This window comes from Corynebacterium sp. HMSC05H05, from assembly GCF_001807265.1.
Classification (GTDB): domain Bacteria; phylum Actinomycetota; class Actinomycetes; order Mycobacteriales; family Mycobacteriaceae; genus Corynebacterium.
Genome location: NZ_KV788422.1, coordinates 41,521 through 124,924, shown reverse-complemented (window position 1 = coordinate 124,924; position 83,404 = coordinate 41,521). Strand labels below are relative to the sequence as shown.

78 protein-coding genes are annotated in these 83,404 nt (G+C 66.9%); 35 read left to right on the top strand and 43 right to left on the bottom strand.

Translation table 11 applies throughout. The features are described 5' to 3' along the window. Nucleotides 1–509: 509 nt before the first annotated feature. Together HMPREF3151_RS11445 and HMPREF3151_RS11440 are read right to left on the bottom strand one after the other, a co-directional pair. Nucleotides 510–788 (bottom strand): hypothetical protein, encoded by a 279-nt coding sequence (locus HMPREF3151_RS11445; protein ID WP_070476184.1) that lies wholly within the window; start codon nt 786–788, stop codon nt 510–512. Further along, nucleotides 788–1,426, bottom strand: a complete 639-nt coding sequence (locus HMPREF3151_RS11440) for a sigma-70 family RNA polymerase sigma factor (RefSeq protein ID WP_070476181.1) — start codon at nt 1,424–1,426, stop codon at nt 788–790. Before HMPREF3151_RS11440 ends, HMPREF3151_RS11445 begins: the two co-directional genes overlap by 1 nt. Nucleotides 1,427–1,471: 45 nt before the next feature. On the opposite strand from HMPREF3151_RS11440, the gene ybaK reads away from it, so the two are divergent. Next, complete coding sequence (ybaK, locus tag HMPREF3151_RS11435) at nt 1,472–1,936, top strand: Cys-tRNA(Pro) deacylase (protein ID WP_070476177.1); 465 nt, start codon at nt 1,472–1,474, stop codon at nt 1,934–1,936. On the opposite strand, the gene HMPREF3151_RS11430 is transcribed toward ybaK, so the two are convergent. Beyond that, complete coding sequence (locus tag HMPREF3151_RS11430) at nt 1,923–2,594, bottom strand: SOS response-associated peptidase (protein WP_070476229.1); 672 nt, start codon at nt 2,592–2,594, stop codon at nt 1,923–1,925. The genes ybaK and HMPREF3151_RS11430 overlap by 14 nt on opposite strands. 22 nt (nt 2,595–2,616) lie before the next feature. Here HMPREF3151_RS11430 and aroA point away from each other — a divergent pair, with 22 nt between their 5' ends. Together aroA and rsgA are read left to right on the top strand one after the other, a co-directional pair. Then, nucleotides 2,617–3,888 carry a 3-phosphoshikimate 1-carboxyvinyltransferase gene (aroA, locus tag HMPREF3151_RS11425; protein WP_210383741.1) on the top strand — a complete coding sequence of 424 codons (1,272 nt, stop codon included), beginning with the start codon at nt 2,617–2,619 and terminating at the stop codon, nt 3,886–3,888. Then, the gene (rsgA, locus tag HMPREF3151_RS11420; RefSeq protein ID WP_070476174.1) at nt 3,888–4,913 is read left to right on the top strand and encodes a ribosome small subunit-dependent GTPase A; all 1,026 of its coding nucleotides are present in this window, start codon (nt 3,888–3,890) and stop codon (nt 4,911–4,913) included. The genes aroA and rsgA overlap by 1 nt, the downstream gene beginning before the upstream one ends. Here rsgA and HMPREF3151_RS11415 read toward each other — a convergent pair. After that, nucleotides 4,887–5,390 carry a DUF6912 family protein gene (locus HMPREF3151_RS11415; protein WP_070476171.1) on the bottom strand — a complete coding sequence of 168 codons (504 nt, stop codon included), beginning with the start codon at nt 5,388–5,390 and terminating at the stop codon, nt 4,887–4,889. The genes rsgA and HMPREF3151_RS11415 overlap by 27 nt on opposite strands. Further along, the gene (locus HMPREF3151_RS11410; RefSeq protein ID WP_070476168.1) at nt 5,390–5,803 is read right to left on the bottom strand and encodes an HAD family hydrolase; all 414 of its coding nucleotides are present in this window, start codon (nt 5,801–5,803) and stop codon (nt 5,390–5,392) included. The genes HMPREF3151_RS11415 and HMPREF3151_RS11410 overlap by 1 nt, the downstream gene beginning before the upstream one ends. A 155-nt stretch (nt 5,804–5,958) precedes the next feature. Between HMPREF3151_RS11410 and HMPREF3151_RS11405 the strand changes: the two genes are divergently transcribed. Continuing rightward, nucleotides 5,959–6,396 (top strand): hypothetical protein, encoded by a 438-nt coding sequence (locus HMPREF3151_RS11405; RefSeq protein ID WP_070476165.1) that lies wholly within the window; start codon nt 5,959–5,961, stop codon nt 6,394–6,396. A 27-nt stretch (nt 6,397–6,423) separates the two neighbouring features. Here HMPREF3151_RS11405 and secA read toward each other — a convergent pair whose 3' ends face one another. The 8 genes from secA to HMPREF3151_RS11365 all read right to left on the bottom strand — a co-directional run bounded on the left by secA (nt 6,424) and on the right by HMPREF3151_RS11365 (nt 15,778). Further along, nucleotides 6,424–8,982 (bottom strand): preprotein translocase subunit SecA, encoded by a 2,559-nt coding sequence (gene secA, locus HMPREF3151_RS11400; RefSeq protein WP_070476162.1) that lies wholly within the window; start codon nt 8,980–8,982, stop codon nt 6,424–6,426. A 180-nt stretch (nt 8,983–9,162) separates the two neighbouring features. Continuing rightward, nucleotides 9,163–9,855, bottom strand: coding sequence for a ribosome hibernation-promoting factor, HPF/YfiA family (gene hpf / locus HMPREF3151_RS11395; RefSeq protein WP_070476159.1), 693 nt, complete (start codon nt 9,853–9,855; stop codon nt 9,163–9,165). Between the two features lie 221 nt (nt 9,856–10,076). Further along, on the bottom strand, nt 10,077–10,703 hold the full coding sequence (locus HMPREF3151_RS11390; RefSeq protein ID WP_070476156.1) for a ComF family protein: 627 nt from the start codon (nt 10,701–10,703) through the stop codon (nt 10,077–10,079). A gap of 10 nt (nt 10,704–10,713) precedes the next feature. Then, nucleotides 10,714–12,417, bottom strand: a complete 1,704-nt coding sequence (gene lpqB, locus HMPREF3151_RS11385; protein ID WP_070476153.1) for an MtrAB system accessory lipoprotein LpqB — start codon at nt 12,415–12,417, stop codon at nt 10,714–10,716. Further along, nucleotides 12,410–14,062, bottom strand: coding sequence for an MtrAB system histidine kinase MtrB (gene mtrB, locus HMPREF3151_RS11380; RefSeq protein ID WP_210383740.1), 1,653 nt, complete (start codon nt 14,060–14,062; stop codon nt 12,410–12,412). The genes lpqB and mtrB overlap by 8 nt, the downstream gene beginning before the upstream one ends. 33 nt (nt 14,063–14,095) lie before the next feature. Beyond that, nucleotides 14,096–14,779 (bottom strand): MtrAB system response regulator MtrA, encoded by a 684-nt coding sequence (mtrA, locus tag HMPREF3151_RS11375; RefSeq protein WP_070476151.1) that lies wholly within the window; start codon nt 14,777–14,779, stop codon nt 14,096–14,098. Between the two features lie 35 nt (nt 14,780–14,814). Then, complete coding sequence (locus HMPREF3151_RS11370; protein ID WP_070476148.1) at nt 14,815–15,423, bottom strand: dTMP kinase; 609 nt, start codon at nt 15,421–15,423, stop codon at nt 14,815–14,817. 4 nt (nt 15,424–15,427) lie between these two features. Continuing rightward, a complete protein-coding gene (locus HMPREF3151_RS11365) occupies nt 15,428–15,778 on the bottom strand; it encodes a hypothetical protein (RefSeq protein ID WP_070476145.1) in 351 nt (116 codons plus the stop codon). A gap of 223 nt (nt 15,779–16,001) precedes the next feature. Between HMPREF3151_RS11365 and HMPREF3151_RS11360 the strand changes: the two genes are divergently transcribed. After that, nucleotides 16,002–17,081, top strand: coding sequence for a hypothetical protein (locus HMPREF3151_RS11360; RefSeq protein WP_141741413.1), 1,080 nt, complete (start codon nt 16,002–16,004; stop codon nt 17,079–17,081). Here HMPREF3151_RS11360 and manA read toward each other — a convergent pair. Genes manA through HMPREF3151_RS11340 form a run of 4 tightly spaced genes read right to left on the bottom strand, consistent with a single transcriptional unit; the run spans nt 17,078 to nt 21,187 of the window. Then, complete coding sequence (gene manA / locus HMPREF3151_RS11355; RefSeq protein ID WP_070476140.1) at nt 17,078–18,259, bottom strand: mannose-6-phosphate isomerase, class I; 1,182 nt, start codon at nt 18,257–18,259, stop codon at nt 17,078–17,080. The genes HMPREF3151_RS11360 and manA overlap by 4 nt on opposite strands. A 10-nt stretch (nt 18,260–18,269) precedes the next feature. After that, a complete protein-coding gene (locus tag HMPREF3151_RS11350; protein ID WP_070476135.1) occupies nt 18,270–19,271 on the bottom strand; it encodes a hypothetical protein in 1,002 nt (333 codons plus the stop codon). A 25-nt stretch (nt 19,272–19,296) separates the two neighbouring features. After that, nucleotides 19,297–20,667: a phosphomannomutase/phosphoglucomutase gene (locus HMPREF3151_RS11345; protein WP_070476133.1), complete on the bottom strand. Its 1,371-nt coding sequence runs from the start codon at nt 20,665–20,667 to the stop codon at nt 19,297–19,299. Between the two features lie 52 nt (nt 20,668–20,719). After that, nucleotides 20,720–21,187 carry a DUF3499 domain-containing protein gene (locus HMPREF3151_RS11340; protein WP_083290334.1) on the bottom strand — a complete coding sequence of 156 codons (468 nt, stop codon included), beginning with the start codon at nt 21,185–21,187 and terminating at the stop codon, nt 20,720–20,722. A gap of 93 nt (nt 21,188–21,280) precedes the next feature. Between HMPREF3151_RS11340 and HMPREF3151_RS11335 the strand changes: the two genes are divergently transcribed. After that, nucleotides 21,281–21,754: a metallopeptidase family protein gene (locus HMPREF3151_RS11335; RefSeq protein ID WP_070476127.1), complete on the top strand. Its 474-nt coding sequence runs from the start codon at nt 21,281–21,283 to the stop codon at nt 21,752–21,754. Between the two features lie 3 nt (nt 21,755–21,757). Here the strand turns inward: HMPREF3151_RS11335 and HMPREF3151_RS11330 are convergent, their stop codons facing one another. The 3 genes from HMPREF3151_RS11330 to HMPREF3151_RS11320 form a co-directional block, all read right to left on the bottom strand. Beyond that, nucleotides 21,758–22,006, bottom strand: a complete 249-nt coding sequence (locus HMPREF3151_RS11330) for a WhiB family transcriptional regulator (protein WP_171194374.1) — start codon at nt 22,004–22,006, stop codon at nt 21,758–21,760. A gap of 328 nt (nt 22,007–22,334) precedes the next feature. After that, the gene (locus HMPREF3151_RS11325; RefSeq protein WP_083290333.1) at nt 22,335–23,453 is read right to left on the bottom strand and encodes a mannose-1-phosphate guanylyltransferase; all 1,119 of its coding nucleotides are present in this window, start codon (nt 23,451–23,453) and stop codon (nt 22,335–22,337) included. A 36-nt stretch (nt 23,454–23,489) separates the two neighbouring features. After that, complete coding sequence (locus HMPREF3151_RS11320; RefSeq protein WP_246815275.1) at nt 23,490–24,422, bottom strand: glycosyltransferase family 2 protein; 933 nt, start codon at nt 24,420–24,422, stop codon at nt 23,490–23,492. Nucleotides 24,423–24,518: 96 nt separating this feature from the next. Here HMPREF3151_RS11320 and HMPREF3151_RS11315 point away from each other — a divergent pair, with 96 nt between their 5' ends. The 4 genes from HMPREF3151_RS11315 (at nt 24,519) to HMPREF3151_RS11300 (ending at nt 28,943) form a co-directional block, all read left to right on the top strand. Then, on the top strand, nt 24,519–26,120 hold the full coding sequence (locus HMPREF3151_RS11315; protein ID WP_070476119.1) for an LCP family protein: 1,602 nt from the start codon (nt 24,519–24,521) through the stop codon (nt 26,118–26,120). A gap of 90 nt (nt 26,121–26,210) precedes the next feature. Further along, nucleotides 26,211–27,842: an AbgT family transporter gene (locus HMPREF3151_RS11310; protein ID WP_083290331.1), complete on the top strand. Its 1,632-nt coding sequence runs from the start codon at nt 26,211–26,213 to the stop codon at nt 27,840–27,842. Nucleotides 27,843–27,869: 27 nt separating this feature from the next. Next, a complete protein-coding gene (locus tag HMPREF3151_RS11305) occupies nt 27,870–28,529 on the top strand; it encodes a TIGR03089 family protein (RefSeq protein ID WP_070476116.1) in 660 nt (219 codons plus the stop codon). A 102-nt stretch (nt 28,530–28,631) separates the two neighbouring features. Then, on the top strand, nt 28,632–28,943 hold the full coding sequence (locus tag HMPREF3151_RS11300) for a hypothetical protein (protein ID WP_070476114.1): 312 nt from the start codon (nt 28,632–28,634) through the stop codon (nt 28,941–28,943). Nucleotides 28,944–29,070: 127 nt separating this feature from the next. Here the strand turns inward: HMPREF3151_RS11300 and HMPREF3151_RS11295 are convergent, their stop codons facing one another. Genes HMPREF3151_RS11295 through HMPREF3151_RS11285 form a run of 3 tightly spaced genes read right to left on the bottom strand, consistent with a single transcriptional unit; the run spans nt 29,071 to nt 31,220 of the window. After that, nucleotides 29,071–29,538: a YdcF family protein gene (locus HMPREF3151_RS11295; RefSeq protein WP_083290330.1), complete on the bottom strand. Its 468-nt coding sequence runs from the start codon at nt 29,536–29,538 to the stop codon at nt 29,071–29,073. After that, nucleotides 29,531–30,034, bottom strand: a complete 504-nt coding sequence (gene purE, locus HMPREF3151_RS11290) for a 5-(carboxyamino)imidazole ribonucleotide mutase (protein ID WP_070476106.1) — start codon at nt 30,032–30,034, stop codon at nt 29,531–29,533. The genes HMPREF3151_RS11295 and purE overlap by 8 nt, the downstream gene beginning before the upstream one ends. Before the next feature lie 4 nt (nt 30,035–30,038). Then, complete coding sequence (locus HMPREF3151_RS11285) at nt 30,039–31,220, bottom strand: 5-(carboxyamino)imidazole ribonucleotide synthase (RefSeq protein WP_256365537.1); 1,182 nt, start codon at nt 31,218–31,220, stop codon at nt 30,039–30,041. Between the two features lie 40 nt (nt 31,221–31,260). On the opposite strand from HMPREF3151_RS11285, the gene budA reads away from it, so the two are divergent. Further along, nucleotides 31,261–31,995, top strand: a complete 735-nt coding sequence (gene budA / locus HMPREF3151_RS11280) for an acetolactate decarboxylase (RefSeq protein ID WP_070476104.1) — start codon at nt 31,261–31,263, stop codon at nt 31,993–31,995. A gap of 168 nt (nt 31,996–32,163) precedes the next feature. Here budA and HMPREF3151_RS11275 read toward each other — a convergent pair whose 3' ends face one another. Together HMPREF3151_RS11275 and HMPREF3151_RS11270 are read right to left on the bottom strand one after the other, a co-directional pair. Continuing rightward, complete coding sequence (locus tag HMPREF3151_RS11275; RefSeq protein WP_070476102.1) at nt 32,164–32,625, bottom strand: hypothetical protein; 462 nt, start codon at nt 32,623–32,625, stop codon at nt 32,164–32,166. A 22-nt stretch (nt 32,626–32,647) separates the two neighbouring features. Further along, the gene (locus tag HMPREF3151_RS11270) at nt 32,648–33,376 is read right to left on the bottom strand and encodes a biotin--[acetyl-CoA-carboxylase] ligase (protein WP_070476100.1); all 729 of its coding nucleotides are present in this window, start codon (nt 33,374–33,376) and stop codon (nt 32,648–32,650) included. 135 nt (nt 33,377–33,511) lie between these two features. Here HMPREF3151_RS11270 and HMPREF3151_RS11265 point away from each other — a divergent pair, with 135 nt between their 5' ends. The 4 genes from HMPREF3151_RS11265 to HMPREF3151_RS11250 all read left to right on the top strand — a co-directional run bounded on the left by HMPREF3151_RS11265 (nt 33,512) and on the right by HMPREF3151_RS11250 (nt 37,166). Continuing rightward, entirely contained in the window at nt 33,512–34,759 is a 1,248-nt protein-coding gene (locus tag HMPREF3151_RS11265) for an ATP-binding protein (RefSeq protein ID WP_070476098.1), read from the top strand. A gap of 94 nt (nt 34,760–34,853) precedes the next feature. Then, a complete protein-coding gene (locus tag HMPREF3151_RS11260) occupies nt 34,854–36,368 on the top strand; it encodes an acyl-CoA carboxylase subunit beta (protein WP_070476095.1) in 1,515 nt (504 codons plus the stop codon). Between the two features lie 10 nt (nt 36,369–36,378). Continuing rightward, nucleotides 36,379–36,564, top strand: a complete 186-nt coding sequence (locus tag HMPREF3151_RS11255) for an acyl-CoA carboxylase subunit epsilon (protein WP_070476088.1) — start codon at nt 36,379–36,381, stop codon at nt 36,562–36,564. Next, nucleotides 36,564–37,166, top strand: coding sequence for a Maf family protein (locus tag HMPREF3151_RS11250; protein WP_070476085.1), 603 nt, complete (start codon nt 36,564–36,566; stop codon nt 37,164–37,166). Before HMPREF3151_RS11255 ends, HMPREF3151_RS11250 begins: the two co-directional genes overlap by 1 nt. Before the next feature lie 100 nt (nt 37,167–37,266). Here HMPREF3151_RS11250 and HMPREF3151_RS11245 read toward each other — a convergent pair whose 3' ends face one another. Together HMPREF3151_RS11245 and HMPREF3151_RS11240 are read right to left on the bottom strand one after the other, a co-directional pair. Further along, nucleotides 37,267–37,791, bottom strand: coding sequence for a hypothetical protein (locus tag HMPREF3151_RS11245; protein ID WP_070476082.1), 525 nt, complete (start codon nt 37,789–37,791; stop codon nt 37,267–37,269). 8 nt (nt 37,792–37,799) lie between these two features. Continuing rightward, on the bottom strand, nt 37,800–38,321 hold the full coding sequence (locus HMPREF3151_RS11240) for a hypothetical protein (RefSeq protein ID WP_070476079.1): 522 nt from the start codon (nt 38,319–38,321) through the stop codon (nt 37,800–37,802). 106 nt (nt 38,322–38,427) lie between these two features. Here HMPREF3151_RS11240 and HMPREF3151_RS11235 point away from each other — a divergent pair, with 106 nt between their 5' ends. Both HMPREF3151_RS11235 and HMPREF3151_RS11230 read left to right on the top strand, forming a co-directional pair. Beyond that, nucleotides 38,428–38,826: a DUF3151 domain-containing protein gene (locus HMPREF3151_RS11235; protein ID WP_070476077.1), complete on the top strand. Its 399-nt coding sequence runs from the start codon at nt 38,428–38,430 to the stop codon at nt 38,824–38,826. Between the two features lie 6 nt (nt 38,827–38,832). After that, nucleotides 38,833–39,546 (top strand): hypothetical protein, encoded by a 714-nt coding sequence (locus HMPREF3151_RS11230; RefSeq protein ID WP_070476074.1) that lies wholly within the window; start codon nt 38,833–38,835, stop codon nt 39,544–39,546. Between the two features lie 153 nt (nt 39,547–39,699). On the opposite strand, the gene HMPREF3151_RS11225 is transcribed toward HMPREF3151_RS11230, so the two are convergent. Continuing rightward, nucleotides 39,700–40,761: a Cj0069 family protein gene (locus tag HMPREF3151_RS11225; RefSeq protein WP_070476071.1), complete on the bottom strand. Its 1,062-nt coding sequence runs from the start codon at nt 40,759–40,761 to the stop codon at nt 39,700–39,702. Nucleotides 40,762–41,047: 286 nt separating this feature from the next. Between HMPREF3151_RS11225 and HMPREF3151_RS11220 the strand changes: the two genes are divergently transcribed. Both HMPREF3151_RS11220 and HMPREF3151_RS11215 read left to right on the top strand, forming a co-directional pair. Beyond that, nucleotides 41,048–41,932 carry a sulfurtransferase gene (locus tag HMPREF3151_RS11220; protein WP_070476065.1) on the top strand — a complete coding sequence of 295 codons (885 nt, stop codon included), beginning with the start codon at nt 41,048–41,050 and terminating at the stop codon, nt 41,930–41,932. A 92-nt stretch (nt 41,933–42,024) separates the two neighbouring features. Continuing rightward, nucleotides 42,025–43,803, top strand: coding sequence for an acetyl/propionyl/methylcrotonyl-CoA carboxylase subunit alpha (locus HMPREF3151_RS11215; protein ID WP_305764329.1), 1,779 nt, complete (start codon nt 42,025–42,027; stop codon nt 43,801–43,803). Nucleotides 43,804–43,812: 9 nt separating this feature from the next. Here the strand turns inward: HMPREF3151_RS11215 and HMPREF3151_RS11210 are convergent, their stop codons facing one another. Continuing rightward, entirely contained in the window at nt 43,813–44,745 is a 933-nt protein-coding gene (locus tag HMPREF3151_RS11210) for a chymotrypsin family serine protease (protein WP_141741412.1), read from the bottom strand. A gap of 23 nt (nt 44,746–44,768) precedes the next feature. Between HMPREF3151_RS11210 and HMPREF3151_RS11205 the strand changes: the two genes are divergently transcribed. After that, complete coding sequence (locus tag HMPREF3151_RS11205) at nt 44,769–45,272, top strand: GNAT family N-acetyltransferase (protein WP_070476209.1); 504 nt, start codon at nt 44,769–44,771, stop codon at nt 45,270–45,272. 287 nt (nt 45,273–45,559) lie between these two features. On the opposite strand, the gene HMPREF3151_RS11200 is transcribed toward HMPREF3151_RS11205, so the two are convergent. The 4 genes from HMPREF3151_RS11200 to prpD form a co-directional block, all read right to left on the bottom strand. After that, a complete protein-coding gene (locus HMPREF3151_RS11200; protein ID WP_070476059.1) occupies nt 45,560–48,988 on the bottom strand; it encodes a pyruvate carboxylase in 3,429 nt (1,142 codons plus the stop codon). 155 nt (nt 48,989–49,143) lie between these two features. After that, the gene (locus HMPREF3151_RS11195) at nt 49,144–50,289 is read right to left on the bottom strand and encodes a bifunctional 2-methylcitrate synthase/citrate synthase (protein WP_070476056.1); all 1,146 of its coding nucleotides are present in this window, start codon (nt 50,287–50,289) and stop codon (nt 49,144–49,146) included. A 37-nt stretch (nt 50,290–50,326) separates the two neighbouring features. Next, the gene (prpB, locus tag HMPREF3151_RS11190; protein ID WP_070476053.1) at nt 50,327–51,250 is read right to left on the bottom strand and encodes a methylisocitrate lyase; all 924 of its coding nucleotides are present in this window, start codon (nt 51,248–51,250) and stop codon (nt 50,327–50,329) included. Continuing rightward, the gene (gene prpD / locus HMPREF3151_RS11185) at nt 51,250–52,761 is read right to left on the bottom strand and encodes a 2-methylcitrate dehydratase PrpD (protein ID WP_070476050.1); all 1,512 of its coding nucleotides are present in this window, start codon (nt 52,759–52,761) and stop codon (nt 51,250–51,252) included. Before prpD ends, prpB begins: the two co-directional genes overlap by 1 nt. 168 nt (nt 52,762–52,929) lie before the next feature. On the opposite strand from prpD, the gene HMPREF3151_RS11180 reads away from it, so the two are divergent. Beyond that, nucleotides 52,930–54,189 (top strand): helix-turn-helix domain-containing protein, encoded by a 1,260-nt coding sequence (locus HMPREF3151_RS11180; protein WP_070476047.1) that lies wholly within the window; start codon nt 52,930–52,932, stop codon nt 54,187–54,189. 7 nt (nt 54,190–54,196) lie between these two features. On the opposite strand, the gene HMPREF3151_RS11175 is transcribed toward HMPREF3151_RS11180, so the two are convergent. Both HMPREF3151_RS11175 and HMPREF3151_RS11170 read right to left on the bottom strand, forming a co-directional pair. After that, nucleotides 54,197–55,603, bottom strand: a complete 1,407-nt coding sequence (locus HMPREF3151_RS11175; RefSeq protein ID WP_070476044.1) for an NAD(P)H-quinone dehydrogenase — start codon at nt 55,601–55,603, stop codon at nt 54,197–54,199. 65 nt (nt 55,604–55,668) lie between these two features. Next, nucleotides 55,669–56,850, bottom strand: coding sequence for an amidohydrolase (locus HMPREF3151_RS11170; protein WP_070476042.1), 1,182 nt, complete (start codon nt 56,848–56,850; stop codon nt 55,669–55,671). A 110-nt stretch (nt 56,851–56,960) separates the two neighbouring features. On the opposite strand from HMPREF3151_RS11170, the gene HMPREF3151_RS11165 reads away from it, so the two are divergent. Beyond that, nucleotides 56,961–57,413, top strand: a complete 453-nt coding sequence (locus tag HMPREF3151_RS11165) for a hypothetical protein (RefSeq protein ID WP_070476039.1) — start codon at nt 56,961–56,963, stop codon at nt 57,411–57,413. 11 nt (nt 57,414–57,424) lie between these two features. Here the strand turns inward: HMPREF3151_RS11165 and HMPREF3151_RS11160 are convergent, their stop codons facing one another. Both HMPREF3151_RS11160 and upp read right to left on the bottom strand, forming a co-directional pair. Further along, nucleotides 57,425–57,844, bottom strand: a complete 420-nt coding sequence (locus HMPREF3151_RS11160; protein WP_070476036.1) for a helix-turn-helix transcriptional regulator — start codon at nt 57,842–57,844, stop codon at nt 57,425–57,427. 105 nt (nt 57,845–57,949) lie between these two features. Beyond that, on the bottom strand, nt 57,950–58,585 hold the full coding sequence (upp, locus tag HMPREF3151_RS11155) for a uracil phosphoribosyltransferase (protein WP_070476205.1): 636 nt from the start codon (nt 58,583–58,585) through the stop codon (nt 57,950–57,952). An 86-nt stretch (nt 58,586–58,671) separates the two neighbouring features. Between upp and HMPREF3151_RS11150 the strand changes: the two genes are divergently transcribed. Genes HMPREF3151_RS11150 through HMPREF3151_RS11135 form a run of 4 tightly spaced genes read left to right on the top strand, consistent with a single transcriptional unit; the run spans nt 58,672 to nt 61,838 of the window. Continuing rightward, nucleotides 58,672–58,953 carry a hypothetical protein gene (locus HMPREF3151_RS11150; RefSeq protein ID WP_141741411.1) on the top strand — a complete coding sequence of 94 codons (282 nt, stop codon included), beginning with the start codon at nt 58,672–58,674 and terminating at the stop codon, nt 58,951–58,953. After that, nucleotides 58,950–60,044 carry a C40 family peptidase gene (locus HMPREF3151_RS11690; RefSeq protein ID WP_246815274.1) on the top strand — a complete coding sequence of 365 codons (1,095 nt, stop codon included), beginning with the start codon at nt 58,950–58,952 and terminating at the stop codon, nt 60,042–60,044. The genes HMPREF3151_RS11150 and HMPREF3151_RS11690 overlap by 4 nt, the downstream gene beginning before the upstream one ends. A gap of 10 nt (nt 60,045–60,054) precedes the next feature. Further along, on the top strand, nt 60,055–61,293 hold the full coding sequence (locus HMPREF3151_RS11140) for a hypothetical protein (RefSeq protein WP_070476030.1): 1,239 nt from the start codon (nt 60,055–60,057) through the stop codon (nt 61,291–61,293). Between the two features lie 17 nt (nt 61,294–61,310). Next, on the top strand, nt 61,311–61,838 hold the full coding sequence (locus tag HMPREF3151_RS11135; protein WP_070476027.1) for a MarR family winged helix-turn-helix transcriptional regulator: 528 nt from the start codon (nt 61,311–61,313) through the stop codon (nt 61,836–61,838). On the opposite strand, the gene HMPREF3151_RS11130 is transcribed toward HMPREF3151_RS11135, so the two are convergent. Genes HMPREF3151_RS11130 through HMPREF3151_RS11120 form a run of 3 tightly spaced genes read right to left on the bottom strand, consistent with a single transcriptional unit; the run spans nt 61,835 to nt 64,874 of the window. Beyond that, a complete protein-coding gene (locus HMPREF3151_RS11130) occupies nt 61,835–63,655 on the bottom strand; it encodes a carbohydrate-binding domain-containing protein (RefSeq protein WP_210383738.1) in 1,821 nt (606 codons plus the stop codon). The two genes, HMPREF3151_RS11135 and HMPREF3151_RS11130, sit on opposite strands and share 4 nt — an antisense overlap. Next, a complete protein-coding gene (locus HMPREF3151_RS12140) occupies nt 63,648–64,364 on the bottom strand; it encodes a polyphosphate polymerase domain-containing protein (protein ID WP_070476024.1) in 717 nt (238 codons plus the stop codon). Before HMPREF3151_RS12140 ends, HMPREF3151_RS11130 begins: the two co-directional genes overlap by 8 nt. Next, nucleotides 64,365–64,874, bottom strand: coding sequence for a DUF4956 domain-containing protein (locus tag HMPREF3151_RS11120; RefSeq protein WP_246815273.1), 510 nt, complete (start codon nt 64,872–64,874; stop codon nt 64,365–64,367). It abuts the gene before it with no gap. A gap of 217 nt (nt 64,875–65,091) precedes the next feature. Here HMPREF3151_RS11120 and HMPREF3151_RS11115 point away from each other — a divergent pair, with 217 nt between their 5' ends. Continuing rightward, on the top strand, nt 65,092–66,231 hold the full coding sequence (locus HMPREF3151_RS11115) for a trimeric intracellular cation channel family protein (RefSeq protein WP_210383737.1): 1,140 nt from the start codon (nt 65,092–65,094) through the stop codon (nt 66,229–66,231). Next, on the top strand, nt 66,232–67,485 hold the full coding sequence (locus tag HMPREF3151_RS11110; protein ID WP_083290328.1) for a D-alanyl-D-alanine carboxypeptidase family protein: 1,254 nt from the start codon (nt 66,232–66,234) through the stop codon (nt 67,483–67,485). Here HMPREF3151_RS11110 and HMPREF3151_RS11105 read toward each other — a convergent pair. Further along, nucleotides 67,445–68,539: a YhjD/YihY/BrkB family envelope integrity protein gene (locus HMPREF3151_RS11105; RefSeq protein ID WP_070476021.1), complete on the bottom strand. Its 1,095-nt coding sequence runs from the start codon at nt 68,537–68,539 to the stop codon at nt 67,445–67,447. The genes HMPREF3151_RS11110 and HMPREF3151_RS11105 overlap by 41 nt on opposite strands. Nucleotides 68,540–68,780: 241 nt before the next feature. Then, nucleotides 68,781–69,791: a tryptophan--tRNA ligase gene (trpS, locus tag HMPREF3151_RS11100; RefSeq protein ID WP_070476018.1), complete on the bottom strand. Its 1,011-nt coding sequence runs from the start codon at nt 69,789–69,791 to the stop codon at nt 68,781–68,783. A gap of 83 nt (nt 69,792–69,874) precedes the next feature. Here trpS and HMPREF3151_RS11095 point away from each other — a divergent pair, with 83 nt between their 5' ends. The 3 genes from HMPREF3151_RS11095 to HMPREF3151_RS11090 all read left to right on the top strand — a co-directional run bounded on the left by HMPREF3151_RS11095 (nt 69,875) and on the right by HMPREF3151_RS11090 (nt 71,132). Beyond that, nucleotides 69,875–70,288, top strand: coding sequence for a hypothetical protein (locus HMPREF3151_RS11095; protein WP_141741410.1), 414 nt, complete (start codon nt 69,875–69,877; stop codon nt 70,286–70,288). Next, a complete protein-coding gene (locus HMPREF3151_RS11915; RefSeq protein WP_141741409.1) occupies nt 70,285–70,446 on the top strand; it encodes an RNA helicase in 162 nt (53 codons plus the stop codon). Before HMPREF3151_RS11095 ends, HMPREF3151_RS11915 begins: the two co-directional genes overlap by 4 nt. Before the next feature lie 83 nt (nt 70,447–70,529). Next, entirely contained in the window at nt 70,530–71,132 is a 603-nt protein-coding gene (locus tag HMPREF3151_RS11090) for a type 1 glutamine amidotransferase (RefSeq protein WP_168160633.1), read from the top strand. Nucleotides 71,133–71,358: 226 nt separating this feature from the next. Here HMPREF3151_RS11090 and HMPREF3151_RS11085 read toward each other — a convergent pair whose 3' ends face one another. Then, nucleotides 71,359–71,751 (bottom strand): holo-ACP synthase AcpS, encoded by a 393-nt coding sequence (locus tag HMPREF3151_RS11085; protein ID WP_070476009.1) that lies wholly within the window; start codon nt 71,749–71,751, stop codon nt 71,359–71,361. A 124-nt stretch (nt 71,752–71,875) separates the two neighbouring features. Between HMPREF3151_RS11085 and HMPREF3151_RS11080 the strand changes: the two genes are divergently transcribed. From HMPREF3151_RS11080 to HMPREF3151_RS12205, 4 genes are all read left to right on the top strand, one after another. Beyond that, a complete protein-coding gene (locus tag HMPREF3151_RS11080; protein ID WP_070476006.1) occupies nt 71,876–73,510 on the top strand; it encodes an acyl-CoA carboxylase subunit beta in 1,635 nt (544 codons plus the stop codon). Between the two features lie 22 nt (nt 73,511–73,532). Next, nucleotides 73,533–82,565 carry a type I polyketide synthase gene (locus tag HMPREF3151_RS11075; RefSeq protein WP_070476003.1) on the top strand — a complete coding sequence of 3,011 codons (9,033 nt, stop codon included), beginning with the start codon at nt 73,533–73,535 and terminating at the stop codon, nt 82,563–82,565. 25 nt (nt 82,566–82,590) lie between these two features. After that, the gene (locus tag HMPREF3151_RS11070; protein ID WP_070476000.1) at nt 82,591–82,779 is read left to right on the top strand and encodes a hypothetical protein; all 189 of its coding nucleotides are present in this window, start codon (nt 82,591–82,593) and stop codon (nt 82,777–82,779) included. Nucleotides 82,780–82,791: 12 nt separating this feature from the next. Beyond that, nucleotides 82,792–83,404, top strand: a 613-nt coding sequence (locus HMPREF3151_RS12205) for a biotin carboxylase N-terminal domain-containing protein (RefSeq protein WP_305764328.1), incomplete at its 3' end; no start/stop codon positions are given.

The following is an 83,404-nucleotide window of genomic DNA, read 5'->3' as shown; positions in this document are numbered from 1 at the left end:
GTTTATGCACCGAATATGCGCTGGTAAAACGCTTGCGGCGAGTCTGAAAAATCCCCTAAATCGTTGAACATTCTTTCCGGATTGTTCAACGTTTTCACCCGTTGTGGCCTGCGGATTGTTCATCAATCTGCGGGGGTGTTGCGCGGTTTCGTCAGCATTGTTCAACGATCAAATTGCCGCCGCCCGTAGATGGTTCAACAATCCGGCAGAACTGCATTTTATGCACTCTAAGGTGTTTCCACGCATAGTTTTTGCTGATTCCACATTTACCTGCGTGTTTGGGTTGCCTAGACAACTCATGGGCTCGCATTTTCCCTGGCTTTTCCCTCAGAAAACCCAAAAACCCCCTGGATTGTTCAAAGATCCGCGGATTGTTCAGCAATCCGGAAAACCCCACTACCCCCGTTTTTCACCCCCGATGCGGCGGCAGGTGGCCGTCGCAAAGCAAAAAGCTCCTCAAACAACGAAAAAGCCCGCAACCTCCGGGCTGCGGGCGAGAAGCAAAGGCCTTATCTATAGCGAACTTCGGTGTAGCTCACCGTGGTGATGGAGGCGATGATGCGCTGGCGCAACGGCTCCGGGGCCTTCGCGGGGCCGCAACACTCGCGCACCATGGCGCGCACGTCGCGCTCAGACTGTGCGATGGCCAGGCACTCGGGGCAAGCCGCCAGGTCTTTTTTGATCTCCTCGCGACGCTCGGGGGCGGTGTCTGCGTCGAACAGCTCGCACAGCAAGCGGTGGGTGGCCTCGCAGCCGTGAGCGTCGGTGTGGGTGTGTCCAGTGGACATTACTTCTCCTTCGCGTCCTGCTTACCGGCGGCATTTGCCATATCAGCATGGCCGAGACCGATACCGCGTTCCTTCGCCACGTCTTTCAACATCCCGCGAAGCTGTTTTCTTCCCCGGTGCAGCCGGCTCATCACGGTGCCGATGGGAATTTCCATCACTTCCGCGATCTCCTTGTACGCCATCCCCTCCACATCGGCGTAGTAGACCACCATGCGGTAGTCCTCGTTCAACGCGTTGAGCGCTTCAGAGATCCGGGAGTTCGGCATGGCTTTCAGCGCCTCCACTTCCGCGGACTCCAAGCCTGTGGAGTCGTGCGAGCTGGAGGTGTACAGCTGGTTGTCCGTCACGTCGTCCGCGGAAGTTTCCAGCGGGCGACGCTGCTTCTTGCGGTAGGAGTTGATGTACGTGTTCGTCATAATCCGGTACAACCACGCCTTGAGGTTGGTGCCGGGTGTGAAACTGCCGAAGTTCTTGTAGGCCTTTAAATAGGTCTCCTGCACCAGGTCCTCGGCGTCCTGCGGGTTGCGCGTCATGCGCAGCGCGCCGCCGTACAGCTGGTCCAAAAGCGGCATCGCTTCTTCGTTGAAGCGCGCCTTCAGGTCATCGCGTACGCCTGCGTCTGGCTCGGTTTCGGGCATGTGAGCCATTGTAGGGCCACTGTTTCCTCTCGCTACCCTGTGGCCATGGCCGAGAAAACGCACGCACTGACCGCACTGCAAGGCACCGAGCACAAGGTGCTGACCTACTCCCCCAGCCAGGACCATTTCGGCACCCACGCAGCCGAGGAGCTTGGGCTGGATCCGGCGTCGGTGCTGAAAACGATGGTGATCACGCACGAGCGCGAACTAGCCATCTGCTGCGTTCCCGTGGACGGGCACCTCTCGTTAAAAGCCGCGGCGAAGGCGCTCGGATGGAAGCGCGCGGAGATGGCGGATCCGGCCAAGGCGCAGCGCGCCACCGGGTACGTCGTCGGCGGCATCTCGCCGCTTGGCACGAAGCAAAAGCTGAAAACGCTTATCGACGCCTCCGTGGCCGACCTGCCCGCCGTCAACGTCTCCGCCGGCCAGCGCGGCCTGTCCGCGCAGCTGCACCCACGCGACTTGGCGGAGCTGACCGGGGCGACGTTCGCGCCGATCAGCGCGCCGTAGTGTTCTCCCCCATCAGCTCCCCGTAGTCGTTTCTGGTGTTGCCCACCTCCTGGGCCGCCTCGTTCCACACCAGGGTGCCCGCCACCCGGGAGGGGTGCACCAGTCCCAGTGCCTCTTCCGGGGTGCCGTCGACCCAGGTGCGGATCTCGTCCTCGCGCAGAAACAGCGGCAGGCGATGGTGCAGCCACGCCATGTTCTCCGTGGCCTCGGTGGTGACCATGGTCGTCGATAGGCGGTCTAGCCCCGTCTCCCACAGCGCGGCGGCGTACAGCATGCCTTCTTCCGGGCGCACAAAGTAGGGCTGCTTGCCGCTTTCCGTCGGTTTCCACTCGTAGTAGCCGTCCAGCACCATCAGCCCGCGGCGCGCCTTGAACGCGCTACGGAACGACGGCTTCTCGGCCACCGTCTCGCCCCGGGCGTTAAACAGCGGCGGGCCGGTTTCGTCCTTCTTCCAGGTGGGCAACAGGCCCCACCGCGCGGCGTCGATACGCGCTGTCGCCTCCGCGACCCTGATCAACGGCACCTGCTGGGTGGGCGCGATGTTGTAGCGCGGCGGCGGGGTGCCGTCCGGGGCCTCCACCTCCGCGATGCCGGGAAGGCCCGCCACCTCCTGAACAAGGTCGTCGCCTGACGTGAAAAGAACGAATCGTCCGCACATGCGCTCCATTATCATGACTTCCATGACAGAGATGTGGACTGCGCCGTTTCACCCCAGCCCGATCACCCACACACAAAAGGTGCCCGGGTCGAAATCCATGACCAACCGCGCCTACATCCTGTCGGCGCTCGCGTCCGGCCCGTCCACCATCGTCGGGGCGCTGCGCTCGCGCGACACGGACCTGATGGAAGATGCGCTGCGCGCCATGGGCACCGCCATCGAGCGCGACGGCGAGACTATCCGCGTGTCCCCGGGCAAGCTGCGCTCCACCGAGGTCGATTGCGGCCTAGCGGGCACCGTGATGCGGTTCGTGCCGCCCGTCGCGGCGTTCGCGGATGGGCCCGTGCTTTTCGACGGCGACGCCCACGCCCGCAAACGCCCCATGTCCACCATCCTGGACGCGCTGCGCACCCTGGGCGTCTCCGTGGCAGGCGATGCGCTGCCGTTTACAGTCCACGGCACCGGCCACGCCGAGGGCGGCCCGGTGGAGATCGACGCGTCCGGCTCCTCCCAGTTCGTCTCAGGCTTGCTGCTCGCCGCACCAAGGTTCGAGCGCGGCGTGCAGATCCGCCACACCGGCGGCACCTTGCCGTCGATGCCGCACATCGAGATGACGGTGGCCATGCTGGAAGACGCAGGCGTTGAGGTCAAGGCTACCGCCAACTCCTGGTCCGTGGAGCCGCAGGAAATCCGCGGTACCCACTGGGAAATCGAGCCGGACCTGTCCAACGCCGCACCGTTCTTGGCCGCCGCGGCAGTCACAGGCGGCGAGGTGCGCATCCCGCATTGGCCGGTGGCCACCACCCAGCCGGGCGCGACCATGTGCTCCATCCTGGAGCACATGGGCTGCGAAGTGGAGCTGGAGGCCGCCGGCGCCGGCCACACCCTGCGCGTGCGCGGCCCGGAGGCCGGCAACTTGCGCGGCATCCGCATCGACATGAGCGACATCGGCGAGCTCGCCCCCACCGTCGCCGCCATCGCCGCCTGCGCTACCACGCCGAGCGAGCTGACCGGCATCGCACACCTGCGCGGCCACGAAACCGACCGCCTGGCCGCGCTGTCACGCGAAATCAACGGGCTGGGCGGCAGCTGCGAGGAGCTCGTCGACGGGCTGCGCATCACCCCGACGCGGATGCGCGGCGGCGCCTGGCACACCTACGACGACCACCGCATGGCCACTGCCGGCGCCATCATCGGCCTGGTGGTCGACGGCGTCGAGGTGGAAAACATCGACACCACCTCCAAGACACTGCCCGGCTTCGCCGACATGTGGGCGGAGGTGGTGGCGCAGTAATGGGCCGCAGCTTCGCCGATTACGACGAGTCCGATGTGCGCGTGCGCCCCGGCAAGGGCTCGCGCCCACGCTCGAAGAACCGCCCCACGCACGACGACGCCGAGTTCGGCCTCGTGGTGGCCAAAGACCGCGGACGCTGGGGTGTGGTGCTCGATGAGGCCGGCACCCGCCTGCAGTGCACCCGCGCCCGCGAGCTCAAGCGCACCTCCATCGAGGTGGGCGACCGCGTCGGCGTGGTCGGCGACACCTCGGGGGCGAAAGACACTCTCGCCCGCATCGTCAAACGCGAAGAGCGCACCTCGGTGCTGCGCCGCACAGCGGACGACACGGACCCCTACGAGCGCATCATCGTGGCCAACGCGCAGCTGATGCTCATCGTGGTCGCGGCCGCCGACCCGCCGCCGCGCACCGGCTTTGTCGAGCGCGCGCTGATCGCCGCCTTCGTCGGCGGCGTGACCCCGGTGGTGTGCGTGACCAAAACCGATCTCGCGGACCCCTCAGACTTCGAGCGCGAGCTGGAGGCCATGGGGGTGGAGGTGTTGCGCACCGGCGTCGAGGACGGGGTGGAGCAGTTGCGCAAGCTTATCGACGGCCACGTCTCCGCCCTCATCGGCCACTCCGGCGTGGGCAAGTCCACCCTGGTCAACCGCATCGTGCCGGACGCGGACCGCGAAACCGGCGAGGTCTCCGGCGTGGGCAAGGGCCGGCACACCTCCACCCAGTCCGTGGCCCTCGAGGTCCCCGGCGGCGGCTGGATCATCGACACCCCCGGCATCCGCTCCTTCGGCCTGGCGCACGTCTCCCCCGAAGAAATCGTGGACGTCTTCCCGGACTTGGAAGAGGCGGCGCAGCGCTGCCCCCGCGGCTGCACGCACTTGGGTCCCCCGGCGGATCCGGAGTGCGCCTGGGACGAGCTGGACCCGGCCTCCCCCGTCGGCCGCCGGGCCGCGGCAGTGCGTGGCCTATTGGCTGCCCTGCACTCCAACAACGAGTGGGAGCTAAAGCAGCTCGACGAGCACCGGTAGCTCGCTCGGGTCGTAGAACGCCATGTAGTTGTCCTGGGCGTCGCCCACGGCAAGCTCCGCGTCCTCGTCGCCCAGGTCGGCGGCGTCGATGACCTCGATGGCCTTCGCGGTGGCCTCCTCGACCTCCGCGATGTCCACGTGGATCGCGGCGATGTCCTCGAGGTTCACCGGCGCGGACAGCTTCACCACGGACTCGCCCATTTCCGGATCCGGGGTGGCCTGAGAATCCGGCACGTCCGCGGAGACCACCACGCGGCGGTGCGGGTGGCGCTCCTCGTCGCCGATGGCCAAAAGGCGGATGGACGCCATCGCCGCGTCGTCGAACGCCACGGCCTCGATCTCCTCCTGGTCGCCGGAGGTGAAAAACTCGTGCAGCGCCTCGGTGGCGGCGAACGCCCAGCCGTTGCGGGCGTGGATCAGGCGGTTGTCCTCCAGCGCCGCGAGCATGCCGAAGGTCGCGGGGATGTAGACGCGCACTAGAACTCGCCCTCGACGTCGAACAGGGACTGGATCTCCACCGCGGTGCGGTCGATGGCGGTGTGCAGGATGCCGATCATGTTGTACTCGACCGCGGCGCGGACGTTCATGATGTCGTCGTCGATCATCACGCAATCGTTCAGGTCCACCCCGATCGCGTCGGCCGCGGCCTGGAACGCGGCGCGCTCCGGCTTTTCCGCCCCGATCTCGCCGGAGAGCACCACAGCGTCGACTACACCGCCGAACTCCCACTCGCGGATCTTTTCCGCCATCTCGCCGTCGCCTTCCTCGTTGGAGAGGATGCCCACGGCGATGTCCTTCGCCTTCACCGCCTGAATGAGGGTCTTCCAGCGCTGCTCGTCCTCTGCACCGGTGTCCAGCACTCCTGCGTAATCGATGATCAAGCCCTGCAAGGGTTCCCTCTTTCGTTGGTTGCGTCGCGGATGCCTACTGTAGTGAGCACACCCTTTACACGGGCGGCTGCGAACGTGGACAATACTACCTACCCCGAGCCACGCCCGTCCCCCTCCGCTACGCATTCCCGCTCAGTTGAGGGAGGACACCCGCCATGTACTACACCGCCCCAGGGCACCGGCACGTGCAAGTGCTCGTGCCGCAGCTGAACCGGAGCCCAGCCGTGCTCGGCCGGCTCATCCAAGCGCGCAACTCCGGGTCCGCGGCTCCGCCGCCGAACGCTGCCGCCGAGGTCGAACCGGTCGTGGCGGAAGCGCTCAACGCCGCGCTGAGCAAACACCGCGCCACGTCCATGATGGCCTGGCGCTTCGCGCCTGCGGTGCGCGCCCACATCCGCGCCCGCCAGCACGCGGCGGCGCTAACAAACGCACCGACAAGCACCGCCCCCGCGGCGGACAGGCTCCAGGTGGTTACCTGCCACGCCCGCGAGGGCGGTGAATTCTTCGGCACCGTCGAAACTCAAGACGGCACCAGGAGGGCCTACGCCGCGAAAATCTGCGACGGCAAGCTGGTCTCCTTCAAGGTGCTGTGAGGCGGCAGCTCGTCGATAAGCAAATTGCTAGACGACGGTCGAGCCGCCCGCCTCAGCCTGCTCGGTCTCCTGCGTCTCAAACTGCTTGCGCATGGTGAACAGCTGGCGCACGGTCTCCTCCTGGACAGCTTCGTTCATCGCGTTGAACATGTCGCCGCCCTCCTTCTGGTACTCCACCAGCGGGTCGCGCTGCGCCATCGCGCGCAGGCCGATGCCCTCCTTGAGGTAGTCCATCTCGTAGAGGTGCTCGCGCCACTTCGTGTCGATGATCGGCAGGATCACCATGCGCTCCAAGTTGCGCATCTGCTCCTCGCCGCCAATCGACGCCACGTTCTCCTCCAGCTTGTCGTACTGGGCGTTCGCGTCGTCGAGCAGCGCCTGGCGCAGCTGCTCCGAGGTGAGCTCGCCGGCGCGGCCGTACTCGTCGCCGTCGATGAGCTCCTGCGCGCTAACCGTCGGGCCGTACAGGGACTCCAGCGCGTTCCACAGGCCGTCGAGGTCCCAGTCCTCCACGTAGCCATCGGCGGTCGCGCCGTCGACGTACGCGCCGATGGTGGAATCGATCATGCGGCGCACCTGGCCGGCAATGTCCTTCGAGGCCAGGATCTCCTGGCGCTCGCGGTAGACCACCTTGCGCTGCTCGTTGAGCACCTCGTCGTACTTCAGCACGTTCTTGCGCATCTCGAAGTTCTGGTTCTCCACCTGGGACTGCGCGCCCTTAATCGCGTTGGAGACCATCTTCGCCTCAATCGGCACATCGTCCGGCACGTTGAGGCGGTTCATCATGTTCTCCATGGACTGGCCCACAAAGCGCACCATGAGCTCGTCGCGCATGGACAGGTAGAAACGGGACTCGCCCGGGTCGCCCTGGCGGCCGGAGCGGCCGCGCAGCTGGTTGTCAATGCGGCGCGACTCGTGGCGCTCGGTGCCGATGACGTACAGGCCGCCGGCCTCGCGCACCTCGTCGCCAAGCTGCTGCGAGCGCTCCTTGGCAGCCGGGAGCTGCTCGTCCCACGCCTCCTGGTAGCGCTCCGAATCCTCCAGCGGGTCCAGGCCCTGCGCCTGCAGCTTCGCGTCCAGGAGAATCTCCGGGTTGCCGCCGAGCACGATGTCGGTGCCGCGGCCAGCCATGTTGGTGGACACGGTCACCTTGCCCGGCAGGCCGGCCTCGGCGATGATGCGGCCCTCCTCCTCGTGGTACTTCGCGTTGAGCACGTTGTGCTGCACGCCCTTGCGGGTGAGCAGCTGCGACAGGTACTCGGAGCGCTCCACCGAGGTGGTGCCCACCAGCACCGGCTGGCCCTTGGCCGCGTGCTCCGCGATGTCCTCCGCCACGGCCGCGAACTTCGCTTCCTGGGTCTTGTAGATCAAGTCGTCGCGGTCCGTGCGCTGGTTCGGGCGGTTCGGCGGGATCTGGACAACGTCCATCTTGTAAATCTGGTGCAGCTCCGCCGCCTCAGTCTCGGCGGTACCGGTCATGCCGGACAGCTTCTCGTAGAGGCGGAAGTAGTTCTGCAGGGTCACCGTGGCCAGGGTCTGGTTCTCGTTTTTGATCTCCACCTGCTCCTTGGCCTCAATGGCCTGGTGCATGCCCTCGTTGTAGCGGCGGCCTGCCAGCACGCGGCCGGTGAAGCCGTCCACGATCATGACCTCACCCTGGCGGATGATGTAGTCCTTGTCGCGCTCGAACAGCTCCTTCGCCTTGATGGCGTTGTTGAGGTAGCTGACCAGCTGCGAGTGCTCCGGGGCATAGAGGTTGTCAATGCCCAGCTGGTCCTCGACGAACTCCACGCCCTCCTCGGAGATGCCCACGGTGCGCTTGCGCTGGTCCACCTCGTAGTGGATGCCCTCGCGCATGCGCGGCGCGAGCTGCGCGAACACGTTGTAGAACTGGCTGGAGCCGTCCACCGGGCCGGAGATGATCAGCGGGGTACGCGCCTCGTCGATGAGGATGGAGTCCACCTCATCCACGATGGCGTAGTTGTGGCCGCGCTGGACAATGTCGTCGACGGAGCGCGTCATGTTGTCGCGCAGGTAGTCGAAGCCGAGCTCGTTGTTGGTGCCGTAGGTGATGTCCGCCGCGTACGCCTTCTTACGCTCAGCCGGACGCATCTCGGAGAGGATCACGCCCACCTCCAGGCCCAGGAAGTGGTGCACACGGCCCATCATCTCGGCGTCGCGCTTAGCCAGGTAGTCGTTGACGGTGACCACGTGCACGCCCTTGCCGGAAAGGGCGTTGAGGTACGCCGGCAGCACCGACGTCAGGGTCTTGCCTTCACCGGTCTTCATCTCGGCGACGTTGCCGAAGTGCAGGGCGGCGCCGCCCATGATCTGCACCTTGAAGTGCTTCTGGCCGAGCACGCGCCAGGAGGCTTCGCGGGCGGTGGCGAACGCGTCGAGCAGGATGTCGTCCAGGCTCGCGCCGTCTGCGATCTTGTCCTTGAACTCGGCGGTCTTGGCCTTGAGCTCCTCGTCGGTCAGCGCGGCGTACTCGTCGTCGAGCGCCATGACCTGATCGGCGATCTTGGCAAGGCGCTTTACGGTGCGCCCCTCACCGGCACGGAGCAGCTTTGACAGTCCAAACACGTGTGCAAAGTCCTTTACTGATGGGTTGACAGGGCCAAGGTGATACAACCGGCCATTGTACGCACGCCTCCCGGGGTATAGACAACCCCATAGGCACAATTGCCTATCGACGAACCCCGCCCCAGCCCAGAACCATAGACAGAACTGAGCCGGGGCGCGGTTTAGTAGGTTGAGCTGCGGTTACTCGGCCTCCCCTTCCGGGGCGAGCTCGATCAAGCCGTAGTCGAACGCGTGGCGGCGGTAGACCACTGCCGGGCGGTTGGTTTCCTCGTTGATGAAGAGGTAGAAATCGTGGCCCACCAGCTCCATCTCACTCAGCGCGTCGTCCACGCTGCGCGGCGCGTTGGGGTGCACCTTGGAGCGCACGATCTGGCCCGGGACGATGTCCTCGACCTGGTCTGCGTACGGGTCCACGTCGTACTTGCCGGCCTCCTGGGCGGCGCGCTCCTGCTCGGCCTTCGCGTCCGCCTCCATCTCCGCGGCGATCACGCCGGTGCTCTTCGGCGCGCGGTGGCCGGACATCGCGATGTTGCGACGTGCCTTGACCTTGCGCAGCGAGCGTTCCAGCTTGTCCACGGCGACCTCGAGCGCAGCGTAGAAGTTCTCTTCCTTCGCCTCGGCGCGGGCCAGGTGGCCGGAGCCGGTGGCGGTGATCTGGATGCGCTCCGCCTCCGCCTCGCGGCGCGGGTTCTTCTCGTGCTGCAGCTCCACGTGGAACGACTTCAGCGTCGGGTCAAGCTTTTCAATCTTGGCCAGCTTGCCGTTCACTCGTTCCTGGAAATGCTCTGGGACCTCGACGTTTCGCCCGGTGATGGTGACCTGGGCGTCCGGGCTCAGCGTCTCTTGGATCGGGTTACGGTCTGCAGACGTCATCTGCGTCCTCCCTTGCGGTAGTAGGAACTGTGTCCACCACCACTATACAACTGGTTATGACCAATTCGGCCGGTTTTGACGAAAGCTCGCTACCCTGCCCGACACATCGCGGCGGAATCTGTCAGGCTGGCCCTTGAGGCCCAGGTCGGCGCAAACGGCCGCCGTCATCTGTCAGGAATCCGCCGCCAAGCCCCCGCCAAGCCCCCGCCGGGACCCCGCCGCTACGCCGCGCACAGCGCCACACACGCGGCGACGTCTGCCCCGCGCGAGAGCAAAAGAGTGGCACTGGCCTGCAGCGTCGCGCCGGTGGTGACTACGTCGTCGACAAGCACGACCCGGCCGGCGGGCACGCCGGAAATGCGCACGCGCCCCGAAAGGTTGGCCCGCCGCCCGGCTTCGTCCAGGCCGGACTGGTCCGCCGTCCGCGGGTCCAGCGTGAGCACCGGCGCCACCCGCCTGCCGGTGGCGCGGCAGACCTGTTCCACCGGGTCCCCGCCGCGCGCCCGTGCGGAGCGGGTGCGCGTGGGCGCCGGCACCAGCACCGCCCCGGCAGGGATCTCGCCGCGCGCCTCCAGGTACTCCAGCGCGGCCGCGAGCACCGCGCCGACATGGCGGCGCACAGCCAGGTGATTGCGCTCCTTCATGGCCAGGATCACCCCGCGGTGCGGGTCGGCGTACGGTCCGAGCGCGAACACCGGCGCGTGCGGGGTGGTGTTGGGAAATACCCGCTGCGGTGGCGTCGCCAGGCCTTCGCGGCACGCAGGGCACAGCAGCGGCCCCGGCGCGCGACAGCCCGCGCATTTCCGCGGCAACAGCAGCTCGCCGACTTGACCGAATATCTCCCCCATGCGGGAAAGGCTAGCGCGAAGTGATTGGCAGCGCGCGCACGCCTTCCAGTCCCGGCACCTCGCGCCAGATCGGGTTGTCCGCACCGGAGGCCGGCACCTGCAGCAGCGCGTTAGCGTCGGTGACGTATAGCGTGCTCGGCGACGCCGCCACCGCCACCACCGGCGCCGAGATGTTGCCGGCGGACATCGCGGTCATGGAGGAGCCGTCCTGCTCCACGCGCATCACCGGGGTGGTGGAGGTCGTGCCTACCAAGAGGGATCCGTCCGGGCGCCAGTCTGCGGAGATCACGCTGCCTGAGAGCTCATGGGCGTACTCGTAGACGTTGACGATGGAACGCTCGCCGGAGGGTTGCCGGCGCACGATGCCGGTGTAGAGGCGGCCGTCGATCACCATGACCACCCGGGTGCCGGTGCGCGACAGCCGCAGCACGGAAATGTTGCCGTCCACGCCGTCGGGCAGTTCCACCTTGACCTCGCCGGTGGTCAGGCTGCCGGTGGCGGCGGACTGCACCGTGCGCAGGATCCGCTTGCCGTCGGCCACCGTCCACACCGCCGCCGCGTCAGGTTCAAAGGCGGGGCGGGTGAACGTGCCCGCGCGCATGACCTCGGCCTCGGATCCGTCAAACTTGCCGACGCGGAAGATGTCGTCTTCGGCATCGCCGGGTTTGCCGAAGATGGCGGCCCACTCGCCGTCGCTGGCGATGTCGGCGAAGATGACGTCGTTGGCGGCGCCGAGAGTGCCATCCACCGGCTGTGTAGAGCGCTCGTCCACCCGGACGACCTTGCCGCCTGCGAGGGCGTACAGCTTGGTTTCGCCGACGGTTTCCACCAGCGGGCTCGCGGCGATGAAGTCGTCGGTGTCGAGGACGTCGGTGCCGTCGATAAGCGGTTGCCCGTCGGCCTTGAGCTCGTAGGGCCCGGTGACACCCGCGGTGGCGAGCGTCCACACCACCTGGGCCGCGAAGCGGGCGCGTTCGTCCTCGCTCACGCCGGCGAAACCGGTGAAGGTGTAGGCGCCGTCCTGCTCTCCCGTGTAGGACACGCTCGAGGGCAGCGATCCGGTGAGCGCGGGCCGCAGCCGCTCCGAGGGGCCTTCCATGAGCAGCCCGATCAGGTCGCTCGCCAGCGTTTCGCGGCGCGAGTGCACCCAGCGGCGGTCGGTGACCAGCTCCCGGTCGTCCTGGTCGAAGAAGTACAGGTTGTACGGCTGGTACTGGTTGCGCAGCTCCGTGCGCTCGAACACGACGCCTTCCGGCAGCGAGGAGATGCGCCATTGCCCGTCCACCATCTCCATGTCGATGGTGGCCTCATAGTCTCCGCGTTCCGGCGAGTATGAACCGCCGGAGCGCACCACTCCGACGACTTCGCCGTGCACCGAGTAGCTGCGCTGCCCCACTGAGGATCCCGGCAGGGTGGTCATGCCGATGCTGTCCACCACGAGTTTCTGCCCGCTCGGGTCCCACGCGGCGGAAGCGCCCTCGGTGAGGTAGGCGCGCGCCGCCTCGTAGTCGCTGTCGGGGGTGGCAGAGGCATGGTAGAAGTCGCGCAGCAGAAGGTCCGATTCCTGGCCGTCCTTCGGCCCCGCGGCCTGCGTTTCCGTCTCCTCGGGCGCGAAGGAGCGGATCACATGCGGCGCCGAGTTCGTGGGCAGCGAGGCGCAGCCGGCGGCCAGGGTCGTCAGCGCCACCGTGAGGCAGGCGAGTGTTTTACGCATCGGTGTCCTCCTGGAGCCTTCGCTTATCGACGTCCAAAGGTGCCCCTCCATCAGCTCCCCCGTCGCCGCCGGCTGCCGCGTCACCGGCGCCTTCGGTGTCCTCCGGGGCGTCGAGCGCTTCGGGGGCGATAGCGCGCGGCGCCTCGAGCGGAAGCGGCGATTCCGTGAAACCGGCCTCGATGTCGCGCGGCAGCACGAGGCGGAACTGCGAGCCCACCCCGTACTCGCCGATCGCATCTAGCACGCCGCCGTGCAGCTGCGCATCCTCGCGGGCGATGGCCAGGCCCAGCCCGGTGCCGCCGGAGTGGCGCTTGCGGGACTTGTCGGCGCGCCAGAAGCGGTTGAACACCAGGTCCTCTTCGCCTGTCTTCAGGCCCACGCCGCCGTCGGTGACGGTGATCGCCACCGCCTCGTCGTTGGAACGCATGCGCACGGTAACCGGGTTGCCTTCCGAGTGGTCGATGGCGTTGGCGATGAGGTTGCGCACCACGCGCTCGATGCGGCGGGCGTCGCCTTCCAGCGTCTGCGGCTCGTCCGGGATGTCGAAGATGACGTCCACGTCCAGCTCCTCGGCCAGGTGCTGGGTTTGCTGCCAGGCGGACTCCACCGGCTGGCGGGCGTCCACGTTCGCCGCGGAGAGCTCAGCCACGCCCGCGTCGTGGCGGGAGATCTCCAGCAGGTCGTTGAGCAGCGCTTCGAAGCGGTCTAACTCGCTGGTCATCAGCTCCGAGGCGCGCTTCGTCGCCGGTTCCAGCGAATCCTCGTTCGCCGCGATCAGATCCGCCGCCATGCGCACCGTGGTCAGCGGAGTGCGCAGCTCGTGGGAGACGTCGGAGGTGAACTGGCGCTGCAGCGAGCCGTACTCCTCCAGGTTGGCAATCTGCTTGCTCAAGGTGTCCGCCATGTCGTTGAAGGACATGGCCAGCACGGCCATCTCGTCCTCGCCGTCGACAGGCATGCGCTCCCGGAGGTGGCCTGATGCGAAGCGCTGCGCGGTGCGGGAGGCGGAGCGCACCGGCGCCACAATCTGCTGGGACGCCAGCCAGGAAATGCCCATCAGCAGCACCACGACGATCACCGCGGCGGACGCCAAGATGCCGCGCATCAGCGCGACGGTGGAGACTTCGCTTTCCATGTTCATCACCAGGTACAAGCGAAGGTTGGGGATGTCGGCGTTGGTCGGGGTGCCCACAATCAGCGCGTCGTAGGCCGAGCCGTCCGGGCGCTCCACGGTGGCGAACTGGTAGGCCACGTTGCCGTCCCTGACGTAGTCGCCCAGCCGCTTCGGAATTTGGTAGGCCTCCGGCGACGACGTCACAGCACCGTTCGGCGCCTCCACCACCAGCACAGGCTCGTAGAAGCTGGCGGAGTCGCCGCTTTCCTGCGCGCGCTGCGTCAACCCGGCGCGCGCCGAATTCAGGCGCGCCTGCAACGAGGCGGAGGAGCCGGAGTTGGCCAGCTGGTATTCCACGGTCGAACGCGCGCGCTCGATTTCCACAGTGGCGGTTTCGATCTTGGCTGCGGTGATGCGGTCGGTGACAACGGACGCCAGCGCGAAGCCAAGCATAGACATCACGACCGTGGACACGAGCAGCACCGTGCCCACGAAGCGGACCTGCAGCTTCGTGGACCAGGCGTGCCGCACCCGGTCGCCGACACGACGTATGGCGTCCAGGTGCTACACCTCCGACTTACCGGTCTTGTAGCCCACGCCGCGGACGGTGAGGATGATCTCCGGGTTTTCCGGGTCGTGCTCAATCTTGGAGCGCAGGCGCTGCACGTGCACGTTGACCAGGCGTGTGTCGGAGGCGTTGCGGTAGCCCCACACGGACTCCAGCAGCTCCTCGCGCGAGTGCACCTGGTTCGGCTTGCGTGCCATCTCCACCAGCAGGTCGAACTCCAGCGGGGTCAGCTGGATCTCCTCGTCGCCGCGGGTGACGGTGTGCTGCGGCACGTCCACGGTCAGGTCGCCGACCTCGAAGACGTCCGCCGGAGTCTCGTCCGTGCGGCGCAGGCGCGCGCGGATACGGGCGACAAGCTCCTTCGGCTTAAAGGGTTTGGTGATGTAGTCGTCCGCGCCGGACTCCAGACCCAGCACAACGTCCACCGTGTCCGTCTTGGCGGTGAGCATGACCACCGGCACCGCGGACTCCTTGCGGATCTCGCGGCAAATGTCGATGCCGTTCATCCCCGGCAGCATCAGATCCAGAAGGATCAAATCCGGGTCGAACGAGCGGAAGGCGGGCACCGCCTCGGCACCGTCCGTCACGGAGCTGGTCTGGAACCCCTCGGCCTCCAGCACGATTGTCAGCATCTCGTTGATCGCCGGGTCGTCGTCCACCACGAGGATCTTCGGTGCCATGCGTCCTCCTCTATCCTTTTCGCGCTGAGCTGGCCTTACTGCGCCAGCTCGCCCACTACCTGCATGATAACCGCCGGTTCCGACGTGCGAAGCCACCGGCTCGCCCAGTTGCGCTCCGCAAGCTCGGCGTACGCCTGAAACGTCGCCACCTGCAGCGCCACGTCGCGCTCGTAGCGGTCCCGGGTGCGCGTCGCGTCCTGTTCCTCGCGCGCCTCCGCGCGCTCGCGCGCAACGTCCGGGGTGGTGTCCACCAGCACCTGCAAGTCGGGCTTGGGCAGCCCCAACTTTCCAAACTCCAGGTCGTGGACCCACTTCACGGCGGCCGGATCGCCCGTGCGCGCGCTCGTGTACGCCGCGTTGGAGGCGACATAACGATCCAGGACGATGACGCTGTGCGGGTCGCCAGCGAAGCCGTCGAGAAGCTGCTTCGCCCCATGCCTGTCCAGGGCGAACAGGGTGGCCATACCGAACGCCGAATCCGTCAGGTCGCCCATGCGCCCATGCAAGGCGTCGTGCGCCAGCTGCGCATGCACGGACGTTTCATAGCGCGGAAACGCCAGCGTCTCAGCGCCGAAGCGCTCCTTCACCGCAGTGACTAGCGTGTTCTTGCCCGCGCCGTCGATGCCTTCAACTGCAACAATCATTCAGCTACGCCAGCGCCTCGAGGAACTGCTCCAAGTCCTCCTCAGTGTCCGCCTCCTCGAGCACGGAAGCGGCAGACTCCACCAACTGCTCGTCCATCTCGTCCGGGCGCAGGCGGATAAACGGGTACGTCTCCGCAATCTCGCCGGCGGAAAACGGCGCGCCCGCCCAGATCGCCGCGATGGTGGCTGCGGCCTGGCCGTTGAGCAGCTCTTCCTCAGAAGAATCCTGCTTCGCGGCGAGGAGCACCGCGTCACGCACCGCTTCAAAAACATCCTCGAAATCAAGATCGACTAGCTCGTCCAGGAAGTCCGTGTTGGCATCGACCGTGAAAATCTGCTCGTCCCAAGTACTCACTGCGGCGCTCCTTCCGTAGATGGTGCGCGAGCGGGCGCCCGCACAACGTGTCGCACCCATTTGTATACGGCAAAACGACGCTCCGGGGCACTCAAACGCAAAACAACTCGCCGCGCAGGGGTTCCCCATTTCACGATGACGTGCTATAAACAGTGCTACGAAGCCAAACGTTACCAAGTTGTAACCAATGCGCGGGCCGGAAACGCCCGCGGGAGGAGTCACCGTGGAAGGGACAGCACGCCGGGTAGCCGTGTTCATCGGCGCAGGTGCACTGCTTGCTGCCGTCGTCGGTTTCACGGTGTGGGCGACCTCCGCACCCGGCCAGAACAACCGCGCCGGGTTTACCGCGGAAGCCGCGGGCACCACTGGCAACAGCGCCGCTTCCACCACCTCGAGCCCGACAACGGAGACGGTGACGGAGAACCTCACGCACACCCGCACCGTGCGCAGCTCCACCAACTCCCCCGACAACGGCCCCGCCGCGCACCACGGCGCGGATGCGGGCGCGGCGGGAGCGACAGGCTCCGGCGCAGGGCGCGCAGGCGCTTCCATGCCCACCGGCTACAACGCGGCGCACGACCCCTACCTGCCGCCGCACGCGGTAGTCGCTCCGGCACAGGAGTCCACGCAGCCGTCGCGCGTGTACCGCCCGTCCAACATCGTGCCGTCTCCGGCCCGGCCCATGGCCGCCCCGCAGGGTGCCAACCCGGCGGCGGAGCCCACTCCGGCCTCCGCGGACAACCGCACCACCTCCCAGCAGACGCCGGGCAGCACCCCGCCGCGCGAGCCGGGCAACGGCGGCGCCGCGCAGACGAGCACCGCCGCCACCCCGACACCGGGTGGATCCGAGGTGCAGCCGTCGGAGGCCACCGAGCCGACGCACACCCCGGCAGCGGAACCGTCGAAGCGCCCGGATCAGCCGCAGACCACGCAGCAGCCGGAGCAGTCTGAGCCAACCGCGCAGCCGGGCCACGGCTCTGGTCCGTCGCACGTGCCGGACGGAATCCAAGAGGGCTCCCCGTCCGAGCCTGGATCCCCCGCCGCGCAGGAAGACCAACGCCCGGAGATGCGGATGCAGGGCGCAGGAGTCGCAGCGCAATCGGTCCCCGGCACCGAAAGCGCGGCAGACGCCGCACCGCAGGGCAGCGCTCAGCCGAGCGAGGCGCCACAGACCCCGGATGCCGCCACGGGAGGCAATAAGGCGCCGGCACCCGTCGCGGGCAAGGAAGACGTCGCAGGCTACCCGCGCGAGAAAGAAGGCGTGACGGCCCGCGACGTGATTGACAAGATCACCGGCCGCTAGACCGTCGCCACAAACACCTGAGTTTTGCCGGCTGCGGTGATTTCCGTCGCCGCCTCGCTCGCCGGGACCCAGGCGCCGTTGCCCTGCGTTAAGACGAACCCGTCGGCGCCGCGCACTTCGCCGGCGGTGCACAGCACGATCGCGGGGCCGTCTTCGTCGACGGCCAACGTGTCGCCGTCGTCAAGCGCATGCATGCGCACCGCGAAACTGTCCACAGGAAGCTGGAACTCCACGCCGCCGTGCGACGGGGCCGTTTCCGCCCGCGGGTTTTCCAGGGTGCTGAAGTCCAGCACCTTCACCAGCTCCGGCACATCCACGTGCTTGGTGGTCAACCCGCCGCGCAGCACGTTGTCGGAGTTGGCCATGACCTCCACGCCCAGACCGGACAGGTAGGCGTGGAGCTGGCCGGCGCGCAGAAACGCCGCCTCGCCCGGCGCAAGCGTGAGCACGTTGAGCAGCAGCGCCGCCAGCACGCCCACATCGCCCGGGTAGGTCTGGTTGAGCTCGAGGTAAACCTCGGCGGCCTCCACCATCCACGCAGGGGCTGTGCGCTTATCGACGAGCTCCGCCGCAGCACGCTTCACCGATTCGATCAGCTCCACCCGCGGCTGGTGCGGCAGGGAAATCAACGTGGTGAACAGCGCGCGCAGATCCCCTTCGCCATCCGTGGGCAGCAAGGTGGCGTAGCGGTCCAGCTCCGGACTGCTCAGCTCGGCGAAAAACGCCGCGGTGTCCTGCACCGGGCGGAACCCGGCCAGCGCGCGGAACTCGGTCAGCGCGACGATGAGCTCCGGTTTGTGGTTCGGGTCCTTGTAGTTGCGGTTCGGGCTGTTCAGCTCGATGCCCTCGGCGTTTTCGCGCGCGAAGCCTTCCTTGGCCTGCTCCAGCGAGGGGTGGGCCTGAATGCTCAAGGGCGCGGCCGCGGCGAGCAGCTTGACCAGAAACGGCAGCTGGTCGCCGTGCGCGTCCTGCACGCGCTTGCCCAACGCGGCGGCCGGGTCGGCGGCGATGGCGTCGTCCAGGCCCTGCCCGTTCACCGTCGCCGGGGCCGCCGGGTGGGCGCCGAACCAGAGTTCCGCCTGGGGCTGCGGGCTCGGCGAAGGCTCGCCGCGCAGCTGAGCGATCAACGTGTGGGAGCCCCAGGGGTAGGGGCGCAGAGCTCCTTCAAGGTGCTCCATGGTTCTCCTTCTACTCCTCCGAGGCGGCGGCATCGGCGGCGTCGGCTGCAAGCGCCGTCGCCGCGTACGCCCTGGCAACCAGGCGCGCCGCACGGGCCGCCGGATCATCCACGTCCGTCTCCACGGACTCGACCCGGCTGCCCGCCGAGACCACCGGGCTGGCGGTCCCGCACGACCAAACAACGGTTGTTAAACCTACCAGCTTCGCGGGGCCGTCGATGTAGGGGTCGTGGAACAAATCGTCCGCGCCAGCCGTGGAATTGCCCTCCTGAGCACGCTCGACGGCGAAGGGAAGTTCCTCCGCGCCCACGGCGGAAGCAGGGATGCCGTGCGTGGACCACAACGCGGCGGCCAGCTCCGCCACCGCGCTTCCAGCCCGCCCGAACCCGGTGTGCAGCACGCGCTTGCCGTCCGCTTGAGCGCGAAGTTTACGCGCGGCGTTGACCGCCACGTCGCGCCTTGGTGAGACAGACTCCAGCTCGGCGTCCACTTCCGCCGCCAGGAGCTCGAACCGCTCCGCCACCACTTCGGTTGGCTGGCGCAGCGCGGCAAGCACCGCCCCGACGACGGCACACGCGCGCAGCGGGGAGGCCCCAGCGGTGTCGGGCAGGGCGGGGATGACGGTGGTGGCCTGTGGTGCGTCGTCAAGCAAGGGCCCCTGCTTCGGCCCGGCGAGAATGGTTTCGGCGCCGCGGTTGGCCGCGGTGATCAACCCGCGCAGATCCTCCTCGCGGCCGGCATTGTCGCCGAGCACCACCACGACATCGAGCGCCCCAACGTACGCGGGCAGCTCGTCTGCGACCACCACCGGCACCTCGAGCGGGGCGGCGAACGCCGCCACCGCACGCGCCGCGGCCGCAGCGACCTGGTCCGTGGCAAGCACGACCACGCTGCGGGGCTCAAGCCCGCGCAGCCCCGCAAGCAGGTGCGCCGCCTGGCCCACGGCGCGCAGCTGGGCGCCCTCATGGGCGATGTCGAAAAACAGGGCGTCTTCCCTGGAAAAACCGCTCATACCCCGCGAGCGTACGCGGGGATGGTTACGCGCGGATGATGCCGAGGATTTCCTCCGTCAGCGCGTCGACTTCTTCGCGCGTCGGCGCCTCGGCATTCAGGCGCAGCAGCGGCTCGGTATTGGATGCGCGCACGTTGAACCACGCCTTGGAGTCCTTCAACTGCACGGTCACACCGTCGAGGGTGTCCACGGATTCCGCGCGGTCCGAAAACGCGTCCACCACGCGCTTCGTGGCAGCGTCCTGGTCGGCGACCTCGGAGTTGATCTCCCCGGAGGCGGTGTAGCGCTCGTAGGCGCCCATCAGCTCGCTCAGCGGCGCGTCCTGCTCCGCCAGCGCGGCCAGCACGTGCAGCGCGGCCACCAGACCGGAGTCGGCGTTGAAGAACTCGGAGAAGTAGTAATGCGCGGAGTGCTCGCCGCCGAACAGCGCGGAGTGCTCCGCCATCTGTGCCTTGATGTAGGAGTGGCCGACGCGGGTGCGCACCGCCTTGCCGCCGTGTTCTTCAATCAGCTCCGGCACGGCGCGCGAAGTAATCAGGTTGTGGATGATCGTCGCGCCCGGGTGCTGCTCAAGCGTACGGGTGGCAATCAGCGCGGTGATCGCGGACGGGGAGACGGCCTCGCCGCGCTCGTCCACCACGAAGCAGCGGTCCGCGTCGCCGTCGAAAGCCAGGCCGATGTCTGCGCCCTGCTCCACGGTGAACTTCTGCAGGTCCACCAGGTTCTTCGGGTCCAGCGGGTTCGCCTCGTGGTTGGGGAAGGTGCCGTCGAGCTCGAAGTACAGCGGGCGGATGTCCATGTCCCCCAGCACCGCCGGCACCGTCATGCCGGCCATGCCGTTGGCCGCGTCCACCGCGACAACAAGCTTGCGGCGCGTGGGCACCGGCACAAGTTCGCGCAGGTAGGAGGCGTACTCCTCCAGGGCGTCATGCTTATCGACGACTCCCGCTTCCCCCTCGTACCCCGGCACGCCCTCGAGGATCATGCGGCCAATCTCGCCCAGGCCGGTGTCCGTGGACACCGGGGTCGCGCCCGCGCGGCAGAGCTTGATGCCGTTGTACTGCGCCGGGTTGTGCGAGGCGGTGAACATCGCGCCGGCGCAGTGCTGGGTGCCGGCGACGAAGTAGAGCTCGTCGGTAGACGTCAGGCCCAGCAGGGTCACGTTGATCCCCTGGCTGGCGGCGCCTTGCGCGAAGGCGTCTGCAAGCGCCGGCGAAGACGGGCGCATGTCGTGGCCGACAGCGATGCGGGTCTCGCCTTCCCCGCGCAGGATGTGCGCGAACGCCGCACCTGCGGTGCGGACGAAGTCCTCGTCGATGGTCTCGCCGACGACGCCGCGGACGTCGTACGCCTTGATAACGCTCTTCAGCGTCTCTGCTGTGTGCTCAATAGCCATGCGCGGTATCTTATCGCGCGCCCCCGACACGGGCCTGCGCAGACCGCTGTTGCTACTGCTCTGCCTCCGGGTCCGGCACGATGCGCAAGTGCGAGCGACGCGCCGCCTTGGCAGCCGCGATCTGCTCCTCCACCCGCTTCGTGCGGTGCACCGGGTGGTTGGAGGTGTCCGGGTTGTTGAAGTCTTTCTCCGCCGAGTACTCGATCGGGTCCTGGCCGGTTTCCACCAGCCCGGTGGTCACCCTTCCTGCTTCGCGCACCGCCTCCGCGAGCGCGGTGATGTCGGTGTTCTCGTCGTCCAACTCGTCGTCGTCGAGCTCGACGTGCTCGACGCGGACCAGCTCCCACCCCACCGGGGCGGTGATGTGCGCGGAATGACGCTCGCACAGGTCCCACGCATGCGGGTCCGGGGCGGGCGCGAGCGGTCCGACCACTGCCGTCGAATCCGCGTACGCGTAGATCAGCGTGGCCACGGCGGGCCGGCCGCATCCGGGGCGGCAACAACGGCGGTAGATATTCACGGCGCCAAGTCTAAACCCCGCGTTGAGATTTCGACAGTGCAACGCGGCGCGCCCGCGCCACCTTCGCCGCGCGGCGCAATAGCATTGCCAGGTATGAGCTCCACCGGCCCCTCCCACGTGCAACCGGCCCGCAACCGCCACGGCCACGGCGTGCGCGGGCCCATCCTGCCGATCGGCGTGCCGCGCTACCGCACCCGCGCAGACAGCTTCGACCAGCTGGTCATCGACGCCTACGCGCCGCTGCACAACCAGTACTTCAACGAGCTGGCCGGCGTGGACCTTGCCGTGGACACCATTCCCCGGATGCGTCTCAGCCCCGACATGACGGTGTTTCCGGACGAGATCATCGCCGACGGCCCGGTGCCGCTCGGGCGCGTGCTGCAGGCCGGGGTGGACAAGCAGGGCAACCCCACCCGCGCACGCTTCGTGGTGTTCCGCATGCCCATCGAGCACCGGGCGGCGCAAACACAAGAGCGGTCAGAACTCATCACATGGGTTCTGACCGCTCTTGTGGCCAATTACCTCAACTTGGATCCGAGGACTATCTCCCCAGACTTCCCCTGGTAGGGCTTAGCCGATCTGCTTTTTCAGGCGGCGGCGCTCACGGTCGGAGAGCCCGCCCCAAATGCCAAAACGCTCGTCGTGCTCGAGCGCGTATTCCAAGCACTCGTCGCGCACTGCGCACGCTTTGCAGATCCGCTTCGCCTCGCGGGTGGAGCCGCCCTTCTCCGGGAAAAACGCCTCCGGGTCGGTCTGGGCGCACAGCGCCTGATCCTGCCACTCCTGCTCGACGGCGCCGAACAACTCGTCGAGGGTCATCCCTCCTGCGGCCGCGCCGCGGAGGGTGGCGTCTGCCTGGTTTTCCACGCCATTACCTTCCTTAGTTGCTTGTCGGTCGTATAAGAGTGGTGACCGCAGTTCCCGGCTGGCGGGTACTGCGGATAACACTGCTGTGATTACACACCGGGACACTAAATAGCCGCAACCAGAATTCTGCAGTTTCGGTCCCTCGCTCCCTATTTCCCACGTCGCTCGTCACACGAGTCACATTAGTCACACGCGCCAGGAGATGGGGGTGCGCATCGGGGGTACTACATATGGTAGCGGCGCCGATTTGAGCAACTATTTTTCAGTTTTGGCGTGTCGCTTACGCGTCCGGAGAGAAACGCACTCCCGAATCCGGGATTTCCACGCCCGGCCACACGCGCATGCCCGCCTGCAGCTCGCAACGCGCGCCAATAGTTGCGCCCTCGCCGATCACGCAGTCCGTGATCCGCGCGTTCGCGCCGATCCGCGCACCAGCGGCGATAATCGAGTTGCGCACCATTGCGCCAGGCTCGATGGTCACGCCGTCGAAAATCACCGAGTCGTCCACACGCGAGCCGGCCCCGATCTCGCAGCCGCGGCCCACAGCCGTGCCGCCGATGAGGATGACGCCGTGCGCGACGCCAGCGGAGTCGTCCACAAGCGACTCGCCCGTACGCCCCTCGAGCAACGGCGAGTACGCGATGCCGCGCACCACATCGGAAGACCCCTGGACGAAATCGTCCGGGCGGCCCATGTCGCGCCAGTAGGACGAATCCACGTGGCCGACCACCTTCGCGCCCGCCTCCAGCAGACCCGGGAACGTGTCGCGCTCCACCGACACCACGCGCCCGGCCGGGATCTGCTCGATCACGGAGCGCTTGAACACGTAGCAACCGGCATTGATCTGGTCGGTCGGCGGATCCTCCGTCTTCTCCAAAAACGCCAGCACGTTGCCGTCCTCATCCGTAGGCACCGAGCCGAACGCGCGCGGGTCCGGCACTCGCACCAGGTGCAACGTAACGTCGGCGTCCTTGTCCACGTGGGTCGAGGCGATTGCGGACAGGTCCGCGCCGGAGAGAACATCGCCGTTAAACACCATGGCGTTGTCGTAGCGCAGCCTGTCTAGCACGTTGCGGATGCCGCCACCGGTGCCGAGCGCCTCTTCCTCCACGACGTACTCGATTTCCAAGCCAAACTCGGAGCCGTCGCCGAAGTACTCCTCGAACACCTCGGCCTTATAGGACGTGCCCAGCACCACGTGGCGCATGCCGGCGGCCTTGATGCGGGCGAGAAGATGCGCCAAAAACGGGTAGCCGGCGGTGGGAAGCATCGGCTTCGGCGTCGACACCGTCAGCGGACGCAGACGCGTGCCACGTCCGCCCACCAAGATCACCGCGTCCATCTCTATGACCGCCCCGTCGGCCGCCTGCGCGGCGTCGATGTGCTCCGAAGTTGCCATTGCTTGTCCTTTTCTTCCTGTTTACTGAAGTTCTCGCTAAGTATTGGTGCGTCGCCGCGGTTTGCGCAGCCCGAGCTGGAACGCCCCGCGGACCTTCAGCCCGAGCCACAGCGCCCAGCGCAGCGGCGCCTGCCACCGGTGCGGGTGCCGGTCACGTTGGAAGCGGTAGGCCGAACCGTGGTGCGCGGGCACCGTCACCTTGCGAAACTTCCCCGCCACGTGGCCCTGGTCGTGCAAAATCACCGACGACGGGCAGTACAGGTTGTCCCACCCGGCGCGCGAGAGCCTGTCGCCGAAGTCGATGTCTTCCAGGTACATGAAGTAGCGCTCGTCAAAGCCGCCGATGGCGTCGAACGCGTCCCACCGCACCAGCAGACAGGCGCCTGAGAGCCACCCGGCGGTGCGCTGGACATGCATGTTCGCGTCCGCCTTGTAGGCGCGGGAGAACGGGTTGCGCGGCCAGACGTCGTAAAGCAATGCATGCCCGATGCCCGTTGCAAGGCCGGGAACCTCGCGCGCGCTGGGGTACGCGGAGCCGTCCGCCTCCTCAATGCGCGGGCCCGCTGCCCCGGCCTGCGGCACAGCGTCGATGCAACGGATGAGCTCGTCGATGCTGCCCGGGCCGAATTCCACGTCCGGATTGACGATGAGGAAATAGTCGCCCCGGATCGCATTCGCTTCTCGACGCTCCGCAAGCGCCGCGGCCGCGACATTAATCGCCGCCCCGTAGCCGATATTTCCGCCAGTGGGCAGAAACTCCACGTGCTCGTGCTCCGCGGCAGCCCGCTGCGGAGCACCGTCGGTGGAACCGTTGTCCGCGCAGACCAAGCGCACCTCACCGCTCGTCGCCGCGTCGAGCGATGCAATCAGGTGCGACAAATGCTCGCCCGGCGAGTACGTCACCGTAATCACAGCAAGCGGCAAATCGGATGCCGCCGCATGAGGCGTATGGAGAAAGTCTGCGTTCACAATGGCTGGAATCATACCCACCGGTGGGGCCGAAATCGGTGTACGGCACAGGTGCGGCCTCCGGTATTCAGACAGGGATGTCGTATACTTCCCCGCGTGACTGACCCCAACCGGCGTGCCCGCGATATTCAAGCGGCACCTTCGCGAACGCGAGACGTGTCTCAGTCCGGCCACCCTGTGGTCAAAGGCGTGCTGGCGGTGGTCTCAGCCCTGGCAATCACCTTGTCTGGCGTCGGCTACTTCGCCGTCGGCCGCTTGGGCGGGCAGCTTTCCGCCTCGGAGCTAGACGTCAGCTCCCAGAGCAAATCCAAGGGCAAGGGCAACAAGGAAGACGCTGCGCTCGACGGTGCCGTGGACATCCTCTTGGTCGGCTCCGACTCGCGCACGGACGCGCAGGGCAACCCGTTGAGCGAGGACGAACTCGCCCGCCTCAACGCCGGCGTCGCCGACGGTGAGATCAACACCGACACAATCATGGTTATCCGCATTCCGGAGGACGGCTCGAAAGCGACGGCCGTGTCCATTCCGCGCGACACGTACGTCCACGACAGCACCTACGGCAACCTGAAAATCAACGGTGTCTACGGCGCCTACGCCGCGGATAAGCGCGAAGAGTTGATCGAAGAAGACGGCATGCCCGAAGGACCCGAGCTGGAGCAGCGGGTCGCGCGCGCAGGACAGGAGGGCTTGATCGATGCGGTGGCCAACCTCACCGGCGTGGAGGTGGACCACTTCGCGCAGGTGGGACTGCTCGGCTTCGTCCTGCTCACGGACGCCGTGGGCGGTGTGACCGTGTGCCTCAACAACGCTGTGGACGAGCCGCTGTCCGGCGCACACTTCCCCGCCGGCGTGCAAACCCTCAACGGCACCCAGGCGCTGTCGTTCGTGCGCCAACGCCACGACCTGCCCCGCGGCGACCTCGACCGCATTGTCCGCCAGCAGACATTCATGGCGTCGCTTGTGCGCAACATGCTTTCCGCGGGCACCCTGACCAACCCGGCACGCCTGCGCGAGCTGGCCAACGCAGCGGAGCGCTCCGTCACGCTGGACAAGGGTTGGGATGTTGTCCGCTTCGCCCAGCAGCTTTCCGGCCTGGCGGGCGACAACGTCACGTTCACCACCATTCCGGTCACCTCCGTCAACGGCATCGGCGACTACGGCGAATCCATCATCACCGTCGACGTGGCCCAGGTGCACCGGTTCATGGAAGACGCGGTGGAGCCCGAGCAGGAAGAAGAGGACACCACCGAGACCTCCGACTCGCCCGACTCCACCGACTCTGCGTCGTCCTCGACGCTTGGCACCCAGGATGTCATCGTGCTCAACGCTGGCGCCGTGCCGGGCCAGGCGGGCCGCGTCGGCGAGGAGCTGGGCAAACAGGGCCTCCAGGTCTCCGAGGTGGCAAACGCCATGGAGGGCCTGTACTTCCAGAGCCAGGTGTTGGCCGCCGACGCCAACGACCCCGCGGCGCAAGAACTCGCCCGCATCCTCGGCGGTGTGCCTGTGGTGGCCAACGCAACCCTCGAGCCGGGCACGATGATCGCCGTCGTGGCCGAGGATTACGCCGGCCCGGGTGTCATGACTGCGGAGGAAGCACAGCAAGAGGCGCCGGTTGGCACCCCGGGCGAGGATTTCGGCGCGACCGAGATCGGCCCCGAGATCACCGCCGACGGCGACAGCCCGCGCTGCGTAAACTAACCCGCCCCATCCCACTGTTTGGGAATGTAATTCCAGGGTTTTTCCCAAACCGGGAAAAACCCTGCAGACGGTTTGGTAAAACCAGAGTGCATGACTCGTACACCACGGCCCGAGCCATCGCCAGAAACCACCACAACTGCCAACAGGGTTCACGCGCCCGAGAAACCGGGCGCAACAGACCGTGTCCTCAACACCATCGAGAAGGTGGGCAACAAACTCCCCGAGCCGTTCACCCTCTTTCTCCTGCTGTTCCTCATCACCGCCGTCATCTCCACGGTGATGGCCTGGTCCGGGGCCCAAGTCCAGGTCCCCGGCTCCGACGAGGTCCGCCCCATCCACGGGTTCTTCACCAAGGAAGGACTGGCCTGGTTCACCGTGAACCTGGGCGAAAACTACGTCGGTTTCCCGCCGCTGGTCTACGTGCTTCCCATCATCCTGGCCGTGGGCATCGCAGAGCGCTCCGGCATGCTCTCGGCGCTGATCCGCCGCTTGTTCGGCTCCGCCAACACAACCGTCCTGCCCTACGCGGTGGGCCTGATCGGCGTGTCCGCCTCGCTGATCGCGGACCCGGCTTTCATTGTCATCCCGCCGCTGGCTGCCATGGTGTTCAAGGCCGCCGGCCGCCACCCCGTCGCCGGCCTGCTGGGCGGCTTCGCTTCCGTGGGCGCCGGTTACGCCACGTCGATCCTGCCCGGCTCCCTGGACGCGCTGTTCGCCGGCATCACCAACTCCGTCATGGAGGCGCTGCCCAGCCTCGAGGCGAACGAGGTCACGGTGATGTCCAACTACTGGTTCAACATCGCCTCCGCCTCCATTCTGGGCTTCATCGCCGGCCTGATCATCGACAAGGTGCTGGAGCCGCGCCTAAACAAACTGGGCGTGCCCACCGAGGTCGCGCCCGGCGAGGACGCTCCGGACCTGGACCGCGACGGCAACGAGATCACCGCCGAGCTCACCGCAGCCGAAAAGCATGGCCTGACCGCCACGCTGTGGGCCACGCTCCTGCTCACCGTCGCAGGCACCGTCGCCGTGCTGGTGCCGGGCTCGCCGTGGCGCAACGAGGAAGGTACCTTCCTGCCGGATTCGCCGCTGATGCAGTCCACCGTGTTCATCGTGGTGCTCTACTTCGTGGTCATGGGCCTGGTCTACGGCAAGGCCGCCGGCACCGTGAAAAGCGTCACCGACGTCACGGACATGATGGGCTCGTCCATCAAGGAAATGACCGGCTTTCTGGTGCTGGCGTTCATCCTCGGCCAGTTCATCGCACTGTTCAACTGGACCGGCATCGGCACCTGGACTGCCGTCAAGGGCGCGCAAGCCCTCGAGTCCGCGGGCATCGGCGGTTTCGGCGCAATCCTCGCATTTGTCGTCCTCGCCTCCTGCCTGAATCTGCTGGTCATCTCCGGCTCCGCGCTGTGGACGCTCATGGCCGCAGTATTCGTGCCCATGTTCGCCCTGTTGGGTTTCGACCCGGCGTTTATCCAAGCCGCCTACCGCGTCGGAGATTCCGCAACGCAGATCATCACCCCGCTCAACCCGTACATCATCGTCATCCTCACCCAGCTGCGCCGCTACGAACCAAAGGCTGGCATCGGCACCCTGATGTCGCGCCTGATCGTGTTCACGGTGGTGTTCTGGATGTTCTGGCTGGTACTGCTGTTCATCTGGTACCAGTTCGACCTGCCGTTGGGGCCGGGCGCGGCGATCATGTTGGCGTCGTAAAGCAATTGCCCCTTACGATGGGCGGGCATGAGCATGCTCGCACCGCTAATGCAGACTGACCCGTCGACGCCGCGCCTGACCGTCTACGACGACTCGCGCGGCGTACGCATGGATTTTTCGGCGCAGACGCTGGACAACTGGGCCAGCAAGGTCGCCAACATGCTCGATGAGGAATTCGACGCCGGCGACGAGGTCGCCATCGACCTGCCGGTGTCGTGGCAAGCGGCGGTCATCGCCATCGGCGCATACAACTCCTCGCGCACCCCGCTTATCGACGCCTCCGGTGCCCCCGCCCCCGACCTCATCTTCACCACCCTGGATGGTGCCGCGCGGTGGAGTGAGGTGCCCGATTGCGTGGTGGTCTCCGACGACCCGTTCGGCCGCGGCGTGGTGGAAGCCGGCGGTGAACTGCCCGTAGGCACCGTGGACTTCGGCCCCACCGTGCGCTTCTACGGCGACGACTACTTTGGCGCCTCCCCCGCTTTGAGATCGTTCGCCGTGCCCGGCATTGAGGCGGAGCGCTACCTGGTGCAGGACTGGCACACCACTGAGGAGTTCGCCGCGAACGTGCTCGGCCCCATCGCCGCCGGCGGCTCCGTCGTAGTGGTCACCGGGCTGGTCTCCGCAGAGAGGCTGCAGGAGATCGCCGAGACGGAGAAGGTCACCCGCTTCATCGACGGGCAGTAGCTTCGGAGCGGGACCGGCGCTGGGCCTGTGGCGGGGCAATCAGGCGCGGTCGGTTATTCTGTGGCGGATACACCCGTGCTCACGCCCATGAAGGGACTGCTCATGCTCACCAGCTCTTTCTCCCGCCGCGCCATCGCCCCCGCGCTCGCCGCCGCCCTCGTCGCGGGCGCTGCCCCGGTGGCCACCGCCGCCCCGGCGACGGACTCCGCCGCAGCCACCGACACTGCTTCCGACCAGGGCAAGCAGTCCAGCGGCCCGGGCAGCTCCGAGTACACCCAGGACGAAATCGACAACGCCAAGCGCTTCGCTGGCCTGCTCGCCGGCATCCTCGCCATTGTGGCCACCATCGGCGCCGCCGGCCTGTACTTCGCCGGCCCGCACCTGGGCCTGAACCGGCCGGGCCTGCAGAAGTAACACTTCCGGCCGCGCGGACCCTCCCGTTGCACAAACCCTGAGGAAGCGCCCCTGAGCTTGGCCGTTTTTGGGCCATACTCCGGATCGCTTGCTCAGGGTTTAACTCTGTAGGGCGCCCCTGCGCCCCCTACCGCCCGAGCACCCGGCGCACGAAACGGCGCCACACGACCCGCGCCACAGAGTGCGGCAGCGCCACCACCTCCCGCGCGTAGTTTTTCACCCGCGACGTCTCCGGGGTCGGCGCCGCCACCAGCCGCACCGGGATGCCCAGGTGCCACGCCCACACGCGGGTGCGCAGAACGTGAAACCCGCTGGTCACCACGGTCAGGTAGGCGGCGTCCGGGAACAGCGCCCGGGAGCGCTCCAGGTTTTCGTTGGTGGAGCGCGCCTCCGGCTCCAGCACCACCTCCGACTCTGGCACCCCGTGCGCCACGAGCCACGCCGCCATCACCGGGGCCTCGTCAAACCCGGTAACCACCAGCGGCGCGGGGGCCGCACGCCACACCTCGAGCGCCCGGCGCAGCCGGAACTCGAGCATGCGCGAAGGGCGCCCGTCGACGATGCGGGCGCCCAGCACGACGATCGGGTTATTCACCCATCAGGCGCTTGCGCAGCGCCTCGTCTTTACGCTCCACCTCGGACGCCATGCGCGCCTGGTAGTCCACCATCTTGCGCTGCACGGACGGGTCCGCCGCTCCCAGGATGCGCGCGGCCAAAAGCCCTGCGTTCTTCGCCCCACCGATGGAGACGGTGGCAACCGGCACCCCGCCCGGCATCTGCACGATGGACAGCAGCGAGTCCAGCCCGTCCAGCGTGTCCAGGGCGCGAGGGATGCCGATGACCGGCAGCGGGGTTGCCGCGGCGACCATGCCCGGCAGGTGCGCCGCTCCCCCGGCGCAGGCGATGATCACCTGCAGGTCGCGCGTGTGCGCTTCCTTGGCGTACGCCAGCATTTTCTCCGGCGTGCGGTGCGCGGAGACCACGCCGACCTCAAACGGGATGCCGAATTCGGCAAGCACCTCGGCGGCCGGGGCGACGGTGTCCCAGTCCGAGTCGGAGCCCATGATGATGCCAACGACTGGCTGTGCCATGTGTCTAGTCCTTCCAGGTTGCGTGGATGATGTAGTGCGCGGCGTCTTCGGCCACGGCGAGCGCCTCTTCGACGCTGTCGGCGCACACGTTGACGTGGCCCATCTTGCGCCCGGGGCGGTGGTCCTTGCCGTAGAGGTGCACCTTGGCCTGCGGGTACTTGCGCATCACCGCAATGACACGCTCGGCCATCGGCACAGAGGGGTCCTCGTCGCCGCCGAGTGTGTTCACCATGACAGTTGCGGGCGAAAGCGTATCGACGGCACCTAACGGCCAATCCAGCACAGCCCGCACATGCTGCTCGAACTGGGAGGTCACGCACCCATCCTGGGTCCAGTGGCCGGTGTTGTGCGGGCGCATGGCCAGCTCGTTGACTGAGACCTCCGGGCCATGCTCGCCCTCGTACTCGAACAGCTCCACGGCCAACACGCCGGTCACGCCCAGGCCTTCGGCGACCTGCACGGAGAGCTCCTCGCAGCGCTTCGCCAGCTCTGCTGACATGTCCGGCGCGGGAGCGATAGCCACGCGGCAGATGCCGCCGTCCTGGCGCGACTCCACCACGGGCCAGGCGCGCACGTCGCCGGAGCGGTTGCGCGCCACCATGGCGGACAGCTCGCGGGTGAACGCGACTTTCTTCTCCGCCATCAGCGGCAGGTCGCGGCCCAGAAGCTCCTCTACCAGCTCGGCGCACTCTTCACGCGTTGACGGGAACCACACCCCGTGGCCGTCGTAGCCGCCGCGGGTGGCTTTCAAGCACACCTGACCGTCGGTGTCGTCCCAGAACGCCTCAGCGTCCGCCGCCGACTCGATCGCCGCAAACGCCGGCACCGGCAGGCCAGCCTCAGACAGGCGCGTGCGCTGTTCGAGTTTGTCCTGTGCGTAGATCAGGGCATCGGGGCGGGGTTCGACGGCCACGCCACCGTCGATAAGCAATTGCGCGTACTCGTTGGGCACATGCTCGTGGTCGAAGGTGACCGCATCCGCACCACTCACGACCGCGCGCAGGTCCTCAAGCTTGGTGTAGTCGCCGAGGCGCACGTCGCCGAACACCTGCGCGGCCGAGGCGTCCTTGCTTGCGGCCAGCACGCGGGTTTCCACGCCGAGCTCGATCGCTTCTGTCTGCATCATCCGTGCCAACTGGCCGTCGCCGATGACGGCGACGACGGGCATCCCATAGGCGTTACTCACCCTGCACACTGTAGTCGCCCCTCCGACTAGCATCGCAGCCATGTCTGAAACGATCGCCCGCCACACCATCTTCCAAAACTCGCTGATGACCGCGCTTCTCGACGGCATCTACGACGGCGAGCTGACCATCAGCGACATCCTGAGCAAAGGCAACTTCGGCCTAGGCACCTTCGACGCCCTCGACGGCGAGATGCTCATCCTCGACGGGGTGTGCCACCAGCTCACCTCCGACGGCAAGGCGCGCGTGGCCGAGTTGGACCAGCGCACACCGTTTACCGTGGTGACCAACTTCGTGCCACGGATGCGTTTCGACGCACCCGCCGGCATGGTCCGCTCCGAACTGGCCAAATTCATCGACGATGCCGAGCCCAGCCACAACTTCTTCACCGCCGTGAAGATCACCGGACGGTTCAAGAAGGTGGTGGTGCGCACGGTGACCAAGCAGGAAAAGCCCTACCCACCGATGTCCGAGGCGGTTTCCGACGACGCGGAGCACGTCTTCACCGACATCGAAGGCGTCATCGGCGGTTTCCGCACCCCCATGTACGCCAAAGGCATCGGCGTGCCGGGCTGCCACGTCCACTTCATCGACGACGAGCACTCGCGCGGCGGCCACGTGCTGGACTACACCGTGGACGAAGCCGTGATCGAGCTTTGCCCCGGCACCGACATGGAGCTGCACCTGCCGGTCACCGCCGAGTTTCTGGGCGGCAAGCTCTCCCCCGAGGACCTGGACGAGCAGCTGCACACCACCGAGATTAAGGGGTACAAGTAGCGCCCAGCGCCGGGCGGAAAGAGTGCGCCGGACGGGGTTCCTGACAAATTACGGCAGCCGTTTGTGCCGACCTGGGAATATAGGGGCGCACTGACAGATTCCGCCACGAAGTGTCGGAGATAGGGCCTCCCGAGGCGAGGCGCGCGGCGTCGGCCGCGCGCCTCAGGCCTACCGCGCGGCGCCGAGCGCGCGCTGCAGCGCCTTCTCCACCGCGCGGGTCTTGCCCACCCGCTCGAACACGATCGGCTGCGCGTAGCCGTACACCGCCACGTTGATGCCGCCGCGCTCGCGGCGCACGGAGTGGATCTGGCGTAGCGGGATGGAATCCACCGCCCCGCGCCGGCCGCGGGCCAGGATGCGCCTGTCGGTGACGATGAAGCGCCGGCGCCTGGACGCCACCAAGGGGCCGACGAACCTCCACAGCACGAGCAGCCCCCAGATCAGCACCACGATGTTGCGCAGGCCCGGGTCCACGTGCGGGGTCACGTCCATCCAGCCGACGGCCATCCACGCCACGCCGGTCACGGCCACCAGCTCCAGCAGCGGGATGGTCAGCGCGGAAAGCGGCGCGCACACGTCGGCGAGGACAACTTCGTCCCCGCCGACGCGAAACGGTGCTTTGCCAGCCATAAACAGGCAGGGTACTGCACGCCTAGGATGTCGGCCGCAGATGGTGGACGTCGCCGACGGAGAAAGCGGAGCCGTCGATAAGCACTTCGCCCTGGTCGTTGACCCCGGTGACAGTGCCGGTGACGGTCTCCTCGCCCTCGCGCATCTCCAGGCGCACCTGCTGGCCGATGGTGGCGCACACGGCGCGGTAGTCCTCGAGCAGCTGCGGGTCGCCCTCGCGCCACTGGGCGAGGCGCTTGCCCATGGCGCGCAGGATGTCGGCGGTGAAGTCGTCGAAATCCACGTCCAGGCCCTCCAGGTTGAGCGCGGTGGCGGTTTCCACCGGCAGGTCCTCGGTCCGCATGACCACGTTGATGCCGATGCCCACGATCACCCGCGGCAAGTCCAGCGCGGAGAGGATGCCGGCGATTTTCTTGCCGCCGATCTGCACGTCGTTGGGCCATTTCAGCCGCGCCTGTGGCACCACATCGGTCACGGCGACACCCGGCGCGATGGACAGCAGGCCGAACGGCGGCACCTTCTCGGGCACCTCCACCACCATGCTCATGGCCAGCTGCGAGCCCTTCGGCGAGACCCAGTGGCGGCCCAGCCGCCCTTTGCCGGCGGTCTGCTCGTCGGCGATGAGCACGGTGCCCGGCTCGCCTTCTTTGAGCAGGTCGGCGTTGGTGGATCCGGTGGTTTCCACCCACCGCACGTTCGGCCAGTACTCCGCCACCGCGTCCTGGATGGCCTGAATGTCGCGCACAGTCATAGCTAAAGAGCATATCGTTTCTGAAAATCGGGTAGTAGGAGTTCTGAAAATGCGGTAGTAGACCTTCTGAAACTCGGGTAGTAGGAGTCCTGAAAATGCGGTAGTAGGACACTTTCGTGCAGTACAATGCCCCATATGGCCTACCTCCGACGCACCCTCGACGACGAGCTCGACCTCCTCATGCCGCACCTGCCCGCCATTGCCATCGACGGGCCCAAAGGTGTCGGCAAGACTGACACCGCTAAACGCCGCGCCAACACCACGTGGTTTCTTGATGATCCGGATATGCGCAGCATTGCGGAGGCCGATTTTTCGCTCTCATCAGCGCCGTACGGCACGTTGCTCATCGACGAGTGGCAGCATCTCCCCCAGATTTGGGATTCGGTTCGCCGTCAGGTGGACCAGGGAACTGCCCCCGGGCGTTTTCTGCTCACCGGCTCGGCCACTCCCGTCGACGCGAAGGGTTCCCATTCGGGTGCCGGGCGGATCTACTCGTTAAGAATGCGCCCGATGGCCGTCCATGAACGCGGCGTATCTGACCCCACGTGCAGCTTCGCCAGGATCTTGGCCGGAGACAGCGAAGTATCCGGACACTCGGATTTCGAGGTCGGCGATTACGCCAAGCTCATCACCGGCAGTGGTTTTCCCGCTATCGCCGCGGCTGACCCCACGGTCCAAACGCTGATGCTCGACTCGTACATCGAGCGCATCATCGACCGCGACATCCCCGATGCAGGCTACGAAGTACGCCGGCCCGAAAGCCTCCGGAGCTGGCTGCGCGCCTACGCAGCGGCCACTTCCACGACCACCGCCTATTCAAGGCTGCTCGACGCCACGACGGGCGGCCAGGTGAAGCAGCCGAATCAGAAAACTACGCTCGCATACCGCGAACACCTAGCGAAGATTTGGCTGCTCGATCCCGTGCCTGGGTGGGTTCCGGAACTTAACGAGTTCAAGCGGCTGCAGCAGGGCCCCAAACACCACCTCGCCGACCCCGCTCTCGCGGCACGACTGCTCGGCATCGGCCCATCCAGCCTCCTCAGCAACCGCGCGGCCCACATGTTTGGGCCACTCTTCGAATCCCTGACTGCCCTCACACTTCGGGTACTGGCTCAAGCAGCCAGAGCGCGGGTGTACCACCTCCGATCAAACGCTGGAGAAAGGGAAGTCGACTTCATCGTCGAAGGGCTGGAACGAGAAGTCGTCGGTGTAGAGGTCAAACTCAAGCCGCGGGTTGAGGACGCCGACGTCCGGCACCTTCTGTGGCTGCGCGATCGCATTCCGGACCGGGTAACCAACCTGATGGTGGTAACCACAGGTAAACAGGCATACGTCCGCCCCGACGGAATCATCGTCATGCCCCTCGCCCTCCTCGGCGCGTAGGCGCCGCTCTACTGCCCGTCGGCGGAGGGTGAAACGCGGGCGGCGGAGCCGTCGATAAGCATGGCGGCACATAAGGAATCTAGACTGAGGCGTTATGAGTTCATCCAAACCCGACATGACCACCACCGCGGGCCGCATCGAGGATCTGCGCAACCGCCTGGATGAGGCGCAGGCCCCGGTCGGTCAGGACGCGATCGACGCAGTGCACGAAGCCGGGGCCGCCACCGCCCGCGAGCGCGTGCAAAAGCTTGTGGACGAAGGCACGTTCGTGGAAACCGACGCGCTGGCGAAGCACCGCGTCGAGGCGTACAAGATGGACAAGTCCAAGCCCTCCACCGACGGCGTGGTCACAGGCTATGGGCTTATCGACGGCCGAAGGGTATGCCTGTTCTCCCAAGACCCCACCGTCTTCGACGGGCAGATCGGCGAGGTCTACGCCGAGAAGATGCTCAAGATCTACGACCTGGCCACCAAGACCGGCGTGCCGCTGATCGGCATCTACGATTCCACCGGCCCGCGCTGGAAGGAAGGCATCGTCACCGCGCACATGCAGGCGCAGATCCTGCGCGCCGCCACCCGCGCATCCGGGCTGATCCCGCAGATCGCGGTCGTGGCCGGCGACGCGGCGGCGCTTTCCGCGGCGACCGTGCCGCTGGCGGACATCACCATCATGGCCGAGGGCGCGGCGATGCACGTGACCACCGCCGACATCGTGAGCAAGGTGACCGAGACCGAAACCACGAGCGAGGAGCTCGGCGGCAGCGCCGTTCACGCCGCGGAAACCGGCCTGGCGCAGCTGACCGCCGCCACCGATGTGGAGGCCGTGGAGCTGGCGCGCGCGGTGGTCGGCTACCTGCCGCTGAACAATAAGGCCGCCTCCCCGCTGGGCGCGGAGGCGGCCGGTTCCGGTGCTGACCTGGACACGTTCATCCCGGACGACGACAACCAGCCCTACGACGTGCTCGACGTGGTCAACGCTGTCACCGACGGGGACTTCTTCGAGCTTTCCGCTGGCTACGCAGGCTCTGTGGTCACCGGGTTTGCGCATGTTGGCGGGCGTGCCGTTGGTGTCGTGGCCACGCAGCCGAGCGTGCTTGCCGGCTGCCTGACCCGTGATGCCGCCCGCAAGGCCGCCCGCTTCATCCGCACCTGCGACGCGTTCAACCTGCCGGTCGTGCAGTTCGTGGACTCGCCGGGCTTCCTGCCGGCCGTCGAGGAGGAACGTGCCGGCTCGTCCGCCGCCGCGGCGGCACTTGCCTACGCGTTCGCCGAGGCGCAGGTGGGCACCATCACCGTGGTCACCCGCAAGGCGTTCGGCCCCTCGTACGCCCTGCTGGGCTCGAAGGGCCTGGGCGCGGACCTGGTGTTCGCGTGGCCGACCGCGCAGATCGCGCTCGCAGACGCCCCCACCGCCGCCGAAGCCATCGGCACCGACGCCGAGCAGTACGCCGAGGAAAACCTCAACCCGTACGTGGCCACCGAGCGCGGCCTGGTGGACGCTGTGATCGAGCCGTCCGCCACCCGCGACCGCGTGCTCGAGGGCCTGCGCCTGCTGGAGCGCAAGGTGGGCTACCCGGCGCAGAAAAAGCACGGCAACATCCCGCTGTAAGGAGGCTGACGTGGACATTCAGGTACTCAAAGGCAACCCCACCGAGGCGGAACTTGCGGCACTTTCGCAAGTGCTGGAGCAGCTGCAGCGCGAGCGCAAGCTCGCCGGGGTGCAGCCGGACGCGAACTACTGGGGTATCTCCCACCCCGCCACCGCGTACAACCCGCACGCATTCGACTCGGCGGCGTACTTCTAATGCGGCTGGTGTTGGCGTCGCAATCGCCGTCGCGGCGCATGCTGCTCGAACAAGGCGGGGTGCGGCCCGTGCTGCGGCCGGCGCACATCGACGAGGACGCGGTGATCGCATCGCTTCACAGCGCCCCTGCGGCCACCACCGTTTCCACCCTCGCCCGCGCCAAAGCGGAGACCGCCATCGCCGACTTCCCCGACGACGTGGTGGTCGGCTGCGACTCGATGCTGCTCCTCGACGGTGAACTGCTGGGCAAGCCCCACACCGTTGAGGCGACCATCGAGCGCTGGAAAGCACAGCGCGGCAAAGAGGCGCAGCTGCTCACAGGGCACGCGGTGTGGTTCGGCGGTCAGTGGGTAGTGGACACCGTCGCCACCACCATCCGCTTCGGCGACGTCTCCGACACCGACATCGAGGCCTACGCCCGCTCCGGCCAGCCGCTGGAATGCGCAGGCGCATTCACGCTGGAGGCGCTGGGCAGCTGGTTCATCGACTCCATCGACGGCGACCCCACCAGCGTCATCGGACTGTCCATGCCGCTGTTGCGCCGCTGCCTGTACCGCTTCGGGCTCGACGCTTCCGATTTCTGGGCCGCCGACTCTTTGTAAAACTCGGCCGAACGAACACCCCGGCAGCGCATAACCGCAGGTTGTGATTTCGACTCGCCGACTTTTGCAAAAGGGGTCACCGGTAGCCCACTCCCGCCGCCTAAAATCCGCGGGCGGTGAGGAACTCGTCGAGGACCTTGAGCCCCTCCGGCTGGTGGTCCACGCACATGCGCAGCCACTCGCCGATCTTGTTCTTGGGGTTGCGCACACTCGACGGCTCGTCCAGGTCCACGTCCTTGCCGAACAGCGCTTCGTAGATGGGGCGACGCTCCTCGTCGTCGTCCACCCGGATCTCGACCGCCAGTTGCAGGACCAGGGTTCCTCGACGTTCGCGGTAGTTCACGTCGGCGCCGCCGTCGACAAACCGCTGCGCAAGCGCCGCATCGCCGGCCCCCAGATGACGGTGCCTGCCCAGTAGGACAGTCAGTGCGTTCTGCCCGTATTCGACTCGCGACGCATCCGCGCCCCGGTCCAACATGTCGTTGCAGATCGCGGCGCGGTGTTCCGGATCCTTGTTGGTCAGCCCGTTGAACAACATGTCCGTCGGGTCGTTCACCTCTGGGTCGAACACCTCGAGAAATTCCTCGTAGGTGCCCTTCTTCGCCGTGTACGTCGGACTTGCCATTGGTGCTCCTAGTAGCCTCTGGTCTTGAGAAACTCGTCCAGGACATCGAGTTTGCCGGGACGTCCGTCCACGTTCATGCGCAGCCACTTCCCGATCGTGTTTTTCGGGTTGCGGACACTCGACGGCTCGTCCAAGTCCACATCCTTGCCGAACAGCGCTTCGTACAGCGGGCGGCGCTGCTCGTCGTCGTCAACGCGGACGCGAATTGCCAGCCGAATGGGCACATCGCCGCCGCTGTTTCGGAAGTCCACGTCGGCGCCGCCGTCGATAAGCCGTTGCGCTAGTGCCGGGTCGCCGTCAGCGAGGCGGTCGTGGTTAAGCAGCAGCGTCAACGTGTTCTGCCCGTAATCCACCACCGTCGCATCCGCGCCGCGGTCCAACATGTCGTTGCTGATCTTTTCGCGCGCTTCCGGATCGCGGTTGATCAAACCGCGGAGGAGCATCTCCGTGGCATCGTGCGCCTCCGGGTCGTAGACCTCCAGAAACTCTTCATAGGTGCCGTTTTGGGCGACGTACAGCGGACTTGCCATTGGTGCTCCTCGGTGTGGGACGCAGGTCACATCGGGTTACGCGCCCACAATATGCGCGAATGCCGGGCCCGGCACGGGCTCCCAGGAAACTAGTAGCCTGGCGGCCATGGAAATCAACGACATGCTCGCCCCTAATCCCATCGAGCTGCCCGCAGACCCCGCCGCGGGCAAGGATTTGCTTGCAGACGACACCGCGCTCGCCCACCCCGACTCCCCCGCCGTCTGGGCCGCCCGTGCGGAACGCGAACTGGACGGCGGCGACAAGCTCATCGCCTACGCGTACGCCCGCACCGGCTACCACCGGTCCCTGGACCGCCTGCGCGCCAACGGCTGGAAGGGCTGGGGCCCGGTCCCCGCCTCCCACGAGCCGAATCAGGGCGTGTTGAAGGCCATTGCGATGTTGGCAGTAACCTCACAGGCTATCGGTGACCAGGCAGAATACGACCGTTGCCGCCAGATGCTTTCCGACGCCGACCCGCAAAGCGTGGAAAAGCTCTTACCCTAACGGGGTATGACGCGAATCAACCAAGCGACCAAGCTACTCATTGCAGTTCCGGCGGCGCTCGCGATTGCGTCGTGCAGCGCAGCGGAGGACACAACAGCGGACACAGCTGCAGAAACCGGCGGCGAAGCGCCCACGGTCACCGCGTCCATCGGCGGTGCCGGGGCGGAAACGGAAAAGACCGTCACCGAGGCTGCCGCGCAGCAACCAGCCAGCGAGGCCGCTCCCCCGCCAGCAGTCGCACCCGAGGGGGGAAACTGCGCCAGCCTGCCCACTGACCCGCGCCAGCGGTACGCCACCGGCACCGCACCGGGCCGCATGCCGGCGAATAACGGGTCCGACAACAACTACTGGATCGAGGACATCGACAACCAGTACGACCCCTGCGCCGAGCTGAGCTGGATCACCTTCAAAGGCTCGCTCGGAAACGCCGATAGGCCGCAGGGCACTGCCGCATCGATTGCGGACGGGTTAGCGCTGTACCTGAACGGCGAACCAGCGAGCGAGGTGAAGCTCTTCGGCCGGATCGACCAGGTCACCCCGCTGGATAACGGCGGCGCCACAATTGAATGGTCGGAGCGTGGCCAGTACACCGCCGACGGCTTTACCAACCACTACTCCGCCGACATCCGTGCAACCCAAGGCGGCGTTGAAGCCTTCGCAGGCGACACCGAGAAGTTCAACGACAGCTGGAACTACCCGGTCGGCTACTTGCTCAACTAACCGGCAGATCGTCTAGCACCGGTGCGAATGCCGCTAGACGATCACGCACCCGGCCAACTGTTTCCCCAGGTGATGTTGAACTTGGGTGCCAATAAGAAACGGATCGTCTAGCAGGCCATTGCGGCTGCTAGACGATCCGTTGGCGAAACGCTTTTAGGCGTGCTTCTCCTCGACGCGCTTGATGGCCTCCTCAGCCACCATCTCCTGGATGCCCATGTCCAGCTCAGAGGTGAAGCCGACGCAGGAGCAGTTGATCTCGCCGAGGACGTAGGTGTCCTCGCCGGTCTCGTCGTCGTCGGCGAGCATGAAGTCCGCGGTCCAGATCAGCGGGATGTTGTCGCCGCCGAGGTTCTCGGCGATGACCGGGCGGGCCTCGGCGAACATGTCGACGAGCTCCTGCCACTCCTCCGGCTTCTGGTAGGTGTACTTCGCACCGGAGAACAGGGTCGCGGAGAACGCGTCGCCGCCCTCAGCCGGCTTCTTGTGCACGACGAAGACCGGGTGCGGGCCGACCAGCAGGATGCGGATCTCGCCCTCGACGATGCGCGGCATGAAGCGCATGTCCACGAGCATGCCGTTGTCGCCCACGATGTACTGGTCGCAGAAGTCCATGAACTCGCCCAGCTCGCGTTCCTCCGTGTGGTTGTCCACGGCCTCGGTGCACTTGAGCTTGGTGTCCAGCGGCAGGGCGGTGCCCGGCTCGACGGACTCGGCCAGGGATTCGTCGGCAAGGCGCACGCGCCAGATGCCGGAGCCGGTGGAGCCGCGGTTCTGCTTGAGCACACGCTCGCCGTAGGACAGGGACTTGGGGAAGGTGTTGTGGAACTCCTCCACGTCGTAGTACGCGGCGGTGTCTTCCGGCACAAGGTCGGTCTTGTTCAGCTTGACCAGGGCGTCCTTGGCACCGTAGGAGATCATCTCGTGCGGGGTGGACATGCCCACCAGGCCAGCCTCGGACAGGCGGGTGAGCAGGTCGAAATAGCCCTTCTCGCCGCCTGGGATGTTGCCCGGGTTCACACGCGAAATGTAGGCGTCGAAGTTCTCGGAGACGTAGGTGAACAGGTCGTCTGCCCACTCCGGGCGGAAGTAGACAACCTCGGAGTGCCAGCCCTTTTCCTTGATGGCGTTAACGATGGGCATGGTGTCCTTGCGGTGGCCGTCGAAGGACTTGTCGGAGCCGCCTTCGACCTCGAAGACAACAATCGCCTTGTGCACGGTTGGTCCCTTTCATGGTTCACGCCCCGTGCCACGCACATCCCGGTGCCGACGGGGCTAGTCAGATACCCAGAACAAACGGGCCGTAACCTGTGTGTTCCTACCTTCGACTTTAACCGGCGACAGTGAGTTCCACCGGGTGAGCGATTTGATAGTGTGCAAGTTCACACCACCGTATTTTTTGGCCGAACATATCAAGCGCCCCGCATTCGTTTCTGTATCGTTGACGGTGGTTTTGCACACCGGTGTTGCACACCGCACACGAGCGAGAAGAAAGGTTGCCGCCATGGGCATCGAGCTCGACGACACCCCGCAGTTCCAGCAGTACGCGCACCCCGAAAAGTTCGTTTCCGCGGCGTGGCTGTCCGCCCGCCTGGGCGTGCCGGGTTTGAAGGTTGTGGAAAGCGACGAGGACGCGTTCCTCTACGACATCGGCCACATCCCGGGAGCTGTCCGCATTGACTGGAAGCGGGACTTGAACGACCCGCTGGTGCGCGACTTCATCGACGGCGAGGCGTTTGCGGAGCTGATGCGCTCGCGGGGCATCAACCGGGATGACACTGTGGTGGTCTACGGCGACTCCTCCAACTGGTGGGCCGCCTACACCGCGTGGGTGTTTGAGTTGTTCGGCCACCCGGACGTGCGGCTTCTCGACGGCGGACGCGACGCCTGGATGGGCGAAGAGCGCGACACATCCTTCGTGGTTCCGGATTACCCGCGCTCGGAATACCCGGTGGTGGAGCGCCAGGACGCGCCCTTCCGCGCGTTTGCTTCGGAGTTGCTGGAGCGCACGCCAGCCCAGCTTATCGACGCCCGGCCGGCCCCGTTCTACCTGGGCGAAGACCCGAATCCGGGGCCTTCCTCCGCACCGTCGCTGCGCCAGGGCCACATCCCCGGCGCGGTGAACGTGCCGTGGGGCCGCTCGGTGTTCCCCAACGCGCGCTTCCGCTCGCTGGAGGACATCCAGGCGATTTACTCCGACTTCGACAAGGACGCTGAGACGGTGGTGTACTGCCAGCTCGGCGAGAGTTCCTCCCACACCTGGTACGTCCTCAAGCACATCCTGGGCTTCACCAACGTCGCGCTCTACGACGGCTCCTGGGCCGAGTGGGGCAACATGGTGCGCATGCCTGTGGCCAAGGGAGACGCGCCCGAAAACGCCACGGATTAAGCACGCCGGCGCGGTGGCGCTGTAACATGGTTCGACGTTTGTCCGACGTTTCTAACGGTGTATTTTTCCGATTGTAAGGACGGGATTGCTTCGTGCCTACCACTGCAGCGACTACTGACCTGCCGAACAGCGTGACCAAGGTGCTGGTGGCGAACCGCGGCGAGATCGCCGTGCGCGTCATCCGCGCGTGTGTGGACGAGGGCATCGCGTCTGTCGCCGTGTACGCCGAGCCGGACGCGGACGCGCCGTTTGTGCAGCTGGCCGACGAGGCCTTCGCCCTCGGCGGGGAGACCGCGGCCGAGAGCTACCTTGACATGGACAAGGTCCTCGCGGCGGCGGAGAAGTCCGGCGCGGACGCGATCCACCCGGGCTACGGCTTCCTGTCGGAGAACGCGGAGTTCGCCCAGAAAGTCATCGACGCCGGTTTGACCTGGATCGGCCCGCCGCCGGAGGCGATCGCAGCACTTGGCGACAAGGTCACCGCCCGCCACATCGCCGAGGCCGCGCAGGCCCCGATGGCGCCGGGCACGAAGGACCCGGTTGCCGGCGCCGACGAGGTTGTCGCCTTCGCTGAAGAACACGGCCTGCCCGTGGCGATCAAGGCGGCGTTCGGCGGCGGCGGCCGCGGCATGAAGGTGGCCTACACACTCGAGGAGATCCCGGAGCTGTACGAGTCTGCCACCCGCGAGGCGACCGCCGCGTTCGGCCGCGGCGAGTGCTTCGTGGAGCGCTACCTGGATAAGGCGCGCCACGTGGAGGCGCAGGTGCTGGCGGACCAGCACGGCAACGTCGTGGTCGTCGGCACGCGCGACTGCTCCCTGCAGCGCCGCTTTCAGAAGCTTGTGGAAGAGGCCCCGGCGCCGTTCCTCACCGACGAGCAGCGCGAGCGCATCCACGCGTCCGCAAAGGCCATCTGCCGCGAAGCCGGTTACTTCGGCGCGGGCACCGTGGAGTACTTGGTCGGCTCCGACGGGCTGATCTCCTTCCTGGAGGTCAACACCCGCCTGCAGGTGGAACACCCCGTCACTGAGGCCACCACCGGCATCGACCTGGTGCGCGAGCAGTTCCGCATCGCCCGCGGTGAGCAATTGCGTATCGACGCCGACCCGGTCCCCCACGGCCACGCCATCGAGTTCCGCATCAACGGCGAGGACGCGGCGGCGAACTTCATGCCGGCGCCGGGCACCGTCACCGCCTACGCGGAGCCGGCCGGCCCGGGTGTGCGCGTGGATTCCGGTGTGCGCGCAGGCTCCGTGGTCGGCGGACAGTTCGACTCGATGCTGGCCAAGCTGATCGTTACAGGCGCAACCCGCCAGGAGGCGATCGAGCGCGCCCGCCGCGCCCTCGGCGAGTACGTGGTGGCCGGCTTCCCCACCGTGATCCCGTTCCACCAGGCCATCCTGGACAACCCGGCGTTTATCGGCGACGAGGACGGCTTCGGCGTCTACACCCGTTGGATCGAAGAGGAGTGGGACGGCGAGCTGCCCACCACCCCGGTAGCCGACGAGGACGCGGAGACCGAAGCCCCAGCACGCCGCACGTTCGCGGTGGAGATCGACGGCCGCCGCATCGAGGTCGCCCTGCCCGAGGAGCTCGTCGCCGCAGGCCCGGCCAAGCGCAGACCAAAGAAGCGCCGGGCGGGCAAGGCCGCCGTCTCCGGCGACGCCGTCGCCTCCCCCATGCAGGGCTCCGTGATCAAGGTCAACGTGGAGGAAGGCCAGGAGGTCGCCGAGGGCGACGTGCTGGTCGTGCTGGAAGCGATGAAGATGGAAAACCCGGTCAAGGCTCACAAGGCCGGCACCGTGACTGGCCTGGCCGTCGAGGCTGGCGGCCAGGTAAACAAGGGCGCCGTGCTGATGGAGCTGAAGTAGCCCCTCCCGTTACGAGCCCCAGCCCTGCATGATCCGCAGCGCGGGCTCGCGGTACTGCGGCGGCAGCGCGCTGACAATCTGCGGCAGCGCGAACAGCACCCCGGCGAGCGCGACGAGCACGATCGCGGTGATCCCCACCGCGCTCACGTCAGAGCTGCCGCTGCCGGCTTTCACCTTTTCGGGTGTGCCTCCCGGAACCGCTGTCTCGTGCGCCACGGGTGTCTTGATGCGCTTCGCCTCCGCCAGCAGCTCCAGCTCCTCTTCAGGGCTCACCTGTGGGCCGTTGTCCGGCACGGAGCTGCGGTTGAGACGCCCTTCCTCGCCGTTGCTCCCCACCGCCAGGCTCACGCCGGTGTAGATGGACAAAAAGCCTTTGCCCTCCACCCACACCGGGCCGCCGGAGTCCCCGGGTTTGCCGGACGGGCCGTCCCAGTACAGGTTGTTACCGAGGACGCCCGCGAAGCTGCCGCAGGTGGTCTTCTTGCTGGCGGCGCCATACACGCATACCGGGTCGCCCGAGCGCATCAGCGACGGCGCCACCACCGAATCACCGGAAATCCCGTTTGCGCCCAGTTTCACGCCGTCGTCCCAGCGGATCACACCCCAGTCATTGGCAGTGCCCTCGTCCTCGTTCATCGCTGCAGAGGGGTGAAACGTGCCAGTTGCCCGGAAGCCTTTGCCCACAACCACAGCACGATCCCCCTCCTGGCCGCAGTGACCGGCGGTGTAGCTGACGTTCTGGCCCCGGTCGTTGAACGCGAGGGTGCAGCGCCCCTTGCCCAAAACATCCACCAAGTCGCCCTGGCGCACGACGGGGGTGGCGCCGGATTCAACCCCGGCGGTCGCCGGCGCGTCCTTGACCACGGGCGCTGCCACGGCGAATGCGGGGGTAGCGGCGAGGGCCAGGGCGGTGGACGTCGATAGACAAATGCGTCGAAGCATGGAGAAAGATTAACGTGGAGCGCATGGATTACACACCCGAGTTCCAACTGCGCGAGGCCACAGAGTCCGACCGCACCTACCTGCGACGGCTGAATTACCTCACCGATGTCTTCGGCAACGAGGACGGCGACCTGGGCGAAAGCGAGCGCGAAGGCTCCGAAAGCTACGTAGGCCAGTGGGACCCAGAGCGCGAAAGTGGCATCATCGCATTCGACCAGTTCCACGTCCCTGCAGGTGGTGTGTGGTTACGGTACTGGCAGTCGCCTGACGACGGCCACGCGAACCTCGGCCCCAACATCCCCGAAATCGCCATCGCAGTGGAAAACCGCTACGCGGGCAACCGCCTCGCGGTAAAGCTCCTGCGGGCCGCGGTCGAGCTGGCCAAGCGCCAAGGCGCGCCGAAGGTGGCGCTGTGGGTGGACCCGGACAACGACCGGGCGCGCCACCGCTACGAGAAGTTCGGCTTCAAGAATGTCGAGGGCCAGGACAACGTCATGGCCGTGGACGTGGAGGACTTCACGGCGTAGGCTCGCGCCGCCGGCGCGCGACCGACCGGTGCTCGACCGCGCCTCGGCACCGCTCCGCACACGCCTCGTCACCGGATCTGCTAGTTCCCCGCGCGGCCTTGGTCGGGCAACTAGCAGATCACGCTGTTACTGGCAGTCTTTTCCAACACCACCTGGAGAAACCCAAAGTTGAACACTTGATCTGCTAGCAGCCCGTCGCGGCGAACTAACAGATCCGCAAACCCCGGACAGCAAAACACACACCGCGCGGCCGCGAGACGGTCCGCGCGGTGCTGACAACACCCCTGCTAGGCGATGACTACCACGAGGTCGCCGCCTTCCACCTTGGTCGGCTGGGTGAACGCGATGCGCTCGATCTTGCCGTCCTTGGTGGCAGAGATCGCGGCTTCCATCTTCATGGCCTCGATGGTTGCCACCGGGTCGCCGGCCTTGACCTCGTCGCCCTCCTTGACGGTCACGGTCACTGCGCCGGCGAACGGTGCTGCCACGTGGCCCGGGTTGGAGGAGTCGGCTTTCTCCACCTCGGCGACGGAAGACTCGGCGGACTCGTCGCGCACCGTGATCGGGCGGACCTGGCCGTTGACGGTAAGGATGACCTGGCGCATGCCCTTCTCGTCCGGCTCGCCCACGGCGTCGAGGCTGACCACCAGCGGCGGGCGGTTCTCGTCGATCTCGCCGTACCAGATCATGGTCTCCTCGCCCTCTTCGAGGCCGTAGAAGAACGTCTTGTCGCCGAGCTGGTCAGTGATGCCGTAGGTGCGCAGGTGCTCCTGGTACTCGGCGTACTGCTTCGGGAAGAGCAGCTTGTCCAGGGCGGCGCGGCGGGTGTCGTGATCCTCGGACTGAAGGTCAGCGGCCAGGTCTTCCGGCACCTTCACGGTGTGGTCGACCTCGCTGCGGTTTTCCAGCGCCTTGTCGCGCAGCAGCGGCCAGCCGCCGGGAGGCGTGCCCAGCTCGCCCTGCAGGAAGCCGATGACAGATTCCGGGATGTCGTACTTGCGCGGGTTCTCGGCGAACTCCTGCGGGCTGACACCCTGGCCCACCAGCTGCAGCGCCAGGTCGCCGACGACCTTGGAGGACGGGGTGACCTTGGTCGGGCGGCCGAGGATCTCGTTCACGCCGGCGTAGTAGTCCTCGATGAGCTCGAAGCGGTCCTCCAGGCCCAGCGCCTTAGCCTGCGTGCGAAGGTTGGACAGCTGGCCGCCCGGGATCTCGTGCTTGTACACGCGGCCGGTCGGGCCAGGGATGCCGGACTCGAACGGGGCGTAGACCTGGCGCACGGCCTCCCAGTAGGGCTCCATGTCGAAGACGGCCTGCAGGTCGATGCCGGTGTCGCGCTCCGTCTCTGCGAACGCCGCGACGAGGGCGGACATGGACGGCTGGGAGGTGGTGCCCGCCAGCGGCGCAGAGGCGACGTCGACCACGTCGGCGCCGGCGTTCGCGGCCGCCAGGTAGGTGGCCAGCTGGCCGCCCGCGGTGTCGTGGGTGTGCACGTGCACCGGCAGGTCGAAGCGCTCGCGCAGCGCGGTGACCAGCTTGGCGGCGGCTGCCGGGCGCATCAGGCCCGCCATGTCCTTGATAGCTAGGACGTGGGCGCCGGCGTCGACGATCTCCTCGGCCAACTTGAGGTAGTAGTCCAGCGTGTACAGGTCTTCCGCCGGGTCCATCAGGTTGCCGGAGTAGGCCATGGCCACCTCGGCGACGGTGGTGTTGGTCTCCAGCACCGCTTCGATGGCCGGGCGCATCTGGGAAACGTCGTTGAGCGCGTCGAAGATGCGGAAGATGTCGATGCCGGAGGTGGCGGCCTCTCGCACGAACGCCTTAGTCACGGAGTCCGGGTACGGGGTGTAGCCCACGGTGTTGCGGCCGCGCAGCAGCATCTGGATGTTCACGTTCGGCATCGCCTCGCGCAGCTCGTCCAGGCGCATCCAGGGCGACTCGTGGAGGAAGCGCATGCCCACGTCGTAGGTGGCGCCGCCCCAGGCCTCGACGGAGGTCAGCTCCGGAGTGAGGTGGCCGACGTGCTTCGCGGCAGCGACCAGGGTGTTGGTGCGGATACGGGTGGCCAAAAGCGACTGGTGCGCGTCGCGGAAAGTTGTCTCGGTGACGCCCAGCGCGGTCTGGTTGCGCAGCTTCTCCGCCCATTTCTTCGGGCCGAGCTCGAGCAGTTCGTCGCGGGAGCCGCGCGGCAGGTCGCCGTATTTGGCTTCCGGCAGCTTCTTGGACGGGCGGATGTTGGTCGGGCGCGGGCCGTTGGGCTGGTTCACCGTCACGGAGGCCAGGTAGTTGAGGATCTTGCCAGCTTCGTCGGCTGCGGCCGGGGCTTCCAGCAGGTGCGGGTGGTCCGCGATGAAGCCGGTGTTGATGCGCTCATTACGGAACTCCGGTTCACTGAGCAGGGCGCGCAGGAAGCCGATGTTGGTGGACAGGCCGTTGATGGTGAACTCATTCAGGGCGCGCAGTGCGCGGTCTACGGCGACCTGGAAGTTGCGGCCGCGGCAGGTCATCTTCACCAGCAGCGAGTCGAAGTTCGGGGTGATGGTGGTGCCGACGGCCACGTTGCCGTCGAGACGCACGCCCGCGCCGCCCGGCGACTGGTAGCCGGTGACCACGCCGGAGTCCGGCCTAAAGCCGTTGGCGGGGTCCTCGGTGGTGATGCGGCACTGCAGGGCGGCGCCGTTGACCTCGATGAGGTCCTGGGTGAGGTGGAGCTGCTCCAGCTTCGCGCCGGCGGCGATGTACATCTGGTTTTTCACGATGTCGATGCCGGTGACTTCCTCGGTCACGGTGTGCTCGACCTGCACGCGCGGGTTCATCTCGATGAACACGTGGTTGCCGGACTCGTCCACGAGGAACTCGACGGTGCCGGCGCCCTCGTAGTTGATCTCCTTGCAGAAGTTCACCGCGTCCTGGCAGATGCGCTGGCGCTGCTCTTCGGTGATGTGCTGCGCGGGGGCAATCTCCACGACCTTCTGGTGGCGGCGCTGCACGGAGCAGTCGCGCTCAAACAGGTGCACGACGTTGCCGTGGGAGTCGGCCATGATCTGCACCTCGATGTGCTGCGGGCGGATCACGGCGCGCTCGATGTAGACGTTCGGGTCGCCGAACGCGGCCTCCGCTTCGCGGGAGGCTTCAGCAGCAAGCTTCTCGACGTCCTCCGGTCGCTCAATAAAGCGCATACCGCGTCCGCCGCCGCCCGCGACTGCCTTGACAAAGACCGGGAACTCGAAGTCCTTGGCGTACTCCGCCAGCTGCTTCGGGTCGGAAGACGGCTCGGAGTCCTTCAGCACCGGCAGGCCGGCGCGCTCCGCGGCCTGGACGGCGGCGGACTTGTCGCCCGTCAGGTCCAGCGTTTCCGGAGTGGGGCCGATGAACTTGATGCCGTTGTCGCGGCAGGCGCGCGCCAAGTCGGCGCGCTCGGAGAGGAACCCGTAGCCCGGGTAAATGGCGTCTGCGCCGGTTTCTTTCGCGGCGCGGATGATCTCGTCGATGTCCAGGTAGGACTTCACCGGCTGGCCAGGTTCGCCGATCTGGACGGCCTCGTCCGCGAAGGGGCGGTGGAAGGAGTTGCGGTCCTCGCGGGGGTACACGGCGACGGTCTTCGCGCCGGTCTCGAATGCTGCACGGAAGGCGCGGACGGCGATTTCGCCGCGGTTGGCCACCAGGATTTTGCTGAAGGCGGGCAGGTCGTGAAGCGGGAGGTTATCCGGGTTCATCGGTTTCCTTTCACAAAGGAAGTTTTAGCGGTCATACGGATAGGACAAGTTTAATACAGATCACATCATTTTCGGGGCACTTTGGGGGCCCGCATGGGGGTGGAAAAACGCGGGCCGTCGACAAGCGACAGCCCGCGTTTCGGGGGTAGAACGATTTAGCGCTCGATGTGGCGTTCCTCCGGCCCGTTGTAGGCGGACAGCGGGCGGATCAACGAGTTGTTCTCAAACTGCTCGATGACGTGCGCGGTCCAGCCGGTGATGCGGGACATCACGAATAGCGGGGTGAAGAACTCGATGTCGAAGCCGAGGATGTAGTACGCGGGACCCGACGGGAAATCCAGGTTCGGGCGGATCTTGATGGAGGTGTTCTCGTACATGGTTTTGGCCATGATGTCGTACATCTCCACCCACTTCTGGGCGTCCTTCTCCGGGTGCTCCGCGGCGAGCTTCTTAAACGCGGCCTCCATGGTGGGCACGCGCGAGTCGCCTTTCTTGTACACACGGTGGCCGAAGCCCATGACAAGCTCCTTGTTCTTCAGCTTGTCCAGGCACCACTGCTCCGCCTTGGCCGGGTCGCCAATTTCCTCCATGTGGTGCATCACAAACTCGTTGGCGCCGCCGTGCAGCGGCCCCTTGAGCGCGCCGATGCCGCCGGTGATGGCGGACCAGCCGTCGGACATGGTCGAGGCGATGGTGCGGGCGGTGAAGGTGGAGGCGTTGAAGGAGTGCTCCGCGTAGAGGATCATCGTCTTCTCAAACGCCTCGATGTCGGACGGGATGCTCGCCGGCGAGTTCTCCCCGTCGCCGAAGACCATCCAGAGGAAGTTCTCGGAAAAGCCCTTCTCCTTGCTCGGCGCGATGTAGTCCTTGCCCTGGCGGCGGCGGATGTCCGTGGCGACGATGGTGGGCAGCTTCGCCAGCAGCTTGCGGCCGATGCCGCGCAGATGGTCGGAGTTCGGGGTGAACTTCTCCGGGTCCTCCGCGCCCAGGTAGGACACTGCGGTGCGCAGCACGTCCATCGGGTGGCAGTCTTTCGGCATGAAGTTGATCACTTGGATCAGCTCTTCGTCGATGTCGCGGTTTTCCATGCAGCCGCCGCGGAACTCCGCCAGCTGCTCGTCGTTGGGCAGCTCGCCATTCCACAGCAGGTAGGCCACTTCCTCGAAGGAGCAGTGCTCGGCCAGCTCCTGGACCGGGTAGCCGCGGTAGAGCAGCGAGTTGGTCTCCGGGTTCACCTTGGACACGGCGGTGTAGTCTGCGACGACACCGTTGAGGCCCTTGCGGATGTCTTGCTCGGTCATGATGGATCTCTCCTCGTTCTTGGGGGTTGGTGGGGGCCTACTTCTCAAAGGTGGAGCTGTAGGTGTCCTTGGAGTAGGTGAAAACGGACTGGTCGAACTGGTTGTATTCGTCGTACCGGACCAGCTCGTAGAGCCGGGATCGGTGCTGCATCTTGTCCAGCCACGGCACCTGCGTGCCGGTTTCGGCCATGTCGCGCAGCATCTCCTCGGTCTGGCCCATGGCGATGCGGAAGGTGGTCACTGGCCAGATCACGGCGTTGTAGCCGAGGTCTTCCAGTTGCTTGGCGCTCATCAGCTCGGTTTTGCCGAACTCGGTCATGTTCGCAAGCAGGGGCGTATCGACGGCCTCACGGAACTTGGCAAAGTCCGCCTCGGAGTACAGCGCCTCGGTGAAGATCAGGTCGGCGCCGGCGTCCGCGTAGGCCTTGGCGCGTTCGATGGCCTCGTCGATGCCCTCGATGCCTGCGGCGTCGGTGCGCGCGCAGATGACAAAGTCGTCGTCCTGGCGCTCGCGCACCGCGGCGGTGATGCGGCGCACCATCAGGCCGGTGGGCACGACTTCCTTGCCATCGAGATGGCCGCAGCGCTTCGGGTTGACCTGGTCTTCCAGGTGCAGCGCGGCCAGGCCTGCGGCTTCGAACTCGGCGACGGTGCGGGCGGCGGACATGGGCTCGCCGAAGCCGGTGTCGGCGTCGATGAGCACGGGCAGGTTGGTGGCGCGGGCGATCTGGCCGCCGCGGTTGGCCACCTCGGACAGGGTGGTCAGGCCGATGTCCGGCAGACCCAGGTCGTTGGCTACCACAGCGCCGGAGACGTAGACGCCGGAGAACGCGCCGATGTCTTCGATGAGGCGGGCCGTCAGCGGGTTAAACGCGCCGGGAAGGGTGGTGATGCGCTCGTCGTTAAGCGAAGCGCGCAGTGCTTTGCGGCGCTCGTTCGGGGTTTTCTCGGGTGCGAACATTAGAAGATGCCTCCCGGGATCTCCTCGGCCGCGTCGCGCGTGGCGTCGCTGACGCGGATGTTCAGCTCGGTCAGGTCGGTGAGGTTTTCTAGATCCTGCACCGCGTTAAGGAAGCGGTCCTGCTCTTGCTTATCGACGATGCCTTCGGCCAGCGTCCGGAACTTGGCAATGTAGTTTTCGCGTACAAACGGGCGCGCGCCGTAGGGGTGCGCGTCCGCGACTGCCATCTCGTCTTCGATGACCGTGCCGTCTTGGAAGGTGATCACCGCGCGTGCGCCGAAGGCCTTTTCGTCCGGGTCGGTTGAGTGGTACCGGCGGGTCCACTCCGGGTCCTCCACGGTGGAGACCTTGTGCCAGAGTTCGACGGTCTCCGGGCGGCCTGCGCGCTCCGGGGTGTAGGAGTCCACGTGGTGCCAGCCGCCGTCTTCAAGCGCGACTGCGAACATGTACATGATGGAGTGGTCCAGCGTCTCGCGGGAGGCGGCCGGGTCCATCTTCTGCGGGTCGTTCGCGCCGGTGCCGATGACGTAGTGAGTGTGGTGCGAAGTGTGCAGCACGATGGACTCGATCTCGGCGGTGGTCTTGCCGGCGTCTGCGATGGTCTGCTTCATGCGGCGGGCCAGGTCGATCGGGGCCTGCGCCTGGTACTCGGCGGAGTGCTCCTTGGTGTAGGTCTCCAGGATCGCGCGCTTTTCCTCGCCGTCCGCCGGCAGCGGCACGGTGTAGGTGCGCTCCGGGGAGTGCAGCATCCAGGCGATGAACCCGTCTTCGCCTTCCCAGATCGGTGCGGGCGCTCCCTCGCCGCGCATGGCGCGGTCCACGGCCTCGATGGCCATCTTGCCGGCGAACGCGGGGGCGGAGGCCTTCCACGACGAGATCAGCCCCTTGCGGGACTGCCGGGTGGCGGTGGTGGTGTGCAGCGCCTGACCCACAGCCTGGTAGATGGTGTCCACGTCCAGGCCGAGCATGGTGCCGATGCCTGCGGCTGCCGACGGGCCGAGGTGGGCCACGTGGTCGATCTTGAACTCGTGGAGGCAGATGCCCTTGACCAGGTTGACTTGGATTTCGTAGCCGGTGGCGATGCCGCGGATCAGAGCCTTGCCGTCCAGGCCCTTGTGCTGGGCGACGGCGAGGATCGGCGGGATGTTGTCGCCCGGGTGGGAGTACTCGGCGGCGAGGAAGGTGTCGTGGTAGTCCAGCTCGCGCACGGCGGTGCCGTTGGCGAAGGCGACCCACTCGGCGGAGTAGGTGCCGTCCTCGCCGAAGACGAGCGCGCCGTTGTTGTCGGCGGGGTGCGCCTTGGCCATTTCGCGGGCCACGGCGACGGGGCGGCGGTTGTAGGAGGCGACGGCGACGGAGGCATTGTCGATGATGCGGTTAATGATCATCTCGCGGGTGTCTTCCGGCACCTCAACCGGGTCGACTGCGACCTTGGCGATCTTGTACGCCAGATGCTCTTCGATGGGAAAGTCCTCGGCGGACTTATGGGTGCGTACTTTGTGGTTGATCATGCGTGAGGCTCCTTCCAAAACCGGCCGTGATGGTGTGCCTCATACTAAGGCCGCGAATGTGTCGCGGGTCATAGTCATTTGTGTGTATTCTTGCGTCCAAAATCAGGCCGATTTGCAAAGTGTTGTAAATCGGCAGCGCAACAGCGGAATCTGAGAGGTAAGACGGCTATGGCGAAGCTCTACGCGGGGGGACAAATTCACACGCTGCGTTCCACTCGCGGCCTCACGCAAGCGGAGATGGCCAAGATGCTGGAGCTCTCCCCCAGCTACCTCAACCAGCTGGAGAATAACCAGCGACCGCTGACCGCGAGTGTGCTTGTGCAGCTCACCGCCACGTTCGGGGTGGACGCGGCGTACTTCTCCGGCGCGGCTGAGCGCGCCGCCGCCGCGGACTTGGCGGAGCTCATCCCCGACACCCCCGAACACGAGTTGGCCGCCTTCGCCCGCGCGTACCCGGGCATCGCGGACAAGGTGCGCGGCATCCCCGCGCGGCTGCAAGACAGCTCCCCCAACCCGTACGAAGCCACGCGCAACTTCTTCCAGGACCACGGCAATTACTTCCACGCGCTGGACACGGCCGCGGAGTCCCTGGCGGAGCACCTCGGCGGCCGCCAGATGCGCCTGACTCGTCTAGCTGCGGCGCTAGATAAGGACTTCGGCTACCCCGTGCGCTTTAACCAGGACGTTCGAGGGCGCAGTGCCGTCGATAGGCAGCCCCGCGAGATCCGGTTGCGGGCTGGACTCACTGAAGCGCAACAGTGCTTCGAGCTGGCCTACCACTACGGCGCGCTCGCGCACGACCGAGAGATCGCGGAGCTCACATCGCCTATCGACGACCCTCCGGCCCGCAACGTCACCACCCACGGCCTGGCACAGTACTACGCCGCAGCTGTCACCATGCCGTACGCGGAGGTGCTCGCCGCAGCAAAAGAGACGCGCTACGACATCGACGTCGTCTCCGCCCGCTTCGGCACCGGCTTCGAATCCACCTGCCAGCGCCTGGGCACCCTGCAGCGCCCGGGCGCGAAAGCGGTGCCGTTCGTGTTCATCCGCACGGACCGCGCCGGCAACGTGTCCAAACGCCAGGCCACGGCCGGGTTCCACTTCTCGCGCTCTGGCGCGACGTGCCCGCTGTGGGTGGTGCACCGCGCCTTTGAAACCCCGAACCGGGTGACCAGGCAGGTCTCCACCACCCCGGACGGGCGAACGCAGCTGTGGGTGGCGCGGATGGTGCAGGGGCCGGCTGTCGGCTTCGGCCTTCCACGGCGCGAGCACGCGGTGGCGCTGGGCTGCGACGCCGCGCACGCCCACGAGCTGGTCTACGCCGACGGCCTGGACGTGGACCCGGCATCCGCCACCCCGATCGGCCCCGGGTGCGCTACATGCCCGCGCACGAAGTGTCCGCAGCGGGCGTTTCCGGAGTACTAGTCCGGACCTAGTCCAGGTCGGTGTTGGTGACCAGGCGGCGTGCAGCCTCGGTGATGGAGCCGGACAGCGACGGGTAGACCGCCATGGAGCCGGCGAGCTGGCGCACGGTGAGGTTGTTGGCCACGGCGATGGTCAGCGAAAGGATCAGCTCGGAGGCGGTCGGCGCGACGATCACGCCGCCGAGCACCTGGCCGGAGCCCTTGCGGGCGAAGATCTTGACAAAGCCGTACTGCAGCGAGCGCATCTTCGCGCGCGGGTTGGTCGCCAGCGGCAGCTTGTAGATGTCGGCGTCGACCTCGCCGTTGCGGATCTGCTGCTCAGTCACGCCCACTGCGGCGATCTCCGGGCGGGTGAACACGGCGTTGCCCACGGTCTTCAGGCGGATCGGGGTGACGCCCTCGCCGAGCGCGTGGTCCACGGCGATGCGCCCCTGCTGCGCGGCCACGGACGCCAGCGGCATCAGGTCCGTGCAGTCGCCGGCGGCGTAGATGCCGGCGACGTTGGTGCGGGAGACGCGGTCGACGTGGATGTGGCCGGACGGGGTGACCTCCACACCGGCGGCCTCCAGGTTGAGGTCGGCGGTGTTCGGGATGGAGCCGATGGACATCATCACGTGCGAGCCTTCGATGGCGCGGCCGTCGGTGGTGTGCACAACCACGCCTTCGCCGGTGTTTTCCACGCGCTCCACGCGGGCGTCCTTTTCCAGCTGCACGCCGCGGTCCGCCAGCACGTCCTCGAGCACGTCGGCGGCGTCGGCGTCGTCGTGAGGCAGGATGCGGTCGCGCGAGGCGACCATGGTCACCTTCACACCGAGCTCGGCGAACGCGGAGACGAACTCCGCGCCGGTGACGCCGGAGCCGACCACGATCAGGTGGGTGGGCAGATCCTTCAGGTCGTACATCTGGCGCCAGTTCAGGATGCGCTCGCCGTCCGGCTCCGCGCCCTTGAGCACGCGCGGGCTCGCGCCGACGCACACGAGCACCATGTTGCAGGTCAGCGTCTCCGTCGACCCGTCTGCAGCCTGAACCTCGATGTTGTGGGTGGTGTGGCCCTTCTGCTCGTCCGCGAAGCGCGCGCGGCCCTCGATGAAGCGCACGCCGCCCTGCTCGAGCTGGGCGCGGATGTCGTCCGACTGCTTGCCGGCGAGCGCCTTCACGCGCTCATTGAGCGCCAACAGCGACAGCTTCGAATCGCCCAGCGCGTGGCTCAAGCCCATGTCGTCCGCGCGGCGCAGGTCGTTTTTGATGTTCGCGCCCGCAATGAAGCTTTTCGACGGCACGACGTCCTTCCGGATCGCTGAGCCGCCAGCGCCGCTGTCCTCGACGATGGTGATGTCCGCACCGTACTTGGACGCCATCAGCGCAGCCTCGTAGCCGCCCGGGCCTCCACCGATGATGACAATCTTCTTGGACAAAACAGCACTCCTCATGGGTTGGGTGACGGGAACCAAAACTGGGTGACAGTCTACCCAGAGAAGTTTTATTCTTCGCCCGGGCGGAAGTACTCCTCCACAATGGAGCCGAACAGCCGCACGCCAACCCCGATGGCTCGCTCGTCCACGTTCAGATTCCCCTGGTGCAGGTCCTGGTATTCGCCCTGCCCGCTCCAGGCGCCGAGGCGCATCATCGCGCCCGGCACGTGCTCGAGATACCAGGAGAAATCCTCGCCGCCGCTGGACTGCGGGGCCGCCACCACCGACTGCGGGTCCACCGCGCGGGCGGCCTCGACTGCCAACGCGGTGGCGGCGTCGTCGTTCAGCACCGGCGGCACCCCGCGGATGTAGTCCAGGTGGTAGGTGCAGCCCGTGGGCGCAACGATGAGGTCGATGAGGTCTGTGAGCAGGTCCTCGTTCTGGCGCCAGGTAGTGATATCCGAGGTGCGCAGCGTGCCCTCCAACAGGCCGCGTTTCGGAATCGCGTTGGCGGCGTCGCCCGCCTCCGCGTGGCCGAATACCAGCACAGTGCCGGTGCGCGGGTCCACCCTGCGCGACAGCAAGCCTGGCAGCTGGGTGATCAGCGCGCCCATGGCGTAGACCACGTCCGCGGTCAGCTGCGGGCGCGAGGTGTGCCCGCCGGGGCCGTGGACTTCGATGCGGATGACGTCGGAAGCCGAAGTGATCGCCCCGGTGCGCACGCCGATCTCGCCGACCTTGATGTGCGGCTCGGTGTGCACGGCGTATATGGCCCCGACGCCTTCGAGGGCGCCCCACTTGATCACGTCCAGTGCGCCGCCGCCCATGACTTCCTCGGCTGGTTGGAAGATGATACGGACCGGGTGCTCCAGTTCCACCGTGGACAGCGCGCAGGCCAATCCCAAGGCGATTGTGGTGTGGATGTCGTGGCCGCAGGAGTGGGACACGCCCGGGTTGGAGGATGCGAAGCTTAAGCCCGTCTGCTCCGGCACGCGAAGCGCGTCGATGTCCGCGCGAAACGCCAGGCGCTTACCTTCTGCGGGGCCGAGGTCCACGTACAGGCCAGTGCCCGGGAATCGCACCGGGTGCAGCCCGAAGCTTTCCAGCGTCTCCACGAGAAAGTCGGTGGTGGCGACCTCTTCGTTGGATAGCTCCGGGTGGGAGTGGATGTGGCGGCGCCAGCCAATCACGCGCTCTTGATTGTCGGTGAACCAGCGGTCCACCGCAGCGGCGATTCCGGCGTTCTCCACGTGCGCTCCCCTTTGTCAGCTTCGGCTATCAGGTTGTGTTGTCAAGAGTGTACGCGCACTTCCCCCAAAGTAGACAAAGCGGTGCGGAAGGTGTTGTTACGGTGACTCACATGACTTCTAGGACAACTGTTGCACTGACCACCGCGACCCTGGCGCTCGCCAGCCTCACGGCGTGCGGCGAATCCGCCGAGCAGGTTGCCCCCGAGACGAACGCTGAAGCAAGCGCTGAGGCAAGCGTCGAGCCGGAGACCGTCACGGTGACCACCGGCGCGGATGACGACGATGTTGACGACGCCGATGACGCCGGCGCCGCGACCCCGGCCCCTGCAACACCCGCTGCCGCTGGCGAGCTGCCCACGGCGGTGACCGATTACACCCAGGAAGCCCGTGCGGAAATGGCCGACGAGGGCGTGAACGACGCTGACGTTGAGGCCGCCTTGGCCGCCGCCCACAACGGCGAGGCCGAGGTCGAGTGGGACGACGACGGCTACTGGGAGATCGAGTGGCGCGACATCGAGGTCGACATCAACGCAGACGGCCTCGTTCTCGACGCAGACCGTTAGAGCGCCGGCAACTAGAACGCGGGCGTGCCCTGCGGCGCGCCGCGGCGCAGGTACGTGTCGTGGAACCGGGCGGTGTCTTGCGCGCTGCGCGGCCACTGGAACCTGATCGGTGCCGGGGCCTCCGCCCCAGAGGCCCCAGAAGCCCCAGACACCAGAAAATAGCCCTCGACGTTCTCAGCGGCGCCGGGCAGAAGCGCCGCCGGCGGCACCTGCAGTGCTGAGGCCAGCCGGTAGCAGGTGCTTAAGGTGGGGTCTGCCACCTTGGAGTTGTAGTCGTTGCGCTCCAGATTCGAGATCAGCGAGCGCGACACGCCCGCCAGCTCCGCCAGGCGTGTTTGGCTCAGGCCCCGCATAAGCCGGATGGCGCGCACGCGCTCCCCCAATCCCAGTGCGTAGCTCGCCCAGTGCGATTGCGGCAGTACTTCCCCCATAGTCTTTCCCCCGTGTGTCGGCGCTCCCCTTGAACGGTCAACTAGTTCTGCCACGCAATGTAGCGCGGGATTGGCGGGTGCGCTACCGCAGCTGCGTCGACAAGCTTAAAGCTCGATGTTGCGCGGGCCGTACAGGCGATCGCCGGCATCTCCCAGGCCGGGGACGATGTAGGCGTCCTCGTTCAGCGCCGGGTCGATGGTGGCGGTGACCAGGCGCACCAGGCCACCGTGCGCCTCGAGCTTATCCACGCCCGGCTGGGCGGAAACCATGCAAATACAGGTGATGTCGTCGGCGCCGCGCTCCACCAACAGGTCGATGGCGTGAATCAGCGAACCGCCGGTGGCCAACATCGGATCCACAAGGAACACGGGCTGGCCGGACAAATCCTGCGGCAGGGCTTCCAGGTACGGCACCGGCTCGTGCGTCTCTTCGTCGCGGGCAAGGCCGATAAAGCCCACTTGCGCGTCCGGGATCATGGACAGCGACGGGTCCACCATGCCCAGGCCCGCGCGGATGATCGGCACGATGATCGGCGGGGTGGCAAGGCGCGCGCCGCGGGCGGTGGCGACGGGGGTTTCGGTGTCGAATTCCTCCACCTCAAGGTCGCGCGCCGCTTCGTAGATGAGCATCGCGCCCAAGTCCGCCAGCGCCGCGCGGAAGGCTGCGTTGTTGGAGCGCTTGTCGCGCATGATGGTCAGGCGGGACGCGGCGAGTGGGTGGTTGACAACCGTGATATCCATGCCGGCCATGCTAGTTCACTCTGCGGGCCGCGAAAATTTTTTTCGCGTCGAGGGAACCGGGGCGGGGTTTTCCGCGTCCAATGGCCATGACTGTTTTCCACATTGATTCCGCTGCCGTATCCGCCATGACCGATTCGCTGCGCGACGACGCAGCCAAATTGCAATTGCTTCACGACGTCCCCTTTCCCCGCACCTGGCCCCTCGGCGAATTCAGCGCCGCGGTGAACGAATCCATCGCCAAAGCGAACACAGATGCGGAGGCGCTGCGCGCCGAGGCCCACCGCATCGCAGAAGTGATGGACCTCGCCGTGGATGCCGCCGCGGCCGTGGACACCTGCACCTGCCAAAAGTTGGGGGCCACGCTATGAGCTCCGTGACAACCGACTTCGGCAACGCAATTGACCTGTTGGACCGCATCGCCGGCTCATCAGATGTGGCGGGCAGCGACTTGCTCAATGTCAGCCTGGATGTGCACGCGACCGCCAACCTGCTGGTGAAGCTCCTCCCCTTTGACCTGCCCACCCTGCCGGGTTTCGTCATGCCGGACTTCAAGGACTTCGACCCGCTGGCAGCAGTGGCCAATACGTCCGGGGCATCACGTGTGGGCGCCGCGGCGGACCTGGCGGACTACCGCGCAACCATCAGCGACGGTGTGATGCGCGGCGGCATGCTCATCGGCACTGCGGCCTTCGAGCTGGGCACTATCGCCGGCGAGCTCATCCGTAACGCTGTGGCGGCGCCGGCAATCGCCGCTTCGCCTGCGGGCCTGCTCGGCGCCGCCGCGTACGTGGTCGGGCTCATCGGCGACGCCATCAAGGACGCCACCCGGGTGCTCAAAACACTGGAGAAGGATTTGCGAGCGGTTGCGGACACGCTCACTTCTGCCACGTCCGCCGCGATGAACCGCGTCATCCCCGGCGCGGGCCCGGCCGCAGAGAAGGCCCACGGAGAACTGCAGCGTCTGGCTTCCCTGGTTGCGCCCTCCGCGAAGGAAGCCCCAGAGCCGACGCCACCGGTGGTGAAACCAGCCTCCACTGTCGCCCCGCCTCCGCCGCCGGAGCACAAGCAAGCGTCTGCCCCGCCGCCGGAGCCTGTTCCGTCGCAAGAGACAGGATCCGCTGTCGGCGCCGCCGCCGTCGACGCCGCGAAAAGCCAGCTCGGCACACCGTACGTGTGGGGCGGTGCCGCACCCGGCGGCTTCGACTGCTCCGGCCTGACCTCCTGGGCGTACAGTCAGGCGGGTTTGGAAATCCCACGCGTCGCCGCGGACCAGACCGTGGGCAGGCAAGTCTCCTACCAGGAACTGCAGCCCGGGGATCTGGTGCTGTGGTCCGGCCACGCCGCCATGTACGCGGGAGACGGGATGATGATCGAGGCGGGCAACCCCGTGCAGATGAACCCGGTGCGCACAGAGAATGTGGGCATGACCTTCCGCGGATTCTGGAGGCCGACCGGCTAAAGTTTCCCGCATGACTACGCGCGCGATTCTCCCCGTCAAACTCTCCTTAACCGAGGGCGACTTCTACACCCTGTGGGCACCCACCTGGAAGGAAAAGGGCACCGAGTGGCAGGCCTTCCTCGGCGACGACCAAGCCGTGCTGGCCTTCCACTCGCCCGAGGAACTCCTGGCCTACCTGGAAACAACCAACGCCCACGACCTGGCTGACCACCCCAAATGGCAGCAGTTCCAGGCACAGGGCGACGACCGCGTGGTGCCGAACGACAAGCAGCACTTCGACATCATCGGCGCCCCCGAGTTCCTGGCTGGCCGCCCGAGCCACGAAAATGTCTCGCGCCTGTCGCGGGTGTTCCAGATCTCCCGCTCCCTGGCGGACGTGGCCTCTGCCGAGCAGGCACAGATTTTCTTCGCCTCCCACTCCATCCTGGGCAACGTCAACCGCGGCTCCGACCACTACGCGGGTGAAAACGGCCTCTCCGAGTGGTCCGGCGTCGGCCGCGTAGTGCTGGCGAACTGGGAAAACGTGGTCAAGTCGTTGGACGAGTCTGTCCGTGTCGTCGATACGCAAGAGCTCGACGCCGAACGCGTCGCAGCCGCAGGCACCGCCATCGCCGCCGCCACCGAAGCCCGCGCCGCGGCCGCTGAGCAAGCACGCGCGGACGAAGAAGCGCGCGCCGCCGCGGAAGACCCGTACGACTCCTCCGCCTGGGGCCGCGCCGGCATCGACCCGGTGAAAATCTCCATCCAGGGTCAGAGCGTGTACACGCTGCGCACCTACCTGCGCGGCGCCCCGGTGTTTTTGGGTAAGTACGGCGAGATCATCACCTTCCCCTCCACCAAGCACCTGGGCCGCTGGATCCTCGAGCACGACGACCACGACCTGGCGGGTGTGTCCACCTGGCAGGACCTCATCGACACCGCCAACGCGGGCGAGCTGAAGGTGGAGGTCCACCCGGACAACTCGTACTCCTTCAACGGCATCGCCGCCGACATCAACAAGGGCACCGACGCGGTGGACACGGCACAGATGTCCAAGGCCTACGAGCTGCTCGCGGACGCCGCGGACTGGGCGCAGGACGACTCGCTGAACTCCCTGCTGCTGGCCAACCCGCGCATGCAGGACTACCTGGCGTACATGCTCGGCTCCACCCGCGCAGCAGGCTACGTGCCGTCCGCGCCGTTCACCGACAAGGCGGAGGCGTGGACCGAGATGGAAAACCAGCTGATCAAGCGCTTCTCCAAGTTCTAAGCGCCCGCGGCCGCGTTATGGCAACGTCTGACGAACTGCGCTCGCACCTGCGGCACTTCATGCACCTGATGCGCGTCACGGGCGACCAGCAGCAGGGGCGCGACACGTTTTCCGGCCAAGGACGCGTGTTGAAGCTGCTTGCGCTAAACAACCCCGTCGCGCAAAAAGAACTCGCGTACGTGCTCGGAATCCGGTCGCAGTCGCTCGCGGAACTGCTGACCAAGATGGAGGCGAAAGGGCTCGTTTCCCGGGAACCGAACCCGGCAGACCGCCGCACGAGCATCGTGTCGCTTACCGAAGACGGCCAGGTTGCTGCTCGCGAGCTGGAGCGGAGCACAGACGACGAGTTCGACCCGTTCTCGACGCTTAGCGATACCGAACGTACCGAGCTCGACACGATACTGCGCAAACTCATCGCGGGGGTTGAAGCGGAGATGTCCCCGTCGGAGTTTCCTCCCGCTCCGCTGCAGTGGCCCCCACCTCCGCCGCCGGGAAGGACTTGGGGACCGCCCCCGCCTCCACCCGGCCTTCAGCCTCCGCGCTAGGCGGTTTCGCGCCGATCTTGGGGCAGCACCGCCGCCTGCCGGTTGCCCCGTGCGGGCGGGGCGCCCGGCGCGCCGTTGGGCATCCCGTCGAAACCGGCTCCGCCCTGCTCACGTCCCATGCCGCCAGGCCCACCCGCGCTGCCCTGGGTGGCAGTGTTGGCTTGTGTCTCAGTGCCGTTGACCGTGTACGTCCCATCTGCATCGATCGACGGCGACGAGTAGACGACGTTTTGCGCGTCCTTCTCAACGGTCAGCGTCGCGATCGTGTTGCCGTCCGTATCAGTCACGGTCACGTCATCGCCAGCTTGCACGTCGACACCCGCTTGCACCCACGCCTGACCGTCCGCGCTGTTCGGCGTCTCGGCCATCCCGGAAGAACCGACCGCCCACAGCTCGCCGCCAGTGACGCTCAACCCTCCGTTGGTGTCGAGTGCGCCGTTGCCGTTGTTGGTCGGGCCGAAGATTGTCACCGCACCGCCGGAGATGGTGGCGTCGCCGTTGGAATCCAGCCCGTCGCCGCCTGCATCGACCACCACCGTTCCCCCAGTGATCGTCAGCTGCTCGCCGGTGTTCTCGCCCATGGGGCCACCGCCCGCCTTCCCGCCGCCGCTCGGCGGCTCCGGCATGCTTTGCATTCCGCTCGGCGGCTCCGGCATCTCGCCTCGCTCCATGCCGGTGGGCCCGACATCTCCTTCTGCGGGGGATTCCGTGCTCGAGTCCGCTGACTCCTTGGCGGCGAGGCCGTCCTCGACGGTTGTGGACCCGGAGGCGTTGATGCCGTCGTCGGTGGCGGTGAGGTCGATCTCGCCGTCGGAAATGGTGATGAGTCCGGCTTCGAGCGCTTCCTCGGAATTCAGCACTGTGAGCTTCGCCCCGTCAAGTACCGCTGCGACCTCGGCATGCACACCATCGTCCTGCGCGGTGACTTCGACGTCGCCGCCCGTAAGCCGGAGCGCACCGTCGGAGTGGACGGCGTCGTCGGCGGCGTCAACACGCACCTGCCCGGCCGAAGTCAGGATGTAGCGGCCAGCGTTGATGCCTTTGTCCGTTGCGGTCACATCGAGGTCGCCGCCGGTGAGGATGACGTCGTTGTAGGCGCTGATCGCGTCGTCGCCCGCGTCAATCGTCACCTCACCGCCGTCGATGTGGATCCAGCCCTTGGCCTCGTCGTCATCTTTCGTGGCGGTAATGCCGTCGCCGGCCGCGGTCAGGTTGAGCAACGCACCGTCGCGCACGGTGACGGAGTCGGTGCCGCGCATGGCGTCGTCGCCGACGTTGACCGTCAACGAACCGCCCGCGATCACAAGGTCGTCTTTGGCCACGATGCCGTCGCCGTCGGACTCGACTACAAGGGCCCCGGTTCCGGTGACGGTCAGATCACCGGTGGCATGGACCGCGCCTTCGTCGGTGGCCAGTCCTGCCGCCGCAATGGTGGAATCGCCTTCGAGCACAAGCGCGGCCGCACCCGCATCGATGTTGATGCGGCCCGCGACCTTCGCGTTGTCGAGCACGAGAACGACCGTCTCGTCTGGGGCTTCGACGTGTATATCTGCAACGTCTCCAGTAATGCAGTAGGTGCCACCGGCGGTGATCGTCTCGCCGTCCCAATCCGCGGCGTCGTCGCTCGACGCTGTGACGACATCGGGTTCGTACAGGGCGGCGAGTTGCTCGTCTGCGGTCGGCGGGTTGGTGGTGTCGAAGCCGTTGCTAATCGACGTCACACCCGCCGTCGGCTCGATCTGCGCCTCCGTGGAGCACGACGCCAGTGACAACGACAGCGCGGCTGCGGCGGCGATTGCAAGGGTGGGTTTACGCATGAGTGGTGGTCCTTTCAAAGTGGTCGGCAAGCGTTCGGTGCCAGTTGTTTGCGGGAAGATCGGGGTTGAGCGCGGCCATGCCGCACCCGAATTTGGAAAGCCGTCTCGGTCTGTGCCCGTGGTGCCACAGCAGCCGGTCGATGAGAGACGGGGTCGCGCCCGATTTCGTCTCCACGATGACCAGGTCGAGGCCGGCAATCTCACCGTGCTGGTTGCGCCACACCAGGTCCGTGTCGATGGTGGCGCGGCCAGTGTCTGGCGGCGAGAGCGTTGTGCGGGTGTAGGTGTTCTCCAGCACCGCCTCGAGATCCTCGGCCCGGCACCCAGTGCCGCTGGCGTGCGTGTTGAACCAGTCCCAGTGGTTTCCGGAGGCGTCGATAGGTGTGCGCTTTTTGACCGTGACACCGCGCGGGCCTTTGGTTTTCAACTCCAGGAAACTGGCCCCGGTGGCGCAGTACGTGCGGGTGCGGACCTTGAACCGGCGGCGGCGCTTGCGGGCGGCGTCGAGGTAACAGTCGAGGCTGTCGGTGTCGTAGTAGGTGGTCTCGTAGCCGTGCTGCACGGATCCGCCGATCTCGAGGACGCGCGTGCCGCCGGGCAGCTCCTCCCAGAATTGCTCCATGTCGCGGGTGCGCAGCAGGTACTTCCGGTCGACGCGGGTCATCATCGCGTCTTCCCTGGTGAGTTCGTCGAGGGTGATGGTTTCCATTTAGACCCCCACCGGAAGGTTGGAAATTTTGCTGGGGCGAAACTGCGCATCGACGAGCGTGGTGTCGTTGACGGTGTCGAGCTTGAGCACTTCCAGGTGCGCAACGCTGGCTCCTGTAAGCGCTTCGACGCGCTCGGTGAGTTCGTCGATGTCCGCGATCGCCCGGTCCACCACGACCTGTTGCGAATCTGTCGCCTTCATCGCGCCGTCTGCGATCGCCAGCGTCGCCACAATCAAGACCGCGACAGCGCCTGCGAGCGCCGGTGTGGAGGCGACACCGCACACTAGGCCGAGTGCCAGCGCCGCGAAGAAGTACGCGACCTCGCGCTGCGAGATTTCAGTGGAGCGCAAACGGATGATGGAAAGGACGCCGAAGAGCCCCATGCCGATGCCCGCGCCGACGTCGGTGGCGGCGAGCACAGTGGCCACACCAAGGACGCCGACGTTGACGCCGAGGAAGGCGACGACCAAGTCGCCACGGCGGTAGCGGGGGTAGTAGACGCCGCACACAAGCACGCCATGGCCGCAAGATCGATAGCGGCGAGAGTCAGTGAATTGAACATGACTCGAAGTATGCGCCCCGACTATGTAGGTACCCACGTATCTCGCTGACGTGTCACACAGAAGATCGCGCTGAGTTCCAGGGCGAAAACTGTACGTTTGCTGTACGCCGAGCTGCCCTGCCCCGACATGCCGGCGAAACGTGCCACCTTTACAATTTTCAGCTATGGCAGTGGACCAGGTCGACCCCCTCATCAGCTCCATCTATCACTGGATGGATATCTCCGGCGTACTGCTGATGGGCATCATCGGCGGCACGCTCGCCCGCCAGCTCGGCTACGACATCGTGGGCTTCTTCTTCATCGCGATGCTCTCCGCCCTCGGCGGCGGCATGTTGCGCGACGTGCTGATCAACCAGGGCACCGTCGCCGCGATGAGCCAGCCGGAGTACCTGATCCTGGCGTTTACCGGCGCGCTGATCGCCCGGTTCACCTATTTCAAGGGCAAAGCCTGGGAGTTTTTGCAGTCACACGGTGATGCGCTGGTGTCCGCCCTGTGGGCTTCTACCGGCGCATCCAAGGCCATCCAGTACGGTCTGCCTGTCCTGCCCACCATCATGATGGGCGTGTTCACCGCCACCGGCGGCGGCATGATCCGCGACGTGGTCACCGGGCGCGAGCCAGCTGTGTTCGGCGGCAACCAACCCACTGTGATCCCGGCTGTGGCGTGCGCGGTAATCACGCTGCTGGGCAACGCCACCGGCTACCTGGCGCTGGGCATGATCGTCGGCCCCGTGGTGAGCTTCGCGTTGTTCCTCGCCGGCTACTGGGGCAACTGGCGCATTTCCACCGATTCCGATTTCGCGCCGGTGAACACCACCGTGAACATGACGGCCACGCAGGTGGCGCACCTGGCCAAGAAGGCGGAGGACAAGTCGCGTGCCGTGGCCCGCGGACTGGAGCCGACGCGGGTGCGTTCCTGGCGCCACCGGCAGATGGAAAAGGCGTTGCAGCGCCGCATTGAGGCGGAGATCCGCAAGGGCAAGCGCCCGGCAGAGGCTTTCAGCGACGCGGACGATTTCCTCACCGAGTTCACCACCCAGTTCCCCGCCATCGACGCGGAGGTTCTGGCGGAGGCGGTGGGTGTGCCCCCGGAGCTGGAGGTTGCGGAAGACGAGGGCATCTTCGACAGCATCGGCGTGGACTTGACCGGCGATTCCTACGAGGAGGACGCCGCCGAGGAGCCGGACCCGGCCGAGACGGAGGCGATGCACGCCGACATGCTGGATATCATTCTCTCCGACGAAGCCCTCACCGACGAGCTCATCGAGCGGCTCGCGGCCCGCTACGACCAAAAGGAGTCCTAGATGAAGCGTGCGCTTGCAGCAGCGACAGCACTGAGCTTTTGCTTTGCGACGGCAGCTCACGCCCAAGACACCGAAACCCCGACCGAAGCCACCTCCTCGGCCGGCCCAACCGTCGGCTACTACGACGAGGGCGGCAACTGGGTCCCGCCCAGCCGCGGCCGCGCCCCCGACACCGACAACTGCCCGCAGGCCACCTGGCCGCCGGAGCCGGTGTCCACCTCCGAGCGCGCCGCGTCCTCCCCTTCCCCGCTGCCCGTGCTTTTCGACGGCCCGTGCGGCATCACCGCCGCCGACGGCTACACCGCTCCCGACGGCGTGGTCGCCTCCTCCTGGCTGGTGGCCGACTTAGATTCCGGCGACGTGGTGGCGATGAAGGACCCGCACGGGCGCTACCGGCCCGCCTCCATCATCAAGGTGCTGCTTGCCCTGACCGTCATCGACGAGCTGCCGCTGGACCAGAAGGTCCCGGTCTCCGCGGAATCCGCCGGCCAGGAAGGCTCCGCCGCCGGCATCGGCGAGGGCGGCGACTACACCGTCGAAGACCTGCTCACCGGGCTGCTGCTGGCCTCGGGCAACGACTGCGCCCACGCACTCGCCCAGGCCCTCGGCGGCGACGAGCTGGCTCTCGGCAAGGTCAACGCGCTGGCCAAGAAACTCGGTATGGCCGATACCCGTGCCACGTCGTATTCCGGCCTGGACGGCGCCGGCATGTCCACCTCCGCCTGGGACATGGGCCTGGCCTACACCGCGGCCTTCGCCGACCCCACCTTCACTCGCATCGTGGACACCGAGCACACCACCTTCCCCGGCTTCGACGACCTGCCGCCCTTCGAGCTGTGGAACGACAACCAGCTCTACCTCAACGACCCGGACGGCATCGGCGGCAAAACCGGCTACACCGACGACGCCAACCACACGTTCGTCGGCGCCGTCAACCACGAGGGCCGCCGCCTCGTGGCGATCATTCTGGACACCACGGCCTACGACCACCGCCCATGGGAGCAGGCGCAGATGCTGTTGCACGAGGCGTATGGGGTGCGAAGCTCCGTCGCAAAGCTTGAGCCCCTCGCTGAGAAGACCCCCGAAACGACAACGGCCGCCCCCACCCCAGAGCCTGCACCTGAGCAGGCTGGGGAGGAGACGACCTGGAACCGCTGGTGGTCCTATGTGATTGTGGCGGCCGTGCTCGCGCTCGCCGCACTGACCACCGCGTTTAGTCTCGGGACAGGAGAGAAACCACGCCGACGCCGATAGCGCCCAGCGCCGCGCCGACGCCCAGCGCCTTGCCGGACGGCTTGGATTCCTCCTTGCCGCGGACCGCACCCGCGCGGACGTTGATCACGGCCGGCTCCGGCACCTCCGCCGGCGCCAAGGCGAGGGATTCGTCGGTGGTGGCGGTCCACGCCGCGACGTAAAGCACCACGCGCCAGATCAGGTACAGCATGACCATCAGCGTGATGATCGGGCCGAAGATCGCACCCGCCGGGTTGCCGGTCGCCGAGGAAATGACCAGACCTGCGAACTGCTGCAAGATGGCGAAGATGACCGCGCCGAGCAGCGCGCCCTTCAGACCGGACTTCGCCGGCACCTTCGTGCGCGGCATGTACATGTTCACCCACAGCATGACCAGGAAGCTGGCCAGCACGCTGACCAGGAAGCCGACAACCCACACCACCGCGCGGGATCCCGGGAAATCGCCGATGCCCAGCCGGTCCATGGCGGTGCTTGTCCAGCTGGACAAGCCCACCGCGGTCACCGCGGCGGCGACCAGGAACAGCACGATCAGCACGATCAGGCCGACCAGGTCCGCGAGCTTCTTGGTCACGAAGTTGCCGCCCTCATTCGCGTCCACCTTCCACATCGCGGACACGCCGACGCGCAGGTTGTTCATCCACCCCAGGCCAGACCACAAGGTGGTGAGCAGGCCGATGCCGGCGACTGCGCCACGCTGGTCGATGGCGGTTTGCACCAGCTCGTTGACCATGTCGCCCAAGTCCCCGTCCAGGGAGTTGGCGATCTGGTTTTGGATGTCGTCCATCAGATCCGGACGGGCGTTGAGGAAGAAACCGAGTCCCGCAAAAACAAGCATCAGCAGCGGAAACAAAGCCAGCACCGAGAAGTACGTGATGCCGGCGGCCATCTGGTTTCCGCCCTCAGCGCCGAAACGCTCGTTCATGCGCAGCACGTGAGCGGCGGCGGGAGACTTCTTCTCCACCTTGTCCTCGAAGCCGTCCTTCTGCTGCTTCGAGGCGCGCTCAATGCCGTGTTCGTCGGTGTACGCCTTGCGCGGCGCGGTCGAGGTAGCCATCGACGTCCCTTCAAATATGTGTCATTTACCAAACACATCGTAGAGGAGGCTGTGTGATGGTGACGCGAGGTGCGTTGCGCGTACTGGGCGCGCGCTCTACAGCGCCGGAGACAGCCTCCGCGCGCGCTCGACCCCACCCCGCGCGAGTTTCCAGCTATCAGGACCCAGCTAATCGCCGTTTTTGGGCCAAAAACGAGGTCCTACTAGCTGGATCCGCGGATGAGATCGGGGTGCGCGGCCCCTAGCGCTTCGGCGCGAGGAAACCGACCTTGTCGTACACGTCCGCCAGCAGCGGTGCCGCAACCTCGCGGGCGCGTTCAGCGCCGCGGGCCAGGATGGCCTCGAGCTCGCCGCGGTCGGACATGAGTTCGTCGAAACGGGCGCGCAGCGGCGTCGTAAAGCTTTCGAGCGCTTCTGCGGTGTCGACCTTGAGCGCACCGTAGCCCTGCCCCTCGTAGCCTGCGACGATCTCGTCGATAGGCTTGCCGGTGAGCGCGGACTGGATGACCAGCAGGTTGGACACGCCCGGCTTGTTCTCCTTATCAAACGCGATCACGCCGTCGTTGTCGGTGACAGCGGAGCGGATGCGCTTGGCGGAGGTCTTCGGCTCGTCGAGCAGGTTGACAATGCCCTTCGGGTTCGCGCCCGACTTGGACATCTTCGAGGTGGGATCCTGCAGGTCGTAGATCTTCGCCGCACCCTCGACGATCATGCCCTCCGGCACAGTGAAGGTTGTGCCGTAGCGGGAGTTGAAGCGCTCCGCCAACGTGCGGGTCAGCTCCAGGTGCTGGCGCTGGTCCTCGCCCACCGGCACGAGCTGCGGGGAGTACAGGAGGATATCCGCGGCCATGAGCACCGGGTAAGTGAACAGCCCCACGGAGGTGCGGTCCTGGCCCTGCTTCGCCGACTTGTCCTTGAACTGCGTCATGCGGCTGGCCTCGCCGAAGCCGGTCAGGCACTGCAGCACCCAAGTCAGCTCGGCGTGCTCGGGCACGTGCGACTGCACGAACAAGGTGGAGCGCTCCGGGTCGATGCCGAGCGCGATCAGCTGGGCGCAGCCGGCGAGGGTGCGGTGGCGCAGCTCCTCCGGGTCCTGGTCCACGGTGATTGCGTGCAGGTCCGGGATGAAGTAGAAGGCGTCGTAGCCGTCCTGCAGGTCGATCCACTGCTTCAGCGCACCGAGGTAGTTACCCAGGTGGTAGGAGTCGGCGGTGGGCTGGATTCCGGAAAGCACGCGTTGCATGGGGTTCATAGTAGTGGGCCGGTGCGTGGAGGGAACCGGGGGCGGTGCGGACGCGTCTAACTCTTTATAGCCGTCCACAGAAGGAGCACACGTTGCCTCTTACAAAATCTGACAGACCTTGGTTGCTTACAGCGCTCGCAGTTGCTGTTTCTCTCGGGTTTGCTGTCAGTAATGCGACACGTTCGGCCGAAGAAGCCTGGATGGTGCTCGACTTCGCGTCTCGCATCACCGGGCCTCTTGGAGCTGCTTGCATTGCTTGGCTCGGGGTTTCGCAACCACTCGATAACTCGCAAAAGCTGGACCACGTTAAGGAGTGGCACACGATGCTTCGCTGGGCGACTGACATGTGCAACACCTCGAGCGAGCGTGAAGTTGAGGCGGGGATTGCTATTCTCGATTCCATCGACAGACAGCAGGAAATCCCTGCCGACCAGCACGAGGTAATCGACGCGATCTTGACCGCCGTGTTTCGAAATCCCAACACGCCTTTTGAGGAGCAGCGATGACAGCCCGATCCAAAGCTAGAGAAATTCAGTCTCCGAAGCCGGAGTTTTCCCGGAGCCAGATCGCCGCGGCCAAGCTCATCGTGAAGCGCGATAAGGAAGGAAAAGGCAAGGTCCCCATGACGCCGGACATTCTCCGCACAGCATCCTTCGACCTCTAGCCATGCGCATCACCGTCCTGCAGCCCGATTCTCTCGCGCCACTGCAACGCCTCGGCCCGTGGCTCGAGCGCGCCGGCGCCACCTTGCGCACCGCCGATCTCGGGGAGCCATTGCCTATCGACGCCTCCGGTGACCCCCTCATCCTCCTCGGCGGACGCGCAGATGCGCTGGACACGCACGCCTCGCCCTGGCTGCCGGCGGTACACGAGTTACTACATAGCGCCTTTGAATCGGGCACGCCCGTGCTCGGCATTTGTTTGGGCCACCAGATCATCGCCGACTGCTTCGGCGGCGAAGTCTCCGTCGGCCTAGCGACGCAGGACGAGGAAGGCGCCACCCCGGTGACGCTGACCGACGCTGGCGTGGGCGATCCCCTGCTCGGACCGCTCGGCGCATCCTTAGTGGTCGAGCAATCCCACCACGACGCGGTGGTGACGATGCCACCCGGCGCGACGCTACTGGCATCCAGCGAGCGCTGCCCTGTCCAGGCCATGCGGCTGGGGTCGATCGTCTCGGTGCAGTTTCACCCGGAATGCTCCCCGGAGGTGGCCGGCCGATGGGCGGCGAACGGCGGCCACGACGGTGCCGTGGTCGAAGCGGAGCTGCTGCGCCACGACGACCATCTCACCCGCACCGGCGAAACGCTGGCCGAGGGCTTCGTCGCCGCGGCCCGCGCCTGGCGCTGACCACTCTGGTCGCCGCCCCCGCTCCCCGGCCGCCGCTCCCCCGGCCCCTGTGCCCCATTCCGCCCCCATTCTGCCCCATTCCGCCCCCATTCCGCTCCCATTCCGAGGATGCTTACTTCAGGATGCTTACTTCTCGAGTGCCGCGCTTCCCACCGGCCGACCGCTCTCGAAGGGTAAGCATCCTGGGGTAAGCATCTAGGCCCGGTAAGCATCCTGGGGTAAGCGACTAGGGCATTCCGGAGCCCGACACCGCAACCACCGCCACGGCATAGTCGCCGTCGTGGCTGATGCTCACGCTGGACACCGGCGGCCCAACCTCCCCGGCGCGGCCGCGCAGCCGAATCGCTGGGCGGCCAAATGCGTCTTGGACCACCTCCACCTCTGCGAAGTCGAAGTCGTCGCGGGGGATTTCCGGCGGCTGCCCGAAACGGGTGGAGGCCCATGCTTTGACGTAGGCCTCCTTCGCTGCCCAGCGGCCGGCGAGCGACGCGTTCGCGTTCGACTTAGTGGCGCACTCACGCCACTCCCGGTCCGTAAACACCCGCGCGAAAGTGGATCCCGGAAGCTGTATCTGCTGCGCGAATCCGGGGATATGGACCAGGTCGGTGCCGATGTGCATGGGCGTTCCTTCCGTCGATAGTTGCGGTTTCGGTTCGTTTGCGATTGCGCAAGAAATGCTGGCCATTGTCTGTGAATCGGGGCCAATTCCTTTACTTACGGCTCAGTAGGTTTACTATGCCCGCATGGCAGTTAATTTTGCACCAGAAACTATTTTGGATGAAAAACCACCGGCGTCAACAGCCGACAAAATAGCGGAACTGCGGCGCCTGCGCACCGAGGCACACGAACCGCTGGGGCCGAAACCCCTGGACAAAGTCCGGTCCACCGGCCGCCTCACCGCACGCGAGCGCCTGGACTATCTGCTCGATGAGGGCTCCTTCGTGGAAACCGACCAGCTGGTCCGCCACCGCACCCACGACTTCGGCATGCAGGCCAAGCGCCCGGCAACAGACGGCATCGTGTGCGGCCACGGCACCATCGACGGCCGCGAAGTGTGCGTCTTTTCCCAGGACGGCACCGTTTTCGGCGGCGCGCTCGGCGAGGTCTACGGCGAGAAAATGACCAAGATCCAGCAGCTTGCCGTGGCCACCGGCCGCCCACTGATCGGCCTGTACGAGGGCGCTGGTGCGCGCATCCAGGACGGCGCCGTTTCCCTGGACTGGATCGCGCGCACCTTCCGCCACAACATCGAAGCATCCGGCGTGGTCCCCCAGATCAGCGTGATCATGGGCGCCTGCGCCGGCGGCAACGCCTACTCCCCCGCCCTGACCGATTTCGTGGTCATGGTGGACCAGAGCTCAAAGATGTTTGTCACTGGCCCCGACGTGATCAAGACGGTCACAGGCGAGGAGATCACGCAGGAAGAACTCGGCGGCGCCTGGCCGCATATGCGCGACGCCGGCAACTGCCACTACGTAGCCGACAACGACGAGGACGCGCTCGACTGGGTGGCGGAGCTGCTGAACTACCTGCCCTCCAACAACCGCCTGCGCAGCCCTGGCACCGCGACCGCCCAGGTTCTTCCGGAACCGGAGACGGACCACAGCTGCGACGAGCTGGACACCCTCATTCCGGATTCGCCGAACACCCCCTACGACGTGCGCGACGTGATCGAGTGCGTGGTCGACGACGGCGAGTACTTCGAAATCATGGAGCAGCGCGCCGACAACGTAGTGTGCGCGTACGGGCGCATCCACGACGAGGTGGTCGGTTTCGTGGCCAACCAGCCGATGGTGCTGGCCGGCTGCTTGGACATCGATTCCTCCGAAAAGGCCGCGCGTTTCGTGCGCACCTGCGACGCGTTCAACATCCCGATCGTCATGCTCGTCGACGTCCCGGGGTTCCTCCCCGGCGCGAACCAGGAGCACGCGGGCATTCTGCGCCGCGGCGCGAAGCTGCTCTACGCCTACGGCGAAGCCAGCGTGCCAAAAATCACCGTGACCATGCGCAAGGCCTACGGCGGCGCCTACTGCGTGATGGGCTCCAAAGGCCTCGGCGCGGACGTGAACCTGGCGTGGCCGACGGCCCAGATTGCAGTGATGGGCGCGGCCGGCGCCGTTGGTTTCATCAACCGCAAGGAGATCTCAGCCGCACGCGAATCGGGAATGAGCGAGACCGACCTCGCCGCCCTGGTCACATCGTTCGAGCGCGAGTACGAGGACACCGTGCTCAACCCCTACAAGGCCGCAGAACGCGGGCTGATAGACGCCGTCATTCTGCCGTCCGAAACCAGAGCCCACATCGCCGCCAACCTGCGCCTCTACCGCGACAAGGTTGTCGCCCGCCCGAACCGCAAGCACGGCAACATTCCCCTCTAATTCCCAAAAGGACTTCTCTTCGATGAACCCGACTCCTCTTTCCTCCCTCACCCGCCCGGCGCTGATCTTCCCGGGCCAGGCAACCGCTTGGCAGCAGGCGCTCGCCGACGCAGCCGCCGCTCCCGACGCGCGTGCCCGGATGGAAGCGCTGCTCGACCAGGCTCGAGTGCTCACCGGCCCCGTCGCCAGGCCGCTTGCCTCTGTGGTCCCCGGCGCGGAGGCACGGCTGCGCGCCGGGTTGGACGGCAACACTCAGCGCAGCGACGTTGACGCGTTTCCGGCCGTCAGCGCGCCGGGTATCCTGCTGGCGCAGATCGCGGCCGCAGAGCAACTGCGCGACCTCGGGCTCGACCTCGACGCCGCGTTGATGGACGGCCACTCACAGGGCATCTTGGGCACCGTCGCCATGCGCGGCGGCGACGACGCACCGGCGAAGGCGCTCGCGTTCGCGTTCATCATGGGCGCCGCCGCTTCCCACAATTACGGGGCCACGGATTCGCGCAGCCGCATGCTGTCCGTGCGCGGCCTTTCTGCCAGAAACCTCGCGGAGCGTTTCCCTGCGGGCGGTGCGCCGTCGCTGGCCGTGGTCAACGGCCGTAACCACGTCGTGCTTTCCGGCGCCCCGGAGCAGCTCGCCGAGGCACAACGCGCAATTGCGCAGGACGCGGCCGCGTACAACGCGCGGCTGGAGAAGGCGGAGTTCGGCGGCTCCGAGATGCAGCCTGCATTCGACTTCCTCAACGTCGCCTACCCTTTCCACGAACACGGCAACCACGCCGCTGTGGAGCTGGCCGCCGAGTGGGCGGATGCCTGCGGCATCACCTTCGACACCACCACCCCGCGCGAGCTCGCCCAACACATCCTGGTGGACCAGTTCGACTTCACCGCGACCGTGCGCGGTCTGGTGGACGCCGGGGCGACGCACCTGCTGTCGCTGGATCCCGCGCTGCACAAAATGACCACCCAGCTGATGCAGGGCGCCGGGGTGCCCGTCATCGACGCGTCCACCCCAGCCAAGCGCGACAACTTGGCGCGCCCGGGTTTCACGCTGCCGGAGGCGGTGGACTACTCCGGCTTCGCCCCGCGCGTGATCACGCTGCCGGACGGCAAGACCTACACGCAGACGAAGTTCTCCGCGCTGACTGGCCTGTCTCCCATCATCCTCGGCGGCATGACGCCGACGTCCGCGGACGGCGAGATTGTCGCCGCGGCCGCTAACGCCGGCTACTGGACGGAGCTCGCGGGCGGCGGCATGTACTCCGAGGAGGTGTTCAAGCAGCACAAGGACACGCTGATCGCGCAGCTTGAGCCGGGGCGCACCGCCCAGTTCAACACCATGTTCTTCGACCGCTTCTTGTGGAACCAGCACTTCGGGCAGCACCGCATGGTGCCCAAGGCCCGCGCGGCCGGCGCTCCGTTCAACGGCGTGTGCGTCTCCGCCGGCATCCCGGAAGTGGAGGAAGCCACCGAGCTGATTGCGCAGCTGCACGCCGACGGCTTCCCGTTCATCGCTTTCAAGCCCGGCACCACCAAGCAGATCCGCGACGCGCTGGCAATCGCGGAAGCGAATCCGCGCGACGCCGTGATCCTCATGGTGGAAGACGGCCACGCGGGCGGCCACCACTCGTGGGTGGACTTAGAGGACATGCTGCTGGAGACGTACGCGGAGATCCGAGCGCTGGACAACGTGGTGCTCACCGTCGGCGGCGGGGTGTACTCCCCGGACCGCGCCGCGGAGCTGATCACCGGCCGCTGGGCCGCAAGGCACCATTTGCCGGACATGCCGGTGGACGGCGTGTTCGTGGGCACGGTGGCGATGGCCACGAAGGAAGCCAAGGCCACGGATTCGGTCAAGCAGCTGCTGGTGGACACGCCCGGGCTCAGTCCGGACGTCAACGGCGGCTGGGTCGCGCGCGGCACGGGCAACCACGGTGTTGCCTCAAGCCAGTCCCACCTGCTGGCGGACCTGCACGACCTGGACAACTCCTTTGCCAAGGCCTCCCGCTTGATCGCCTCGCTCGACATCGACGCGTACGACGAGCACCGCGAGGAAATCATCGCGGCGTTGGCGACAACGTCCAAGCCGTACTTCGGCGACGTGCAGGAAATGACGTACGCCGAATGGGTCGAGCGCTTCGTGGAGCTGGCCCACCCGTTCATCGACGAGAGCTGGAACAAACGTTTCACCGCCCTGCTGCGCCGCATCGAGGCGAGGCTGCACCCGCAGGACCACGGCGAGATCGCGTCGGTGTTTGCGGCTGGCGGGGATCCCCGTGAGGACGTCGCAAAGCTGCTGCGCACCTACCCGCAAGCACGCGAGACGCTGGTCTCCCCGCGCGACGCCGCCTGGTGGATCGGGTTGCATTACGAATACCCGAAGCCGATGCCGTGGGTGCCGGCGCTCGACGGGGACCTCAAAATGTGGTTTGGCAAGGACACGCTGTGGCAGGCGCAGGATCCGCGCTACACCGCGGACCAGGTGCGCATCATCCCCGGCCCGGTTGCGGTCGCGGGCATCACGAAGAAAAACGAGCCGGTCGCGGAGCTTTTGGGCAGGTTCGAGGACGCCGCAACGCAGATGCTTCTCGACGAAGGCGCCGCCCCCGAGCCCCGTTTTGCGCGCCTCAACAACGCGGCGGATGAGCAGGCGTACCTGCGCGCCGCTCCGACGCTGATGTGGCACGGCCATCTGATGGACAACCCGGCCCACACCATGGCGCCCGACGCGTTCGAGCTGGTCTCCGAGGAGGGAGACGGCGAACGGCAGTGGTCGATCCGCATCATCTCCGACTCCGCCTGGGACCACCTGCCCGAGCAGCAGCGCCCCTTCTACGTGCGCGAGGTGACCATCCCGGTGGACATCCCGGCCGGCGCGGGCACGGGCGCTTCCCCCGTCGTGTCCGACGATCGGCTGCCGGAGAGCGTGTTCACGCTGCTTGAGGGGCTTGCCGGCGTGGGCTCGACCTCGGAGGCGGGCGACGCTATCGAGACGATGCCCGTGATCGAAGACGGCTCCGTCAGCGAGGACGCGCCGTTCGGCGTGGCGCACGATTCGTTCACCCTGCCGGCGTCGCTGCTCAGCGCGCACACGGCGGTCACCGGCGCTGCGCTCGGCGAAGACTGCGGCGTGGGCACCCCGGACGCACTGGTCGGGCCGTGCTGGCCGGCGATCTACACCGCGCTGGGATCCGGGTTGCTGGAGGACGGCTACCCCGTCATCGAGGGCCTGCTCAACGCGGTGCACTTAGACCACGTCATCGACCTGCGCGTGCCGCTGGCCCAGCTTGCGGACGGCCGCCGCATCGACGTGGCCTCCAAGTGCACATCCATCGCCGAATCCGTCTCCGGGCGCATCGTCACCGTGGAGCTCGAGCTGCGCTCCGGGGGCCAGGTAGTGGCCACGCAGATGCAGCGGTTCGCCATCCGCGGCCGCGCCACGGGCAGCGCCACGCCGGTGCCCGCGCCGCAGTGGGGCGGCGGCGCGCTCGCCGATGAGGTGCAGCCGACGCCGCGCTCCTTCGTGGACCGGGCCGTGGTGCACGCGCCTGCGGACATGACCCCGTTCGCGCTGGTCTCCGGCGACTACAACCCCATCCACACCTCATATAACGCCTCCCACCTGGTGGGCCTGCAGGCGCCGCTGGTGCACGGGATGTGGCTGTCCGCCACAGCCCAGCACGTGGCCGGCCGCCACGGCAAGGTCATCGGCTGGACCTACTCCATGTATGGGATGGTGCAGCTGGGCGACGTGGTGGAGATCACCGCCGAGCGCGTCGGCCGCGCCGGGGTGCGGCAAGCCGTTGAAGTCACCTGCCGCATCGGCGGCGAGGTGGTCTCGCGTGGCCAGGCGCTGCTAGCGCAGCCGACCACGGCGTACGTCTACCCCGGCCAGGGCATCCAGACCCCGGGCATGGGAGCGGGCGACCGGGGCGCGTCCGCGGCGGCGCGCGAGATCTGGCGCCGCGCGGACCGCCACACGCGCCAGACGCACGGTTTTTCCATCCAGCGCATCGTGGACGACAACCCCACCCGCATCACGGTCCGCGGCACCGAGTTCAAGCACCCGGACGGCGTGCTGCACCTGACCCAGTTCACCCAGGTGGCACTGGCGGTGGTCGCCTACGCGCAAACGGAGCGGCTGCGCGAGGCCGAGTGCTTGGCGGCGGACGCGTTCTACGCCGGTCACTCGCTGGGCGAGTACACCGCACTGGCGTCTTTGGCCAACATCTTCGACCTCGAGGCCGTCATCGACGTGGTGTACTCCCGCGGCTCCGCCATGGGCACCTTGGTCCCGCGCGACGCCGAGGGCAACTCCGACTACGGCATGGGCGCGCTGCGCCCGAACATGATCGGCGTCGGCCCGGACGAGGTCCGCGCGTACGTGGACGGTATCGCGGCGGACACCGGCGAGTTCCTGGAAATCGTCAACTACAACATCTCCGGCCAGCAGTACTCCGTCGCCGGCTCGAAGCGCGGCCTGGCCGCGCTGAAGGCCAAGGCCAACGCGGTCAACCCGCGCGCCTACGTCACCGTCCCCGGCATCGACGTGCCGTTCCACTCCCGCGTGCTGCGCGACGGGGTGCCGGACTTCGCCGCCAAGCTGGATGAAATGCTGCCCGCGCAGATCGACGTGGAGCGCCTGGTGGGCCGCTACATCCCGAACCTGGTGGCGCGCCCGTTCGAGCTGACCCAGGACTTCATCGACGCCGTGTGCGCCGAGGTGCCGTCGCAGCGCCTCGCAGGCGTCACGCCTGACAACACGGGCGAGAACGAGCTCGCCCGCGTGCTGCTCATCGAGCTTTTGGCCTGGCAGTTCGCCTCCCCTGTGCGCTGGATTGAAACCCAAGACCTGCTGCTTTCCCGGGTGGACCAGATCATCGAGGTCGGCCTGTCCTCCTCGCCGACGCTGACCAACCTGGCTAAACGCGAGATGGATGTGATTGGCATCCACGTGCCGGTTTACAACGTGGAGGTCAACCAGGAGCAGGTGATGTTCGCCGATGCGGTCGCCGCCCCGGAGCCTGAGGAGCAGTTGCTTGACGACGGCTCCGCCACCCCCGCGCTAGCTGCGCCCGAGCAGACGGAGCAGGCTGCGCAGACTGAGCAGACTTCGCAGCAGGCTGCACCGGAACAGCCTGCGGCGGAGGCCGTCGCCAAGCAGGCCGCCCCTGCTTCGGACCTGCCGTTCGACGCAGCGGAGGCGATCGGGGTGCTGTTCGCGCTGCAGAACAAGATCCGCCCAGAGCAGATCAACACCTCCGACACGATCGAGGAGCTCACCGGCGGTGTGTCCTCGCGGCGCAACCAGCTGCTCATGGACATGTCCGCGGAGCTGGGCGTTCCCGCCATCGACGGCGCCGCCGAGTCGGATGTGGCCACGCTGCGCGAGCGTGTGAGCACGGCCGCGCCCGGCTACTGCCCGTTCGGCCCGGTGCTCGGCGAAGCCGTGGGAGCGCGCCTGCGCCAGCTGCTCGGCAGCGCGGGCCTGAAACCCGCGTTCGTGGGAGAGCACCTGGCTGCGGTGTGGGCGCTGCCGGACTCGTGGACCGCGCACGTGGAGGCGGAGATCCTGCTGGGCACACGCACGGAAGAATCGGTGCGCGGCGGCGCGCTTGCCACGCTGCCTGAGGCCTCGTCGAAGGCGGAGGTGCACGCACTGATCGACCGCGCGGTGGAAAACGTCGCCGCCCGCCACGGCGTGGACGTCGCCCCGGTGTCCGCGGGTGGCGCGACCTCTGGCGGTGTGGTGGATTCCGCGGCGCTGGACGCGTACAAATCGGAAGTCACCGACACGCTGGTCGCCACCGCCCGGACGCTGTTGTTCAAGCTCGGCATCGAAGACGAATCCGTCGAGGTCGAGGCCCCGGACACCACGGTGGTAGAGACGATCGAGGCGGAGCTCGGCGTTGGCTGGGCGCGGCAGGTCAGCCCCGTTTTCGACGCCCGCAGGGCCGTGCTTTTCGACGACAAGTGGGCGACCGCCCGCGAAGACCTCGCCCGAGTCGCGCTCGGCCACGACACGCTGGAACCCGCGCACTTCGCCGGCACCGGGGACACGGTGGCGCAGCAGGCGCGGTGGTACGCGGACAACGGCTATGCCGGCCCGCTGGCGGAGATTGCTGCTGCGGCTTTGGAAGCACCCGAAGAGCCCTACGCCGAAGACATCGCTCTGGTCACGGGCGCGGCGCCGGGCTCGATCGCCACCGCACTGGTGAAGAAACTGCTCGCGGGCGGCGCAACAGTGATCATGACGGCTTCCAACGTCTCGCAGGCGCGCAAGGAGTTCGCGCGCACGCTGTACGCCGACAACGCTTCTGTCAACGCGGCGCTGTGGCTGGTGCCGGCGAACCTGTCGTCCTACCGCGACATCGACGCGCTGCTGAGCTGGATCGGCACCGAGCAGAAGGAAACCGTGGGCAAGGACGTCAAGGTGATCAAACCTGCGCTCACGCCGACGTTGGCCTTCCCCTTCGCCGCACCGAGTGTGAGCGGCTCGCTGGCGGATGTCGGCGGTAACGCGGAGACGCAGGCCCGCCTGCTGCTGTGGTCGGTGGAGCGCACCATCGCCGGGCTGTCCGACCTGGCGCAGGCCGGCGACGGCTTCCCGCACACCCGCACCCACGTGGTGCTGCCCGGTTCGCCGAACCGCGGCACCTTCGGCGGGGACGGCGCCTACGGCGAGGTCAAGGCGGCTATGGACGCGATTGTGAACAAGTGGTCCGCCGAGGCCGGCTGGCCCGACGGTGTCACCCTGGCGCAGGCGCGCATCGGTTGGGTTGCCGGCACGCACCTGATGGGCGGCAACGACGCACTCGTGCCGGAAGCCGAGGCCGCCGGCATCCACGTCTGGAGCCCGGACGAGATCGCTGAGGAGCTGATGGGGCTGGCCTCGCCGGAAAGCCGCGAGCAGGCGTTGGCGGCCCCGCTTGATTTGGATCTCACCGGCGGGCTGGCTGATTCCGGGGTCTCCATCGCGGAGCTTGCCCGCACCGCGCAGCGCGCACACGACGCCGCCGACACCACCGGCGCCGCGACCGGCGCACCGGCAACGGTGCGGGCCCTGCCGAACGCGGCGCGCACCACCCAGCCGGAACCGGCCGAGGTGGGCGAGGTGACCTGCCCGCTCGACGACATGGTCGTCGTTGTCGGCGTCGGCGAGGTCTCCAGCTGGGGCTCCGGCCGAACCCGCCGGGAGGCGGAGTACGGCATGGGCCGCGACGGCAGCGTGGAACTCACTGCCGCCGGTGTGCTGGAACTCGCGTGGATGATGGGGCTGATCAGCTGGGCCGAGGACCCTCGCCCGGGCTGGTACGACACGGACGGCGCCGAGGTCGCCGAGGAGGACATCTACGACCGCTTCCGCGACGAGGTCGTCGCCCGCTCCGGCGTACGCCGCTTGACGGACAAGTACTTCCTCACGGACCAGGGCTCCGTGGACTTAGAGCAGGTCTACCTGGACCGCGACATCACCTTCACCGTGGCCACGGAGGCCGAGGCCCGCGACATCGAGCGGGCCGACCCGGAGAAGACACAGGTGCGCGAAGTCGACGGCGAGTGGACGGTCACCCGCTTCAGCGGCGCCACCGCGCACGTGCCGCGCAAGGCCACACTCACCCGCACCGTCGCCGCGCAGATCCCGGACGGATTCGACCCGGTGCGTTGGGGTATTCCCACCCAGATGGCCGACGGGATGGACCGCATGGCCGCGTGGAACCTGGTCACCGCCGTCGACGCGTTCATCACCGCCGGGTTCTCCCCCGCCGAGCTGCTGCGCGCCATCCACCCGGCGGACGTGGCCACCACGCAAGGCACCGGCATCGGCGGCATGGAGTCGCTGCACAAGGTGTTCGTCTCCCGCTTCATCGGCGAGGAACGCCAAAGCGACATCCTGCAGGAGGCGCTGCCGAATGTGGTTGCCGCGCACACCATGCAGTCGCTTGTGGGCGGCTACGGCTCCATGATCCACCCGGTGGGCGCGTGCGCCACCGCCGCCGTCTCCGTCGAAGAGGCGGTGGACAAGATCGCGCTGGGCAAGGCCGACTTCGTCGTCGCCGGCGGCATCGACGACGTGCAGGTGGAGTCCCTGCAGGGCTTCGGTGACATGAACGCCACCGCGGAGACCGCGAAAATGACCGCGCAGGGCATCGACGACCGCTTCATCTCCCGTGCCAACGACCGTCGCCGCGGCGGCTTCCTCGAGGGCGAAGGCGGCGGCACCGTACTCCTCGCCCGCGCCTCGCTGGCAGCCGCGTTGGGTCTTCCGGTGCGTGCCGTGGTGGCCTACGCCTCCTCCTTCGGCGACGGCGCGCACACCTCCATCCCCGCGCCGGGCATCGGCGTGCTCGCAGCCGGCCGCGGCGGGGAAAAATCGAGGCTGGCGCGCTCCTTGGCGTCGTTAGGCTTGAGCCCCGACGATGTTCGCGTGGTGTCCAAGCACGACACCTCCACCAACGCGAACGACCCGAACGAGTCGGAGCTGCACTCGCTGCTGTGGCCGGCGGTCGGCCGCGACGTGCGCGCCCCGCTGTACGTGATCAGCCAGAAGACGCTCACCGGGCACGCGAAGGCCGGCGCCGCGCTGTTCCAGATCGGCGGGCTTGTCGATGTGCTGGCCACCGGCGAGCTGCCTCCGAACGCGTCGCTGGACTGCGTGGACCCGCTGATCGACGACAAGGCCGCCAACCTGGTGTGGCTGCGCGCCCCGCTCGCCCTCGGCGCGGGCCAAGTGAAGGCCGCCGCGCTGACGTCGCTCGGCTTCGGCCATGTCGGCGCGCTGGTCGTACTCGCCCACCCGGGCGTGTTCGAAGCGGCACTCACCACTGCCTCCGGCGAGGCCGCGGCGAGCGCCTGGCGCAAGCGGGCCGCGCAAAGGCTTCGCGACGGCGCCGCGCGCCTAGAGGCCGGCATGGTCGGCCGCGCCGCCCTGTTCGAGCCGGTGGACAACCGCCGCTTCACCGGCGACGCCGACGCGCTGCACGACGCAGAGATCGCCCTGCTACTCAACCCGGACGCCCGCCTGGGCGCCGACGGCACCTACCCCGCCGCTACCCGGTAACCCCCCCAGAGAAGGAGAAACTTTCATGACCCCGATCTTCAGCACACCGGACAACTCGCTGACCGACGATGAGCTGGCAGCCCTGACGACCGTGATCGCCGAGGCGCAAGCACAGCTCGTCGACGCGTCCCTGGCGCCGTCACCGCTTCCCTGCCCTGCTGCTGTCCCTGCTTTCGCGCCGGCTGCCGCGGCTGGCAACGTCACCTACTTCTAGGAAGGACCGCCCATGCAATTCCCCTTCTCCAAGGTCCTTGTGGCCAATCGCGGCGAGATCGCCGTCCGCGTCATCCGCGCTGCCCGCGATGTAGGACTAGCGTCGGTGGCCGTCTACGCCGACCCGGACAAAGACGCGCCGTTTACGCAGCTCGCCGATGAGGCACTGAGCATCGGCGGGGAAACCTCCGCGGAGAGCTACCTGGACATCGACAAGGTGCTTGCCGCGTGCGCCCGCTCCGGCGCGGACGCCGTCCACCCCGGGTACGGGTTTTTGTCCGAGAACGCCGAGTTCGCCCGGCGCGTCATCGACGCCGGCCTGACCTGGATCGGCCCGCCGCCGGAGGCGATCGACCTGCTCGGCGACAAGGTCACCGCCCGGCGCATCGCCGAAGACGTGGATGCGCCGATGGCGCCCGGCACGAAGGAGCCTGTCTCCAGCGCGGACGAGGTACTCGCATTCGCCGACGAACACGGCCTGCCCGTGGCGATTAAGGCGGCGTTCGGCGGCGGCGGCCGCGGCATGAAGGTCGCACGCACCCGCGGCGAGGTGCGCGAGCTGTTCGAGTCCGCCACCCGTGAGGCCACAGCGGCGTTCGGCCGCGGCGAGTGCTTCGTGGAGCGCT

Coding starts and splice junctions, on each gene's coding strand:
- HMPREF3151_RS11690 (WP_246815274.1), top strand. CDS start 58,950: ATGAGCTCCGTGACAACCGACTTCGGCAACGCAATTGACCTGTTGGAC.
- HMPREF3151_RS11150 (WP_141741411.1), top strand. CDS start 58,672: ATGACTGTTTTCCACATTGATTCCGCTGCCGTATCCGCCATGACCGAT.
- HMPREF3151_RS11245 (WP_070476082.1), bottom strand. CDS start 37,791: ATGGCAAGTCCGACGTACACGGCGAAGAAGGGCACCTACGAGGAATTT.
- HMPREF3151_RS11350 (WP_070476135.1), bottom strand. CDS start 19,271: ATGAGCGGTTTTTCCAGGGAAGACGCCCTGTTTTTCGACATCGCCCAT.
- upp (WP_070476205.1), bottom strand. CDS start 58,585: ATGGATATCACGGTTGTCAACCACCCACTCGCCGCGTCCCGCCTGACC.
- aroA (WP_210383741.1), top strand. CDS start 2,617: ATGACAGAGATGTGGACTGCGCCGTTTCACCCCAGCCCGATCACCCAC.
- HMPREF3151_RS11135 (WP_070476027.1), top strand. CDS start 61,311: ATGGCAACGTCTGACGAACTGCGCTCGCACCTGCGGCACTTCATGCAC.
- HMPREF3151_RS11235 (WP_070476077.1), top strand. CDS start 38,428: ATGGAAATCAACGACATGCTCGCCCCTAATCCCATCGAGCTGCCCGCA.
- HMPREF3151_RS11165 (WP_070476039.1), top strand. CDS start 56,961: ATGACTTCTAGGACAACTGTTGCACTGACCACCGCGACCCTGGCGCTC.
- HMPREF3151_RS11325 (WP_083290333.1), bottom strand. CDS start 23,453: ATGGCAACTTCGGAGCACATCGACGCCGCGCAGGCGGCCGACGGGGCG.
- HMPREF3151_RS11300 (WP_070476114.1), top strand. CDS start 28,632: ATGCTCACCAGCTCTTTCTCCCGCCGCGCCATCGCCCCCGCGCTCGCC.
- HMPREF3151_RS11085 (WP_070476009.1), bottom strand. CDS start 71,751: ATGCACATCGGCACCGACCTGGTCCATATCCCCGGATTCGCGCAGCAG.
- mtrA (WP_070476151.1), bottom strand. CDS start 14,779: ATGGCACCGAAGATCCTCGTGGTGGACGACGACCCGGCGATCAACGAG.
- HMPREF3151_RS11915 (WP_141741409.1), top strand. CDS start 70,285: ATGACAGCCCGATCCAAAGCTAGAGAAATTCAGTCTCCGAAGCCGGAG.
- HMPREF3151_RS12140 (WP_070476024.1), bottom strand. CDS start 64,364: ATGGAAACCATCACCCTCGACGAACTCACCAGGGAAGACGCGATGATG.
- HMPREF3151_RS11370 (WP_070476148.1), bottom strand. CDS start 15,423: ATGATTGTTGCAGTTGAAGGCATCGACGGCGCGGGCAAGAACACGCTA.
- HMPREF3151_RS11270 (WP_070476100.1), bottom strand. CDS start 33,376: ATGACTGTGCGCGACATTCAGGCCATCCAGGACGCGGTGGCGGAGTAC.
- HMPREF3151_RS11210 (WP_141741412.1), bottom strand. CDS start 44,745: ATGCTTCGACGCATTTGTCTATCGACGTCCACCGCCCTGGCCCTCGCC.
- HMPREF3151_RS11195 (WP_070476056.1), bottom strand. CDS start 50,289: ATGACCGAGCAAGACATCCGCAAGGGCCTCAACGGTGTCGTCGCAGAC.
- HMPREF3151_RS11070 (WP_070476000.1), top strand. CDS start 82,591: ATGACCCCGATCTTCAGCACACCGGACAACTCGCTGACCGACGATGAG.
- HMPREF3151_RS11180 (WP_070476047.1), top strand. CDS start 52,930: ATGGCGAAGCTCTACGCGGGGGGACAAATTCACACGCTGCGTTCCACT.
- prpD (WP_070476050.1), bottom strand. CDS start 52,761: ATGATCAACCACAAAGTACGCACCCATAAGTCCGCCGAGGACTTTCCC.
- manA (WP_070476140.1), bottom strand. CDS start 18,259: ATGGAGCACCTTGAAGGAGCTCTGCGCCCCTACCCCTGGGGCTCCCAC.
- HMPREF3151_RS11105 (WP_070476021.1), bottom strand. CDS start 68,539: ATGGCTACCTCGACCGCGCCGCGCAAGGCGTACACCGACGAACACGGC.
- lpqB (WP_070476153.1), bottom strand. CDS start 12,417: ATGCGTAAAACACTCGCCTGCCTCACGGTGGCGCTGACGACCCTGGCC.
- HMPREF3151_RS11205 (WP_070476209.1), top strand. CDS start 44,769: ATGGATTACACACCCGAGTTCCAACTGCGCGAGGCCACAGAGTCCGAC.
- hpf (WP_070476159.1), bottom strand. CDS start 9,855: ATGACGTCTGCAGACCGTAACCCGATCCAAGAGACGCTGAGCCCGGAC.
- HMPREF3151_RS11200 (WP_070476059.1), bottom strand. CDS start 48,988: ATGAACCCGGATAACCTCCCGCTTCACGACCTGCCCGCCTTCAGCAAA.
- HMPREF3151_RS11335 (WP_070476127.1), top strand. CDS start 21,281: ATGAGCTCCACCGGCCCCTCCCACGTGCAACCGGCCCGCAACCGCCAC.
- HMPREF3151_RS11430 (WP_070476229.1), bottom strand. CDS start 2,594: ATGTGCGGACGATTCGTTCTTTTCACGTCAGGCGACGACCTTGTTCAG.
- rsgA (WP_070476174.1), top strand. CDS start 3,888: ATGGGCCGCAGCTTCGCCGATTACGACGAGTCCGATGTGCGCGTGCGC.
- HMPREF3151_RS11130 (WP_210383738.1), bottom strand. CDS start 63,655: ATGCGTAAACCCACCCTTGCAATCGCCGCCGCAGCCGCGCTGTCGTTG.
- HMPREF3151_RS11075 (WP_070476003.1), top strand. CDS start 73,533: ATGAACCCGACTCCTCTTTCCTCCCTCACCCGCCCGGCGCTGATCTTC.
- HMPREF3151_RS11110 (WP_083290328.1), top strand. CDS start 66,232: ATGAAGCGTGCGCTTGCAGCAGCGACAGCACTGAGCTTTTGCTTTGCG.
- HMPREF3151_RS11265 (WP_070476098.1), top strand. CDS start 33,512: ATGGCCTACCTCCGACGCACCCTCGACGACGAGCTCGACCTCCTCATG.
- HMPREF3151_RS11115 (WP_210383737.1), top strand. CDS start 65,092: ATGGCAGTGGACCAGGTCGACCCCCTCATCAGCTCCATCTATCACTGG.
- HMPREF3151_RS11345 (WP_070476133.1), bottom strand. CDS start 20,667: ATGGCTATTGAGCACACAGCAGAGACGCTGAAGAGCGTTATCAAGGCG.
- HMPREF3151_RS11260 (WP_070476095.1), top strand. CDS start 34,854: ATGAGTTCATCCAAACCCGACATGACCACCACCGCGGGCCGCATCGAG.
- HMPREF3151_RS11310 (WP_083290331.1), top strand. CDS start 26,211: ATGACTCGTACACCACGGCCCGAGCCATCGCCAGAAACCACCACAACT.
- HMPREF3151_RS11440 (WP_070476181.1), bottom strand. CDS start 1,426: ATGCCCGAAACCGAGCCAGACGCAGGCGTACGCGATGACCTGAAGGCG.
- HMPREF3151_RS11250 (WP_070476085.1), top strand. CDS start 36,564: ATGCGGCTGGTGTTGGCGTCGCAATCGCCGTCGCGGCGCATGCTGCTC.
- HMPREF3151_RS11230 (WP_070476074.1), top strand. CDS start 38,833: ATGACGCGAATCAACCAAGCGACCAAGCTACTCATTGCAGTTCCGGCG.
- purE (WP_070476106.1), bottom strand. CDS start 30,034: ATGGCACAGCCAGTCGTTGGCATCATCATGGGCTCCGACTCGGACTGG.
- ybaK (WP_070476177.1), top strand. CDS start 1,472: ATGGCCGAGAAAACGCACGCACTGACCGCACTGCAAGGCACCGAGCAC.
- HMPREF3151_RS11390 (WP_070476156.1), bottom strand. CDS start 10,703: ATGGGGGAGATATTCGGTCAAGTCGGCGAGCTGCTGTTGCCGCGGAAA.
- budA (WP_070476104.1), top strand. CDS start 31,261: ATGTCTGAAACGATCGCCCGCCACACCATCTTCCAAAACTCGCTGATG.
- prpB (WP_070476053.1), bottom strand. CDS start 51,250: ATGTTCGCACCCGAGAAAACCCCGAACGAGCGCCGCAAAGCACTGCGC.
- HMPREF3151_RS11275 (WP_070476102.1), bottom strand. CDS start 32,625: ATGGCTGGCAAAGCACCGTTTCGCGTCGGCGGGGACGAAGTTGTCCTC.
- HMPREF3151_RS11080 (WP_070476006.1), top strand. CDS start 71,876: ATGGCAGTTAATTTTGCACCAGAAACTATTTTGGATGAAAAACCACCG.
- HMPREF3151_RS11160 (WP_070476036.1), bottom strand. CDS start 57,844: ATGGGGGAAGTACTGCCGCAATCGCACTGGGCGAGCTACGCACTGGGA.
- HMPREF3151_RS11240 (WP_070476079.1), bottom strand. CDS start 38,321: ATGGCAAGTCCGCTGTACGTCGCCCAAAACGGCACCTATGAAGAGTTT.
- HMPREF3151_RS11220 (WP_070476065.1), top strand. CDS start 41,048: ATGGGCATCGAGCTCGACGACACCCCGCAGTTCCAGCAGTACGCGCAC.
- HMPREF3151_RS11405 (WP_070476165.1), top strand. CDS start 5,959: ATGTACTACACCGCCCCAGGGCACCGGCACGTGCAAGTGCTCGTGCCG.
- HMPREF3151_RS11445 (WP_070476184.1), bottom strand. CDS start 788: ATGTCCACTGGACACACCCACACCGACGCTCACGGCTGCGAGGCCACC.
- HMPREF3151_RS11140 (WP_070476030.1), top strand. CDS start 60,055: ATGACTACGCGCGCGATTCTCCCCGTCAAACTCTCCTTAACCGAGGGC.
- trpS (WP_070476018.1), bottom strand. CDS start 69,791: ATGAACCCCATGCAACGCGTGCTTTCCGGAATCCAGCCCACCGCCGAC.
- HMPREF3151_RS11330 (WP_171194374.1), bottom strand. CDS start 22,006: ATGACCCTCGACGAGTTGTTCGGCGCCGTCGAGCAGGAGTGGCAGGAT.
- HMPREF3151_RS11305 (WP_070476116.1), top strand. CDS start 27,870: ATGAGCATGCTCGCACCGCTAATGCAGACTGACCCGTCGACGCCGCGC.